Here is a 114,233-nt window from a genome sequence, read left to right on the forward strand (position 1 = left end):
GGCCCGGAACGCGTGATCGAGAAGATCCGCGATGCCGTGCAGGCGAAGAAGCTCCAGGGCATCAGCGATGTCAACGACCTCACCGACCGCAACCACGGCATGCGGATCCAGATCGGCATCAAGACCGGTTTCGACCCGAACGCCGTGCTCGAGCAGCTGTACCGCCTCACGCCGATCGAGGACTCGTTCAGCATCAACAACGTCGCCCTCGTGGATGGGCAGCCGCGCACGCTCGGGCTCAAGGAGCTGCTCAGCGTCTATGTGCGGCATCGCCTCGAGGTCGTCACGCGACGCAGCCGGTTCCGCCTGGCCCGCCGCGAGGAGCGCCTGCACCTGGTCGAGGGGCTCCTCATCGCGATCCTCGACATCGACGAGGTCATCCAGGTCATCCGCTCCTCGGACGACTCGGAGCAGGCCCGCACCCGTCTGCAGAGCGTCTTCGACCTCAGCGAGCGGCAGGCCGAGTACATCCTCGAGCTGCGTCTGCGGCGCCTGACCAAGTTCTCCCGCATCGAGCTGGAGGCCGAGCGCGATGCGCTCCTCGCGGAGATCGCCGCGCTGCAGGAGCTGCTCGGCAGCGAGGTCCTGCTGCGCGGCCAGGTCGCGACCGAGCTCGACGCGGCGGCCGAGGCGTACGGAACCCCTCGCCGCACCCTGCTGCTGAACGCCGCTCCTCCCAAGGCACGCGCGACCAAGGGCCCCGTCGACACGCAGATCGCCGACGCGCCCACCACGGTGGTGCTGTCCACGACCGGTCGAGCCGTGCGGGTGGATCTCGAGCCCGGTCAGGAGCTCTCCCCCGCCACGCGCCGCAGCAAGCACGACGCGATCCTCGCGACGCTCGCCACCACGACCCGCACCGAGATCGGCGCGATCACGACGGCCGGGCGCGTGCTGCGCTTCACCGCGATGGACCTTCCGTCCGTGCCGCCCGCGTCGGTGCATCTCGCCGCCGGCGTGCCGTTGCGCGACTACATCGGGCTGCTCGACAAGAGCGAGCGGATCCTCGCGCTCGTGCGGTTCGACGACGACACGCCGATCGCGCTGGGCACCCGCACGGGTGTCGTGAAACGCGTGGTGCCGTCATCCCTCGCGGTCAAGCCCGAGCTCGAGATCATCGGCATGAAGCCGGGCGATGCGGTCGTCGGCGCCGGCGCCGCGAGCGACGACGCCGAGCTGGTGTTCGTCACGAGCGATGCGCAGCTGCTGCACTTCCCGGCGGCCGGTGTGCGCCCGCAGGGCGCTCCGGCCGGCGGCATGGCCGGCATCAAACTCGGCGCGAAGGCCGAGGTGATCGCCTTCTCCGTGCTTGCACAGGATGAGGACGCCCTCGTCGTGACCGTGTCCGGCGCCGCGGGCATGATCCCCGGCACGGACCCCGGGCGCGCCAAGTCGTCGCGGTTCGCGGAGTTCCCCGGCAAGGGCCGCGCGACCGGCGGTGTCAGGGCGCACGCCTTCCTGAAGGGCGAGGACCGCCTGACCCTGGCCTGGGTCGGCGTCGAACCCGCGCTCGCGGTCGGTCCTGACGGATCCGCACGCGATCTCCCGGAGGCCGGCGCCAAGCGCGACGGTTCGGGGCAGCCCATCGACGGCGTCATCGGCTCGATCGGCGCCGCACTGGGCGCATGAGCGGTTCGATCCTGATCGTCTCGGGGCTTCCCGGCGTCGGCAAGACGACGATCGCCCGTGAACTCGCGACGCGTGCGGCCCGCGGAGCGCATCTCGACACCGACCAGATCGGAGAGGCGTTCCTCCTCTCCGGCCTCGTGGCACCGGGCCAGGAGCCCGCGGAGGAGGCCGAGCGGCAGCTGGCGCTCCGCCGGCGGAACATCGCCGACCTCGCCCGCAATTTCGCCGACGCCGGATTCGATGTCGCGATCTCCGACGTCGTGCTCTGGCCGGAGCTCCTGGAGCAGTATCGCGCGACGATCGCTCTGCCGCTGAGGTTCGTGCTCCTCACCGCGACGGCGGAGACGATCGCCGGCCGCGATGCGGCGCGGGACAAGCACGTCGCCGAGCAGTGGGCGCACCTCAGAGAGGCGCAGGACGCGTTCCGCGCGCCGGGCCTGCGGTTGGACACGACCGGACTCTCCCTCGACGACACGCTCGACGCGATCCGCGCACGCTGGGACGACACACTGTTCTGATCGCGGGCCGACGCCAGGCGGATCCCCTCTGGCCGCCCCGTCGCGATTTGCCCCTCCTCGCCGTGACCGGCACCATGTGAGGATGACGCCCCGATCCCGACGACCCGTCGCCGGCCACGGCCAGCTGCAACGCCCAGGCGCCTGGAGCCAGCTCCTGACAATGCTCGGCGTCGCCGCGGCGGTGCTGCTCGTCTCCGGCGTCGCCGTCGCGTCCTACGTCGCGTACGACCTCGGGCAGACCTTCAGTGACAAGGCGGTCGCCCTGGACGGCGATGAGTCGGTCCCACCGGACATCGGCGCGATCGAGGGCGGCGTGAACATGCTGCTCGTCGGCAGCGATGTGTGCGAAGACGATTTCAAGGCCGACTTCGGGGACCGCTGCTCCGACCCGGAGAACGGAGGCGAGCGCAACGACACGAACCTCGTCCTGCACATCTCCGACAGCCCGCGCCGGGTCACGGTCGTCACCTTCCCGCGCGATCTCATGATCGCGATCCCGTCCTGCACGGACTCCGACGGCAACGCCAGCGACGAGCGCTCGAAGGAAGCACTCAACATGGCCATCGGCATCGGCGGTCCGAAGAACGGGCTGGCGTGCGTCGCCCGCGCGATCAGCAAGGTCTCCGGCCTCGACATCCAGTTCGCCGCAAAGGTCACCTGGGGCGGCGTGATGAAGATCACGGATGCGATCGGCGGCGTCGACGTCTGCGTCGCGAACGGCATCAGCGACCCGGACAACACCCAGCTCGAACTGGGGCCCGGCACGCACACCCTGCAGGGCTACTGGGCGCTGCAGTTCCTGCGCGTCCGTCACGGCGTGGGCGACAACGGGGATCTCAGTCGCGGCAGCAACCAGCAGGTGTACATGTCCTCGCTCGCGCGCAAGATGATGTCGAGAGAGGTGCTCGGCAACCCCGGCACCCTGCTCAGGCTCGCGAACACCGTGATGTCGAACGTGACCCCGAGCGCCAAGCTGACCAGCCCGACGCTGCTCGTGCAGATCGCGCTGGCGATGAAGGACGTGCCGCTGGACCAGGTCAACTTCGTGAACTACCCGGTGCAGGACGACCCGGACAACCCCGGCGTCAAAGTCGTGCCGGACTATGAGAGCGCCGATCAGCTGTGGGCAGCGCTCGCGGCGAATCAGCCGATCCAGGTCACCGGTCAGCGCGATGCCGTCGTCTCCGCGACCGAGACGCCGACCGACGCGCGCCCCGATGCCTCCGCCGGCACGACGCCGACCCCTGGTGCGAGCGCCGGACCCGTCGCGCTGCCCCAGAACATCTCCGGGCAGTCGGCCGCGCAGCAGACGTGCTCGAACGGCAACGGCACCGCGGGCTGAGGCTTCCTCGAAGCGGACGGACGACGGCAAGCGCCGGCCCCCGACGGCAGGCGGCTACTCCTGCCCGAGCGCGGCCCCGAGGTCTGCGAACCCTTCCGCCACCACCCTGGCCACCGTGCGGGCATGCGCGCCGTCCGGATCCAGATCCGGATCGAACACCGTCACCGCGGCGCCCCAGGCGTGCGGTGCGAGCGCGGCGAGCAGCCCGATCAGCTCCTCCGGCGCGAGGCCGCCAGGGTCCGGACTGTCGACGGCCGGCACGTGACGCGGGTCGAGCACATCGACGTCGACCTGGATCCAGTAGCCGCGCTCCAGACCCTCGAGCGCGCGCACCCGCGACGCGGCCCTGGCGCCGCCGTGCAGGATGACGTCGTCGGCAGGAACCACGAGGCCGATGATACCCCGCAGCTCCTCGGCATGCGGATCCTCGTACCGGCAGCCGATGTGCGCGGTGCTCCTGGCCGGGAAGTACGGACCGAGCCCGTCGATGTCGGTGAGGTCCGGCAGATGCATCCCGATCGCGGCGGCGAGGTCCTCCCCGGCGAGGCTCGCGACGCCGTCGCTGTTGCCCGGATGGCGGAAATCGGTGTGCCCGTCGATGTGCACGAGCCCTCCGCCCCCGCCGACCCGGGTCGCGAGACCTGCGGCGATCGCCAGGCTGCAGTCCCCGCCGAGCACGAGCGGCGCCTCGCCGGCCTCGCGGATCTCGAACAGCCGGTGCGCCAGACGGCGGGCGTGCTCGACGATCGCGGCCTGGTTGCGGATCGTGCCCGCGGGCCGGCGCCCGTCGTCGTCGACGTAGCGGCCCGGCAGCACGACGCCGCCGTCGATCGCACCCTGCGCGTGCAGGAGACGGTGCAGCCCGGCCTCGCGGAGCGCTTCCGGGGCCTTGGCGGTGCCCGGCACACCGCCGCGCACGGGAGGGCGGAGCCCCAGGTTCGTGGGAGCGGAGACGACGGCGACCATCGTCTCAGTCTGTCAAGGCGTCGCCGTCACGGCGACAGACCCGCCCGGAGCCCGGCGCATCCAGACGTCGATCCCGTCGTCGTGCTCGGCGACGAAGCCGTGCCGCTCGTACAGCCGTCGCGCGGCCGATCCGACGAGCACCTGCAGGCGCAGTGGGCGCTCGGCGGGAACCTCCACGAGCACCGCGCGCAGCACGGCGGATCCGATCCCGCGCCCCTGATGCTGCTCGTCCAGGTAGAACATCTCCAGCCAGGACTCGTCGCCGTCGGGCCGCAGCGTGATCGTGCCCGCCACCTCCCCGTCGAGCAGGATCATGCGGGTGTGCTCCGGAGAGAAGTGCTCGACGACCCTGGCGCGCGACCTGTCAGGATCCCACCCGACGAGAGGCTCCAGATCCCGGCGCAGGACGCGCTCCTTCAGGGCCGCCACGACCTCCACGTCATCCGGATAGGCCGCGCGCAGCACGACATCCGGCAGCAGCGCGCCCATCAGGCGTCGATGGCGTCGCGCGCCAGGCGGTCCGAGGAATCGATGATGAACTCGCGCCGCGGGGCGACCTCGTTGCCCATGAGGAGTTCGAACACGCGGCCCGCCGCCTCGGCATCCTCCATGCGCACGCGCCGCAGCAGACGGCCGGAGCGATCCATCGTGGTGGAGGCGAGCTGCTCGGCATCCATCTCGCCGAGGCCCTTGTACCGCTGGATCGGCTCGTGCCAGCGCTTGTTCTGCTTGCGCAGCTTCGCGAGCAGCGTGTGCAGCTCGCCCTCGCTATACGTGTAGATCGTCTCGTTCGGCTTGGATCCGGGGTTCATCACGATGACGCGGTGCAGCGGGGGCACGGCGGCGAAGACCCGACCGTCCTCGATGAGCGGGCGCATGTACCGGTAGAACAGCGTCAGCAGCAGGGTGCGGATATGCGCGCCGTCGACGTCCGCGTCGCTCATCAGGATGATCTTCCCGTAACGCGCGGTGGAGAGGTCGAAGGAGCGACCGGAGCCGGCGCCGATCACCTGGATGATGGACGCGCACTCCAGATTCGACAGCATGTCGCTGACGGATGCCTTCTGCACGTTCAGGATCTTGCCGCGGATGGGCAGGAGCGCCTGGTACTCGCTCGTGCGGGCGTGCTTGGCCGTGCCGAGGGCGGAGTCGCCCTCGACGATGAACAGCTCGGTCTGCGTGATGTCGGTGGACCGGCAGTCGACGAGCTTGGCGGGCAGGGAGGAGGACTCCAGCGCGTTCTTGCGGCGCTGGGTCTCCTTGTGGGCGCGCGCGGAGACCCGCGCCTTCATCTCGGCGACGATCTTGTCCAGCAGCATCGACGCCTGGTTCTTGTCGTCGCGCTTGGTCGAGGCGAAGCGCTCGCCGAGCGCCTTGCGCACCACCTGCGCAACGATCGTGCGCACGGCCGGCGTGCCGAGGACCTCCTTGGTCTGCCCCTCGAACTGCGGCTCGGGGACGTTGACCGTCAGCACGGCGGTGAGCCCCGCGAGAACGTCGTCCTTCTCGATCTTGTCGTTGCCGGCCTTCAGACGGCGCGCATTCTGCTCGACCTGGGCGCGCAGCACCTTGAGGAGCTCCTGCTCGAAGCCCTGCTGATGCGTCCCGCCCTTGGGCGTGGCGATGATGTTGACGAACGAACGCATGCTCGTGTCGTAGCCGGTCCCCCAGCGCAGGGCGATGTCGACCGCGCAGACGCGCTCCACCTCGGTCGCGACCATGTGGCCGTCAGGCTGCAGCACCGGCACGGTCTCCTTGAAGGTGCCTTCGCCCTGCACGCGCCAGGTGTCCGTCACCGGCGCGTCGATGGCGAGGTACTCGACGAACTCCGCGATGCCGCCCTCGTAGTGGTACGAGGTCTCGTTCACCGCTTCCACGGCACCGGTGGCGGTCTCGCCTCCGACGCCGTCCTGCGACGCCGCGGCCGTCGAGGCGCGCTCGTCCCGGACGACGAGTTCGAGACCCGGCACGAGGAACGCGGTCTGCCGCGCGCGGGTCTCGAGGTCGGCGAGCTGGAAAGCCGCGTCCTTCGTGAAGATCTGCCGGTCGGCCCAGTAACGGATCCGGGTGCCGGTCACGCCCCGCGCCGCCTTGCCGATCACGCGCAGCTCGCTGTTGTCCTGGAACGGCGTGAAGGGGGCGTCCGGTCGCTTCTCCCCCGCATCCGTGAAGATCCCCGGCTCGCCACGGCGGAACGACATCGCGTAGACCTTGCCGCCGCGGTCGACCTCGACGTCGAGCCGCTCGGACAGGGCGTTCACGACGGACGCGCCCACGCCGTGCAGGCCGCCGGAGGCGGCGTAGGAGCCACCGCCGAACTTGCCGCCCGCGTGCAGCTTGGTGAAGACGACCTCGACGCCGGTGAGGCCGGTGCGCGGCTCGACGTCGACGGGGATGCCGCGGCCGCGGTCGTGCACCTCGACGCTGCCGTCGGGATGCAGGATGATGTCGATCTTCGAGCCGTTGCCCGCGACCGCCTCGTCGACGGAGTTGTCGATGATCTCCCAGAGGCAGTGCATGAGGCCGGGCGAACCGTTCGAGCCGATGTACATTCCGGGCCGCTTGCGGACGGCCTCGAGCCCCTCGAGGACCTGGAGGTGATGGGCGGAATACTCGGCTGTCACAATCCCCCATCGTATCGAGGAGCAGGGACGCCGCCCCGACGACACTCCTTGCCGTCACCCGCTCGTCACCGGGCGCGTACGCGGTGAGCGAAACACGCCGTCTCGCGGGCATGACTCTCAGCTCTGCGTGGTTGTATTGAGGACACTCCACACAGCGGACCCGAACAACGAGGAGGCATCGAGATGAACGCGACGACCGAACGGGATAGCACAGTCATCCCCCGCCTCACGGCGATGGACCGATGCGACTCCTGCGGAGCCCAGGCCTACATCGCCGCCGAGGTCAACGGCAGCGAGCTGCTGTTCTGCGCCCACCACGGACGCAAGTACGAAGAGAAGCTCCGTGCGGTGGCCACGAGCTGGCACGACGAGACGTCGCGACTGCTCGAGTCCTGATCCGCTCCCCCAGACAGAAACGCCCGGTGTCCTGCGACATCGGGCGTTTTCATGTGTGCGACCGGATCCACGGGCCGACCTGCCCGCCGATCCGACACCGCACTCAGCGGTACTCGCGCCGCACGTGCGGCGTGAGCCGGCAGAGGATCTCCTCGCCCACCGTGCCGATCGCCTCCGCGAGGGTCGTCGGCGAGGACTCCCCGTGCAGGCCGCGGCCGAAGAGGACGATTTCGTCGCCGACGGCGGCGCCGTCCCACCCCGCGATGCGCGCGGTGTCCGGCCCCACGGCCAGGAGCGCTCGCGCACCCGCGGGAGTGCCGACCTGCACGCGGCTGGCGAGGACGCTCGGCAGCCCGTCGAAGGATCCGGCGCCGACGACCACGTCGCCGCCGTCGACCTCCCGCACCGATGCCACGAGCTCGGCGACGGGCGCGATCCCCGGCAGGTCGGGTCCGTCGGCGGAGCGCACGCCGAAGCAGAAGGCGCCGACGCGCACGAGCGAGCCGCGCAGTTCGGGGCGGGCCCAGGTCGCGGCCGAAGCGGTGAGGTGCCGATAGGGCAGCTCGGCGCCGAGATCGCCGGCGCGGCGCACGGCGTCGAGGAAGCGGGCTTGCGCGGCATCGTCCTCCTCGTCGCTCGCCTCGGCGAGATGGCTCCAGGCGCCCACGAGCAGGACGTGCCCCGCTTCCTGCGCGCGCAGGGCCGACGCGACGCCCTCGTCCCATTCCTCGGCCGAGAGTCCGTTGCGGTGCAACCCCGTGTCGATCTTGAGATGGAGGCGCGCCACGGCGCCGAGGGCGGTGGCGCGGGCGATCACGCGGCGCAGGTAGTCCAGGGTCCCGACGCCGAGATCCACCTCCGCGCGGAGGGCAGCGTCGATCTCCTCGTCGAGCGAGGTGGCCCAGGCGAACAGCCGCGGAGCGGCGCCGATCTCGTCGCGCAGCCGGAGCGCGGTGGGGATGTCGTAGGCGCCGAACCAGCCGACGCCCGCGTCTGCGGCGACGCGCGCCGCCCAGGTCGCGCCGAGCCCGTAGCCGTCGTCCTTGACCACCATCATCAGCGTGGACGGGGCGACGCGCGCGGTCACCGCCGCGATGTTGGCGCGCAGCACCGCTTCGTCGGCCCGCAGCACGGGTCCGGTCATGCCTCCCATGAACGCTCCGTCCGCTGCCCCACGACGGCCACGAGTTCGTCGACGCCCATTCCGGTGATCCGCGCCCACTCCGCGACTCCGGTCCGCATCGGCCCGCGTCCGCCGAAGTAGGTCGCCTCGGCACCCGCGCCGACGTCGGCCGTGCCGATGTCGACGACGCACACGTCCATGGCGATCCGGCCGACGATCGGGTGCACGAGTCCGTCGATCTCGACCGAAGCCCGACTGCCGAGCGCTCGCACGACGCCCTGTGCATAGCCGCCCGTGACGAGGGCGAGGCGCGAGTCCGCCGGAGCGCGATGGATGTAGCCGTAGGAGACGCCGCCGCCGGCCGCGATGTCCTTGGTCGAGAGCACCCGCCCCGCCACGCGCATCACGGGGTGGCCGGCCAGGGCTCCGTCCGCGTCGGGCAGACCGTACAGCAGGTGCGGATCCAGGTCCGGAGCCTCGGTGCAGGTCGCCGCGAGGCCGTGCGCCCGCAGCAGGGCGACCTCGGCCTCGCCGTCCACGCGCACGCTGCGCGCCCCAGCCGAGACCACGACGCGTGCGACGTCGACGAGTCCATGCCCCCAGGCGTCGCCGCGGAGATCGGCGATGCCCGCTCCCCCGACGGCGAGGGCGGCCGAGGCCCCGGCCTCGAGCGCCGATCGGGAGATCACTGAACGCAGCATCGCGCTCCGCGGCGGAGTGGCGGGGAGCGGCTCGTTCACCGTTCCACCCTACCCGCGCCCTTCCGTCCGGACCCGCCCGCCCGGTCCGCACCCGGGGGTCTCGGAGGCGGGCCGCCTAGAATGGACCGGTTCCCGATCCCTCGACCCGGAGTACGCATGCCCTCGAACGGCCTCGGCCTCAAGTCCCGTCTCGGCTATCTCGCCGAGCGCGCCCGTCGCATCAACGTCGGCTCGGTGATCGAGCGCGCCAAGGAGGCGTCCGCGCAGCACGGCAAGGCCGTCCCCGCCGTCGTGGTGGACATGCTGTGGTCGGCCGGCCGCCACAACGTCGGGTTCCAGGATTACATCGACTACGACTTCGCGATCCTGAACCGCGCCGAGCGGGCGACCTACATGACGCACCCGGTGTCGAACCAGATCTCGGAGCGCTACGCACACCCCGACTACCGGCACCTGTTCCACGACAAGATCGAGTTCGACGAGAAGTTCTCGGAGTTCCTCCGTCGCGAGTGGATGGTCGTGAAGTCCGGGAACGCCGAGGAACTGCGCGCGTTCGTGGAGCGCCAGGGCACCGTCATCGTGAAGACGCCGATGGGACAGGCAGGATCCGGCGTGTTCCGCTACCACGCCGCCGACATCTCCGACTGGGATGCGTTCCACGCCGACCTGCTCGGACAGGGCCGTCTGCTCGTCGAGGAGGTCATCCGGCAGCACCCCGACCTCGCCGCGGTCTGCCCCGGCACGGTCAACACGACCCGCGTGACGGCGTTCTTCGACGGCGAGAAGACCCACATCCTCGCGATGGCCCAGAAGTTCGGCCGCGGCGAGGTCAGCGATCAGATGTCCTTCGGCGGCTTCTACACGATGCTCGACGAGGACGGCCACGCCGTGAGCGCCGGCTACGACTCGCACGGGCACGTGCACGAGCGGCACCCCGACTCCGGCTTCCGCATCGCCGACTTCCAGCTGCCGATGATCGACGAGGTCAAGGCGTTCGTGGATCAGGTCGCCCGCGTCGTGCCGCAGGTGCAGTACGTCGGATGGGACATCGTGGTCGGCCCGGACGGCCCCGTGCTCGTGGAGGGCAACTGGGGCGCCGGCGTCTACGAGAACAAGCCGAGCGTCTCGGGCATCCGCACGGGTCACAAGCCGCGGTACCAGGCCGCCATCAAGTTCTGAGCACAAGCGCCCTTCGTCTCGCTGCGCTCGCTCAGGGACCGGAGCATCGGTCTCTGAGCGAGCAGCGTAGCGACGGCGCGCTCGCTCAGGGACCGGAGCATCGGTCCCTGAGCGAGGAGCGTAGCGACGAGACGAAGGGTCAGGCCGGGCGGATGATGCCCATCGGCGTCGACTCCGTGCCCTGGCCGAGCGGGTTGTCCTTGAGGATCGCGACGAGGCGCTTCTCGGCGGCCTTCTCGAGCGTCGAGCCGAGGATGTTGCCGCCGAGGTCGTTGATGTCGACCACGGCGACGTCGCACACGCCGCCGATCAGCTGCTGCATCTCGTGCGCCACCTCGCGCGGGCGCGCCGGCCCCAGCACCACCGAGCGGTCGTACGGGGGCATCGTGCCCTCGGTCGGCCCGTCGATCGCGCGCGCCTTCTCACCGGCGATCCGGTAGAAGTCGCCGCGGCGACCGAACGCCTTGGTCACGGCGGACACCGCCGCCGCGAACAGGATCCGGGGCGTCCCGCACTCCCGCAGCGCCATCTCCATCGTCTCGGGCATGCCGAGGCCGATGCCGTAGGGCGTGCGCGTCACGTACTTCGACAGGAAGAACGCGAGCCTGCGCGGCTGGATCTCCTCGAGCAGGAACGACCGGCCCTGGGTGATGCCGATGATCTTCTCGGTGATGAAGAGGAGGTCGCCCTTCTGCACCTCACCCGCGGCGTACTCGGTGACGACGTCCGCGAGCACGTCGCCCGGCATGACCACCTTGGTGCGGATCGGAATCCGCAGCCAGCGCGCGCCCTCGACCGAGATCTCGAGGTTCTTGCCGTCGTTGGGCTTCGCCGCCGCGCTCACTCGAGGTAGTCCCGCAGCGACTGCGAACGGCTCGGGTGCCGCAGCTTCGCCATCGTCTTCGACTCGATCTGACGGATCCGCTCGCGGGTCACGCCGAAGGTGTCGCCGATCTGGTCGAGCGTCTTGGGCTGACCGTCGCCCAGGCCGAAGCGCATGCGGATCACGCCCGCCTCGCGCTCCGACAGCGAGTCCAGAAGCTGCTCGAGCTGACGCTGCAGCATCGTGAAGCCCACCGCGTCGGCCGGGACGACCGCCTCGGTGTCCTCGATGAGGTCGCCGAACTCGCTGTCGCCGTCCTCGCCGAGCGGGGTGTGCAGCGAGATCGGCTCGCGGCCGTACTTCTGCACCTCGATGACCTTCTCCGGGGTCATGTCGAGCTCGCGGCTCAGCTCCTCCGGAGTGGGTTCGCGTCCGAGATCCTGCAGCATCTGCCGCTGCACGCGGGCGAGCTTGTTGATGACCTCGACCATGTGCACGGGGATGCGGATGGTGCGGGCCTGGTCGGCCATGGCACGGGTGATGGCCTGGCGGATCCACCACGTCGCATAGGTCGAGAACTTGAAGCCCTTGGTGTAGTCGAACTTCTCGACCGCGCGAATGAGGCCGAGGTTGCCCTCCTGGATGAGATCCAGGAACTGCATTCCGCGACCCGTGTAGCGCTTCGCGAGAGAGACGACGAGGCGCAGGTTGGCGCCGAGCAGGTGGCTCTTGGCACGCTGGCCGTCGCGGGCGACCCACTGCAGGTCGAGTCCGAGCTGACCGGTCTTCTCGGCCGCCGACATCGCCGAGAGCTTCTCCTCGGCGAACAGACCGGCTTCGATCCGCATCGCGAGCTCGACCTCTTCGGCCGCGTTCAGCAGAGCGACCTTTCCGATCTGCTTCAGGTAGTCCTTGACCGGGTCGGCGGTGGCGCCGGTGATCTGCGTCGAGTAGACGGGGACATCGTCCTCATCGGTCGAGCTGATCCGGATGGCACCGGTCGGCAGCGGCTCGGTGAAGGCGGGCTTCGCGCCCTCCTCCTCGTCGCCGTCGTCGGCGGCGTCGGCGGAGGCCTCCTCGGGGGCCGTGTCGCCCTCGGCCTCGTCTTTGCTCTTCGCTCTGGATGCCCTCTTGGCCGCAGGCTTCTTCGCCGCCGCCTTCTTCGGAGCCGCCGGCTCCGCGGCGTCGACGGCCTGGGCCTCGACCTCCTCGGGCTCGGCCTGGTCGTTCTTCGTCCGGGTGTTCTTCTTCGTGGCAGTCGTCACGTCTCGCCTTTCAACGGAGCGCTTGCGCGGGCGCCCTGTGGTTTATCGGCCTGCGGGCCTCACGACCCGTGCCCTTGCGGGCACTAGTAAGACCCTTGTCAAGTCCCCAGACCTTGCGGAATGGGTATTGACAACGGGTCGTCGGATAAGTATCGCACACTCTGCGCGCGCAGGTGCCTGATCCCGCGTTCCACGTGGATCCTCTCGGGACACTCCCGGAATCGGCTCAGATCCGGCCGTTCTTGTCCTCGTCGCCGCTCTGGCGCGTCGCCAGGAAGCGCTCCAGCTCCGCGGCCAGCTCATCGGCGCTGGGGAGGGAGCGCTCGTCGAACCCGGCAGGCGCCTCGTCCTCGAGGTCCAGGCCGGACATGTAGGCGTCGTAGCGGTGCTCGAGTGTCCGCACCATCTGCGCGAGCTCCTCGTTGTCGCGCACCTGCTCATCCACCCGCTCGAGATACTCCGTGCGCTTGTCCCGCAGCGCGTCCGTGAGCAGCACCAGCCCCGTGGCCGCCATCACCTTCTCCGCGGCGGTGAGCACCGCGTCCGGGTATTCAGTGTCGGCGAGGTAGTGCGGCACGAGCAGCACGAAGCTCGCGACGCTGCGCTCCGCCTGCACGAAGCGGTACTCCAACAGGTGCCCGGCCGTGCCCGGCACCTGGGTGCGCGGGCGCCACACGGAATGCGCGGCCGTGAGCTCCGCCCTGTTGCCGCTCGCCGTGACGCCGATCGGCCGCGTGTGCGGCACCGGCATCGCGATCGAGTGCACCCAGGTGACGGTGGAGACGTCGTATTCGGCGGCGAAGTCGAGGACGACGTCGGCGAAGGCGTTCCATGCGAAGTCGGGCTCGTAGCCGGCCAGCAGAAGGAAGGGCCGCCCGAGCGCGTCGTGCGCGAGCGACAGCTCCAGCCGGGCGGGCTTGAGCTCGGCGATGTGATCCTGATCGAAGGTCAGGACAGGGCGGCGCGCGCGGTAGTCCAGCAGCAGGTCGTTGTCGAAGACCAGTACGGGCTGCGGATCCGTCGTCTCCGCGAGGTGATCGATGAGCCCGGACACCGCGGATCCCGCGTCCGTGAAGCCGGTCAGCAGGATGACGAGCGGCAGGCCGGACGGCACGCCGCCGGGGTAGGCGACGCGTTCGTGGATCTCTCCGGAGATGGGCATGCCTCCATGCTACGAGTCGCCCCACCGGCCGGATCCGCTGAGCGCTGAGAGCGAACACGCGGAGAGCCCATCCTCTCCTCGCGCATCGTGCCGAACCTAGGATGGAAACCATGACGTCTCCTGCGCTCGAGCTGCACACAGGCGCTCCGGCGGACGCGAACGCAGATGCGGTCGTGCTCGTCGTCGCCGGTCTCACGGACACCCCGGAAGACCTGTCCCCCTTCTCCTCCACCCACGCCGCGCTGACCGCGGTCGGCTTCACCGGGAAGGCGGGCGCCTACACGCGGATCCCCGCCCCTGAGGTCGCAGACGTTCCGGTCGCCGTCGTGAGCGCCGGATCCGCCCCCGATGCGAACGCCGTGCGCGAGGCCGTCGGAGCTGCCCTGCGCACGCTCGCCGGCTTCGACCGCGTGTCCGTGCTGCTCGGCGACGCCGTCGCGGAGCACGCGCCGGCCGCCGCCGAGGGCGCGCTCCTGGGCGGATACCGCTTCGACGACTACCGCTCCGGCGACCAGCCGAAGCGTGCGGGGACGGTCGTGCTGCACGCCGCGCTCGCGGCGGACGATGTCGCGCATGCCACGGCGCTCGCCGAAGCGGTCGCGCTGACCCGGGATCTCGTCACCACGCCCGCAGAGTGGCTGGGCCCTGAGGATCTGGCGCACCGCGCCGTCGAGGAGCTCTCCGCGCTCGATGTGACCGTCGAGGTGCTCGACGAGACCGCCCTCGCCGCCGGCGGCTACGGCGGCATCCTCGGCGTCGGACAGGGATCCGACCGCCCGCCGCGCCTCGTGCGCCTCGACTACTCCCCCGCAGGGGCCGCCGGGCACATCGCCCTGGTCGGCAAGGGCATCACGTTCGACACCGGCGGCCTCTCCCTCAAGCCCCCGGCGAGCATGGTCGGCATGAAGACCGACATGGCGGGAGCGGCCAGCATCCTCGCCGCGACCAAGGCCGTCGCGGCCCTCGGTCTGCCGATCCGTGTGACCGCGTGGCTGTGCATCGCGGACAACATGCCCTCCGGCTCGGCGATCCGCCCCGGCGATGTGCTGCGCTTCGCCGACGGCCAGACCGTCGAGGTGCTCAACACGGACGCAGAGGGACGCCTCGTCCTCGCCGACGGTCTGGTGGCCGCGAGCCGGGAGAACCCGGACGTGATCCTCGACGTCGCCACCCTGACCGGCGCGATCATCGTCGCGCTCGGCATGCGTCACACCGGCGTCTTCGGAGACGACGACACCGTGCAGGAAGTGCTGGCCGCGGCATCCACGACCGGCGAGCTCGCGTGGCCGATGCCGCTTCCCGAACATATGGAGGACGAGCTGAAGTCGCCGATCGCCGACATGGTCAACGCCAAGATCGGCGACCCCGCAGGCGGTGCGCTCTTCGCCGGCCTGTTCCTGCGCCGCATGGTCGGGCGCACCTCCGACGAGGCCGACGCGCCCCGGATCCCCTGGGCCCACCTCGACATCGCCGGTTCGTCCGAGCACAAGGGCGCCCCCTACGGCTTCACCGACAAGGGCGCCACGGGCGCGATCGTGCGCACGCTGGTCGCCTTCGCCGAGGCGCGCGCGAACGGAGCACGCGCATGACCGCTCACGCCTTCGACATCGTGATCCTCGGCGGCGGCAGCGGCGGTTACGCCGCAGCCCTGCGCGCCGCCGAGCTCGGCAAGTCCGTCGCCCTGATCGAGAAGGACAAGGTCGGGGGCACCTGCCTGCACCGCGGCTGCATCCCGACCAAGGCGCTGCTGCACTCCGCGGAGATCGCCGACAACGTGCGCGACGCGGCCAAGTACGGCGTCGGCGCCTCCTTCGAGGGGATCGACCCGGCCGGCGTCCGCGCCTATCGCGAGGGCATCGTCGCGAAGAAGTACAAGGGCCTCGAGGGGCTCGTCAAGGCCCGTGGCATCACGGTCGTCGGCGGGGAGGGCACTCTGCGCGCCGATCGTTCCATCGCGGTCGGCGACGACGTGTACACCGGCGCCGACGTGATCCTCGCGACGGGCTCGTACAGCCGGTCGCTGCCTGGTCTGGAGATCGGCGGGCGGATCCTCACCAGCGAGCAGGCGCTCGCGCTCGAGGAGGTCCCGCAGCGCGTCGTCATCCTCGGCGGCGGCGTGATCGGCGTCGAGTTCGCCAGTGTCTGGCGCTCGTTCGGCGCGGAGGTCACGATCGTCGAGGCGCTCGATCACCTCGCCCCGAATGAGGATCTCGCGCTCAGCAAGGGCCTGGAGCGCGCGTTCCGCCGCCGCGGCATCACATACTCGCTGGGCGTGCGGTTCGCGAGCGCGACCCAGACCGAGGACGCCGTCACGGTCACCCTGGAGAACGGGACGACCTACGAGGCCGACTACCTGCTCGTCGCCGTCGGCCGCGGCCCGGCCACGGCGGGGCTCGGATTCGAGGAGGCCGGCGTCGTCATGGAGCGCGGCTTCGTGCTCGCCGACCCCGAGCTGCGCACGAACGTGGACCGCGTGTGGGCCGTCGGCGACATCGTGCCGGGGCTGCAGCTCGCCCACCGCGGTTTCCTGCAGGGCATCGCCGTCGCCGAGCGCATCGCCGGACTGACCCCCGCGGTCATTCCGGATGCGCAGATCCCGCGGGTCACCTACTGCAGCCCCGAGGTCGCCTCGGTCGGCGTCACCGAAGCCGCCGCGATCGAGGCTTTCGGCGCCGACGCGGTCGTCTCCTACGAGTACAACCTCGCCGGCAACGGCAAGAGCGAGATCATCGGCACGGGCGGACTCGTCAAGGTCGTGCGCCAGAAGGACGGTCCTGTTCTGGGCGTCCATCTGCTCGGCGACCGCGTCGGAGAGCTCATCACCGAGGGGCAGCTCGCGGTGAGCTGGGAGGCGCACCCCGAGGACATCGCGCCGCTGATCCATGCCCACCCGACCCAGAGCGAGGCGCTCGGTGAGGCGTTCCTCGCTCTCGCCGGCAAACCGCTTCACGCAATGTGAAATCTTTCTTACGCATCGTGGAATTCACAACTGGGCTGAACGCCGGGTTGCCCACTAAGCTGAACACCGTAACGATTTTTCCTAAGGAGACTCCGTCATGAGCACACCCGTGGTCCTTCCCGCCCTCGGCGAAAGCGTCACCGAGGGCACTGTGACCCGTTGGCTCAAGCAGGTGGGCGACACCGTCCGGGCCGACGAGGGCCTGCTCGAGATCTCGACCGACAAGGTCGACACCGAGATCCCCTCGCCGGTCAGCGGCGTGATCGAGGAGATCCTCGTCCACGAGGACGACACCGTCGAGATCGGCGCGATCCTCGCCCGCATCGCTGACGGCTCCAGCACCCCGGCCGCCGCCGAAGCCGCCCCCGCCGCCGCTCCGGCTCCAGCTGAGGCTGAGGCTGAGGCTGAGGCGCCCACGCCAGCCGCGGAGCCCGCACCTGTCGCGGCAGCACCCGCCGCGTCCTCGAACGCAACGGACGTCCGTCTCCCGGAGCTCGGCGAGAGCGTCACCGAGGGCACCGTGACCCGCTGGCTGAAGCAGGTCGGCGATGACGTGGCCATCGACGAGCCGCTTCTGGAGATCTCGACCGACAAGGTCGACACCGAGATCCCCTCGCCGGTCGCCGGCACGCTGCAGGAGATCCTCGCCGCCGAGGACGAGACCATCGCCGTCGGCGCTGTCCTCGCCCGTATCGGCAGCGGCGCTCCCGCCGCGGCAGCCCCCGCCGCTCCGGCACCGGCTGCCGAGCCCGCCCCGGCGCCCGCCGCCGCAGCTCCTGCACCCGCGCCTGCCGCAGCTCCCGCACCGGCGCCTGCTGCCGCACCGGCGCCTGCTGCCGCTCCTGCTCTCGCCGCGGCCCCGGCTCCCGCACCGGCTGCTCCGGCTGCCGACTCCGGATCCGACTCGCTGTACGTGACGCCGCTCGTGCGCCGCCTCGCCGCCGAGAAGGGCGTCGACCTGGCGTCCATCACCGGCACCGGCGTAGGCGGACGCATTCGCAAGGAGGACGTGCTGAACGCCTCTGCGGCTCCGGCCGCCGCGCCCGCCGCGGCCGCCGCGCCCAAGAAGGCTCGCGAGATCTCTCCGCTGCGCGGCACCACGCAGCCGATGTCGCGTCTGCGCAAGGTCCTCGCCGAGCGCGCGGTCGCGTCGATGCAGCAGACGGCTCAGCTGACCACGGTGGTCGAGGTCGATGTCACGAAGCTCGCCGCGTACCGCGACCAGGTGAAGGGGTCGTTCCAGCAGAAGACCGGCGACAAGCTGTCCTTCCTGCCGTTCTTCGCCCTCGCCGCCGCCGAGGCGCTGCAGGAGTTCCCGATCGTGAACGCCACGGTCGACGGCACCGATATCGTGTACCCGGCCTCGGAGAACATCTCCATCGCCGTGGACACCGAGCGCGGCCTGCTCACGCCGGTGCTGCGCGATGCCGCGTCGAAGAACGTCGCTCAGATCGCCCACGAGATCGCCGATCTCGCGGCCCGTACCCGCGACAACAAGCTGAAGCCCGACGAGCTGGCCGGCGGCACGTTCACGCTGACCAACACCGGTTCGCGCGGTGCGCTGTTCGACACCCCCGTGGTGTTCCTGCCGCAATCCGCGATCCTGGGCACCGGCATCGTCGTGAAGCGCCCCGGTGTGGTCACGGTCGACGGTCAGCAGGCCATCGCCGTGCGGTCCTACGTCTACCTCGCACTGTCGTACGACCACCGCACGATCGACGGAGCGGATGCCGCACGCTTCCTCTCGTCGGTGAAGACGCGCCTGGAGGATGCGGACTTCACGGCCCAGCTCGGCGCCTGAGGCCCTGTCACGGAGCCCCGGCTCCTTCGGATGGCGGATCCGCGATGTCGTACACATCGCGGATCCGCCATTCGGCGTTTCTGCGGATGATCACGACCATCTGAGCTTCTTCGCCGGATCCGTTCCGGATCGCGGCGATGTCGCCGTAGTCCTCGATCAGCTCCGCAGGCTCCTGCGCCCCACGCAGAGAGTGGGACGCCGCCGTGCCGCCATCCCACACCTCGGCGCAGGCCGGCTGCGGCGACGCCTCGCAGGTCCGCGCGGCGGCGATCAGCTCCGCGCCTGCTGCCGCAGGCTCCGACAGCGACGATGCCCCCGGCGCCCGGGGGCGCTCGTCGGATCCGGCCGGCGCTGCTCCCCGTTCGGCCGCCGCGCTCCTCGGCGCGGCGGCCGAAGGCGAACCGCTCGCCGACGGCACGACCTCCGCCGTCCGGGTCCTGCGCCCGGCCGCGTCGGCGCCGCCGGTGTCGGAGGGCCACAGCGCCCCGACCAGGGTGATGGCCACCGCCGCCGAGGCCGCGACGACCGCCGGCCCCCTCCACCGCCTGCGTCGCAGCGGCTGCTCCGACTGCAACCAGGACGATCGGTCGCGCACGCCTCGGCGGAGCGCGTTCAGATCCCTGCCGCGCGCTCGCGCATGCCCCGTGACATCTCGCAGAACGCGCATCGGTCCCTCCAGCGCAGAGCGGCCACGGCCTCCACGGAGCGCGCCTGCACGGGGAGCGGCACGTGCGCGCGGGAGCCTCGGCATCGCATGGTCGCTTCGCGGCCCGGTCCGCCGGGAGGCGACGGCACCCGCCCGTCCGGCAGTACGCAGCTCTGCGCGCCGTGGAGGACGTTCCCGCCGCAATGACACCGGCCGCGCGGGATCCTCCTCTCGGTCGTCCGCTGCGAACTCGTCCGCGATCATCCGCAGCGGCCGCGGCGCCGCGATCTCGAGCAGCTCCCGCTCCCAGCGGGCGGCCTCGGCGCGGAGGCGGCGCGGATCGTGCAGCGCCTCCGCGAGACGGGCCAGGATTCGCCGAAGCGCCCGATCCTCGATCCGTCCCTCCACATCGCGCAGCAGTCGCTCCCCGGTGTCGCGCACAGGCCCGTCTGCGTGCCGTCCCTCGCGCGCTTCGATCACGAAGACGGGCCGGGCCTCATCCGTGAGCCACCAGCTGCCGTGCGGTTCGCCCTCCCCGTCCATGCGCGCGTCGCGGAGCTCGCCGTCGCCGCGCCGACTGCGCCCGGCTTCGGGCAGCCCGTCTTCGAGCTCGAGGACCCCGCGCAGGACGCTGGCGGCGAGCGTGACCGCCTCGCCGTGCGAGATCCCGTCCGCCTCCCCCGCCTGCGCGAGAGAGGTGCGCACGGTCCGCACGCACCAGGGCAGCAGCACGTCCTGCCCGTCCGCCCGGAGCGCGACGTCGAGCGGTGCCGCCACGTGCTCGGCTCCCGCGAACGTCCACCCCACCCAGCCGCGCAGCCGCTCCGCATCCACCCGCACGGCCATGCCGCCGGTGCGCGTGACGAGATCGCCCTCGAACGGCCCCTCGTCCTCCGCGAGCGTCCGGATGGTGCGATGCGCGCCCGTCACGGTGATGCCCCTGCTGCGTTCCGTCATGCGCCCATCTCAGCGGGCCGGACACCTCCGTGACGCCGTGTCGCGCAATCCGTGTGCAGTCCGGAGCGCACGGATCCTGTGCAGGACCAAACTGTTCGCCCAGCGCGTGCCCGTCCGCGCCGTCACATGCGCGCGGAATCGGTAGGCTGGAGGGCATGGCAAAAAGTCCCTCCGCGACGGAGAAGCAGCCGGGCTTCTTCTCGCAGCTGCGCTCGCTCTTCCGCTTCACCCGGGAGATCTACCCGTGGCTGCCCTGGGCGCAGATCGCGCTCCTGGTCGTCGGCGTTCTCGTCGGCCTGATCGTCGGTTACCTGATCCCCCCGTTCCAGATCTGGAGCCTCGTGCTGTGGGGCATCACCGGTCTGCTGCTCGGTGTACTGGGCGCCATGTTCCTGATGACGCGCCTGTCCACGACCGCGATGTACCGCAAGATCGACGGCATGCCCGGCGCCGCCGGCCACGTGATCAGCACCTCGCTGGGGCGCAGCTGGCAGGGCTCCGAGGTGCCCGTGGGAGTGAACCCGAAGACGCAGGATGCGGTGTACCGCGCGATCGGCCGCGGCGGCATCGTGGTGATCGCCGAGGGTGCGCGCGGCCGCCTCACCCGCCTCGTCAAGGACGAGAAGACCAAGGCCATGCGCGTCGCGCAGGGCGTGCCCGTGAACGTCTTCTACGTCGGCCACGGCGAGGACGAGGTCTCGATCGACAAGCTCTCCAAGACCATCAAGAAGCTGCCCAAGGCCATCGACAACGCGACCATGGCCGCCGTGATCAAGCGCATGGAGTCCGTCTCCCAGTCCGTCGCCTCGCTCCCGATCCCCAAGGGGATCGACCCGCTCAAGACGCGCGCACCGCGTCCGCGCTGAGCCCTGACGCCACGAGCGCCCGGTCCCCCGTGGGGCCGGGCGCTCGTTCGTTCCGCGGTGGTCCGCTCAGGACGACGAGTCGGGCATGTGCTCCTTGGAGAGCTTGCGCACCTTGGCACGGCGACGACGCCGCTCCGGGATCATCGAGCGCATCTCGTCGAGCTTGCCGAAGCACAGCAACCGGTCCTCGTCCTCGAGCACCACGTGCTTGCGCGGGTTCGGGATGACGGTGACGCCGCGGTGCAGCGTGAGCACCGTGATGTCACGGTCCCACAGGCCGAGGTCGCCGAGCTGCTTGCCGACCTGCTCGGCTCCGGCGTGGATCACGAGCTCCGCCACCCCGTAGCCGGTGGAGACGCTCAGGCGCTGGCGCACGTCGATCTCAGGGAAGTTCACCTGGTTCGCGATGAAGTCGATGATGGCACCCGCCACGTCCAGCCCTGTGGCCGCCTCGATGCCCTGCAGGCCCGGCGAGGAGTTCACCTCCATGACGAGAGGTCCGTCCTCTCCCTCGAGCATGTCGACACCCGCCACGCGCAGGCCCATGATCTGCGCGGCGCGGACCGCGGTCTGCTCGTAGACCGGGTCGAGCTGGACGGCCTCGACCGTGCCGCCCCGATGCACGTTGGAGCGGAACTCGTCGCCGTTCGCGACCCGGCGCATCGCCGCGACCACGCGATCGCCGACCACGAGGGCACGGATGTCCCTGCCCCGGCTCTCCGAGATGAACTTCTGGATCAGGACGTTCTGCTTCGTGGAGTGCAGCGTCTCGATGATCGCCTCGGCGACCTTGACCTGAGGGGCGAGGATGACGCCGATCCCCTGTGTGCCCTCGAGAAGCTTGATCACGACGGGCGCCCCGCCGACCCGCTCGATCGCGGGACGCACGTCGGCACGGTTGCGCACGAAGGCGGTAGGGGGCATCGCGATGTTGTGCCGCGAGAGGATCTGGTTCGCGCGGAGCTTGTCCCTGGCGCTCGAGATGCCGTTCGCGGTGTTCGGCGTGTAGACGTCCATCTGCTCGAACTGCCGGACGACGGCCGTGCCGAAGTACGTGATCGAGTTTCCGATGCGCGGCAGGATCGCGTCGTAGTCGCTCAGCCGGCGGCCACGGAAATGCAGATCCGGTTCATCCGCGGTGAGGTCGATCGCGAAGCGCAGGGTGTTCAGCACCTTGATCTGATGCCCGCGCTGAATCGCGGCGGCACGGAGGCGCTGGGTCGAGTAGGAGTGCGGGGCGCGCGAGAGCACGGCGAGCTTCACGGTGATTTCCTGCCAGGATGTGTGTTGTGGACCGACCTACTCATTCAAGCACCCTAATCGGGTGGCGGGAGTGGGTGTCCCTGCCCGACGTCGGAATCCCCTGGATCAAGGCGAAGGTCGACACCGGGGCCCGGAGCTCGTCGCTGCACGCGCAGCACATCCGCGAATTCGAGCGCGACGGCGTCCCCTGGGTGCGGTTCGACGTCCGCCCCTGGCAGGGCGCGCACGAACTCGTCCCCGTGGAACTGCCGGTTTTCGACCGCCGGGACGTGCGCTCGTCGTCGGGGCACGCGCAGAGCCGTCTGGTCGTCCTGCTGGACCTCGTGCTGGTCGGCCACAGGGTCACCGCGGAGGTCACCCTCAGCAACCGGAGCGAGATGGGCTTCCGGATGCTGATCGGCCGCGAGGCGCTGCGTCAGGGCTTCACGATCGATCCTGCGCGCTCGTTCCTGGGCGGTAAGGCCCCGAAGACGTTCCGCCGCCTCAACCGGGGCCACACCGCCGCCTGAGCCCCGCTACAGGGACTTGCGCATCTGCTGCGTGACCACCTCGTAGCCGGCGGATCCGTAGAGCGCGATCGCGGTGCGATTGCCGCCAAAGACGTTCAACTCGAGCGCATCCGCCCCGTGCCGGCGCGTCTCCGCCTCGACCGCCTGCAGGAGCGCACGACCGAGGCCTTCTCCACGCCGCCCGGCGATCACCTCGATGTCGTAGAGGAACGCCACTCCCGGTGCGCCGCGCGGATGATCCAGAGCGACCCAGGCACGACCGATCGGCGCACCGGACTCGTCGATGCCGCGCAGCACCAGCATGCGATCCGTGGCGGGGCCGTCGGGCAGCAGCTCGGCGTTCTCCTCCTTGGCACGCTCGACCGCGCCCTCCGATGCCCACCGACCGGCGAGGACCTGCTCTTCGGCATACTCCCGAGCGAGCTCGTCGAGCCAGGCATCGCACTCGACGTCGGTCATGATTCGGACGGTCAGGACAGGCATGAAGGCATCCTCTCAGATCGCGGCATCACACGGATCCGCACCCGGACCTGTGGGCGAGAATGCTCTCAAGCGCGGATGAGGACGGTTCCGACCGCCTTGTCGTGCAGACCGCGCTGATCGGCATCGAAGATGACCGCGGGGATGACGAAGACGAGCAGCACCGTGCGCACGATCGGACGCCACAGGCCGACCCAGGCGCCGTTCAGCATGACCAGGCGAAGGCCCACGATGCGGTGCCCAGGGCTGCCGCCGATCGTCGGGATGAACAGGATCTGCAGCACCGCGAACACGATCATCGGCGCGAACTGGGTGATGCCCGCTTCCTTCGGGAACGCGAACTGCTGGAACCCGAGGAAGGCGGTGGCGATGAGGGACGCCGCCGCGTAGTCGATCGCGAGAGCCGCGATGCGGCGCCCGATCCGGCCGACGCTGCCGGTACCGGTCTTGGGGAGGCCGAGACGTTCCCCGGGGTAGGTCTGCGCGGTGTCGGACATCCCTCCAGCCTAGGCGACGCGCCCCGCTCGTCTCGTCTGCGCTCTGGCCCGTGCGAGGCACGCCCGTCCTGTCCGCGAGGCCGGACGGGCGGGGCGAGGAAGCCCCTCAGCGGCTCAGAATCCGCTGCGCCAGCCGGTTGCCGAAGAACTGTCCCGCCTGCACGATCACGACGATGATCGCGACCGTGACCCAGGTCGCCTGCGCGTCGAACTGCTGGTAGCCGTACAGGATCGCGAAGTTGCCGAGCCCGCCTCCGCCGATGTAGCCGGCCATCGCCGACATGTCGACCACGGCGATGAACATGAAGGTGTAACCGAGGATCAGCGGGGCGAGCGCTTCCGGGATGACGACCGTGAACAGGATCGAGATCCGGCGGGCTCCGATCGCGCTCGCCGCCTCCACGATGCCAGGATCCACCGCGACCAGATTCTGCTCCACCACGCGCCCGATCACCACCGCGGCCATGATCGTCATCGGGACGATCGCTGCGGCGGTGCCGAGCGTCGATCCCACCACCGCCTTCGTCACGGGGGCGACCGCGGTCAGGAAGATGATGAACGGGATCGGCCGGATCAGGTTCACGACGAGGTTCAGCGCGTGGAACAGCACCGCGTTCTGGAACAGGTTCCCCGGGCGGGTCGCGTAGAGGAGCGCACCGAGGAGGAGACCGGCGAGACCTCCGATCACGAGCGTGACGACGACCATGACGACCGTCTCCTGCACCGACTGGAGCAGAACCGGTGCGAGGGATCCCCAGTCCGACGAGGGGACCAGGAGCGCGGAATGCGCTGCGAAGGCGACGCTCATCGAGGATCATCCCCCGGCGTCGGCACGGCGTCCTCGAGCAGCCGTGTGTCCTCGAGCAGCACGGCCCGCGTTCGCGCGGAGAGCTCCGCCGCGATCCGCGCGACGACCGTACGGTCGGCGTCGATCCGGTAGGTGAGCGTGCCGAGCTGCTGGCCGCGGATGTCCGTCACGCCGCCGTAGACGACCGTGCCGCGCACGCCGTGCCGGTCCAGCACGCCCGTGATGTCGTCGCTCGTGACTTCGTTCACGTCAACGCTGAGCAGCTCACCCCCACGAGCCCTGAGCGCCTCCAGCGTCTCCCCCTGGGGCACCCCCTGGGTGACCGCGTCGACGAAGCGCGCGGTCAGTGCGGCACGGGGGTGCGCAAACACCCGATACGTGTCACCGTGATCCACGATCCTCCCCTGGTCCATCACGATGACCCGATCGCACAGCTCGTGCACGATCGAGATCTGATGCGTGATCACCACCATCGTGATTCCCAGGCGGCGATTGATCTCGCGGAGCAGATCCAGCACCTCCGCGGTGGTCTGCGGATCCAATGCGCTGGTCGCCTCGTCCGCGAGCAGCAGTTCAGGGCTCGTCGCGATGGCGCGCGCGATGCCGACCCGCTGCTTCTGGCCTCCGGAGAGCCGACGGGGCCGCTGGCCCGCCTTGTCCGCGAGGCCGACGAAGTCCAGGAGCTCGGTGACCCGTGCGTCGATATCGGCCCTGCTCCAGCCGGCGACCCGCAGCGGATACGCGACGTTGCCGCGCACCGTGCGCGCGTTGAAGAGGTTGAACTGCTGGAAGATCATGCCGATGCGCCCGCGCAGACCTCGCAGCTCTGCCGTGGAGGCGCGACCGACATCCACGCCGAGAACGCGCACGGCCCCCGAGGACGGTCGCTCCAGCCCGTTGATGAGACGCACCAGTGTCGACTTGCCGGCGCCGGAGTAGCCGATGACGCCGACGATCGAGCCGGGCTCGACCGTGAAGCTCGCATCCTCCACGGCGACGAACCCGCCGGAGGCCCGGGATCGCCCCGAACCTCCGGCAGGATACGCCTTGGAGACGGCATCGAACGAGATGACCGATGCCATCCTGCTCAGCCCTTGGCCTTGAGCGCGGCCTGCAGCGAGGTGAGCTCCTCCCCCAGCTTCGCCGTCGTCCAACTCGTCTGGAACTTCAGGTTCTTCTGGTTGAGCGCCGTGACAGCCGCCTCGACTTCGGGCGAGTGATACGCCGCCACGAGCTTCGCCCAGCGCGGATCGTCCTTCTCGTCGGCGCGGGTGACGAACACGTTGATGTACGGGGCGAGCTTCGGATCGTCGAGGTTCTCCTTGAAGACGATCAGGTCGTCGCCGAGGCCGCCCTTCTGCGCCTGGGTGTTGTTCACCACGGCCGCCTGGGCGCTACCGTCCTTGAGCGCGGTGACCGTCTGATTGGCGTCGACCGGCTTGAGCGTGATCGACGAGCTCACCACTTCGTCCGGCGTGGCCAGCGCGCTGCCGCCGTCCTTCAGTGTGAGCAGACCGGCCTTCTGCAGGTTGAGCAGCGCGCGGGCCAGGTTCGTCGGATTGTTCGGAACCGCGACCGTGGCCCCCTCCGGCAGGTCCTTCACGTCGTGGTACTTCTCGGAATAGAGCGCGAGCGGATAGACCGCGGTCGCGCCGACGGGGACCAGCGTGCCGCCGTTCTTGACGTTGAACTGCGACAGGAAGATCAGATGCTGGAACAGGTTCACGTCCAGCGCGCCGTCCTGGACGCCCTGGTTCAGCTGCACGCCGTCGGCGAGGGTGCGCACCTCGAGGTCGATGCCCTCGGACTTGAGCTTGCCCTTCAGGATCGTCCAGTACTGCTCGTTCCCGTCATCGGTGCCGATCACGATGTGCTTCGCATCGGACGCGGACGATGACGACGACGCGGCGGATCCTGGCGCACAGCCGGCGAGCGCCATCATCCCGACGGCCGTGACGGCGAGGGCGGACAGAAGGCGGTTCGCTCGGTGCGTTGTCATGCCCAGGATCGAACCATCGTCGGAGCCTCCGCCGCTCGCCGGCGCGACACGCTCCGTCATCCATGGCCACACGACGAAACACGGGAAGGATCCTCCGACGCGGTCGCAGCGGACCCCTGAGGCGTAACACGCCCGAAACATTCCAGACACGATCGCGTCATCCCCCCCTCGTAACCTGCTTGCAGGTCGCTCGACCGCACCCGTTCCTCCAGGAGTTGATGCATGTTCACCACCCCCGCCGACGTGCTCGCGTACATCCGCGACAACGACGTCAAGTTCCTCGACATCCGCTTCACCGACCTGCCCGGCGTGCAGCAGCACTTCAACATCCCTGCAGCGACGGTCGACGAGGACTTCTTCGTCAACGGTCAGCTCTTCGACGGCTCCTCGATCCGCGGCTTCGCGTCGATCCACGAGTCGGACATGCAGCTCATCCCCGACGTCACCACGGCGTACGTCGACCCGTTCCGCGAGGCGAGCACGCTCGTCATGCTGTTCGACATCTACAACCCGCGCACGGGCGAGATCTACAGCAAGGACCCGCGCCAGGTCGCCAAGAAGGCCGAGAAGTACCTCGCCTCGACCGGGATCGCCGACACCGCCTACTTCGCCCCCGAGGCCGAGTTCTACATCTTCGACGACGTGCGCTACTCCGTCACCGCGGGCGAGAGCTTCTACAAGGTCGACTCCGAGGAGGCCGCGTGGAACAGCGGCCGCGAGGAGGAGGGCGGCAACCTCGGCAACAAGACGCCGTTCAAGGGCGGCTACTTCCCCGTCGCGCCGGTGGACAAGACCGCCGATCTGCGCGACAACATGACGCTCAACCTCATCGACGCGGGCTTCCACCTCGAGCGCTCCCACCACGAGGTCGGCACCGCCGGTCAGCAGGAGATCAACTACCGCTTCGACACCATGGTGCATGCGGCCGACGACATCCTGAAGTTCAAGTACATCATCAAGAACACCGCCGAGGAGTGGGGCAAGACGGTCACGTTCATGCCGAAGCCGCTGTTCGGCGACAACGGATCCGGCATGCACACGCACCAGTCCCTGTGGCTGGACGGCAAGCCGCTGTTCTTCGACGAGAACGGCTACGGCCAGCTCAGCGACACCGCCCGCTGGTACATCGGAGGCCTCCTCAAGCACGCGCACGCCGTGCTGGCCTTCACCAACCCGACGCTGAACAGCTACCACCGCCTGGTGAAGCACTTCGAGGCGCCGGTCAACCTGGCCTACTCCGCCGGAAACCGCTCGGCCGCGATCCGCATCCCGCTCACGGGCTCCAACCCGAAGGCCAAGCGCATCGAGTTCCGCGTGCCGGACGCCTCGGGCAACCCGTACCTCGCCTTCGCCGCGCAGCTCATGGCCGGCCTCGACGGCATCCGCAACCGCATCGAGCCGCTCGAGCCGATCGACAAGGACCTCTACGAGCTTCCCCCCGAGGAGGCCAAGAACATCCCGCAGGTGCCGAACTCGCTGCTGGACTCGCTCGAGGCGCTCCGCGCCGACCACGACTTCCTCCTCGAGGGCGGCGTGTTCACGAAGGAGCTCATCGAGACCTGGATCTCGTACAAGTACAACAACGAGATCCTCCCGATGGCGCAGCGCCCGCACCCGTACGAGTTCGAGCTCTACTTCGGCGTGTAGCGAGATTCCGCGGTAGAACTGGGGCTAGTCCGCAGACAGTCCGCAAAATCTCAAGAACCCGTCTCAGCGTCCCCCGGCTGAGGCGGGTTCTTTCGTGCTTCCAGCACGGCTGCGACGCGGTCTGCAAGGACTCGTCGCGGACCGGTCACAGGTGACCGAGCGTGGTCTTTGCCGAAGCCTGCCGAAGTCGCGCCTCGGCCATCTTCAGCGAGCCACAGGCCCTCAAAGCCGATCAACGCAGCGGGTCTAGGCGAATCCAAGTAGCGATCAGTGCGCGACGAATATGGAACAGATCACGCCCCCTTGCAACCTGGCGGATCGGGGACGTCCGACGATGCCCTCAACAGCGGAACCGCAGTCGACATGCCGGCTTCGCCCGACGCGATTTCAGGGGGTAATGGATGTCTCAGAACGATTCTAAGCTCGTCAAGCGGCGTACGGTGTTGAAGGGTGCCGCGTGGTCGGCGCCTGTGGTGGCCGCCGCTGCTGCGATGCCCGTGTCCGCCGCGAGCGTCACGAATCCCGGATGCGGGTGTCTGCAAGTCGGGTCGCTGGGCGCGTTCACGGCTCAGGCAGTCACGGTCCTGAACCTCGGAACCGTCACCGGAACCATGGCATACAACCTGGACAGCACAGGCTGTGACACCGGCTTCTTCAAGCCCGCGTACACGATCGTCGGCGTCGGTGGGACGATCTCGTTCAGCGATGGGACGAGCAACCAGTTCACCGTCGGAGCGACGACCGGTGCAGGAACGATCGGGCAGATCAGTGCCTTCGACTCGACGTTCTCCGTGATCGGGCAGATCAATATGCCCGACGACGCCATCCCGCCATACTCCCCGAAGGTGCCGACACGCGTCTGCTTCACGTTCACGGCGATCTTCATCCCGATCCTCCCGCTCCCGCAGATCGAATGCACCTACCAGCTCTGCTATGACATCACCAGCCCGTCCAGCCTCGGCACCATCATCCTCGGTACGGGAACGGTCAACTGGAGCGACCTCACTCCCAGCAACCCCGTGCTGACCCCCCAGTAGTCGCAGGCGCTCGTACCGCCGCGCTCTGCGACGCCCCGTGGCCCTCTGCTGCCGTCTTCTCTTCGAGGAAGCGCGGCAGCAGAGGGCCGCGTCTTTCTCAGGAGTTCGAGCTCTCCTACGGCGTCTGAGTCCGCAGACTCTCGAGAATAGGCCCGCCGCGCGAGCGCCTCGACGCGCGCACCGGCATGCGCGCCTGAGCACGCTCCGAGGCTTAACGTTGCCCAGGGGGCGGAGGAGGACTGCGATGGGCCACGGACACGCGCACTCGTCGTCGACACCCCGGTACGTCGCGGTCGCACGGACTCCCAAACGAATACTGCTGACGATCCTGGTCGTCATCGGAGTGACCACGATCGTGGGGCTGCTCCTCCTCTGGCCTGCCGGCGGAGCACCCGCCGGTCCGGTGCCCGGCGCGACCTCGGCTCAGGGGGCGACCTACCCGACGGGCGAGATCCTCCAGATCACACCACGGTGCGGCGTCGCCCCGTCCGCAGGCGGATCGGGCCTGGCGGGCGGCACCGGATCCCCCGACGGATCCGGCAGCCCATCAGGCGCCTCCGGCTCCGCCGGCGGCGGATCGGGGACGGGCGCAGCAGCAGGACCCGCTCCGGCCTGCGCCATCGCGAAAGTCAAGGTCGAATCGGGCCAGCGTGCGGGCGACACGGTCACCATCATGCTGAACGGCCCGTTCGCCCGTGCCGGGCTCCGCCCCGGGGATCGGCTCGAGCTCATGGACGTCCGGCTCCCCGCCAACCCCGGCGTCGTGCAGCCGGGAGGGGTCGATCCCGGGATCTCGGCGTTCGGCGTCGTGCGGACCATCCCGCTGGCGGTGTGGGTGGGGCTGTTCGTCGTGATCGTCGTGGCCGTCGGGCTTCTCCGCGGCCTGCTCTCGCTCATCGGGCTGGTGTTCAGCGGAGCGATGATCGTGATGTTCATGCTTCCTGCGCTGCTGCATGCGGGACCTGCGATCCCCATCGCGCTCGTCGCCTCCTCAGCGATCCTCTACGTCGTGCTGTACCTCGCCCACGGCGTCTCCATGCGCACGAGCGCTGCGCTGGCGGGGACGCTGGCCGGAGTGGCCGTCACCGCACTCCTCGCGCAACTCGCCGTGAGCACCACCCGGCTCAGCGGCATCGATGAGAGCGCCGGCTTCCTGGCCCCGATGGTGCCGCAGGTCGACTTCCAGGGGCTGCTCACCTGCGCGATCATCATCGCCGGGCTCGGCGTGCTCAACGACGTGACCATCACGCAGAGCTCCTCGGTGTGGGAGCTGCGCGCGGTCGCCCCCGAACTCTCCCGCCGGCAGCTCTTCGGACGGGCCATGCGCATCGGGCGCGATCACATCGCATCCACGATCTACACGATCGTGTTCGCGTACGTCGGGGCATCGCTGAGCGTCGTGCTCCTGCTCTATGTCTACAACCAGCCGATGCTGAACCTGCTGAGCCTCGAGGACATCGCCACCGAGATCGTCCGCACCCTGTGCAGCGGCATCGGACTCGTGCTCGCGGTTCCGTTCACCACAGCCATCGCCGTGGCTCTGGTCCCCCCGAACTCAGCTGCGGGCGACGGAGGCCTCTCGGTCCAGGAACTGCACGAGGACGATGTCGCGAAGGTCGAGTGGCTGCGCACGCTCCGCACCGTGGAGAGCCCGCTCTTCCCCTCCGCGGACGCAAGAACCGTCGACGAGCGGGCCTAGCCCGCCGACTCCCCCGCCGAAGTCCCCGACAGCACTCGCGCAGCGCTCCGAGCGATGCACGCCGGGAACGGCTCACTCCACTCGTGCGTGCCCGTGCCCACCTCGGCCGTGAAGCCCGATGGCAGCGACACCTCGGCAGTCACGCCCTCAGGGAGCGTCGCCACCACCCGCAGCACGCCGTCATCCACGCTCCACCCGGTCGCGATCCTGCCGTGGCGCGACTCCAGCGCAGTCTCGGCCGACGTCAACCCCGCTGAGGGCGGCCGCGGCGCGATGCGGACGCGGGCATACCCCGGTGCGGCGGGCGCGAGACCCGCGACGACACGGTGCAGCCACGTCGCGACGGCACCGAACGCGTAGTGGTTGAAGCTCGTCATCTCGCCGGGGTTGATCGTGCCATCCGGCAGCATCGAGTCCCAGCGCTCCCACATCGTCGTCGCGCCCATCGTGACCGGGTACAGCCAGGAGGGGCAATCCTCCTGCAGCAGCAGTCGGTAGGCGGTCTCCAGGTCGCCCGTCTCCGACAGCGCCGTGAGGATGAACGGCGTTCCGGCGAAGCCCGTTGTGATGACGTGCCCGGCCTCCGCGACGAGTTCCGCCAGCCGATCTCCCGCGGCCGCCCGGTCGGTCCCGTCCAGCAGCCCGAAGACGATCGCGAGCGCGTACACGGTCGGTGCATCGCTGTGGATCCGGCCGTCGCTCACCCAGTGCTCGACGAAGGCGTCCCCGATCCGCGCCGCCAAGGCGTCGAACTCCGCCGCGTCGTCGTCCCTGCCGAGCACGCACGCGGCATCGCGCGCGATCATGACGGAGCGGTGCACGCACGCGGTGGCGACGACCGCGGGATCCGCTTTCGCCATGTGCGGCGCGTCCGGCGGCGCCGTCGGATCCAGCCAGTCGCCGAGCTGGAAGCCGCCCTCCAGCAGACCCCGCGGAGACAGGGCCGCGCCCACACGGCGGACGTGCCCGGTCATCGAGGCGTACTGATCCGCGAGAACGCTCGCGTCCCCGTAGGCCTCGTACATCGCCCAGGGCACCCAGCACGCCGCATCGTTCCAGAGTGCGATGACGAGGCTCGACCCCATCGCCGCGGCCATCGCGCCGATCTCCTCGTACTTCAGGTTGTCCGGCACCACGATCGGGATGCGGCCGTCGGCGTGCTCCTGCTCGACGGCGAGATCGCGCAGCCAGTCGGCGAGGAACGCCTCCGCGTCGTAGAGATAGACCGCGGTCTCCGCGAAGGCGGCGAGGTCCCCCGTCCACCCCAGTCGCTCATCCCGCTGCGGGCAGTCGGTGGGGACATCCACGAAGTTGCCACGCATGCCCCAGACGATGTTCTCGTGCAGGCGGTTCAGGAGCGGATGCGAACTGCGGAAGGTTCCGGTGCGGATCAGATCGGATCCGATCACGACCGCCCGCAGCGCCGCGCCGAGGTCGTCATCGGCGCCGGACCATCCGGAGACCTCCACGTAGCGGAACCCGTGGAACGTGAGCGTGGGCTCGAACACGTCGTCGGCGCCGGACAGCACGAAGACGTCGGTCGCCCGCGCCCGACGCAACGGCCGCGTGCCCAGCTCCTCCTCATCGAGCACTTCGGCGTGGCGCACGGTGATCTCCTGGCCCGCGATTCCGCGCACCGTCAGCCGGGTCCATCCGACGAGATTCTGCCCGAAGTCCGCGAGCAGAGCGCCCGCCGGCGACCGCCAGACCCGGATCGGCGCGATCTCCTCCTGCCGGCGGACCGGCGGAGAGGTGTAAGCAGTGAGGCGCGCGGCATCGAAGGGCACGACCTTCACTCCCCCCTCTCCCGGCCGCGAAGCAGCGGCGAAACGATCAGCTGCCCCGACGAGGCGCCGGTCGATCCGCTGCCCGTCGTAGAGGTCATCGGCGGTCGTCTCGGTGGGCAGCGAGGTCCAGGTCTCGTCAGTCCCGACCGTCTGGACGTGGCCGTCCGCGAACAGGATCCGCAGTTCGATGAGCACAGCGCGCTCCGCGCCGTACACCTCGCTGTTGCCGTCCCATCCGAGATGCCCGGAGTACCAGCCCGATCCGATGACCGCCTCGATCACCGCCCGGTCGTCCGGCAGCCCGACGAGCAGAGGCGTCGCATCCCACTGCGCATATCGCAGCCGCCACTCGTAGCTGGTCCAGCCGGGTGTCAGCACGTCCGGCGAGACGGGCACGCCGTTCACCCGCACCTCGCACACGCCGAGTGCGGTCGCCAGCACCTCCGCGCGCACCACCGCTCCGTGATCCTGGTCGAGCACGAACACACGGCGGACGGCGGGGGCGCCGTCGATCGGCCGGTCGGGGGTGATCATGAGGGCGGTGGGTGGCGTTGTCACGTGCTGTCCTTCTCGGTGGGTCGTCCGAGGCATCGGACGGAGGGTCGGTGCAGGGCGGGAGGTCAGTGGTCGTCGATCCATTGGACGATCCGACGGAGGCCGTCCTGCGCGGCGGGCGTGCCCGGCTGAGCCAGATAGCCGTGAAAGGCGCCCGGCACGGTCTCGTAGCCGGTCTCGACGCCGGCCGCTCGCAGCGCGGCCGCGAACGCCGCCGACGATGCCCGTAGTTCATCGGACTCCGCGTCCATCACGAACGTGGGCGGCATGCAGTCCAGCGGACCGAGCGCCGGGAAGGCGACCGGATCCTCGTGGTACCGGACGCCCGCCCAGTTGAGGTTCAGAAGACTGACCATGCGCGGGGTGAAACGGAACGGCGGAGGCGTGCTCTCGAGGGCCGCAACGAGATCCTCCGGGAGCGGGGGCAGGACGAAGTGCAGGAGCGGATACGCGGCGACCAGGGTGGCCGGCGCCTGCTCCCCCGCCGCAATGAGCCGTCGCACCACGCCCGCGGCGAGATTGGCGCCCGCGCTCGCACCTCCCAGGTGCAGCTTCTCCGGCGTCGTTCCCAGTCGATCGACATAGGCGTGCACCCACTGCCAGGCAGCGAGCACGTCGTCGGAGAGGACGGGGAAGCACGTGCGTCCGCGTGCCTTGCGGTAGTCCACCGATGCGACCGCGATCCCGCGCGCCGCGATCGACATCGCCACCGCGTGCGCCTCCGGGGAGTCGAGCATGCCGAACATCCAGGCGCCGCCGTGCACCCAGACGAAGCCCGCGCGCGGCTCCGCGTCGTCCCGGCGGTAGAGGCGCACCGGGATCGGCCCGCGCGGGCCCGGCACCGCGACGTCCTCTGTGACCACGGCCCCGAGCTCCGGGTCCAGGGCGATGAGTTCGGCACTCGTCATGCTCTCCTCCGGCATGAACCGGGCTGCGGTGCGCAGCAGCATGCGCGCGAGCAGCTGGTTCGCGACGGTGGGGCGCAGAGGAGGCGGGAGCACGCTCATCGCACGCGCCGGATCGGGAAGACGAGCAGCGCAGCGACCACGACGATCACGATCGCGACGATCCACAGCGCCGTGTAGCCGCCGGTCACCGCGACGACCACACCCGCGAGCAGCGGGCCGAGTGCCTGCCCGAGGTTGCCACCCAGCGTGCTCACCCCGAGATCGCGGGCAGCCGCGTCCCTGTCCGGCAACAGGTCGATGAACATGGCCTGGTCGACCGTGAGGAACGTGCCGACCCCCACCCCGGCGATGACCCCCTGGATGAACAGGGCGGGCAAGGTCGGGCTGAGCAGCGGGATGAACATCGACCCGGCGATCAGGAAGGTCGCGCCGATGACGAACGGCTTGCGCCGCCCGACCCGATCCGACCACCATCCGGCGACGAGCAGTGCCACCACGGTCCCGGGGATCCCGGCCATCGCGAGCAGTGGCGAGATCTGCGCGGCCTCGGCCGCGGAGAGTCCCGGCCGGATGTAGCTCTGCAGCATGTAGATGCCGAACGCGCCGGATACTCCGCCGCCGAACAGCAACGCGACCTTCGCGATCCACAGCCAGCGGAAGTCTCGGTCCCTGAGCGCGACCGTGAACGAGGCCAGCACCTGTCTGAGAGTCATCGGGGGTACGACGAGGTCCCGGGAGGATCGATCCCGAGCGAGCAGGACGAAGAGCACGGTGAACACGATCACGGCGACGACGAACGGGAAGTACGCATCGAGACCGATGATCGCGAACAGGGCTCCTGCCACGATCGAGCCGATCGCACCGCCGATGAGCGAGGAGAACCCGGACAGCGCTGACATCGACCCGCGCTGTCCAGGCGGCACCCTGTCTGCCACTGTCGCATTCAGCGGCCCGGATGCGAGGTTCAATCCCAGCTGGGCGACGGAATAGGTCACCAGCAGCAGCCCGATCGTCGGTGAGAACCGCATCGCCACGAGCAGCGCGGCTCCGATCACCGCGCCCGCGATGATCCAGGGAGCGCGCCGTCCCCAGCGCGAGCGCGTGCGATCCGAGAGGATGCCCGCGATGGGCTGGATGAGCATGGTCAGGATCGAGGAGACGACGGCGATCGACGACAGGCCGAGCGCCCGTGCCGCCTCGAACTCTGCGAGCAGCCTGAGCAGTCTGCTCTGGTCGGCGGTCGGAACCGTGCTCCCCGCATCGACCGCGTACTTGAGCGCGGTGAGGGACTGCAGATCCACGCCCGCGTCCGCACCGCCGAAGAACTGTCCGAACTCGATCTGCTGCACGTGCAGCGGAAGCAGGATGCCGCCCACCGCACCCCAGATCGCCGCGATCGACAGTCCGGCCATCAGATAGCTCACGCGATATCGCCGGAAGTGCGCCCCGCGCCGGTACAGCGCCGAGGTCCCCGGCGCGGGAGCAGGATCCGGCGTGTCGGGGGTGCCGGGGACGAGCATCGGGTCGGCGTTGACCATGGTGGCTCCAGGGGATCGTGCGAGCTCGATCGGCTCGACTGGCGACGACACTAACAGAAAACCATCCAGTTGGGTGGTTTTTCTTCCATGACCCGGATCCGCTGAGGTAGCCTCGAATCCGTGAGCACCGATCCCTCCCCCGCCCCACGGCGCTATCCGAAGGGCGAGGCGCGTCGTACGGCCATCCTGGAGGCCGCCCTCGAGGTGTTCGCGACCGCCGGCTACCGCACCGGCGGCCTGCGCGAGGTCGCCGCGAAGGCGGGGCTCACCCACGCCGGCGTGCGCCACTACTTCCCGACCAAGCTCGACCTGCTGCACGCGGTGCTGGGCTGGCGGGACGAACAGGCGATCCGGCGGATGTCCTCCTCGGAGGATCCCCTCGACGTGCTGAAGCAGTGGATCGAGGCGGCCCGCTACAACCAGGGCGCACAGCGGATGGTGGAGCTCCAGGTGACGCTCGCGGCCGAGGCCACTTCTTCCGACCATCCGCTGCACGAGTACCTGCGGGAGCGCTACGAGTTCGCCGTCGCCTTCCTCCGCGACACCTTCACCGCCTTGCAGGCACGTGGCGACGTGGTCGCGGATGTGGCTCCGGAATCCGCCGCGCGCACGCTCATCGCCCTGACGGACGGCATCCAGACGCAGTGGCTGCTGAACCGGGACGGGGTCGACATGGTCGCGCTCGTGCGCGAGGAGATCCAGCGCATCCTGACGGTCGAGATCTGACGCGCGGCCACTCGCGCCTGACCCGATCCGCCCGCGGTCCGCAGGCGAAGGGTGGGCTCAGGCGCGGACCAGCAGGGCGCCGGGACGGACGCCGGCTCGGAAAGAGCGCACCTCACCCCGCTCTTCTCCATCGATCTGGAACGGCTGCGGCCGGTCCAGATCGACGTCGATGCTGCGCGCCGACGCGTGGCGCACCACGTCCGTGCTCGTCGTCTCTCCGCCGAGAAGCCGCCGCAGGCCGTTGTCCCAGACCACGGTGCGAACCGTCTCGAACCAGTCCGCGACGCCGTCCGCGCTGATGAGCAGGAGATCCAGCTGCCCGTCGTCCGGCACGGCGTCCGGCAGCAGTGTGATCCCGCCCTGGATCGTCCCGCAGTTCCCGATCATGAGCGTGTGGACGCGCGCACGATCACGGGGCTCGTCGTCGAGGCTCAGCTCCACCGGCACGAGTTCAGTGCCGGCCGCGGCGGCTCCGAGCGCCTTCACATACGCGAGCCAGCCGGCCTTCGCCTTGAGCTCGTCATCGGTCTCCTCGAGCATGCGCGCATCGAGGCCCAGACCGGCCATCACGACGAACAGATGCTCGCCCGCGGCATCGCCGTCGAGCACCTCGATCGTGCCCACGTCGATGCGCCGGGGCTCCGCGGAGAGCGCATGGGCGACCGCGTCGGACGTTCCCGTCAGGGGCACCCCGAGGTTCCGCGCGAGCAGATTGCCGGTGCCGTGCGGCAGGATCCCCAGCGCGACGTCGGTGCCCGCCAGCACCCCGGCCACCGCACGGACCGTGCCATCCCCTCCGGCCGCGAAGACGAGCGCGCATCCGGCGTCGACCGCCTCCTCTGCCATCCCCCGGCCCGGGTCGTCCTCCGTCGTGTCGAACACCCGGATGTCGGCATCGGGGAGGCGCTCCAGGATCGCCGCGCGCACCTCCTCCTCCGACTCGAGCTTCATTGGATTGCGGACCACACCGACGATCGTCATGAGTCCATCCTCCCTGGGCCGCGACAGGAACGGCACGAGAAGCGCCCGTCAGCCGTAGAACAGTGTCTCGAAGACCTTCCTGGCCCGGCGGGTGACCCGCAGGTACTCCTCCTCGACGGTCGCCGCGGAGCGATCGGGATAGCCGAGGATCCTGCCGACGCCGTCGAGTTCGCGCGGGTCGGCAGGAAGCACGTCCTTCGTCTGCCCAGTGAGCAGCGTCATCGCCGAGCGCAGCCGGCTGGACAGCCGCCACGCCTCGCGCAGAAGCTCGCCGCCCTCCTCGGGCACGAACCCGGATGCGACCGCCACATCCAGCGCCGCGAGCGTGGAGGTCGTGCGCAACGCGGGCACCGCGTGCGCGTGCTGCAGCTGCACGATCTGGATCAGCCACTCCACGTCGCTGAGCGTGCCGGGACCGAGCTTGAGGTGGCGGCGCGGATCCACCCCCTGCGGCAGCCGCTCTCCTTCGACTCTGGCCTTGATGCGCTTGATCTCCCGCACCGAGGCCAGATCCAGCGATTCGGGGTAGCGCACGCCGTCGGCGAGCCCGATGAAACGCTCGATCAGCTTGTGGCTGCCCGCGACGCCCCTGGCCCGCAGCAGCGCCTGCGCCTCCCAGGACAGGGACCAGCGGCGGTAGTACGCGGCATAGGCATCGAGCGTGCGCACGAGCGGGCCGTTGCGCCCCTCCGGGCGCAGGTCCGCGTCGAGGTCGAGCGGCAGCCGATGGTCCGTGAGGTGCTCCCGGAGCCCCGCCACGATGCGCGTGGCGAGCTGCTGCGCGCGCTGCGGCTCGACGCCGTTCGCGTCGTACACGAACAACACGTCCGCGTCGGATCCGAATCCGAGCTCCGCGCCGCCGAAGCGCCCCATCCCGATGACGGAGAAGTCCAGGGCGTCGTCCTCCTCCGGCACGACGTCGCGACGTACGGCCCGCAGCGCGGCTTGGATCGTGGCGTCCGTGATCCCGGTCAATGCACTGGCGACCTCGTCGATCGTGAGCACATCCAGCACGGCGCCCATCGCGGTGCGCAGCAGCTCGCGCCGCCGCAGCGCCCGCACCGAGCGCATGGCGTCGAGGATCGTGTCGTGCCGGGTCTGGATGGCCCTGGCCTCCTCGTCGAGGGCGAAACGGGGGCGCGGCCGCAGCTGCTCCGTGCTCTCCAGCCACGCGACGGACTCGGGGATCCACTCCATCAGCTCGCCGACGTAGCGCGACGAGGACAGCACCCGCGTGAGTCGCTCCGCCGCCCCCGAGGAGTCGCGCAGCATCCGCAGGAACCACGGGGTGTCGCCGAGGCGCTCGCTGATGCGTCGGAACGCGACCAGGCCGTAATCGGGGTCGGTGCCATCCGCGAACCAGCGCACCATGATCGGCATGAGGTGCTTCTGGATGGTCGCCTTGCGGCTGAGCCCGGTGGTGAGCGCACCGATGTGGCGGAGCGCTCCCGCAGGGTCGCGGAAGCCGATCGCCGCGAGACGATCGTGCGCCTGGTCGGTGGAGAGCGTGCGCTCCGCCTCCGGCAGCGACGCGACGGCGCTGAGCAGCGGACGGTAGAACAGTCGGGTGTGCAGATCGCGCACTTCGCGGCGCACGTCCTCCCAGACGCCCCGGATGCCGGCCGCCGACTCGGCCAGCCCGGTCGCGCGGCCGAGTACCCGCAGCGCTTCCGAGTCGCGCGGAACGAGGTGCGTGCGCTGCATCTCGCGCAGCTGCAGTCGATGCTCGATCAGCCGCAGGACCCGGTAGTCGTGCGCGAACAGCCCGGCCTCGGCGCGGCCGATATAGCCGCCGGCGACCAGCGCCTCGAGCGACTCCAGGGTGCCTCTGGTGCGGATCTGCGGATCCGTGAGCCCGTGCACGAGCTGCAGCAGCTGCACGGTGAACTCGATGTCCCGCAGCCCACCGGGGCCCAGCTTCAGCTGATACGGGACGTCCTCCGGAGCGATGTGCTCCGTGACGCGCTCGCGCATCCGCTGCACGCTCCCGACGAAGTCCTCCCTCGCCGCGCTCGACCACACCTTGGGCTGCACCGCGTTCACGTACGCGTCGCCCAGCTCGGGATCGCCGGCGATCGCCCGCGCTTTGAGGAGTGCCTGGAACTCCCAGCTCTTGGCCCAGCGGTCGTAGTACGCGACGTGCGAGCCGAGCGAGCGCACCAGTGCGCCTTGCTTGCCCTCGGGCCGGAGCGCGGCGTCGACCTCCCAGAGCGGCGGCTCGGCCTCGATCCCCGCCAGGGCCTGCATGGTCTCGCGGGCGAGGCGGGTCGCGATGTCGATCGCGCGGGATTCGGGCAGCCGCTCCTCGTCCGCGGTGCCGGCGACGTAGATGACGTCGACATCGCTCACGTAGTTCAGCTCGCGCGCCCCGGTCTTGCCCATCCCGATGATCGCGAGCCGGGTGAGTGCGATGTCCCTGCGCCCGTCGGCCGAGTCGCCGGCGACCGTCGTGCGCGCGATCGCGAGTCCCGCTTCCAAGGCCGCGGACGCCGCGTCGGCGAGTGCCGCCGAGACCGCGGCCACCGCCTCGACCGGGTCCGACGCGGCGAGATCCCACGCGGCGATCCCGGCGACCGCACGCCGGTACGCCACGCGCAGCCCCACGCGGGCTGCCGCGTCGCCCGCCGTCGCGAAGCCGTCCACGGCGCCGACCGCCGACAGCAGCGTCGCGCGGAGCTGATCCGCGGTCGGCAGCGCCGCACGCTCCTCGCACAGCAGCGCGAGCTCCTCTGGACGGCGCTCGAAGAACCGGCCGAGTCCCGGCGAGGCGCCGAAGACCGCCCAGGCGCGAGCGCGCGCCGCCTCGTCGGACAGCACCGCCGTGACGGCGGACGGGTCCCGGCGCGCGACCCGCATGAGGCCTGCCAGCGCCTCGTCGGGATCCGCGCTGCGCAACGGCGCGATCAGCGCCGAGGGCGCGAGGCCTGTGGTCTCGCCGAGCTCACGTAGCCCCGCGGACGCGGCGGACAGCCCCACGAAGCCGAGCCGCGCGAGCGCGGACAGCGAGAGCGAGTCGTCGAACCGGGGCACCGCCGTCCCCGATCAGAGCAGTTCGAGGTTGCTCTTGAGCTCGAACGGCGTGACCTGACCGCGGTACGCCTCCCACTCCTTGCGCTTGTTCAGCAGCACGTACGTGAACACCTGCTCGCCGAGGGTCTCCGCCACGAGCTCCGATTCCTCCATGAGCTCGAGCGCGTGATCGAGGCTGGCGGGCAGCGGCGCGTAGCCCAGGGCGCGGCGCTCGGCGTCGCTCAGCGACCACACGTTGTCCTCGGCCTCCGGCGGCAGCTCGTAGCCCTCCTCGATGCCCTTGAGTCCCGCGGCGAGCATCAGCGCGTACGCGAGGTAGGGGTTCGCGGCGGAATCCAGCGCGCGGTACTCGATCCGCGTGGACTGGCCCTTGTTCGGCTTGTACATCGGCACACGGATGAGCGCGGAGCGGTTGGCGTGGCCCCAGGTCACGAAGCTCGGCGCCTCGTCGCCGCCCCAGAGACGCTTGTACGAGTTCACGAACTGGTTCGTCACCGCCGCGATCTCGTTGGCATGGCGCAGGAGCCCCGCGATGAATTGGCGTCCCGTGCGGGAGAGCTGGTACCGCGCGCCCTCCTCGTAGAACGCGTTCAGGTCGCCCTCGAACAGGGACAGGTGCGTGTGCATGCCACTGCCGGGGTGGTTGTTGAGCGGCTTCGGCATGAAGGTCGCGTAGACGCCCTGCTCGATCGCCACCTCCTTGACCACGGTGCGGAAGGTCATGATGTTGTCGGCGGTGGTGAGCGCATCCGCATAACGCAGGTCGATCTCGTTCTGGCCGGGGCCGCCCTCATGGTGACTGAACTCCACCGAGATGCCGAGGTCCTCCAGCATCCGCACCGCGCTGCGCCGGAAGTCGTGCGCGGTGCCGCCGGGCACGTTGTCGAAGTAGCCCGCGGAGTCCGCCGGGACGGGACCCTCCGGGCCGAACTGCGACGACTTCAGCAGGTAGAACTCGATCTCGGGGTGCGTGTAGAACGTGAAGCCCGCATCGGCCGCCTTGGCCAGGGTGCGCTTGAGCACGTGACGCGGGTCTGCGACGGCAGGGCGCCCGTCCGGGGTGGTCAGGTCGCAGAACATCCGCGCGGTCGGGTCGATCTCGCCGCGCCACGGGAGGATCTGGAAGGTCGTCGGATCCGGCTGCGCCAGCAGGTCCGACTCGAAGGTGCGCGTGAGCCCCTCGATCGCGGAGCCGTCGAACCCGATGCCCTCGGCGAACGCCCCCTCGACCTCGGCCGGCGCGATCGCGACCGACTTCAGGGTGCCGATCACATCGGTGAACCAGAGCCGGATGAACTTGACGCCGCGCTCCTCGATAGTGCGCAGCACGAAGTCCCGCTGCTTGTCCATCCCGCTCATCGAGCGCCGTCCGGGCCCCAGTTGTCCTCGGCCGCGTCGTCGTCGGCCCAGGCCTTGGAGCGCTCCTGGAGCACCTCGGGGGCGCGAGCGGCTTCCTCGGCGGTGTCGAACGGACCGATCCGGTCGATCGACGGCGATTCCAGACCGTACTCGACCTCGCCGGTGCTGCTGTTGAACCAGTACTTGTTCTCGCCGGACATCGCTCCTCCTCCTAGGCCTTTGTCACGATCCTACTGGCGCGCCCGCGTCTCGCTAGGCTGTTGCGCATGGCAAAAGCGATCGGCGTGGACATCGGCGGAACCGGCATCAAGGCCGGCATCGTCGACCTCGAGCACGGAACCCTCGAATCGGACCGCATCCGGGTCCCCACACCGAAGGGCGCGGCCCCCGCCGATGTGCTCGCGGCCGTCAAGGAGGTGCTCACGACGCTGGGCGTCGAGGACTCGACTCTGCCCCTGGGCGTGGCCTTCCCCGCGATCGTCAAGTACGGCAAGACGCTGTCGGCCGCGAACATCTCGAAGGAATGGATCGGCTTCGAGGCCGAGCAGTTCTTCGAGGAGGGCCTGGGCCGCCAGATCCACTTCGTGAACGACGCGGATGCGGCCGGAGTCGCGGAGAGCCGCCACGGCGCGGCGCGCGACGCCCGCGGCCTCACGATCCTCGCAACGCTGGGCACCGGGATCGGCTCCGCCTTCATCTATGACGGCGTGCTCGTGCCGAACACCGAGCTCGGCCACCTGAACTTCCGCGGCGAGTCGATCGAGAAGTGGGCCGCCTACTCCGCCATGGAGCGCGACGAACTGAGCTGGGAGGCCTGGTCCGCACGACTGCAGGACTTCTTCTCGCACGTGGAGTTCCTGTTCAGCCCGGATCTGTTCGTGGTCGGCGGAGGCGTCTCCAAGCACCCGGAGAAGTTCATTCCCCTGCTCGACCTGAAGACCCCGATCGTCGCGGCGATCCACCGCAACTCGTCCGGCATCATCGGCGCCGCCTCGCTCGCGGGCGACTGACGTCTGCGCCCTCGACGGGCGCCCACATCGAGAAAGGCCCGGATCCACGCAACCGCGGATCCGGGCCTTCTTCGTGAGGGGAACGGGCCGGCCTGTACGCCGGGATCGAGAGGACAACGGACTCAGGTCGTTCGGCAGGACGTGCTGCAAGCCGGTGCCAGCAGATGCTCGCGAACAATCCGGTGTATTGAGTACAAGGCGCGCGCTCTCCGGTTGGACCCGCCCGCCTGGCGGCCTCAGTAGGTGTCCGGTACAAGACACCGCCCCACGCCCGCCGCCACGGCAGGGGCTTATCGGAGGTAAAGCGTCTTGCCACCGAGCTTGTCCTCAACAGGGCTGCCAAAAGACCACACGGCCCAGCGCTCCCCACCCCATATCGAGGCGGATAGGAGCCGTTGAGCGAGTCGGAACGACGCCTCGCCTTCGCCGAGCGCTCTACTCACGGACGCTCGCAGGGTCAGATCGCGCTCATGTGCGTATGCCTGGCCCGACAAAGACGTTTGCGCTATCGAGATAGCGAGCGAGATGAGGGCAATAATCACCGAAACGATGGCTATGCCAGTCGCCCAGTTCGCCCTAGTAGTTTCCGATCCTTCACTTTTCACAAGTCCCCCATCGAACCAATCGCGGGCCGAATACCGCTCGTGGGATTCAACCACGAGCCACCCCCGCCCCCGAAGAGACGGGGGCGGCTTGCGTCGCGGTTCTCGGTCGGGCGGTGGCGCCTGGTGGTCACGCCCTCGTGCGGGCCCGCGCCAAGGCTGTCGATCACTCCGAAAGGACCGGCGGCGTCGGCCTGTCGATCCAGTGCCCGATGACTCTCGTCTGGGACCTTCACGGACTTGCCACCGGCCTCGTCTTCTTCGGCGCCGGCACCGTCAACTTCACGGGCACCGCAACCGTCTGAGAAGACGCATAGTCAACGACGAAACCGCCCCGCTTCTCTCCGGAGAGAAGCGGGGCGGTCGTTATGGTCGTGCCGCGGTACGGCGCGGGGCGCTACTCCTCCCGGATCGATGGCATCCGCGCGAAGTAGGGCTTCACCGACGCGCTCCCCCACAGCAAGATCAACGCCGTGACGCTGCAGATGACGGTGAGGACCGGGGGCACGACATAAAAGACACCTTCCACGACGGACAAGGTCTCCACGTAGGTGACGTTTACGGACACCCCCCACACCGCGAGGAGCAGAAGGACCGCCAGCAGGATCGTCGCCCAGATTCGACCGCCGGCGCTTCCCCGCCCTGTCAGGATCACGACGACGCCGAGCGCGATGCTATAGGCGGCGCAGATCACCGCGCCCAGAATCTGTATGGACGCGCTCAAACTCGCCATTGTGGCATTGGAGTTCAGGCTATTGATGCCTCCCACAACATACGCAATGCCCGTGGCGACCGGGCCGAACACGGTAGCGAGGACAGCGAAGACAACCGCAGTCGTCACCCGCGGCGGTCGGTTTGGCCGAGTGCGGTCAGGAGGTGTCATAGCGGTCATCTTATGAGGAACCTGAAGGGGCGTGAGCGAATCTAGGGGCAATCCCTAAGCACGCCGAAAGGCACAGCCACCGGCGACTCAGACCGAGTGGAGGTTCCTCACCTGCTCGTCTCTCCGAAAGGAACGACCGCCTCAGCGTGACCCGCTGCGCAGGAGCGTCTCGGGCATGCCAGCGCATCCGAAACGCTCGACACGTACAGTCACCTGTGGGCGGACTCGGACGACCGCACTCGAGAAGCGGTGGACTCGGTTCTGCTGAATCGTGCGGAATCTGCGGACTCTCTGCGGACCAACACGGCCGGCTGACCAGGAAATACCTGATCAGCCGGAAGTTTGTGAACGGGCCGGCCTGTACGCCGGGTTCTGTGCCGGGGCCCCTCTCGGGGTGTCCCTTCGACGGTCATCTCTCTCGGCGACGCGTTGCCGCGCCGCTCCAGCGGCCTACCCGGGGACTCGGCGAGCCGCGTCAACATCCCCTGTCTGGCCTTGCTCCGGGCGAGGTTTACCTGGCGGGCCGTGTCGCCACGGCCCCCGGTGGTCTCTTACACCACCCTTTCACCCTTACCCCTTGCGGGGCGGTCTTCTCTCTGTGGCACTGTCTCGCGGATTGCTCCGGGTGGGTGTTACCCACCGCCCTGCCCTGTGGAGCCCGGACGTTCCTCGGTGCGGTCTCCCGCCACGCGACCGTCCAGCCGACCCGTTCGCCTCCAGTCTACGAGGCCTTGCCCGCATCCTCGGCGATCCGCAGGTCGAGGGGGATGTCGATGTCGAACCCGGGGAACAGCCGACGCGTCGCCGCGTCGGCCGCGTCCTGCACCACGCGCGCCGCCTCGTCGGCCTGCTCGACGGGCGCGTGCACGATCACCTCGTCGTGCAGGAAGAACGCCAGGTGCGCGCGCCGCGCGAACACCGGCCCGGAGCGCGGCGCCGGGTCGCGCGCGTCGACGAGGGCCGACAGACGATGCCGGATCTCGGCCAGCCACAGCAGCGACCACTCGGCCGCCGTGCCCTGCACCACGAAGTTGCGCGTGAACCGGCCGCGGTCCCTGGCCCTGCTCCGCGCCACGCGCTCGTCGGCGCCGTCCGCGTCCGGATCGCTCGCGCGCGCCTGCGCAGCCGCCCACATCGCGTCCGGTCGGGGCGAGCTCCGGCCGAGGAGCGTCGAGACCACACCGCCGTCCTCCCCTGTCTTGGCCGCAGCGTCCACGAGCGCCATCGCCCGCGGGAAGACGCTCCGCAGCCGCGGGCCGAGCTGACCGCTGGGACCGGTCGTGGCGCCGTACATCGCGCCCAGGACCGCATATTTCGCTTCCTGCCGGGTCTGCACCGCGCCTGAGCGCACGACGCCCTCGTAGAGGTCGGCACCTCGCGCGGCCGCAGCCATCGCCCGATCCTTCGACATCGCCGCGAGCACGCGAGGCTCCAGCTGCGCGACATCCGCGCAGACGAGCGTCCACCCCTCATCGGCTCGCACCGCAGGGCGCAGGCTCCGCGGGATCTGCAGCGCTCCCCCGCCGTTCGACGCCCAGCGGCCGGTGACCACACCACCGGTGAGGTAGATCGGCCGGAAGCGCTCCTCGCGCACCCACTCGGCAAGCCAGGACCAGCCGTTGGCGGTGTACAACCGGGCCAGCTTCTTGTACGCGAGAAGCGGCTCGACGACGGGATGCTCGATCTCGCCGAGCTCCCAGCGCGATGTGGAGTCGACCAGGATCCCGGCCCGGCGCAGCGACTTCAGCAGTCGCGGTGGGCTGTCCGGGTTGACCGTGGCGTCCTCGAGGGACGCGCCGATCGCGACGGCGAGCTCGGCCATCCGGATCGGCCGCGCGCCGGACGCAGGCCGCGGACCGAGCGCTTCGACGAGCAGCCGCTCGTGCACCGCGGTGCTCCACGGCAGGCCCGCGGCCGTCATCTCCTCCGCGATGAGCGCCCCGGTCGACTCCGCCGCGCACAGCAGCGCGAGGCGGCCGTCCGGTGCCCGCTTCAAGGCTCCGCGCTGACGGGCGTATTCGGCGAGGAGCTCGTCGATCTCCGCATACGGGTCGCCGGAGCCCTGCAGCGAGACCTCGTGCAGGTCGAACAATGCCGGCGTCTCGATGGTCGTCGCCAGCGGATCCGCTCTGATCCACCGAGAGGAGGGCGGAATCGGGTCCGCGAGGCTCGTGGTGTCGCGAAGGATCGCGTGGCAGAGCAGCAGGTCGTGGGCGCGGCGGAGTCTGATCCCCGCGGCGAGCAGTGGCGGATACACCTCGCGGAGATGGCGGACCACCCAGCGCGGGCTGGCAGCCCCCTCGAGGCGGGCGACCTCGACGGCCAGCTCCGACGCGGCGACCTCGCGCCGGGCCTGTTCCGCCCCCCGGTCGTCGAACAGCACCAGGAACCACGCGTCCGGCCGGCCCGACCGCCCCAGCACGATCTCGTGCGGAGCGGCCGATTCGATCATGTCTTCGAATCTACGCCCTCATCGCGTCCCGGCACGGCATCCGCGTCGGGTCGAAGCGGATCCGCGGGTGTGTCGGCGTGTATCGCCCGTCGCGCACTCCGCGCCCGGGACGGTTAGCGTGGAGTCACCGGAGAGGAGTTTCCCATGTCCGATGCGTCCCCCTTCATCGCCCACAACGGCTTCGCCCTGCCCGCGCAGGGGCTCGGCACTTACGGCTTCCGCGGCGAGGCCGGCGCGGACGCGGTCCGCAGCGGCATCGAGAGCGGATACCGGCTCATCGATTCCGCCTTCAACTACGAGAACGAGGGCGCCGTCGGCTGGGGAATCTCCGGGGCTGCTGTCGACCGTGCCGAGCTCATCGTCACCTCGAAGCTGGCCGGGCGCCATCACGCGCGGGAGAAGGCGCTCGTCGCCATCGAGGAGAGCCGGTTCCGTCTCGGCATCGACGCGGTCGATCTGTTCCTCATCCACTGGCCGCTGCCGCGCGTGGATTCCTACGTCGAGGCCTGGCAGGCGCTCATCGAGGCGCGCGAGCGCGGGCTCGTGCGCGAGATCGGCGTGTCGAACTTCCTGCCAGAGCACCTGGAGCGCATCGAGGACGCGACGGGCGTGCGGCCCGTCGTCAACCAGATCGAGCTGCACCCGCGCTTCCCTCAGGAGGAGGCTCTGGCCTACCACCGCGCCCAGGGCATCGTCACCGAGGCGTGGAGCCCTCTCGGCAAGGCCGGCGACGTGCTCGACGATCCCACGATCACCCGTGTCGCCGCGGCGCACGGCATCACGCCGGCTCAGGCCGTGCTGGCCTGGCACGCGGGCCGCGGCGTGGTGGCGATCCCGAAGGCCGCGTCCGCCGAGCACCAGGCCCTGAACCTCGCGGCCGCCCAGGTGCGGCTCAGCGCGGATGAGATCACCGCGATCACGGCGCTCAGCGCGCCGGACGGGCGCCTCTGGGGCGGGGATCCCGCCACCCACGAGGAGTTCTGAGAGCGCGGCGCTTCCGGCTCAGTCCGCCGGCGCGGAGCTCTTCAGCCCCGACTCCTCGGTGCGGATCAGGATGCAGCCGCACTCCGGGCAGGACACCACGTCGTCGTCCGCAGCCTGGCGGATGACGTTCAGATCGATCCCGGAGAGCACCATGCGGCACCCTTCGCAGGTGGCGCGGCGCAGCAGTGCCGCGCCCGCGGTGCGGCCTACGCGGCGCTGATACTCGGCCATGAGCGACGGGGAGACGGAGTCGACGAGCGCGACCCGGTCGCGGGCGAGCTGCTCGCCCTCGGTCGTCGCCGCGGCGATGAGAGCCTTGGCCTCCGCGGTCAGCCTCGTGCCCTCGGCCACGGTCTCGTCGATGAGCGCCTGCTGTGCGGAGACGGCGGCTTCGGCGTCTTCGAGGCGGCCCATGAGCTCGAGCTCGGCGTCCTCGAGATCGCTGATCCGTCGTCCGAGGCTCGCGATCTCCTGCTCGAGCGCGACGGCGTCCTTGGGGTTCTGCGTGGCGGCGAGTCGCGCGGCATCCCTGTCGCGGCGCTGCGCGGCGAGGGCGACGTCGGATTCCAGGCGCTTGAGCTCCGCCTGCACGTCGTCGCGCCGGCCGGACAATCCGGTCAGCTCGCGCAACTGGCCCTGCCGCTGAGCGGCGAGCTCGTTGATCCGCTCCCCCTGGACAGGATGCGTGCGCGCGTAGTCGGCCTGCACGATGCGGCGGTCGATGTCGGCGATGTCGAGGAGCACGATCTGGTGCGCGGGGTTGGCTTTCACGCCCCTAAACCTACGCCAGACGAGCGTGCCGCCGTGCGCGCGAGCCGTGTCAGAACAGGTCGCCGTCCACGTAGTACCAGTGCCCGTGCTCGCGCACGAAACGGCTGCGCTCGTGCAGCACTCCGCGTCCGCTCGGATCGCGGTGGATCGCCTCGAACTCCACGACGCCGTCCGCATCGAACGGCCCTCCTCCGGCCTTCGCGAGGATGTCGAGGCGCAGCCAGCGCACCTCGGGGTCGATGTCGAGGCGCGCCGGGCGCGTGGACGGATGCCACGAGCGGAGCAGGTACGCCGCGTCACCGACCGCGAACGCGGTGTACCGGGAGCGCATGAGACGCTCTGCGGTGGGCGCCGGCCGGCCGTCGAGGACCGGCCCGCAGCAGATGTCGAAGACGTCGCCGCTGCCGCACGGGCACCGCTGCGCGCCGCGCTCGGACGTCGGTGCCTCATTCATCATCTCCAGCCTATTCGGTGGTGCAGCCTCCTCTTCCGGAATACCCCTAGGGGGTATAAGATTGAGGACATCATGGACGAACGAACGCAGCACGGCGGCCACCCCGCGGACGGCATCGCGATGCCCGATCACGGACCGGCACACGAGATGCACGCCGCGACAGATCACGCGCAGATGCACGACGCGCACGCGGATCACGTCGACCACTCCGGTCGCGCGGGATCGCCCGATCACGAGGGCCATTCCGGCCATTCCGACCACGCGGGCCATGCCGGCCACGGCGACCACGTCGCCCGCTTCCGTCGCCTGTTCTGGATCATGCTCGTACTGGCGGTGCCCGTCGTCGTCTTCTCCCCCATGTTCGCGATGCTCGTCGGGTACCACGTGCCCGACGTGTTCGCGCTGCAGGCGGTCCCGCCGGTGATCGGCACGGTGCTGTACGTCTGGGGCGGCCAGCCGTTCCTCACCGGTGCGATCTCCGAGATCCGCGGGCGTCGCCCCGGGATGATGCTGCTCATCGCTCTCGCGATCACCGTGGCCTTCCTCGCCTCATGGGGCGCGACGCTGGGGATCCTCGACCACGAACTCGACTTCTGGTGGGAGCTCGCCCTCCTCATCGTGATCATGCTGCTCGGGCACTGGATCGAGATGCGCTCGCTCGCGCAGACGACCTCCGCCCTCGATTCGCTCGCCGCGCTGCTGCCCGATCAGGCCGAGCGCGTGGACGGCGACGACGTCGAACTCGTCGCGCCGGCAGAGCTCCGCGTCGGCGACGTGGTGCTGATCCGCCCCGGAGGCCGGGTGCCCGCCGACGCGATGGTCGTGGACGGATCCGCGAACGTGGACGAGTCGATGATCACCGGCGAGTCCCGCGCGGTGCCTCGCACGACCGGCGACCCGGTCGTCGCGGGCACGATCGCGACGGACTCGGCACTGCGAGCCAGGGTGACCGCGGTCGGAGACGACACGGCCCTCGCAGGGATCGGGCGGCTGGTCGCCGAGGCGCAGTCCTCGTCCTCCCGCGCGCAGCGCCTCGCGGACCGCGCGGCGGGCTGGCTGTTCTGGTTCGCCCTCGTCGCCGGCATCCTGACCGCGGTGGTGTGGACTGCCATCGGGCTGCCCGATGCGGCGGTCGTGCGGGTCATCACCGTCCTCGTGATCGCCTGCCCGCACGCCCTGGGCCTCGCGATCCCGCTCGTGGTGTCGATCGCGACCGAGCGCGCGGCGCGCGGCGGGATCCTCGTGAAGGACCGGATGGCCCTGGAGCGGATGCGCCAGGTCGACGCCGTGCTGTTCGACAAGACCGGAACCCTGACCGAGGGTGCACCCGCGGTGACCGGCATCGCCGTGGCCGAGGGATTCACCGAGGATGAGACGCTCGGCCTGGCCGCCTCGGCGGAGTCCGACTCCGAGCACCCGCTCGCGGCCGCGATCCGCACCGCCGCCGAGCGTCGCGGCATCGCCCGTGGCGCGGTGTCGGAGTTCCGCTCCGAGCCCGCGCTCGGGGTGCGCGCGATCGTCGACGGTCGGACCGTCGAGGTCGGCGGCCCTGCACTGCTCCGGCAGGCGGGCGTCGCGGAGTTGCCCGAGGCCGCCGGATGGCGCGCCGAGGGCGCCATCATCCTGCACGTGATCGTGGACGGGCGCGTGGCAGGCGCGCTCCGGCTCGCCGACGCGATCAGGGAGGAGTCCCGCGCCGCGGTGCGCGCGCTGCAGCAGCGCGGCGTCGACGTGGTCATGATCACCGGGGACGCCGAGGCGGTGGCCGCCTCCGTGGCCGCGGAGCTCGGCATCGAGCGATTCTTCGCGGGCGTCCGCCCCGAGGACAAGTCGGCGCGCGTCGCCGAGCTGCAGTCGGAGGGGCGGACGGTCGCCATGGTGGGGGACGGCGTGAACGATGCGCCGGCGCTCGCACGGGCCGACGTGGGCATCGCGATCGGGGCAGGAACCGACGTCGCGATCGGATCCGCCGGGGTGGTGTTGGCCAGCTCGGATCCGCGCTCCGTCGTCGCCACGATCGAGCTGTCACGGGCCGCGTACCGCAAGATGCGGCAGAACCTGTGGTGGGCCGCCGGCTACAACCTGGCCGCGGTGCCGCTCGCCGCGGGTGTGCTCGCCCCGATCGGCTTCCTGCTGCCGATGTCGGTCGGCGCGATCCTGATGTCGGTGTCCACGGTGGTCGTCGCGCTCAACGCGCAGCTGCTGCGCCGGCTCGACCTGCGGCCCGAGAGCGTCGCGGCAGCGCCGGAGCGGCGCTCGCGCTGAGCGCCGCGTGACCGGACCGGGTCGGACTCAGAGTCCGATCCGGTCCAGGGCAGCCGACAGTCGGTCGACCGTGCCGTCCACGTCGGCGAGCTTGTCCAGGCCGAACAGTCCGATCCGGAAGGTCGAGAACGACTCGGGCTCGCCGCAGTGCAGCGGCACGCCGGCGGCGATCTGGAGTCCCTGCTCGCGGAACAGCGCGCCCGTCCGGAGCCCCGGATCCGTGGTGTGCACGACCGCGACGCTCGGCGAGGCGAAGCCCTCCGCGGCGACCGAGGGCAGGCCGCGCTCTGCCAGCAGGGCGCGCGCACGCGTGCCGAGATCCCACTGGGCGCTGCGCAGCGCGTCGAAACCGCGCTCGCGCGTCTCCGTCATGGCCACGGCGTTGCGCGCGAGCGTATCGGTCGGCATCGTGGCGTGGTACGGCGCGCGCCCGGCGACGTACTCCTCCGAGATCCACAGCCACCGGGCGAGATCGATCGCGAAGCTCGACGAGGTCCGCGAGGTCACCGCCTCGCGACCCGCGTCGCGCAGCATGACGTAGCCGGCCCCCGGGGATCCGCTCCAGCCCTTCTGCGGCGCGCTCAGCAGCACGTCCACGCCGAGCGCCTCCATGTCGACCCAGAGCGCGCCGGACGCGATCGAGTCCAGCACGAGCAGTCCGCCGACCTCGTGCACCGCGTCGGCGAGCGCGCGCACATAGTCGTCCGGAAGCAGGATGCCCGCCGCGGTCTCCACGTGCGGCGCGAAGACGACCTCGCTGCGCTGCGCGCGGATCGCGGCGACGACCTCGTCGATCGGCGCCGGCGCCCAGGCGGACTGCGCCTCGTCCGACGCGGCGCGGGCCGTGCACACCACCGTGTTCTGGGCGATGCCGCCGGCGTCGAGGATCTGCGACCAGCGGTAGGAGAACAGTCCGTTGCGGACGATGAGGCATCGTCGCCCGGTGGCGAGCTGGCGGGCCACGGCCTCCATCGCGTAGGTGCCGCCACCTGGCACGATCGCGGTCGTCGTCGCACCGTAGGCGGCGCGCAGATCGGACTGGATGCTCTGCATGACCGCGATGAACCGTGCGGACATGTGGTTCAGGGAGCGGTCCGTGAAGACCACCGAGTACTCCAGCAGGCCGTCGGGATCGACATCGTCGTGCGGAAGGTTCATGGCCCCACCCTGGCACACCGACCCCGCTAGGCTGGAGGGCACGCGCCTATAGCTCAGTTGGTAGAGCACGTCGTTTACACCGATGTGGTCGGGAGTTCGAGTCTCTCTGGGCGCACCCCTCATCCCGCCCGACGTTGTGCACCCCGAGCATGCGAACCGGGCTAGGCTGACTCTCGCGCGCCTTTGTGCGGAGTCGACAAGCCTCCCCGGCGCAGCATCCCGATTTCGTTGGCACGACCTGCCAGACAGACGAAAGGCCTCCTGTGACTGTTCACGACCAGGATCCGTACTCCCAGGGCCCGCTCGACAGCGATCCCGAAGAGACCAGCGAATGGCAGCAATCGCTCGACGAGCTCGTCGACGCGAAGGGCCACGGTCGCGGCCGCGAGATCATGCTGAGCCTGCTCAAGCGCTCGAAGGATCTGCACCTGGGCGTTCCGATGGTTCCGACTACGGACTACATCAACACCATCGCCCCCGAGAACGAACCCGCCTTCCCGGGCGACGAGGAGCTCGAGCGCCGCTACCGGCACTGGATCCGCTGGAACGCCGCCATCACGGTGCATCGCGCCCAGCGTCCTGGCATCGGCGTCGGCGGGCACATCTCGACCTACGCCTCGGCGGCATCGCTGTACGAGGTCGGCTTCAACCACTTCTTCCGCGGTCAGGACCACCCGTCCGGCGGGGATCAGATCTTCTACCAGGGCCATGCCTCCCCCGGCGCGTACGCCCGAGGCTTCCTCGAGGGCCGCATCACCGAGCAGCAGCTCGACGCGTTCCGCCAGGAGAAGTCCGGCGCGCCGAACGGCCTGCCCTCCTACCCGCATCCGCGGATGATGCCGGAGTTCTGGCAGTTCCCGACCGTGTCGATGGGTCTGGGACCGATCAACGCGATCTACCAGGCGATGACGAACAAGTACCTCGCCAACCGCGGCATCAAGCAGAACGACTCGCATGTGTGGGCGTTCCTCGGTGACGGCGAGATGGACGAGGTCGAGTCGCGCGGTCAGCTCCAGGTCGCGGCGAACGAAGGTCTGGACAACCTCACCTTCGTGATCAACTGCAACCTGCAGCGTCTCGACGGCCCCGTGCGCGGCAACGGCAAGATCGTCCAGGAGCTGGAGAGCTTCTTCCGCGGCGCGGGCTGGAACGTCATCAAGGTCGTCTGGGGCCGGGAGTGGGACGACCTGCTCGCCCGCGACACCGACGGCGCCCTGCTGAACCTCATGAACGTCACGCCGGACGGCGACTTCCAGACCTTCAAGGCGGAGAGCGGCGCCTACGTGCGCGAGAACTTCTTCGGCCGCGACGAGCGCGCGCTCGCCCTGGTCAAGGACTACTCCGACGAGGACATCTGGCACCTGCGCCGCGGCGGCCACGACTACCGCAAGGTGTATGCGGCCTACAAGGCGGCCATGGAGCACAAGGGCCAGCCGACCGTCATCCTCGCCAAGACCGTCAAGGGCTACGGCCTGGGTCCGCATTTCGAGGGCCGCAACGCGACCCACCAGATGAAGAAGATGACGCTGGACGACCTCAAGCTGTTCCGCGACACGATGCACATCCCGATCACGGACGCGCAGCTCGAGGCCGACCCGTACCGTCCCCCGTACTACCACCCGGGACAGAATGACGAGACGATCCAGTACATGCTGGACCGCCGTCACGACCTGGGCGGGTTCCTGCCCGAGCGCCGCACCACCCACGTGGGGCTCGAACTCCCCCAGGAGAAGGACTACGCGCTGCCGAAGAAGGGCTCCGGCAACCAGGAGGTCGCCACGACCATGGCCTTCGTCCGCATGGTCAAGGACCTCATGCGGGTCAAGGGCTTCGGCGAGCGGATCGTCCCGATCATCCCGGACGAGGCGCGCACGTTCGGCATGGACGCGTACTTCCCGACCGCGAAGATCTACAACCCCAACGGCCAGAACTACACCTCGGTCGACCGGGAGCTGCTGCTCGCGTACAAGGAGAGCCCGCAGGGCCAGATCATGCACGTCGGCATCAACGAGGCGGGTGCGGTCGCCGCATTCACCGCGACGTCGACCGCGTACTCCACGCACGGCGAGCCGCTCATCCCGATCTACATCTTCTACTCGATGTTCGGCTACCAGCGCACCGGCGACGCGTTCTGGGCCGCCGGCGATCAGATGGGCCGCGGCTTCATCATCGGCGCGACCGCGGGACGCACCACGCTGACCGGCGAGGGCACCCAGCACGCGGACGGGCACTCGCCGCTGCTCGCCTCGACCAACCCGGCCACGCTCGTCTACGACGCGGCGTACGGCTACGAGGTCTCGCACATCGTGCAGGCCGGCATCGAGCAGATGTACGGCGGCACCCACCCGAACCCGGACGTCATGTACTACCTCACGGTGTACAACGAGCCGATGCGGATGCCGGCCGAGCCCGCCGACGTGGACGCCGAGGGGATCCGCAAGGGTCTGCACCGCATCTCGGTCGGATCCGGCGAGGGTCAGCGCGTGCAGCTGCTCGCGTCCGGCGTGGGCGTGCCGTGGGCGATCGAGGCTCAGGAGCTGCTGCTCGCCGACTGGGGCGTGTCCGCCGACGTCTGGTCGGTCACCTCGTGGACCGAGCTGCGCCGCGACGGCCTCGCCGCCGACGAGCACAACTTCCTGCACCCGGATGAGGCGCCGCAGACGGCCTACCTCACCGAGAAGCTGAAGGACGCCCAGGGCCCGTTCATCGCGACGAGCGACTACATGCACGCGGTCCAGGACCAGATCCGCCAGTGGGTCCCCGGTGCGTACTACACGCTCGGCGCCGACGGCTTCGGGTTCGCCGACACGCGCGCCGCGGCCCGCCGCTTCTTCAAGATCGACGGACCGTCCATGGTGGTCCGCGCCCTCCAGGCGCTGGCCGACCAGGGCCGCATCGACCGCTCCGTCGTGGGCCAGGCGATCGCGAAGTACGACCTGTACAACGTGAACGCCGGCACCAGCGGCAACGCCGGCGGCGAGAGCTGACCCGCGCGGCACGATGAGCAGACCTCCCGAGATGACCAAGGAGGAGACACTGGCGTGGCTGCGCCGCATCTCCGGGGACCTCGCCACGGCGACCCTGCAGCGTCTCGAGGATTCGCTGCCGTGGTACGCCGAGATGCCACCGGCCCGACGCTCCGCCGTCGGGCTGGTGGCCCAGGCCGGCATCACCTCGTTCATCCAGTGGTACGACGATCCGACCTCGACGCCCTGGATCGCGGCGGACATCTTCGCCGCGGCTCCCCGTGAGCTGCTGCGGAGCGTCAGCCTGCAGCAGACGCTGCAGCTCATCCGGGTCACGGTCGAGGTGACGGAGGAGCGCGTCGCCGGCAACGGCCAGCACCTCCGCGACGCGATCCTGCTGTACTCGCGGGACGTGGCCTTCGCGGCCGCCGACGTGTACGCGCGCGCCGCCGAGGCCAGGGGCCTGTGGGACGCACGCCTGGAAGCGCTCGTGGTCGACTCGATCCTCACGGGCGAGGCCGACGAGGAACTGCCCAGCCGCATCGCCGCCCTCGGCTGGCACGGACACGGCGAGGTCTGCGTGATCGTGGGCACCACGCCGCCCCAGTTCGACGTGGACCAGGTGCGTCGCACCGCCCGCAAGCTCGCGGTCGACGTGCTGATCGGCGTGCAGGGATCCCGGCTCGTGCTCGTGGTCGGTCGCGCCAAGCCCGCCGCGGGCGAGGACGCCGCCGAGAGCGCAGAACCCGAGGAGTTCTCCTTCGCGGAGATCGCCCGCACCTTCGAGCCGTCGTTCGGCCCGGGGCACGTCGTGGTCGGTCCCGCGGTCGCCGCGCTCGTGGACGCCGGGCAGAGCGCCCGTGCCGCGCTGGCAGGATTCGCCGTGGCACGCGCCTGGCGCGGCGCACCGCGACCGGTGGACGCCGACGAACTGCTGCCGGAGCGCGCCATCGCGGGAGATCCCTTGGCCAAGCAGACGCTCATCGAACGGGTGTTCCGCCCGCTGCACGACCACTCCACCGACCTCGTCACGACCCTGTGGAGCTATCTCGACAACGGCCGCTCGCTCGAGGCGACCGCGCGCGAACTGTTCGTGCACCCCAACACCGTGCGCTACCGTCTGAAGCGGATCAGTGAGGTCATCGGCTGGGACGCGACCGGCCCGCGCGAGGCGTTCATCCTGCAGACCGCACTCGTACTGGGCACGATCGGCACGGCGGATCCGGTCCGGCGCGGACTTCGTCCCCGCAGGCCCCGCTGACCTCCCCGCGTCCGTCCCGGAGCCCGGCGTTGTACGTCTCGGATAACCGATCTGCGGATTCTTGTGAGGGTTGAGCCACCGATTCCGGCCAATCGTTGGCAGACTGGGAACGTGATCGTCTTCGCATGCCCTGGACAGGGCTCCCAGACCCCTGGTTTCCTCTCTCCCTGGCTGGAGCTCGACGGCGTCGCCGAAGACCTCGCCCGCTACTCGGAGGCCGCTGAGGTCGACCTGGTCCAGCACGGCACGGTCTCCGACGCCGACACGATCCGCGACACCCGCATCGCGCAGCCGCTCATCGTCGCCGCCTCGCTCGTCGCGGCGAAGGTCCTGCGGGAGCGGGCCGGCCGCGGACCCGACGGCATCGCCGGCCACTCGGTCGGCGAGTTCGCCGCCGTGGCGGACGCCGGTGTGATCCCCGCCGAGACCGCGATGCGCCTGGTCGGCATCCGCGGACGCGCGATGGCGGATGCCGCCGGCAGGACCCCGACCGGCATGAGCGCAGTCCTGGGCGGCGACGAGGAGGCCGTCCTCGCCCTGCTGTCCGACCTCGACCTCACCCCCGCCAACTACAACGGCGGCGGCCAGATCGTCGCCGCGGGCGCCCTGCCCGCCCTCGCGGCGCTGGCCGAGGCCCCCGTGCGCGGATCCCGCGTGATCGCGCTCCAGGTCGCCGGAGCATTCCACACGCAGTACATGGCCTCCGCCGTCGACACCCTGCGCGAGGCCGTCTCCGGCGTCGACGCCGCGGATCCGACAGTCACGCTCTGGACCAACAAGGACGGATCCGTCCTCACGGAGGGCGCGACCGCGCTGGAGAACCTGGTGACCCAGGTCTCCTCCCCCGTGCGCTGGGACCTGTGCATGGCCTCGTTCGCCGACAACGGCATCACGGGCCTCATCGAACTCACCCCCGCCGGCGCTCTCACCGGCCTCGCGAAGCGCGGCCTGCGCGGCGTTCCCGCCGTCGCCGTGAAGACCCCGGACGACCTCGACGCGGCGGCGGCGCTGCTGAACGGAGAAGCAGCATGACCACGCTCAAGCAGGCCACCGGCCCCGCGTACACCCGCATCTACTCCGTGGGCGCGGCCCGCGGCGAGAACGCGGTGCCGAACGACGACCTCATCGGCCCGATCGACTCGAGCGACGAGTGGATCCGCCAGCGCACCGGCATCATCACCCGCACCCGTGCGATCCCGGAGACCGACGCGATCGACCTCTCCACCGCGGCCGCGGTCGAGGCGATCGAGAAGTCGGGCGTGGCCCCCTCCGACATCGACGTCGTCATCGTCGCGACGATCAGCAACCCGAAGCAGACGCCCTCCGTCTCGGCGATCGTCGCCGACCGGGTCGGCGCGAACCCCGCGGCCGCCTACGACATCAACGCCGCCTGCGCCGGCTACGCCTACGCGGTCGCGCAGGCCGACGCCCTGATCCGCGCCGGAGCCGCGACGCACGCGCTCGTCATCGGCGCCGAGAAGCTCTCCGACGTCGTCGACCCCACCGACCGGAGCATCTCGTTCCTGCTCGGCGACGGCGCCGGCGCAGTCGTGATCGGCCCGAGCGACACCCCGGGGATCTCCGCCACCGTGTGGGGCTCGGACGGTTCGAAGGCCGACGCGGTCGGCATGAACCACACCCTCACCGAGTTCCGCGACGGGCAGGCCCCCTGGCCGACGCTCCGCCAGGAGGGCCCGACGGTGTTCCGCTGGGCGGTCTGGGAGATGGCCAAGGTCGCCAAGCAGGCGCTCGAGCAGGCGGGCATCGAGGCCTCGGATCTGGCCGCCTTCATTCCGCACCAGGCCAACATGCGCATCATCGACGAGTTCGCCAAGCAGCTGAAGCTGCCCGAGACGACCGTGATCGCCCGCGACATCGAGACCACAGGGAACACGTCCGCGGCGTCGATCCCGCTCGCCACGCACCGCCTGCTGCAGGAGCACCCCGAGCTCAGCGGCGGACTCGCCCTGCAGATCGGCTTCGGCGCGGGTCTGGTGTTCGGCGCGCAGGTCGTCGTCCTGCCCTGAGCGGGCCGACGCGACCTCCTAGACTGTTCACCGGTTCGAAACCACCCATAGAAAGAGGAAATCATGGCCTTCAGCAACGACGAGGTCCTCGCTGGCCTTGCAGAGCTCATCACCGACGAGACCGGCATCGACGCCTCGGAGGTCGCTCTGGAGAAGTCCTTCACCGATGACCTGGACATCGACTCGATCTCCATGATGACGATCGTCGTCAACGCGGAGGAGAAGTTCGGCGTCACCATCCCCGACGACGAGGTCAAGAACCTCAAGACCGTCGGTGACGCCGTGAACTTCATCGTCGCCGGCCAGGAGTGACGACTGCGGATGCCACCCCCGCGCTTCTGCGGGGTGTGGCATCCTCCTCTTCCACACGCATCCGCTCCCGGATCCCCCACCCGCTCCCTGAGAAGGATCACGCATGACCAAGCGCATCGTCGTCACCGGCATCGGTGCCACGTCCGCCCTGGGCGGCACCGCCCCGGAGAACTGGGCGAATCTGCTCGCCGGCGTCTCCGGCACGCACACTCTGACGCACGACTGGGTCGCAGAGCACCAGCTCCCTGTGACGTTCGCCGCAGAGGCCTCCGTCCGCCCCGAGGAGGTCCTGCCCCGGCACGAGGCCAAGCGTCTCGACCCGTCCGTGCAGTTCGCCATGATCGCGGCCCGCGAGGCATGGGAGGACGCGGGTGCTCCCGACGTCGCCCCCGAGCGGCTGGGCGTCGACTGGGCCACAGGCATCGGCGGGCTCTGGACGCTCCTGGACGCCTGGGACACGCTGCGCGAGAAGGGACCGCGCCGGGTCATGCCGCTCACGGTCCCGATGCTCATGCCGAACGCCGGCGCCGGCAACCTGTCGCTGCACTTCGGCGCGAAGGCCTTCGCGCGCACCGTCGTGAGCGCGTGCGCCTCCAGCACCGAGTCGATCGCGAACGCGTACGAGCACCTGCAGGATGACCTTGCGGACGTCGTGATCGCCGGTGGCGCGGAGTCCGCGATCCACCCGATCACCATGGCGTCGTTCGCGTCGGCGCAGGCGCTGTCGCGCCGCAACGACGACCCGGAGCACGCCTCGCGCCCCGGCGCGATCGACCGTGACGGCTTCGTCATGGGCGAGGGCGGCGCGGCCCTGGTTATGGAGACCGAAGAGCACGCCAAGGCCCGCGGCGCCAAGATCTATGCCTACGTCGTGGGCGGAGGCGTCTCGGCCGACTCCTACCACATCACGGGCAACGACCCCGAGGGCCACGGTGCGGCGCGTGCCGTGGAGCAGGCACTGGCACAGGCCGGCGCGAGCCCCGACGAGGTCACGCACATCAACGCGCACGCCACGTCGACCCCGGTCGGCGACCCGAACGAGTACGGCGCTCTGAAGCGCGTCTTCGGCGACCGGATCGATGAGATCCCGGTGTCGGCGACCAAGGCGTCCACCGGACACCTGCTCGGCGGCACCGGCGCGCTCGAGGCGGTCTTCACGATCCTCGCGCTGCGCGACCGCGTCGCCCCGCCGACGATCAACATGACCGAGCCGGATCCGGCCGTGCCGTTCAAGCTCTCGGGCGAGGCGCAGCCGCTCGGCGACGGCCCGCAGCTCGCGATCAGCAACTCGTTCGGCTTCGGCGGTCACAACGCGGTCGTCGCGTTCCGCTCTTACGACGGCTGATCCCGCATCCACGAGAATCGCCCCGGTCGCTTCCTCCTCGAAGCGGTCGGGGCGATTCTCGTTCTTTTCGGTTGTGCTGTTCTGTTATCTCTCCGGTTGCGGACCGGGGATACGTTTTCTCGGGTTCCGGGTCCTTGCTCTCCGACCCCCGATAGTCACGCCTCCTCCGATCCTCGTCCCTTCGTGTGATCCGGGCCCTTCGACCGGCTGCGGAGCCTGCCGAAGCACGCGGACCGGATCACACGAGTCCTATCCGCCCGCCTATCCCACTTTGTGAAGCCATACGACGCGGGCGTCGTCGCTCGCGTGCCGGAACGGCTCCAGTTCCTCGTCCCATGCCGAGCCGAGAGCCACATCGAGTTCGCGCTGCAGCTCGATCGGACTGCCCGCGGCGATCTCGATCGCGTAGCGGATCCGGTCCTCGCCCACGACGATGTTGCCGGCGGCGTCCGTCTGCGCGTAGTGCACGCCCAGGTCGGGCGTGTGCAGCCAGCGGCCGCCGTCGCTCCGGGGCGTGGGGTCCTCCGTCACCTCGAAGCGCAGGTGCTCCCAGCCGCGGATCGCGGTCGCGAGAGCAGCGCCGGTGCCGACAGGGCCGTCCCAGTAGAACTCCGCACGGCGGGTGCCGTCGAGGACGGGCTGCTCCGACCACTCGAAGTTGACGGCGCGCCCGATAGCGCGTCCGACCGCCCATTCCAGGTGCGGGCAGAGCGCGCGCGGTGCGGAGTGGATGTACACCACTCCGCGTGCTTGTGCTGTCGCCATGGTTTCTCCGTTTCATCAGGTGCGTCTTCCCCTACGACCTGATCCGCGAAGCACGGCGGGTATGCGGTTATGCGCCCATTCTCACCGATCCCCGGCGAAATCACAACTGTGTAACTCATTGCGAAAAGGCAACGGTCCCCGGCGCCGCAGCGCCGGGGACCGTCTATGGGCCCTTCGACAAGCTCAGGGACCGAGCGGGCTCAGAGACCGAGGAGGCTCAGGCCTCGCTCATCGCGATCTTCTCCTGCTGGCCCTTGGCGGCGTAGTACGCGGCACGCGCGGCGTCACGACGCGCCTGCTCCTCGTAGCCCGCGTCCAGGATCTCCTGCGCGACCTCGTAGTTCGCCACGTCCTGGGTGCCGTGGTACTTCTCGATGTAGGCGTCCAGCTCGGGACCCGAGGTCCACGAGGTGATGAGGCAGTAGCGCGGCTCGGTGCCGTTGTGGGTGGCGGCGTGCCACAGGCGCTGCGTGTCGACGATCAGCTGCGCGCCGGCCGGCAGGGCGATGCGGTACTCGACGCTCGGGTCGGTGCGGTTCTCGCGCAGGACGAAGTAGCTGTCCTTGTCGTCGGTGAGGTTGAAGAAGCCGCGCACGACCCAGCCGGTGCCGTCCGGGTTCAAGCGGTTGTTGTCGTCCTGGTGGAGGTTGTAGAGGCACTCGCCGTAGGGCGTGGGCTGCAGCTCGATGACACGGCAGCGACCGACATTCGCGCCCGGCTCCTGCGCGCGGCGCGTGAGGTTCGGCGCCTTGGCGGTCTGCTCGTCGATCCAGACGCCGTCCTTGTCCGTGCGCGGCGGCACGTGGTTCCAGAAGCCGTTGCACTCGATCTCGCCCTTGGCGGACGCGAGCGGCGCGAAGCGGGTGTCGCCGGAGGACTTCCAGTCGTTGTACTCGATGTCGAGCCACTCCTTGGGGTCGAGCTCCTGGTTGTAGCTGTCGAGGACGACGAAGCCCTTGTCTTCGAGGGCGGCGGACTTGATGTATGCCATGAGCGAGTCATGTCCTTTCATAAGGGGCCAGCACGTTTTAACAGGCCCTTCTTAGGACAGCCTAACAGCGGCCCTTCCGCCCCCTCGGAGGATGGACCGTGAGTATCCGGACCCCGTCGGGGCCTGAATAGACTGGTCGGGGCAGCACGCGATCCGAGGAGAAGCACAGCAGCATGAGCACGGCCACCAACGTCGAAGCAACCGCAGTCTCAACGATCGAGTGGCTCTCCTCCCCCGCGACCACGATCGTCGTGCCGGTCTACCAGCGCCAGTACCGGTGGGACATCGGCGGCTGCGAGAAGCTGCTGTCGGACATCCGCGCGGTAGCGGACGAGGACGACGCGCACCGGCACTTCATCGGCTCGATCCTCTCCGCCGAGGACCACGCCTACCCCGACGCCGACCTGATCCTCATCGACGGCCAGCAGCGCATCACGACGCTCATGCTGCTCATAGCCGCTCTGCACCACGCCGTGCGCGAGGCCGATCCGGCGTTCGCCGCCGAGCTCGCGCGAGTGCTGGTGCGCCCCGACGACGCGAGCCGCACCAAGCTCCGCCCGCATGAGGCCTGGGCAGGCCTGTTCGAGTCCGTGGTGCTGGACCGGCGCAGCACCGATCTGCCGGAGTCGCGCTTCGACGACAACTACGCCTTCTTCCGCTCGCAGGTGGACGCCGACGAGGCGCCGCGGATCTGGCGAGGCCTGCAGAAGCTCGAGCACGTCTCGATCACGCTCGGCGAGGCCGCGAACGCGCAGCAGATCTTCGAGAGCCTCAACTCCACGGGCGAGCCGCTGCGCGATCACGAGCTGATCCACAACTACATCCTCATGGGGCTCTCGCACGCGGAGCAGCGGCAGGTCGAGAAGGAGTTCTGGCTGCCGATCGAGCGCAACACGGGCGAGGCGATCGGCGCGTTCTGGCGTCACTTCCTCATTCAGACGTCTGGCCGGGAAGTCTCGGTCGCCGGTGAGCACGGCGTCTACAGCGCCTTCCGCCACGAGTTCCCGCACATGGGCCTCGACGACCTGCCCGCGCAGGCTCGGGTGTGGCGGGAGTTCTCGGACATCTACCGGATCCTCCTGGATCCGTCCCTGGAGCAGGATCCGGAGATCCGCCGGCAGCTGGCCTACGTGAACACGTTCGGGCGCTCGACCTACCCCCTGGTGCTCAGCGCGTACCGGGACCACCGGCTCGGGGCGATCTCGAAGGACGAGCTCGTGCAGACCCTGGAACGCATCCAGTCACTGCTGCTGCGCCGTGCCGTCGTCGGCATCCCGAACGACCGTCTCATCGCCCGGCTGTGCCGCGCCCGGTCGCAGGGGCCGGAGGAGCTGCTGCGGGCGTTCGCCCGGATCACCCCCTCGGACGAGCGCATCCGCGTGGCGCTCAAGTTCACCGACCTGCCGCACGCGCTGTACGTGCTGGGCCGGATCGAGGGCATCGCGGATCCGCACGGCTTCGATGTCGAGCACATCGTGCCGACCGCTCCGCACGACGCGTGGTCTGGTGACGGTGTGCGCCCCTGGAGCGAGTACTCCGAGGACGAGCAGAACAGCCACCGCGCCCTCGCCGGGACGCTGGGCAACCTGACCCTGCTCGAGGAGCAGCTCGCCGAACGCGTCTACGGCGCGTCGTTCCCGGACAAGCGCGACGCCTACCGCCGCAGCCGCGTCGACGAGAACTCCGCCCTGGCCGGGCTCGACTCCTGGGGCACGGCGGCGATCGCCGAGCGCACGGCGGCGCTCACCGACGCGTTCGTACAGGTCTGGCGCCGGCCCGCGGTCGTCGAGATCGACGACGACGGGCTCACCCCGATCCTCGACGCGGTGCGGCGACGGGGCTGGCCGACCGGGTGGGAGCGCGAGTTCGACTACGTCGAGTACCGCGGTGAGCGCTGGGAGGTCCCCGACGTGAAGTACCTCTTCAGCCGAGTCTTCCGGCGCGGGTGGACCGACACCCGCGAGGCCCTCGATGCGTTCAACGCCCGCAACGGCGGTCCGATCTACGACGAGAAGGCGTGGAACGGCACCTGGGACGAGCTCGACGCCGACCACTTCCTGTACATGGGGTGGGACGCGAAGTACATGATGAGCGCGGTGCAGGGCCTCCTGGAGGAGTCCGGCCTGGCCGCGGAAGTGTTCGTGAAGTACTCCTACATCGGGAATGTGATGTGATGACGATCTCTGCCGCCCCTGTGATCCGCCGCCGGATGAGGGACCTCACCCTCGAGGAGCACACGCTCACCGTGCCCCTGGTGTGGTCGGATCCGTCCGACACCCGCACGATCGACGTGTTCGCCTCGGTCGTGTCGCGTGAGGGCGGCGATGACCTCCCCTACCTGGTGTTCCTGCAGGGCGGCCCGGGATCCGAGGCTCCGCGCGCGCTGCATGCGCCGGCGGCGCCGTCGTGGCTGGATCAGGCGCTCGCGCATCACAGGGTCGTCATGATCGACCAGCGCGGGACCGGGCGGTCGGCCCCCGTCGGCGACGGCATGCTGTCCCGGGGTACGGAGGCGGTCGCGGAGCACCTCACGCACCTGCGCGCGGATGCGATCGTGCGGGACTGCGAGGCCGTGCGGGAGCATCTGGGCGCGGAACGCTGGAACGTGCTCGGGCAGTCGTTCGGCGGATTCACGACCCTCGCCTATCTCTCCACGGATGCCTCATCGATCGACCGCGCGTACCTCACGGGCGGCCTCAGCACCGTGACCCGCGGCCCCGACGAGGTGTACGCGCTCTGCTACGACAAGATGCGCGACGCCTCGGAGCGCTACTACCGGCGGTTCCCCGAGCATCGCGAGCGCATGCGCCGCCTGGTGGACCTCGCCGCGTCCGGCGAGATCGTGCTGCCGTCCGGCGAGGTCGTCTCGCCGTCCCGGCTGCGTTCGGTGGGATCGGCGCTCGGCACGAACGACGGCTGGCAGACGCTCTGGCAGCTGCTGGAGCTGGATCCCACGACCAACGCGTTCCGCTACGACCTCGCGGCGGCGATGCCGTTCGGTGGCCGCAACCCGCTGTACTTCGTGTTCCACGAGTCCAGCTATGCCAACGGCCACGTCACCGGCTGGTCCGCCGAGCGCGTGGAGCCCGCCGACTTCGTCGAGGACGTCACGCTGTTCACCGGCGAGCACATCCGACGCGACTGGACCGAGACGGTCCCGGCCTTCCAACCCTGGCGCGACGTCGCCCTCACGCTCGCCGAGCACGAGTGGCCCGCAATCTACGATCCGGCCGCGCTCCGGGCATCCGGCGCACGAGGTGCGGCCTCGGTCTACGTGAACGACCCCTACGTGCCGCTCGAGTACTCGCTGGAGACCGCGGCTCTGCTTCCCGACCTCCGTCTGTGGGTCACGAGCGAGCATGAGCACAACGGGCTGCGCGCCGGGCGCGTGCTCGAGCACCTCGTCGATCTCGCCCACGACCGCCGGGCGCGCTGAGCATCCTCCGCCCTGCAGGGCGACGTCGTCCGCGACGACGCGCGCTGCAGGCGGCACTGTGCCGGCGCAGGCTAGGCGGTGCCGACGAAGCGCGTGCGGAGAGCGGCGATCTGCCGGTCGGTGAGGCCGAGTCCGTTCCGCGCGTAGTCCTCGATGGTGCCGTATCGGCGGCGCAACTCGTCCAGGGCGGCGTCGAGATAGCTGTCGCGCACTCCGAGGATCGGCTGCAGGAGCTCTCTGTCCACTCCCTTCGCTTCGAGCATGTCGAGCATCGGGCGCAGAGCAGGGGCCAGATCCGTGTTCGTCTCGAGATAATCGGTCCGGACATCGTCTTCAGAGGCGCCGAGGAGGAGCAGGAAGGAGGCTGCGGCCCAACCCGTCCGATCCTTGCCTGTCGTGCAGTGGAAGAGGGCGGCACCGGTGCGCCGCTCGTCGATGAGGTCCAGATAGAAGAGCCGGTAGGCGGCGAGCGCGGATCGTGAGCTCACGAACATGCGGTTCGCGTCGGCCAGATATCCGACCGCTCGACCGCCGCCGAGCAGATCCTCCAGGGAGGCCGGGTCGGCGAGCAGCGCGGGGATGCTCGCCGCGACGTTGTCGGGGGCATCGGCGACCACATCGAACCACACGCTGCGCGTGCCTTCGGGCAGACGATCGGGTTCGCCGTCGCGTTCCGCCGCGGTGCGGAGGTCGTACACGGTCGTGATGCCGAGCTCCGCGAACGCCGTCTCATCGCGGGCATCGAGCTTCGCCAGCGATGCCGAGCGGTAGAGGAGGCCGGGTTTCACGACGCCGCCCGGGACAGGGATGCCGCCGAGATCGCGCATGTTCGGCGCGCTCGCGAGCGGGACGCGTCGATCGGGTAGCCGGTCAGTCACAGGGGTCTCCATTCGTGCGGTTCGCGACGCGCCGATCAGCTCGCGTACGTCACGGTGACGGTGTCGATCGTGCCGGTGAAGGGGAACGGTGCGCGGTCGACGTAGTCGAGCGAGACCGATCCGCCGAGGCATACTCCGATGTCGAGGCAGTCGTTGGCGGTGAACAGGCCGGGCGCACTGATCGGCACGACCCCTGTCGCGACCTCCTCGCCATCGACGGAGAGGACGATGCGCAGCGGGCCACCGGGCCTGGGGTCGACGTACCCGGTCTCGATGACGATCTCCGCCCGGCCTGCCGTCAGCCGTTGACGGGAACGGAGCTTGGTACGTCGAATGAGGAACAGGTTGTGCTCGTAGCAGAGGTACCCGTCGTCCAGGTAGCAGGTGAGACCGCCGCCCGCTCCGCCGAGGGCATAGAGCACGCCGCTCCCGTTCTCGGGCAGCACGGCGTCGATCGTCACCGTATTCGCCCTGCTCCCGAGCTGCGGCGCGATGACCTCAGGCATCCGGCGCAGATCGCCGGTGAAGTTCCAGCTCCGATACGGCGTCGACAGACGGAGTTCCGGATGGTAGATCGGTACCCAGAGGGCGCCGCCGACCGGGTACACGCTGTTCTTGGCGGCCTCGATCGCGAACAGCTCCTTCATCTGCGCGAGCTTCTCGGGATGCGAGTCGGCGAGGTCATCGGCCTGCGTCCAATCCTCTGCGAGGTGGTACAGCTCCCAGGTGTCCTGATCGGGGGTCCATTCGGCGATCCCCTCCGGTACACCGGGGACCCAGGGAGCGCGCGGGCCGAAGGCCGACGCCATCCAGCCATCGTGATAGATCGCCCGGCTGCCCATGATCTCGAAGTACTGCGTGAGGTGCGTCTCCGCGGCCTCGGCATCGGTGAGCGCCTCCGCGAAGCTGGACCCGTCGATGGGGTCCTGCGGGACGCCGTTGACGACGCGTGGCGGAGTGATGCCGAGGAGGTCGTAAATCGTCGGCACGATGTCCGTGCAGTGCACGAACTGGGGGCGGGGCGCGGAATCCGGGACGATCCTGGCAGGCCAGCGGACCGCCATGGGGTTGCGCGTGCCGCCGAGGTGCGAGGCGAGCAGCTTCATGCCTTTGTACGGAGTGCTTCCCGCCCAGGCCCATCCCGCGTGGTACATGTTGTCGACCTTCGCGGTGCCGAGGACGTCGAGTCCTCCCATCTCGTTCATCGCCTGGATGTGCATCGGGACGGTGGACGGGATGCCGTTCTGGGCGAGCAGCTCGCTGATCGTGCCGTTCTGTCCTTCGCCCGACGAGCCGTTGTCGCCCCAGATGTACAGGACGAGCGTGTTGTCGCCGTAGCCGAGGTCCTCGATCTCATCGATCACGCGACCGGCCTGCACGTCGGCGTGCTCGGCGAAACCGGCCGCGACCTCCATCAGCCGGGTCTGGAACTCGCGCTCGTCCGCAGGGATGTCTTCCCAGGCGGGCATGCGCGGATCGCGTTCGGTGAGCTGGGCGTCGCCGGGAATCCAGCCCTTCTCCTTCGCCCGCTGGAAGACGATCTCCCGGTACTCGTCCCAGCCTCCGTCGAACCGACCCGAGTACCTGTCCGCCCATTCCTTCATGATGTGGTGCGGACCGTGCATGCTCCCGGTCGCCCAGTACATGAAGAACGGCTTCTCCGGGGCCAGAGCCTTGTGATTGCGCAGCCAGCCGATCGCATCATCGGCGAGGTCTTCGCTCAGGTGGTATCCCTCCGCGGGCGTCTTCGGGGGCAGCACGCTCGTGGTGTTGCGCACCAGGTTGGGCTCGTACTGCGACGCCTCGCCGGCGAGGAAACCGTAGAAGTACTCGAACCCGATGCTGGTCGGCCAGTTGTGGAACGGGCCCGTCGCACCGGTCTCGATCGTGGGAGTGTTGTGCCACTTGCCGAACGCCGATGTCGCGTAACCGTAGTCCTTCAGCACCTCCGGGGCCAGAGCACTCGATTTAGGGATCTCGCCCGCGTATCCGTCCCAGTCGTTCGCCAGCTCGGCGATCTGTCCGTTCCCGATGCGGTGATGATTGCGGCCGGTGAGCAGAGACGCCCTGGTCGGGGAGCACATCGCCGTCGTGTGGAACCGGTTGAACCCGATCCCCTCGCCGATGACCCGCGACAGGGTGTCGGTCGCCACCTCGCCGCCGAACGTGTCCGGCAGGCCGGGGCCCGCGTCGTCGATCAGGATGATGAGGATGTTCGGGGCATCCGCCGGAAGTCTCGACGGCGTGACCCGCTGACGGTACACCGATTCCTGCATGGTGCGACCGGCGACGCTCGCGGACGGGGTCGGCGGGAAGGGAAGAACGTCTTGCGGGTTCACGATACGCAGCCACCTTCGGTCAGAGGCGCGACGGCAGGAGACCTTCACCGTCGCCGGACAGCATCACGTTATGAGCATCCCGCCGGACACAGCAGCGGTCTCATCCGCTGCGGCTGAGACCGCTGCTGAGGACCGGTGGGAACTCGTGCAGGACCTCTCAGTCCCAGCCGGCGGAAGCTCGTCGGAGCTGATCCGCGGTGGCGAGCACCGCGCTCGCGGTCGTGAGCTCCCGGGACGTCGTGCCCAGTGCCTCGGCCAGGCGCGCGACGTCGTCCAGGGTGAAACCGCCGCGGATGCAGGTGCTGAAGTCTGTCGCGTTCATTCCCACGTCGAGCAGGACCCTCGCCACGGACTTCCCGCTGCGCCCGCGGAAACGCTCCAGGGCGCGAGGGTGAAGCGCGACGCGGACCTCTCTGTTCATGCCCTCTCCCCTTGCGACCGGCGACGCTTCATGGCCGGGTGAGGACGATGACGCCGGCGACAGCGACAGCGATCACGACGACCACGAGCCCGACCCACCCGAGCACGATTCCGCGATCCGCCCGCTCACGCCCACGTTCCCGGTGCGCGTCGATCTGCTTCCGGGCCGTGTACCCGGCGATGAGCGCGACGACCGATCCGAGAACCGGGGCCAGGCATACGACGCCGAGGAGCCCGCTGATCACCGAGACGGTGGCCAGGGGATTCATGCGGGCAGGTGCGAAAGGCTGATCCGCGAGGGGCACCGATCTCGCCGCCCGCGGACGGATCTCCATCGTCACACCGCCGTCGCGCGCGCAGTCAGGGGGATGGCCGGGGGAAGGATGTTCATGGGGCTCGCATCGCTCGGAGGCTGTTCGTCGCAGCGGAGGACGTGCCTTCGCCGCCCACGCCGATACGAGCCGGGACGCCGTGCCGCGTATCGAGGTGTCGTTCAAAGAGACGCCGCGGGCCGGGCTTCATTACGCGAACGGCGCGTCGGGGCATCCACGGGGACGCCACCCGCCTGACGAACAGCGTCCAGAGCCGGCGGCGTCGCGGCACGCCGCACGTGGGCTCCCCCGCGATCGGGCATGCCCGCGCTCGGAGTGTGTTCCGAAGTGGGGCGGGCGGGACTTGAACCCGCGATCGTTGGGTTATGAGCCCACTGCCTTGACCAGCTTGGCCACCGCCCCGGACCTCTGAGGATACCGGTCCTCGGCACAGAGCACCGACGGCATCGCCGTGTTTCGCAGGCGCCTCCAGCGCTGCAGGCGCATCGTCGCGCTCGCCGCCGCTCCGCTACCGCTCACCCGCGAGTTCCACGACCGGCGTCTCTCCGAACCGTGCGTAGCGGTATCCGGCCTGGAGCATGCCTGCGACGACGGCGAGTTCGTCGGAGGTGCGCGGCCCGTAGAGCATGACCCAGGTGGGATACCCGAAGCCGCGCTTGACCACAGGGTGAGTCTCGCCCCACCCTTGAGCGGTTGCGGCATCGGCCAGCTCTGGCGGCAGCGTGGCGTGCACGCTCCCGCTGCCGTCGCCGTGCAGATGCACGAACTCCGTGCCCACGAAGAACGCCTGGACCGGACCGTGCGCCTCGCCCGGGTTCATGTGGATCGCTCGCGAGGTCGGCGCGGAGACATTGCTGCGCCCGATGACGGTCGCCTCCCACGAGCTCATCGCCTCCCACAAGCGCTCTTGGATCTCGATCGGAGAGAACTGGTCGAGTTGGATGTGAGGGGTCTGCGGCGTGGTCGATGCGCGCGGGCCCCGACGTGATGGCAGCGACAGTGTTGAAGTAGCGTCCATGAGGCTTCCTTTCCTTGGGAAGCCCACGTTAGTATCATCAAGATACTAGTAACCAAGGGGTAACCATGACCGGTTCCGCAACGTTGTCCGAGTGCCCGATCGATCCGGCGGTCGGCCTGATCTTCGGACGGTGGACCACCCATGTTCTGTGGGTCCTCGTCCACGACGGCCCCATGCGGTTCACCGAGCTGCGGGAACGGATTCCCGCAGTGACGGCGAAGTCTCTCACCGAGCGCCTGCGCCGTCTCGAAGCCGACGGTCTGATCGAGCGCGAACGTTATGCGGAACTCCCCCCTCGTGTCGTGTACACCGCGACGCCCCTCGCGATGACTCTCCAGCCGGTGTTCCAGACCCTGGCAGAGTGGACCGAACAACACATGCACGAGGTCACCCATGCGCGGACGCACGCCCGCAGGAGCACGCGATGAGCGGGCACATGACGGGGCCGCGGGACGGCGGTGCTCTCGAGCCCCGCGCTTCCGGATGACTGCGGACCGGCGGGGATCATCCCCTCGCGCGGCCGCTCAGGCCGGGGCTGCCTCGCGATGCGTCGCCATGTGGCCGCGGTAGACCCGCGCGTTCTCCCGCAGCCCTGCGCGCTCGGCGGCAGTGAGCGCGCGGCGCACCTGGGCGGGCACCCCGGCGACGAGCGAGCCGTCGGCTACCTCCATCCCTGAGAGCACCAGCGCCCCGCCGGCGATGAGGCACTCGGAGCCGATCACGGCTCCGGAGAGCACGACGGCTCCCATGCCGATCAGCGAACCGTCGCCGATCGTGCAGCCGTGCACCACCGCGTTGTGACCGATCGAGACGTCGTCGCCGATCACGACCGGGTGCCCCTGGTCGACGTGCACCGACACGTTGTCCTGCGCGTTGCTGCCCGTCCCGATGGTGATCGTGTCGGAGTCGGCGCGCAGCACCGCGTTGTACCAGACGCTGGACGCCTCGCCGATCGTGACGGATCCGATCACCCGCGCTCCGGCGGCCAGGAACGCCGTGGGATCGATCGCGGGGCTGCGGCCGGGCAGGGACAGGATCGTGGCGTCGTCGCTCATACTGCGACCCTATCCGCCCTGCCCCCGCGCTCGGATCCGTTCAGCCGCCGATCCCCATCGCGCTCTTCAGCGCCGCCGTGTACTGCGGCGCGAGGGAGTTCGCGAACGTGACCGTGATGTGGTCCTGGTCGCGGTAGATGTTCGCGCCGCCGACGACCGCGCGGCAGTTCGCGTCATCGCAGAAGACCTTCGTGAAGTCGAGCAGCGTGACGTCCTTCTGCCCGTCCGCGGCCGCGCGCAGCGGATCCTTCTCGGTGAGCAGGTCCGAGCGCGCGCCGTCGCAGGCGCTCTGCGCGCGCGTGCGCAGGCACTTGTTCGGGTCGGTCTCCCACACCGGGTTGTCGACCACGGTGATGACCGGCGTCCCCTTCGACGTCTGCGTGGCCCAGGCCTCGCGGTATCCCGCGACCGCCGCGTCATAGGAGGATCCGTGCTCCCCCGCCGCGTAGGGCGTGGTGGAGAGCGCGGCGGTGAAGATCGCGTCGAAGTGCTTCTGATCGAGCTGCTTCGCCACCGCGGCGCGGTACTGCGTGCACGCGTCGCCGAACGCGCCGCCGGTGGACAGCGGTGTGGTGTTCCACGGGCAGGCGCCCTTGAAGTAGGTGGTGAGGTGCCACCCCTCCTTCTCGGCGATGCCCTGGAACGTCGTGAGCAGCTGATAGGCGTGGCTGTCGCCGATCAGGGCGATCTGCTTGGCGTTCGGATCCTTCGATCCGAACTCGCACGAGACCGCACGCGCGTCGTTGAGCTGCACGAAGCACTGCGACTGCTCCGGGCGGTCCACGCCCGCGAAACCGGGCGCGGGGAGGATCTCGTCGGTCGTCTTGCCCGCGCAGGACTCGTCGAGGACGGCCGCCGCGCCGAAGCAGGCCGGCGGGTCGGCGCGGAGCTGGGCGATGGCTTGGACGCCCTGCTGGTAGGTTCCCGCGTTCGCCGCCCAACCGGCGCCGGCCGTTCCTGCGACGATCACCATGGCCGCCAGTGCCGCCCAGAGCGAGAGCCGGGGCTTGCGCGACGTCAGCGGCTTCCAGGTGCGCGTGGGGTCTTCGACGAACTTCTTCGTCAGCCAGGCGAGCAGGAAGCAGATGCCGACCAGGGCGACCCGGTGATAGATCGACAGGCCCCAGAACGGCAGGGACGGCGCGATGATGATGAGCGGCCAGTGCCACAGATACAGGCTGTACGAGATGTCGCCCGTGAAGCGCATCGGACGGATCGCGAGGATTCGGGTCGGATACCACCAGCGTTCCGTGTTCGAGGCGGCGATGATCGCCGCCGCCGCGAGCGTGGGGATCGCGGCCATGTACCCCGGGAAGGGCGTCTGCCCGTCGAAGCGGTAGATCACGACGAGCAGCACGATGATGCCGCCCCAGCCCAGGACGAAGCTGCCGATCGCGTTGCTCACGCGCAGGCGCGGAACGAGCGCGAGTACGGCGCCCACGCCGAACTGCCACATGCGGCCGAACGTCACGAAGTACGCCGGAGCGGGGTTCGTCGCGGTGAACCACACGCAGAACGCGAAGGAGGCCACCGAGACCACGCCGATCGCGATCGCTGCCGCGCGCAGGCGGGAGCCGCGGAAGTACTTCACCGCGATCCATGCCGCGAACAGCATGATCAGCGGCCAGAGCACGTAGAACTGCTCCTCGAGCGAGAGGGACCAGTAGTGCTGCACCATCGTCGGATCCCCCGCGTGCGCGAGGTAGTCCGCCGAGTTCAGCGCGAGGAACCAGTTCTCGACGTAGAACGTGGAGGCGACGATCTCCTGCAGCTCCGCGGGGAGCTGCGACAGCGGCGACAGCACGGGGATCGCCGCGACGATCGCGCAGAACAGCAGCACGAGAAGCGAGGCAGGTAGCAGACGGCGGGCCCGACGTGCCCAGAACTGGCCGAGGTTCACCCGCCCGGTGGCGTTCAGCTCTCTCGCGAGGTGTGCCGTGATCAGGAAGCCGGAGATCACGAAGAAGATGTCGACACCGACGTAGCCGCCGCTCAGCCGTCCCGGCCAGAAGTGGTAGAGCACGACGGCGAGAACCGCGATCGCGCGCAGGCCCTGCACATGGGGGATGAAGTTCGATCCGACCTTCTGCACTGCGGACGTGCCCTGTGCATCGGAGCCGCGGAGTCGGCGCAGGGCCGCACGGGAGGAGGTACCAGCTGTTGCCACCTGACGAAGGTATCCCGGATCGCTGTGTCCGCCCGTCGTCCACGCGGCGCACGCGGAGATCCACAGAGAAGGCAAGCCTTGCCGAAATATGGTTTGACCTGCGAGTTAGCGTTGCCTCAGCTTGCTTGCGGAACATTCTGAGCTGAGTAGCGTTGAGGTCAAGACATCAGCACGCACGGATCCGAATGATCACCGAGGAGACACCATGAGCAACGCCGAGACCATCACCGCAACCGCCGTCGACCCGACCGTCGCGGCCGGCGCCGCCCAGTTCCTGACCCCGGTCGTGCTGGGCCTTCAGGCCCTCACCGTCAACGGCAAGCAGGCGCACTGGCACGTGCGCGGCGCGAACTTCGTCGGCGTGCACGAGCTGCTCGACGTGATCGTCGATCACGCCGGAGACTTCGCCGACACCGCTGCGGAGCGCATCGTCGCCCTCGGTCTGCCGATCGACGCCCGCGCCACGGTCGTGGCCGAGAAGGCCGGCGCCACCCAGGTGCCCGCCGGATTCACCCGCTCGGACGACCTCGTCCGCGCGGTGATCGCCGACATCGACGCGATCCTCGTGAACGTGAAGGCCGCCGTCGAGGGTCTCGACGAGATCGACCTCACCAGCCAGGACGTGGCGATCGAGATCCAGCGCGGCCTCGAGAAGGACCGCTGGTTCCTCGTGTCGCACATCGCCGCCTGACACCTCGTCTCTGCAGAAGGACCCTCGCCCCGATCAGGGACGGGGGTCCTTCTGCAGATACGCGAGCACGGCCAGCACGCGGCGGTGGTCGGTGCCGGAGTCCTCCAGCCCGAGCTTCGCGAAGATCGCGGAGACGTTCTTCTCGACCGCACCCACGCCGACGTTCATGCCCGCGGCGATCGATACGTTGCTGCGGCCCTCCGCCATGGCCTCGAGCACCTCGCGCTCCCGCGGGGTGAGACGGCCGACGGGATCCGGTCCCGCCCTCATGAGCTGCTGCACGACGCGCGGATCCAGCACGGTTCCGCCCCGGCTCACCTGCCGGACCGCCGCGGAGAGCTCCTCGAGCGAGGTGACCCTGTCCTTGAGGAGATAGCCGACTCCCCCGTCGCCTGCGCCGAGCAGCTCGCGGGCGTAGACCCCCTCGACGTACTGGCTGAGGACGAGGATCCCCACCCCCGGCAGCGCCTCCCGCAGTGCCAGCGCCGCGCGGATGCCCTCGTCCCGGAACGTGGGAGGCATGCGCACGTCGAGCACGGCGACCTCTGCTGCGGCCGCCCTGGTGCGGTCGACCACGTCGTCGGCGTCGGCATGCGCGCCGACGGTCTCGAAGCCGGCCTCGGCGAACAGACGCACGAGCCCTTCACGCAGCAGGATCGAGTCCTCGAAGAGGATCACCCGCAGGGGAGTCTGCTGATCGGTCACGCCCTTCAGACTATGGGGCGGGCGATCGCTCCTCCTGCTCCCCTCTGATCAGGCGGAGACGGGCAGGGCCACCGTCACGATGGTCGGGCCGCCCTCCGGGCTGTCGATGTGCATCGTGCCGCGGAGCCCCTGTACGCGCTGGGCGAGGCCCTCGAGCCCGCCCCCTGACCGGGGCGCCGCGCCGCCGCGGCCGTCGTCCAGCACCGTCACGCGCACCACCGACCCCTCCCGGACCGCTGTCACAGAGGCGCCGTCGGCGCCCGCGTGTTTGGCAGCGTTGGTCAGAAGCTCGGCGACCACGAAGTACAGGTTCCGTGCGGCCTCCGGACTCAGCGCCGCGGTGAGCTCCGGCGCGACGTCGGCACGCACCGGCAGTGCGCTGGCGGCCGCGAGCCCTGTGATCGCCTCGGCGATCCCGCGGTCCTGCAGCAGCGGCGGCGCCACGCCGCCGGCGAGCGCCCTGAGCTCGTCGAGCGCGGCCTGCGCGTGGACACGAGACTCCTGCGCGAGTGCCGCGACCGCCGCGGCATCACCGTCGGCCGCGCGCCGCTCCAGCGCCGCGAGATCCATCTGCAGGCGCACCAGGCGCTGCTGCGGACCGTCGTGCAGATCCCGCTCCAGCCGCCGCAGGCCCGCGTCCTCGGCTTGCACGGCCGCGCCGAGGGAAGCGTCGAGACCCTCGATCTGAGCGACGAGGTCGTCGGACTCCCACCGCCCGGTCAGGGCGGCCGCCACCGTGCCGTGCAGCCGCACGAGACCGCGGAGGACGAGCGGCAGCGTGAGGAGGAACACGGTTCCGACGCCGAGGTAGAGCATCGATGCCCACCGGTGCGGATCCGGTGACGGGTCGATCCCGCCGAAGAGGTGCTGCACCGCCCACGGCACCCAGATGCTCTCAGCGGATCCGTTCGCGGTGAACTGCGACCAGAACCAGTACGTGGGGCCGCCGAGGGACATCACGATCCAGATCGTGGCGAGGGCGAACGCCACGATCGCGACGATCGGGCGCACGAGGAGCGCCGACAGCAGCGCCATCCAGTAGTGCGCGTTCCGCATCGGCTGGGTGAGACGCGCCCAGAAGCCGGTGCCCCTCGTGCCGCGACGCCAGTCGGGCGCCGGGATCGCGGGATGGCTGGTGATCCGTAGCAGAACCCGCTCTCCCTCGGCGAAACCGCGCGCGACGTACAGCGATCCGACCAGGACCGGCACTCCGATCACGAGCAGCAGCGAACCGACGCCGACGCCGAAGACCACCCAGGTGACCCCCATCGCCACGATCGCAAGCGGCACCGCCAGCAGCACGAGGAAGAGGGCGTTCCCGGGGGCTGCGGCCCATGCGTGCCCGTATCCGCGTCGGGGTGCGGCCGGCGGCGCCGAGAAGCGCGAGTCGAGGGGTCGCGTGGCGATGGTCATCGAGATCTCCTGTGTCGTGCCGGTGAAGGCGCGGATCGGCGCCTGATACAACGATGCCGCTCCGGGGTCGCGCCCGACAGGGTGCGGGCTGCCGGATCCGCCCGGGGGTTAACCCCCGTACGTCACCCGCCCGCCGACGATCGTCGCCGCCACCGGCATCGCCCGCAGTGCTCTCGCATCGGCGGTCGCGGGATCGGCGCCCAGCAGAGCGAGGTCGGCCACCGCGCCGGGGCGGATGCCCGCCTCGCCGCCGGTTCCGCCGCGCGCGCTCGCGGCGAGGGCGGTCTCCAGGTCCAGACGCTCTTCGGGGCGCCAGGGAGCCCGGTCGTCATCCGTCCGGAAGAACGCCGCGGAGATCGTGTGCCAGGGATCGAGAGCCGCCACCGGCGCATCGGATCCGAAGCGCAGCGTCGCCCCCGCACGGTGCAGCGACGCGAGCGGGTAGGCGATCGCCGTCTGCCCGGCCCAGAGCACCTCCGCAGCGTCCCGGTCGTCGAGCGCATGCTGCGGCTGCACACTCGCGGCCACGCCGAGCCGTCCGAACCGGGCGAGGTCTGCGTGGCTCACGAGCTGGGCGTGCTCGATCGTCCCCTGCGCGCCGGTCGCGGCATACGCGTCCAGCGCCGCCGTGACTGCGAGGTCGCCGATCGCGTGCAGCGCGATCTCGAGTCCTGCTCCGGTGGCGCGCAGCAGCAGCTCCTGCAGCTCGGCGGGAGGCACGGTGAGCACGCCGTGGTTGTGCGGATCGTCGGCGTAGCCGTGACTGCACGCGGCCGTGCGCGTGCCGAGCGAACCGTCGGAGATGATCTTGAGCGGCCCCGCATGCACCAGGCCGTGCGGATCGGTGGCCATGATCTGTCCCGTGCGCAGCCCCTCGGAGATCGCACGGTCGAGGTCGTGCGGGTAGACCGCGTACTCGACGCGATGGGTGTCGAAGCCGTGCGCGACGCGGCGCGCCCAGGCTTCGGTGTTCCATGCCATGTCGAAATCGACGAGTCCCACGACGCCGCGGCTCGCCGCCTGCCGCGAGGCCTCGAACACCGCCTCGTCGGCGACCGCCGGATCCGCGGCGTTCAGCCGACGGGAGATCTCGAACGCGTCCTCCTCGCGGAGAACTCCGTCCGCAGCGACCGGGAAGCCCTCGCGGCGGAAGGCCGCCGAGTTCAGCCACACGCTGTGCACGTCGGCGTTGATGAGGTAGGTCGGGACCTCGCCGGTGTGCTCGTCGAGCAGGGTCAGGTCGGGCCGGTCCGGCCAGCGCACATCGCGGAAGCCGGTGCCGACCCTGCGCCCGTCGCCCAGCACGGCCGCACGCGCCATGCGCGCGGCGGCCTCGACGGCGCCCGTCGCGCCGGAGAGGTCTTCGCGCTGCGCGGCAAGGGCCCATTGCACGGTGTGCACGTGGTGGTCCCACAGGCCGGGGACGATCCATGCGCCGTCGCCGTCCCGCACCCGTCCCCGCAGCGGGAGCGCTCCGGTCGGCGCGATGTCGGCGATCCGGCCGTCCTCGAGGAGCAGGTCCACCGGACCGTCCACGGCCAGCAGGCGGCGATCCGCGGTCGCGATGCGCACCGCGCGGATCGCATCGAGGTGCGCGCCGGCCTCCGCCGCCGTCACCGGGCGTCCGCCCGGGCGGCGAGACGCGCGTCGTGGGCGCGCTGCATCTCGGCGGCCAGCGACGGGTTCGCGTACACGCCATCGCTCCGCAGCTCGAGGATCACGTTCTCGATCACCTCGTCGGGCTTGTTCTGGCTGAGCTTCCGCTTGGCGGTCACCCGGGTCGGAGTGAGCCGGAACCCCACGGTGCCCGCCTCGAGACGGCGCACGAAAGCCTCGTCGTTCGGCGGGCTCCACATGCCGCGCGGGTCTGCGAGCCTGCCCTCGAAATGATCGACGAGGTGGTTCAGCACGCGCAGGTTCTCCTCGCCGTCGAGCAGCTCCGGCACGCCGGACAGGTGCACCGCGACGTAGTTCCAGGTGGGGACCGCGGCGACGTCGCCGTACCAGCCGGGCGAGATGTAGCCGTGCGGTCCTTGGAAGACCACCATCAGCTCCTGCGTCCCCAGGCCGAGGACGAGGTCGTCGGGGCGGCCGACGTGGGCGACGATCGTGAGGTCTTCGCGCTCCGGATCGAGCAGCACCGCATAGTGCGACGCGGTCATCCCGTTCGCGTCGCGGCCCACGAGAGTCGCCCACGGGTTGGCGGCGATGATCCGCCGCAGCTCGGTGGCGTCCGTCATGGCGAAGCTCGGATTCTGGCGCATGGAACCATGCTATTCACGGCGGGGCGGGTGGAGCGCTCCCGGAAGGACCCGCGCGGCGGAGTTGGCCGCTCCCGGAACGCTGCGCGCCGCGGGCGCGGCGGGCGCCCGCCACGCGCGCGCGATCCATCGGTGGCTGCGCGGTCATTCGGCGGCTGCGCGGTCATTCGGGGGCTGCGCGGTCATTCGGGGGCTGCGCGGTCATTCGGGGGCTGCGCGGTCATTCGGGGTCGGAATCGTCCTCCACATTCCCGTCTTCGGCCGACTTATCCCCTGTTTGGAAATCTGGGTTGATCTGGGGTTCGAATGTCGGTGGTGGCGGGGAGGGTGGGGGTATGAAGACGTTGGACGCGATCGCGGCGCTGATCCCGACCCTGGCCGGGCGGATCAGCGCGGATGCGACCGCGTCGGACGTGCACGCAGCCATCGAGAACCTGGACGATGCCGGGGCTGTTGCGGTGCTTCGGGAGGCCGGTGAGGTCGGCCGGCTGGTGGAGCAGGTGCAGGTGATCTGCGCCGGGGTGATCGCACGACGCTCCACCCGGGACGCGGGGCATACAGGATTGGCGCAGGCGCGCGGACACCGGTCGGCGGCGTCTCTGGTTCAGGAACTCGGCGGGATGACGAAGGGCGAAGCCGCCCGGCAGGTGCGAGTCGGGGAAGCACTGCTCGACGATGCGGCTGGTTCGGACGCCGCGGCTGACCTGTCCGGCGTCGATGCGCCCGACGCGACCACCGCGATTGATTGGCGACAGATACTGCGGGACGGGCTGCGGTCAGGGGTGGTGACTTCGGCGCAGTTCGATGCGATCCGTCGAGGGCTCGGCGATCCACCTGAGGGCGCCGGCGATGCGTGGGCGGAGGCCGCCATGCAGCTGATCGACGAAGCAGGGCGGCGGACCGTGGAGGAACTGGCCGCATCGGCACGGACGATCCGGGACCTGCTCGACCCGGACGGGGCCGAGGCCAGGTTCCTGGCCCGGTATGAGAAGCGGGCGTTCCGGACCTGGTTCGACCCGGACGGTGTCCGGCGGGCGTCGATCGCGTTCGACGACGAAGGCGGCGCCTACCTCGACACGATCTTCAACGCCGCGTTGCGGCCCCGCCGCGGCGGACCCCGATTCGTCGACCCCACCGAGAAAGCCTCCGCCGCAGACCTCGCCGCGGATCCACGCACCAACGACCAGCTCTCCTACGACCTGCTCCTCGACCTCATCCGCGCCGGAGCGCTCGCCGACCCTGCCGCCATGTTCGGCACCCGGCAAGCCGGACTCCGGCTCGTCCAGCAGATCACAGGCGACGGCGCACCCGCCCGGGTGGCGGTCACCGAAGACGGGCTCACCGCCCTCCCCGCCACGGTCGCCGAAAGACACCTCTGCGACACCGGAACCCTCCCCATCACCGTCGACACGAGTGGGAACCCGCTCGACGTGGGACGCGAATCACGACTGTTCACCCCGACACAACGCATCGCACTCGCCACCCGCGACGGCGGATGCCGGTGGACCGGCTGCGACCGGCCCGCGTCCTACTGCGAAGCCCACCACATCGACGAATGGGCCCGAGACGACGGCCACACGAACATCGACCGCGGCATCCTGCTCTGCCGGTTCCACCACATGCAACTCCACCACAGACAATGGCACATCACCCGCCACCGGAAGGACGACTTCGTCCTGCACCACCCGGGCGGGGAACAGAACGTGCTGCACCCGAGACTCCCCCTCCGCTACGCCTGGGGAGACATCGACCCACCACCCCGACGGTTCCACCCCGCCGCCTGAACCCACCCCCAAGAAGGGCAAGGTCAGACCAGGCCCGCGTGCCCGCAGCGCGGCGCCGTCATTCCGGAGCCACCGTCGCCGCCGCCGCTGAAGCCCCGCGAACTCAGACCCCGGAAACAGCGTCGGGCGTATCGACCGCCCCGCCGAAACGGCGGTCACGGGAGAGATAGACCCCGATCGCCCGCCACAGCTCCTCGCGGGAGAAATCCGGCCACAGCGTGTCCAAGAACACCATCTCCGCATACGCCGACTGCCAGAGCAGGAAGTTCGACGTGCGCTGCTCCCCCGAACTGCGCAGGAACAGATCCACATCGGGCATGTCCGGAATGTACAGATGCCGACGGATCGCCTTCTCCGTGATCGCACTCAGGCGCATCCGCCCGGCCTTCACGTCCTCGGCGATCGCACGCATCGCATCGACGAGCTCGACGCGCCCGCCATAGTTGATGCACATCGTGAGCGTGAGCGTGTCGTTGCCTCGCGTCAGCTCCGACGCGTACTCCAGTTCCTTGATGACGGAACCCCACAGGCGCGGCCTGCGCCCCGCCCACCTGATGCGCACGCCCCACTCGTTGAGCTGGTCGCGACGACGGTGCAGCACGTCGCGGTTGTACCCCATGAGGAAGCGCACCTCCTCGGGAGAGCGCGCCCAGTTCTCCGTCGAGAACGCATACACGCTGAGGTGCTTGACGCCGGCCTGAATCGCACCGGCCACGACGTCGAGCAGCACCTCCTCCCCCGCCTTGTGCCCCTCGATGCGGTTGAGTCCGCGGCGATTCGCCCAGCGGCCGTTGCCGTCCATGACGATCGCGACATGGTTCGGTACGGCGGGGAACGCAGGCGGCTGCACGCCGGTCCAGTCCAGCGGACGGTACGGGACGGCGTCCTTGTGCGTGTACGGCTTGGGGCTCAACGGGTTCCCTCCACGAGCGAGAGCGAGCGGATCCCCCGCTCGAGATGCCACTGGGCATAGGCGGCGATGACACCGGACGCGGCCGCGGTGTCGCGATCGGATGCGGAGTCCACGCGCTCCCAGTCTCCCGCGATCAGGGCGCGGAGCACCTCGATCGCCGTCGCAGGAATGCGCGGACTGCCCACCGGCGCGCACTCGTCGCAGACGATGCCGCCCATCTGGGCGACGAACACCGAGTGCGGACCGCGCTTCGCGCAGCGCGCGCAGTCGTCGAACGACGGCGCCCAGCCCGAAAGCGCCATGACGCGCAGCAGATAGGAGTCCAGGATGCTGCGAGAGGCGTGCTCGCCGCGCGCGAGGGCGCGCAGCCCGCCCACGAGCAGCAGATACTGGTCGGGCGTCGCCTCGGAGTCGTTCAGCCGATCGGCCGTCTCCACCATCGCGTTGGCGGCCGTGTAGCGGTCGTAGTGCAGGGCGATATCGGCACCGTAGGAACCGAGGGACTCGGCCTGCTGCACGATATCGAGCGAACGGCCCTGGTACAGCTGCACGTCCGCCACCATGAACGGCTCGAGCCGCGAGCCGAACTTCGACGAGGTGCGGCGCACCCCCTTCGCCACAGCCCTGACCTTGCCGTGCGCACGAGAGAGCATCGTGACGATCCGGTCAGCCTCGCCGAGCTTGTGGGTGCGCAGGATCACCGCTTCATCTCGGTAGGTGGGCATTCCTCGATCATCCCACTCCCGGGGACAATAGAGCTGTGACCGAACCGACCTTCACCATCCCGCTGTGGGCCGATCTGCTGGGCGTGGGCCTGGGCGGTGTGCAAGGCGCCTTGTTCGCGAGCGGCTTCCGAGGCGAACGCCGCCTCGACCTGCTCGGCGTCGCCATCATCGGCATCATGATCGGCATGGGCGGCGGTCTTATCCGCGACATCCTCCTCGGCCAGCCGCCCGCCTCGCTGCACAGCAACTGGTACCTGCTCACCGCCGGAGGCGCAGCGCTCGTGGGCATGCTGCTCGCCGGCCTCTTCCAGCGCCTGAACGCCGTGGTCGTCGGCCTCGACGCCGTGGTGATCGGCATGTTCGGCGCCTTCGGCACCAGCAAGGCGATCGCGTTCGGCCTGCCCGAAGTGCCCGCCGTGTTCATCGGCGTCTGCGCCGCCGCCGGCGGAGGCGTCCTCCGCGACATGCTCATGGGCCTGCCGGTGTCGATCATGCACGTCGGCTCCCTCTACGCGGTCGCCGCCGGCGCAGGCTGCGCCTTCATCGTGGTCGCGCACGGACTCGGCATGGGCATCGTGCCGGCCGCGATCATCGGCATCGTCCTGACCGCGATCATCCGCGTGCTCGCCGTGGCTTTCGACCTGTCACTGCCCGAGCAGCGCGCCCTCTACCGCCGCCGCGTCGCCGCCGAGACCGGGATGATCCCGATCATCCGCCCCTGATACACGCCTGCGCCCCTGATCCGGCAGGTTCTGCCGGATCAGGGGCGCAGGCGCAGTCACGCGGACGGTTGCGCCGCGGACGGATCCTCCGCACACGGGGTGACGATGCGGAGAAGCTCTGGTGCGACCGCTCAGGCCGTGACGAAGTCCGCGTCGGCGGCGGCCCTGGCGCGGATGGAGCGGTTCACGCAGGACACGATCGCCTTGAGCGACGCCGTCGAGATGTCGCCGTCGATCCCGACGCCCCACAGCCGCTGGTCGCCGACCTGCAGCTCGACGTACGCCGCCGCCTGGGCGTCTCCGCCGGTCGAGAGCGTGTGCTCGACGTAGTCGTACAGCGAGATCTCGAAGCCGCGCTCGCGCAGCACCTCGATGAACGCCGCGACGGGACCGTTTCCGCGCCCCTCCGCCTCGACGCGCTCCTCGTCATCGCGCAGCACGACGTCGAGCGTGACGTCTCCGGACATGTCGCTGTTCGTGCGCGTGCCGAGCAGCTCGAACCGCCCCCACTTGGCGTCGTCGGCCGAGGCGGGCAGGTACTCGTCGTTGAAGATCGCCCAGATCTGCTCGCTGGTGACCTCGCCGCCCTCGGCGTCGGTCTTGCCCTGCACGACCCCGGAGAACTCGATCTGGAGCTTCCGCGGCAGGTCGAGGGCATGATCCGTCTTCAGCAGGTACGCGACCCCGCCCTTGCCGGACTGCGAGTTGACCCGGATGACGGCCTCGTAGGAGCGACCCAGATCCTTCGGGTCGACCGGCAGGTAGGGCACGCCCCACTCGATGTCATCGACCGTGACGCCCTGCTCCTCGGCCCGCGCGGCCATCGCCTCGAAGCCCTTCTTGATCGCGTCCTGGTGCGATCCGCTGAACGCCGTGAAGACCAGATCGCCGGCCCACGGGCTGCGCTCCGGCACCGGCAGCTGGTTGCAGTACTCGGCCGTGCGCTTGACCTGGTCGATGTCGCCGAAGTCGATCTCGGGGTCGATCCCCTGGGTGAACATGTTGATGCCCAGCGCGACGAGGTCGACGTTGCCGGTGCGCTCGCCGTTGCCGAACAGGCATCCCTCGATGCGGTCGGCGCCGGCCATGTAGCCCAGCTCCGCCGCCGCGATCGCGGTGCCCCGGTCGTTGTGCGGGTGCAGCGAGAGGATCACGTTCTCGCGGTGGTTCAGGTGGCGGCTCATCCACTCGATCGAGTCGGCGTAGACGTTGGGAGTGGCCATCTCGACGGTCGCCGGCAGGTTGATGATCACCTTGCGGCCGGGGCTCGGCTGCAGGATCTCCAGGACCTCGTTGCAGACCTCGACGGCATACTCGAGCTCGGTGCCGGTGTAGCTCTCGGGCGAGTACTCGTAGTAGACCTCGGTGTCCGGGATGCGCTTCTCGAACTCGCGGCACAGCCGCGCCCCTTCGAGCGCGATCTGCTTGACGCCCTCACGGTCGGAGCGGAAAACGACCTCGCGCTGCAGCACGCTGGTGGAGTTGTAGAAGTGCACGATGGCCTGCTTGGCACCGGCGATGGCCTCGTACGTGCGCTCGATGAGGTGCTCGCGGCACTGCGTCAGGACCTGGATCGTCACGTCGTCCGGGATCAGGTCCTCTTCGATGAGCTGACGCACGAAGTCGAAGTCGGTCTGGCTCGCGGACGGGAAGCCGACCTCGATCTCCTTGTAGCCCATGCCGACGAGCAACTCGAACATCACGCGCTTGCGCTCGGGCGACATCGGGTCGATGAGCGCCTGGTTGCCGTCGCGCAGGTCGACCGCGCACCAGCGCGGCGCCTTCGTGATGCGGGCGGAGGGCCAGGTGCGATCGGGCAGGTCGACACGGATCTGCTCGTGGAACGGACGGTACTTGTGGACCGGCATCGCGGAGGGGCGCTGGTTGTTCATCATGAGGGGTTGCTCTTCTCGTCGCTTCAAGTGTGGGGCGGGCCAACACGAACACCGCGACGAGTGGGGCCCTCAGATACGGGACTCGTCGCGGCAGCTAAGAAGAAGCAGACCGCCTGCGCGCATGCGGCCATGCTAGCACGGCGTCATCCGGACCGCGGGGCTGTGACGGACCTGCGAGAATCGATGCACGCGGACCCGCACGCCTACGAGCGGATCCAAGACGCCTGACTTTCGAGGAGCATCTCGTGCAGTACATCTCCACCCGCGGTGGCGGGGAGCCGAAGACCTACAGCGAGGCGCTCCTGGAGGGGCTGGCCGTCGACGGCGGCCTGCTCGTCCCGGAGCAGCTGCCGAAGGTCGACGCCGCGACCCTGGAGTCCTGGCGCTCACTCGGCTACGCACAGCTGGCGACCGAGGTGCTCGGCCTGTTCGCGACGGACATCCCGCGCGAGGACCTCGCGGCGCTCTGCACCGCCGCCTACTCCCCCTCCGTCTTCGCGGCTCCCGTGCCGCTCACGCCGATCGGCGGCGGGATCACGCTCGTCGGGCTCTCCGAGGGCCCGACGCTGGCGTTCAAGGACATGGCGATGCAGTTCCTCGGCCAGGCGCTCGAGTACGCCCTCGAGCGCACCGGCGGCGTGCTGAACATCGTCGGCGCCACCTCGGGCGACACCGGGTCGGCCGCCGAGCACGCCCTGCGCGGCAAGGACCGCATCAGCGTCTTCATGCTCTCGCCGCAGGGCCGGATGAGCCCGTTCCAGCGCGCGCAGATGTACTCGCTGCAGGACGCGAACGTGCACAACATCGCCGTCGACGGCGTCTTCGACGACTGCCAGAACCTGGTCAAGGACCTCGCCGGCGACCTCGACTTCAAGAACGCGCAGCACCTCGGCGCGGTCAACTCGATCAACCTCGCGCGCATCACGGCGCAGGTCGTGTACTACTTCTGGGCGTGGCTGCGGGCGACCGACGATCTCGACGCCACGGAGCGAGAGGGCTTCGAGGTGTCGTTCGCGGTGCCGTCCGGGAACTTCGGCAACATCCTCTCCGGCTTCTTCGCCCGGGGCATGGGCCTGCCGATCCGCCAGCTGGTGCTCGCTGCGAACGAGAACAACGTGCTGGACGAGTTCTTCCGCACCGGCGTCTACCGCCCTCGCAGCGCCGCGCAGACGCTCGCAACGTCGAGCCCGTCGATGGACATCTCCAAGGCCTCGAACCTGGAGCGCTTCATCTACGACCTCGTCGGCCGCGACCCGCAGGGTGTCGTCGGCGCGTGGGACGACCTGTCCCGCACCGGTGCGTTCGACTTCACGGCGGATCTGCCGCGCTTCGCCGACGAGTTCGGGATCGTCAGCGGCACCAGCACGCACGCCGACCGGCTCGCCACGATCCGCGCCGTGCACGAGACGAGCGGCGCCATCATCGACCCGCACACGGCCGACGGCGTGAAGGTCGCGCGCGCGTTCGTGGAGGACGGCGTGCCGATGCTCGTGCTCGAGACCGCCAAGCCGGAGAAGTTCGGTGAGACGATCACCGAGGCGCTCGGCATCGAACTCCCGCTGTCGGACGAGCTGCAGACCCTGCTCGCCGCCCCGCAGCGCGTCACCGAGATCCCGAACGACGAGGCCACCCTGCGCACGATCATCGAGACGAGCGCGCTGCACTGACGCGTTCGCACCCGACCGCCTTCGCCGTCAGGGCCGCGCTCTGACGCAGACCGGGCCCGGTCGAGATCGACCAGGCCCGGCAGCGGAGAACTCGGAGGAGCGGCTGCTCAGCTTCCGTAGAGCGAAACGACACCCGTCACGTCGGTGCTGGTCATCGACAGGTCGTCGGACGTCCCATTGCACTGCGGGTAGTGCATGATCGAGGACGAGTCGTACGGCGTCAGCGGACGCCAGTTGTTGTCCTCGAAGCACGTGCCCGACTCCGGACGGGTGTGCTCATGACGGAAGCCCAGCACGTGGCCGAGCTCGTGGCCGAGGATGTTGGTCGGCGTCCAGGCTCCCGAGCTCCAGATCGAGTCATCGATGAGCACGTTCTGCTGACGGTCCGCCGTGCTCGGGAAGAACGCCCGGGCGATGTACTGCGAGGTCTGCACGGGCTCGACCGAGAACAGCACGGACTTGTTCCGCGTCGTGCAATTGCCGTCGGCGCTGCTGACGTACACGAAGTCGATCTTCGACGAGGCGGCCTCCCAGAGTGCGGCACCGCTCGCCATCGCGTTCACGACATCGTCGTGACGCGCGCCGAACGCCGTGCTCACGCAATAGGTGAGGTCGCCCACCTGCGCGTCCGACCATCGATCATCGGCCCCGTTGACCGTGTTGACGATGAGGCCGTCCAACGGCGTCTCCGGGCCGACCATCTTCTCGTAGAAGGTGCGCAACTGGCTCTGATTCGACAGAACCTCGTCGCCGTTGACGATGTAGCTGCCGTCGACGTCCCGATACGTCGATGCGGCGAACTCCTGGTAGGACGGAACGTCGGTGTTGTCATCGGGGGTTGCTGCGCCGGCTGCCGGGATGACCGTGCCGACTGTGAACGCGACGGCCGCGGTGGCGGCGAGCGCGAACTTTCTGGTGAGTCGCATGCAGTTGCTCTTTCTGAACTGAGTGGACCCCTCGCCAGGCCGGCGAGCGGACTCCGGCCCATCCGACGAGCGCCTTTGCGTCACCTGTGAAGCCGAAGTCCGACCCACGTTGCCGACGACGTCCACCGATGTCAACCGCGCGACCGGCGCGTCGCGCAATTTCTTCTACCAAGGCCAGAAATCGCCGGGCCATCCGGCGCGCTCCGGTGCGGATGCGCCGAGCGGAGGTGGCACGAGGGGACGCGGCCGATGTCGGCGGCGCAGACCCACGGCGGGAATGGCTAGTCTGGCTGGCATGACGGCTCGACTGCGCGCCCGGCTGCTCGCCCTGCTCGGCGCCCTCGCCATCGTGGTGGCCCCGCTGCTGGCGGCACCCGCCGCGCACGCCGACACGAACGACTTCTCCTACGCCTCCTGGGATGCGCAGTACCAGCTCAGCCGCGACGCGGACGGCCGCGCGATGCTGACGGTGACCGAGACGCTCGTCGCGGACTTCCCCGAGTTCGACCAGAACCACGGCATCCTCCGCGGCCTGCCGACCTGGTACGAGGGCGCGCCGCTCGGACTGCACGTCGTCTCGATCACGGATGGTGCGGGCACGGCGGTGCCGTACGACGACAGCGAGACCGATGACGGCGAGCGTCAGCTGAAGATCGGCGATCCTGACTCCTACGCGCACGGCCGCACCACCTACGTGATCCGGTACACGATGCGCGACGTCGTGCACCGCCCCACCGACCGGGCGATCGACGAGTGGTACTGGAACCTGCTGCCGCTGAACTCCGCGCAGCCGATCGCCCATTTCTCGGCCGAGCTGTCGTTCGCCCCCGAGGTCGATGCCGCCATGGTCGGCGCTCCCTCCTGCTACGCGGGTCCCGCCGGCGCCACGGTTCCATGCACGCTCTCCCCCGTCACGGAGACCGGCGGGTTCGCCGTGACGCAGGATGAGATCCCCGCCGGATCCGGCGTCACGGTCGCGTTCCCGATGCAGGAGGGAACCTTCGCGCAGGCGCCGGCCCGACAGCCGGATCCGATGACGGATGTGGCGCCGTACCCCGTCGCTGGCCTCGCCGCGGTGCTCGCGATCGGCGGCCCGATCCTCGGCATCGGGCTGCTGCGCCGGAACGGGCGCCGCAGCGGTCGCGGCATCGTGGTCGCCCAGTACGACGTGCCCGACGCGCTTCCGCCCGTTCTCGCCGCCGAGATCGAAGGACGCAAGCCCGTCGCGGACTCCGCAGAGATGGTGCATCTCGCCGTCCATAAGGCGATCCGCATCTCCGATGGCGAGAGCAAGCCGGTGCTCGAACTGCTCGACCCGTCCATCGCCCCCGATGCACTCGACGCAGAGGCGCTGCACGCACTGTTCCCCGGGAATCCCGTCGGCACCACGCTGCATCTCGAGGTGCCGAACGATGCACTGGTCACCCGGCTCAAGGCGCTCTCCGGATCCGCCCACGTCGCCGCGTTCGAGCGCGGTCTGCTCACGCGGCGGCGCTCGGTGCTCGCGGTGGTCCTGAGCGTCCTCGCACTGGCGGCGGGCCTCGGCGCGGTCGCGCTCGCCGTACCAGGCATGGCGGTGGGCCGCCCGGCCGCCATCGCGACCTTCGTGGTCGGGATCGTCGCATCGGCGATCGCGCTCGTCGCGCTCCTCTTCTCACTGCCGCGCCGCGCGGTGCTCACGCCGCAGGGTGCCGAGACGCGCGAATACCTGCTCGGGGTGCGCGAGTACATCCGGCTGGCCGAGGCGGACCGGATCCGCATGCTGCAGTCCTACCGGGGCGCGGAACGCCGCGCGGACGGCACGGTGGACGTCATCGTGCTGTACGAGCGGCTCCTGCCCTTCGCGATGCTGTTCGGCATGGAGCGGGAGTGGGGCCAGGTGCTCGCCGTGCAGTACGAGCACGACGGCATCACGCCCGGCTGGTACTACGGCTACACGGGCGCGAGCTTCGCAGGGTCGCTCAGCGGCATGAACAGCTCGCTCAGCCCGACCCCCACACCGAGCACCTCATCCAGTTCCAGCGGTTCCTTCGGCGGCGGGTTCTCCGGCGGAGGAGGCGGTGGCGGATCCTCCGGCGGATGGTGAGACCGGCGGCGTCGCGCTCCCTGGCCGCCCGTCAGGGGATCAGCGCGAGCTTGCCGCCGGGGTGCCCCTCGGCGAGGAAGCGAGTGGCCTCGACGGCCTCGGAGAGCGGATAGGTGCGGGCGAGGGGCACCACGAGACGTCCCTCGTCGGCGAGGCGGACGAGCTCGCCGCGGATGCCGTCGCGGAATGCGGTACTGGCGGGTTGCGTCCCGGCGATGGCCCCGAAGCCGTGCTCCGCGGCACGACCGGGTGCCGCGATCGTCACGATCCGCGTGCGATCCTCGACCAGCGCGAGGGACACGTCGATCGCCTCGTCCGTGCCGATCGTATCGAGCGCCGCGTCCGCCGGAAGGCCCACGGCGCGCACCCGGTCCAAGAGACCGTCGCCGTACGCGACCGGGATCCCACCGAACCCGCGCACGCGCTCCGCACCGGCCGCGCTCGCGGTCCCGATCACGCGGACGCCGCGCAGGGCGGCGAGCTGCAGCACCATGACGCCGACCGCGCCCGAGGCGCCGTGCAGCAGGATCGTCTCCCCCGCGCCGGCGTGCACGCGGTCGAGCATCTCCGCCGCCGTGGTCCCGGCGAGCAGCAGGTTCGCCGCCTCGCCGTGCGACAGCGGCCCTGGCTTGAGGAAGGCCTTCTCCGCGGGGATCGTGAGCGCCGTCGCGTAGCCGCCCTGCACGCGGAAGGCGACGACCTCATCGCCGACCCGCGCCTCACCCGATCCGATCCGGGTGCCGGGTCCGATCGCGAGGATCTCGCCGGAAATCTCGTAGCCGATCGGGACCGGCAACGCGACGCCGGGCCTCGGCGCGGCGACGTGCTTGCGGTCGGCCGGGTTCATCCCGGCGGCGCGCACGCGGATCGTGACCTCACCCTGTTCCGGATCCGGTGCCGTCGTATCGGCCAGTCGCCAGCGCTCCGGACCGCCCCAGTCCTGGGCGATCCACTGCTGCGCGGCGACGCTCACGTCAGAACCCCAGCCGGCCGAGCTGCTTCGGGTCGCGCTGCCATTCCTTGGCGACCTTCACGTGCAGACCGAGGAACACCCGGGTGCCGAGCAGCTCCTCGATCCCCGCACGGGCGGTCGCGCCGACATCGCGGAGCCTGGCGCCCTTGCGTCCGATGATGATCGCCTTCTGGCTGTCCCGCTCCACCACGATCGAGGCGTGCACGTCGGTCAGATCGGAGTCCTCGCGGCGCGCGATGTCGTCGACGACGACCGCGATCGAGTGCGGCAGCTCGTCGCGGACGCCTTCGAGGGCCGCCTCGCGGATCATCTCGGCGATACGGTCCTCGGTGGACTCGTCCGTGACGATGTCGTCCTCGTACAGCGACGGCCCCTCCGGCATGAGCGAGAGCACCTCGTCCGCGAGCACGTCCAGCTGGACCCGCGTGAGCGCGGAGAGCGGGATCACGGCCGCCCAGTCCTCGCGCAGGGAGTCGACCTCCATGAGCCGCTCGGTGATCTCGTCCCGCTCGGCGATGTCGACCTTGGTCACGATCGCGATCTTCTTCGCCCGCGGGTAGCCGTCCAGCGATGCGGCGATGCGCTTGTCACCGGGGCCGACCTTCTCGGTCGCCGGCACGCAGAAGCCGATCACGTCGACGTCGCCGAGCACCTGCCCGACGAGGTCGTTCAGACGTTCGCCCAGCAGAGTGCGAGGGCGGTGGATCCCCGGGGTGTCCACGATCACGAGCTGCCCGTCCGGACGGTTCACGATGCCGCGGATCGCGCGCCGCGTGGTCTGCGGCTTCTCACTGGTGATCGCGATCTTCTCGCCGACCAGCGCGTTCGTGAGCGTGGACTTGCCGACGTTCGGCCGGCCCACGAAGGTCACGAAACCGCTGCGATGCGGGGTCGGGTTCTCGGTGTCGCGCTCATCGCTCATCGTGGTTCTCCTTGTTCTGATCCCCCGCGAGCGGCTCCTCGGCCCGCTCGACGAAGACGTATTCGATGCCGCGCCCGCGGCCCCGCGAGGCGCCGCCGGTGAGGAGCAGCCCGCGCACGACGGCCGTCGCGCCGGGAGTGGGGATGCGGCCGAGCTCCTTGCCCAGGAGCCCGCCGATGGAGTCGACGTCGTCGTCCTCGAGCTCGACGCCGAACAGCTCGCCCACGTCCTCGAGGCTCATCCGCCCGCTCACCCGGTAGTGCCCCGGCTCGAGCTCGACGATCTCGGCGCCGGGCCGGTCGTACTCGTCGGAGATCTCCCCGACGAGCTCCTCGATGAGATCCTCCATCGTGACGAGGCCGGCGATTCCGCCGTGCTCATCGATCACGATGCACACGTGCACGGCCTCGCGCTTCATCTGCTGCAAGAGGGTCTCGGCGCGCATCGATTCCGGCACGAACACCGCGGGCCGGGCGAGCCGGCGCACCGAGGCCGCCCGCCAGCTGCGGTCATCACGGTAGGCGAACTGCACGAGGTCCTTGAGGTAGAGCACCCCGACGACGTCGTCGGCCTCGTCGTCGACGACCGGGATGCGCGAGACGCCCCTGTCGAGGAAGAGATCCATCGCCTCGGAAGTGGTGGCGGTGGCGTCCACCGTGACCATGTCGGTGCGCGGCACCATGACGGCGCGGACGAACTGATCCGTGAAGTCGAAGACGGAGTGGATCAGCTCGCGGTCGTCCGCCTCGATGAGGTCATGCGACGCCGCCTCGTCGACCATGCTGAGCAGCTGCGTCTCGGTCGCGAACGTGCTCCGCCCCGCCCCCGGCGTGACCCGGCTGCCGAAGACGGCCAGTCCCTGCGCGATCGGGCCCAGGATGACGCGGACCGCACGGATCGTGGGAGCGCATGCGCGCAGCATCGCGTCGGCGTGCTGACGCCCGAAGGAACGGGGACTCGCCCCGACGAGGACGAAGGTGATGCCCGTCATGATCACCGCGGCGGCGAGCATCGCCCACCAGATCTGATCGTCGAACAGCAGCACGAAGGCGACCGTGACGAGCACCGCCGCCGCTGTCTCCACGAAGACGCGCATGAAGGCGACCGCGTTCGCGTGCGGTTCCGGATCCGCGGCGATCCTGGCGAGGGCGGGCGCATTGCGCCCCTCGGATCCCATCTCCTCCAGATCCGCCCGGGAGGTCACCGAGAGGGCCGCGTCGATCGCGGCCATGAGCCCGCCGAAGGCGACGAGCAGGATCGCGCCGGCGAGCAGCAGGAATGGCGTCATCGACCCTGGGCGCGCTCGTCCGCGGCGAAGCCGGCGATGAGCTCGCGCTGCAGGCCGAACATCTCCTTCTCGTCCTCGGGCTCGGCGTGGTCGAATCCGAGCAGGTGCAGGAGTCCGTGCGTCGTGAGCAGGATCAGCTCGTCCATGAGCGCGTGCTTGGCCGCGGCGGCCTGGGTCTCCGCGACCTGGGGGCACAGCACGATGTCGCCGAGCAGCCCGGGCGGGGTGGGACGGTCGATCGTGCCGGGACGGAGCTCGTCCATCGGGAAGCTCAGCACGTCGGTGGGCCCCGGCTCGTCCATCCACTGCACGTGCAGCGCCTCCATGGCGCCCTCGTCGACGAGGACGATCGCGACGTCCGCATCCGCGCTGACGTTCAGCTGGCCGAGGTTGCGCTCGGTGAGGCGCAGAAGCACCGTCTCGTCGATCGCGATGGCCGACTCGTTGTTGATCTCGATCATTTCAGGCCTCGTTTCGGCATGCGGTCTCGGGGTCCGGGGCGCTGCTGCCCCGCGCGGCGCTCGGCGCGATTGGCGAACTCCGCCGCCTGCTCGCGCTCCGTGCGGGCCGCGGTGCGCTGCTCGTCGTACTCGGTGTACGCGTCCACGATGCGGCCGACCAGCGAGTGGCGCACGACGTCGTCGCTCGTGAGGCGCGAGAAGTGGATGTCGTCGATGTCCTTCAGCACCCGGGTCACGACCCGCAATCCGGACGCGCCCTGAGGGAGGTCCACCTGCGTGATATCGCCCGTGACGACCATGCGGGTGCCGAACCCGAGCCGGGTGAGGAACATCTTCATCTGCTCCGGCGTGGTGTTCTGCGCTTCGTCGAGCACGACGAACGAGTCGTTCAGCGTCCGGCCGCGCATGTACGCGAGAGGGGCGACCTCGATCGTGCCGCTCGCCATCAGGCGGGGCACGATCTCCGGATCCATCATCTCGTTCAGCGCGTCGTAGAGCGGGCGCAGATACGGGTCGATCTTGTCGGTGAGGGTTCCGGGCAGGAATCCCAGCCGCTCCCCCGCTTCGACGGCCGGGCGCGTGAGGATGATCCGCTCGACCTCCTTGCGCTGCAGGGCCTGCACGGCTTTCGCCATCGCGAGGTACGTCTTGCCGGTGCCGGCGGGGCCGATGCCGAACACGATCGTGTTCTCGTCGATCGCGTCGACGTACTCCTTCTGGCCGAGCGTCTTCGGCCGGATCACCCGTCCGCGCGTGGACAGGATCGCCTCGCCGAGGACCTCGCTCGGGCGCACTCCCTCGCGCTCCAGCATGCGCGCGGACTGCGCGACGTCGCTGGGGGCGAGCGCATGCCCGGAACGCGTCAGCTCGATGAGCTCGTCCACGAGCTTCTGCGCCGAGCGCACCGCGGCCGGCTCACCGGTCAGGGTGACCTCGTTGCCGCGCACCATCACGTCGACCGCGGGATGCTCCTTCTCGAGCATGCGCAGCAGCCGGTCCTGGGGACCGAGCAGCTGCACCATCGCGACCCCGTCCACCTCGATGCGGGCCGAGGTCATCGACTCCGCCATGTCCTCAGAAGCCAACGAGCTTGTTCTCCTCGAGATTGCCGAGCACGTGGGCGTGCACGTGGAAGACGGACTGAGCGACGCTTGCGCCGTTGTTGAAGATCAGGCGGTACTCGCCGTTCGCGTGCTCGTCGGCGATCTCCTTGGCCGCGGCGACCATCTTCGCCATGAGTCCAGGGTCGCCCGCGGCGAGTTCGGTGACGTCGCGGAACTGCTCGGACTTGGGGATCACGAGCACGTGCAGCGGTGCCTGCGGATTGATGTCGCGGATCGCGAAGACGTCGTCGGTCTCCAGCAGGATCTCGCCGGGGATGTCCCCGTTCAGGATGCGCGTGAAGATCGAGGGTTCGCTCATGCGTCCAGTCTATCGGCGCGGTGCCGCGCGACGGCGGACTACCAGCGACCGCGCGCCACGTTCAGGACCGCGATCGCGGCGGGTCCCGCGGTCGAGGTGCGCAGTACGGTGTCGCCCAGCAGCACGCGCTCCGCACCGGCGGCGACCAGCCGCTCGATCTCCTCGGGAGCGATCCCGCCCTCCGGTCCCACGACCAGCACGATGTCGCGCTCGTCCGGAACCAGGGCGGAGAGCGAAGCGGGGGCCGTGGGATCCAGGATCAGCACGCGCTGCGTCACCGCGCGGCGCGCCAGATCTCCGGTCGTCTCGACGGCCGCGACCTCCGGGATCCAGGACCGGTGCGCCTGCTTGGCGGCCTCGCGCACGATCGTCGACCAGCGCTCCCGGCCCTTCGCCGCCTTGGCGCCCTCCCACCGGGAGACGCTGCGCGCGGCCTGCCAGGGCACGATCTCGTCGACGCCGAGCTCGCACGCCGCCTGCACCGCGAGCTCGTCGCGGTCGCCCTTCGCGAGCGCCTGCACGAGCAGGATCCGAGGGTCGGGCCGGGGGTCCTGCCGGCGCGAGAGGATCCGCACCTCGACGAGACCGGGCGCCGCCGACGCGACCTCGCCCTCGAGCCAGGCGCCGGCCCCGTCGCCGAGCGTGATCGGCTCGCCGATCCGCACCCGGCGCACGACGGCCGCGTGCTTGGCCTCGGCGCCGGTGAGGGCGACGACCGATCCGGCCGTCGCCGCCGTCGCATCGGGCGTCACGAAGTGCAGGGCCATCGCGATCAGCCCCGGAAGCGGTCGCGCAGCTTGGAGAACAGCCCCTGGTGGAACTCCGCGAGCTTCGGCCCCGGCGCCTTGGTGCGCTTGGCGAAGTCCTCGATGAGCTGGCGCTCCTTGTGATCGAGCTTCGTCGGCGTGAGCACCTGCACGCCCACGCGCAGGTCGCCGCGCTGGCTTCCGCGCAGCGGCGTGACACCGCGGCCCTTGATCGTCAGCACGTCGCCCGACTGCAATCCCTGGCGTATTTCCAGATCGACGGGTCCGTCCAGAGATTCGATCGTCGTCGTGGCGCCGAGGATCGCATCGCTCATCGCCACCTCGAGGGTCGCGAGCAGGTCGTCGCCATCGCGGCTGAACCGGGCGTGCGGGGCGACGGTGACCTCGACGTACAGGTCGCCGTTCGGGCCGCCGGCGCGGCCGACCTCACCGGATCCGGGCAGCTGCAGGCGGAGGCCCGTCTCGACGCCCGCCGGGATGTCCAGCCCGACCGTACGACGCGAGCGCACCCGGCCCTGGCCGTTGCAGGTCTGGCACGGGAACGGGATCGTCGTACCGAAGCCCTCGCAGGAGCCGCACGGCGCCGTCGTGATGACGTTGCCGAGCAGGCTGCGCACCTGCTGCTGGACGTGGCCCGACCCTCCGCAGATGTCGCACGTGACGGGCGAGGTGCCCTCCTGGCAGCAGGATCCCTGGCATGTTTCGCAGAGCACGGCCGTGTCCACCTCGATGTCGCGGTGGACGCCGAACACGACGTCGCCGAGCTCGAGCGTGACGCGCACGAGGGCGTCCTGACCGCGCTCCCGGCGCGACCGGGGTCGTGCTGCACGCGCCCCTCCGCCGCCGAAGAAGGTCTCGAAGATGTCGCCGAAGCCGCCGAACCCTCCGAACCCGCCGTTGCCGTTCTGGTCGCCGCCCATGTCGTAGCGACGCCGGGAGTCGGCGTCGCTCAGCACGTCGTAGGCGTGCGTGACGAGCTTGAACCGCTCCGCCGCGTCCTCGCTGGGATTCACGTCGGGGTGCAGCTGACGCGCGAGCCGCCGATACGCCTTCTTGATCTCATCCTCGCTCGCATCGCGCGAGACGCCGAGGACCTCGTAGTGATCCGTCACCATCGCCTTTCCGGGCCGCCGAGCGGCGGCACGTGTGTTCTGCGGCCGCTCAGCGGCCGGACTCGTCGTCTTCGAGCAGCCTCGACAGGTAGCGGGCCACGGCCCGCGCCGCCGCGAGATTGCTCGGGTAATCCATCCGGGTCGGCCCCATCACGCCCACGCGTGCGGTGCCGCCGTGCGTCACGTAGTCACTCGCCACGATCGATGCCTCGCCGAGGCCGAACGCCGCGTTCTCCGTACCGATGCTCGCCGCGAGGCCGTGCTCGTCGACGCGCATCTCGCTCATCAGCCGCAGCAGCGTCACCTGCTCCTCGATCGCTTCGAGGAGAGGGTGGATGCTGCCCCGGAAGTCGTGCTCGCGCCGAGCGAGGGTCGCCGCCCCCGCCATCACCAGGCGCTCCTGGCGGAACTCCGCGAGTTCCTCCGCCACAGCGCGCAGCACGGCGGCGCGGGCCGCGTCGACACGAGGGCCGTACGACGTCTCCGCCGCCGCCTCCACGCGCTCGGCGCCGCGACGCACCGAGCGGCCGGTCAGCAGCTCGGTGATCACCGCGCGGAGCAGCCCCAGCTCGGCGTCGTCCAACTCGACCGGCAGCGGGACCATCCGCTGCGAGACGCCGCCCGCGTCGGTGACGAGCACGATCAGCAGCCGGTTCGGAGCGAGGGCGACGAGCTCGACGTGCGTGATGTGGGCGCGGGCGAACGACGGGTACTGGGCGAGAGCGACCTGGCCCGTGAGGCGGGTGAGCACGCGCACGGTGCGCACCATGAGGTCGTCGAGGTCGGCAGGATCCGCGAGGAAGGCCGTGATCGCGCTGCGCTGGGCCGCCGAGAGCGGACGCACCTGTGCGAGGTGATCGACGAACACGCGGTAGCCCTTGTCCGTCGGCACCCGTCCCGAGGAGGTGTGCGGGGCGGCGATGAGATCCTCGTCCTCGAGCTGGGCCATGTCGTTGCGGATCGTCGCGGCGGACACGCCGAACGCGTGGCGCTCCACGATCGACTTGCTGCCGACCGGCTCATTCGTCTCGACGTAGTCCTCGACGATGGCGCGGAGCACCTGGAGTCCGCGTTCTGAGACCATCGCTCCTCCTCACCGTTGGCACTCGTGCATCCTGAGTGCCAATCCTAACCTGCCGGGCCCTGCGACAGGCTCAGGGACCGGGGATGTCGAGGATGCGGCAGGGCCCGGATCCGGGCGGCGGAGGACGCGGCACTCCCTAGGATGTGGCCATGGACCACGACGTCGTGCGCACAAGGATCTCCTCCGGCGAACTGATCGGCCGGCGCGGCGACGGCATCGATCGGTATCTCGGAGTGCCGTACGCCGCGCCGCCCTTCGGCGCAGGGCGCTTCCGGTCGCCCCGGCCCGTCGATCCCTGGTCCGCGCCGCGCGACGCCGCGGCGTTCGGCCCGACGGCTCCGCAGCTGCCGTACGCGGGAGCGACCGCGGAGATCCTCAGCAGCCTCCGCATCGACGGCGACGACATCCTCACGGCCAACGTCTGGACGCCGGCCGGCACGGACGCCGCCCCGGTGGTGCTGTGGATCCACGGCGGCGCTCTCGAACGCGGCACAGCCGCACTGTCGACGTACGACGGCACCGCGTTCGCGCGGGACGGCGTCGTGTTCGTCAGCGTCAACTACCGACTGGGATCCGAGGGCTTCTCCGTGCTCGCGGACGCGCCGCGCAACCTGGGTCTCCAGGACGTCGCGGCGGCCCTGCGCTGGGTGCGCGATGAGATCGCGGCGTTCGGCGGCGACCCCGGCCGGATCACGCTCATGGGCGAATCGGCCGGAGGAGCGCTCGTCGCCGCGCTGCTCTCCCGGCCCGACACCCGGGCGCTCGTTCGGGGCGGGATCGTGCAGTCCGGCCCGCTCGAGGCGCAGACCCCGGAGCGCGGCGGCCGCGTGACCCGCCAGCTCGCGAAGCGGCTCGGCGTCGTGGCCACGCGCGAGGCTTTCGCCTCGCTCGCCCCGGACGCCCTGCTCGAGGCGCGACGCGCCCAGGCCGCCGGATCGTCCCCGCTCGGCGGCGCCCCCGGCTTCCAGCTGGTGCGGGATGCCGAGTCGCTGCCTCTGTCCCCGCACGAGGCGCTCGCCGACGCCGACGTGCCGCTGCTGATCGGCACGAACACGGACGAGTACCGGCTCTGGTTCCCGCCCGAGGCCGTGACGGGGATCCGGCCGTCGAAGCTCCTGCTCGCGCGCCTCGCCCTGCGGATCCCCGCCGCGGCAGCCCGCGCCGTGCGCGCCGATCATCCCGGCGCGAGCACCGGCGAGGTGTTCGGCCAGCTGGCCACGGACCTGCTGCTGCGCGCACCGGCCACCCGGACCGCGCGGACGCGCACCGCCCCCACCTTCCTGTACGAGTTCTCCTGGCCCAGCCCCGTGCGCGATCTGCGCGCGGCGCACGCGCTCGAGCTCCCGTTCGTGTTCGACCGCCTCCACGATCCGGAGAGCGCCAAGATCGCCGGCTCCACGCCGCCCCAGCGGCTCGCCACCGCGATGCACGATGCCTGGGTGCGCTTCATCCGCGACGGGGATCCCGGCTGGCCGGCGTTCGACGCGCAGCGCACGGCGGCGCTGTTCGACGGCGCGGGCGAGGATCCCGTGGTCGGACCGCAACGGCGGACGGCCGTGGTGGACCTGCTCCCGACCGAGAAGGGCTGACTGCGGCGGCGCGCTCAGGCGGTCAGGGCGCGCACCACGGCGTCGGCGAGCAGTCGTCCGCGCAGCGTGAGCACGAGGGTGCCACGCAGCGCGGCACCGGCGTCGACCAGGCCGTCCGCGATGAGCCCCGCGACCCTGGTGCGCGCATCGGGAGCGATCGCGTCGAGCGGCATCCCCTCCGACATCCGGGAGCGCAGCAGGATCCGCTCCAGCTGAGTGGCCTCCGCATCGGGGCGCTCTGTGGCCGCGGCCGGTGACTCCCCCGCCGCGAGCCGCTGCGCGTACGCGGCCGGATGCTTCACATTCCACCACCGCAGGCCAGCGACGTGGCTGTGCGCTCCGGGCCCGAAACCCCACCAGTCCGTGCCGCGCCAGTACGCCATGTTGTGCCGGGAGCGCTGATCCGCTCCGCCCCGTTCCCCGGGCCGGCGGGCCCAGTTGCTCACCTCGTACCAGTCGAAGCCGGCCTCGCCCAGCAGACGATCGGCGAACTCGTACATGTCCGCCTGCAGGTCGTCATCGGGAGCGGGCACCTCGCCGCGGCGGATCTGGCGGGCGAGCTTGGTGCCGTCCTCGATGATCAGCGCGTACGCCGAGATGTGATCCGGGTCCAGGTGAATCGCGGTCGTCAGCGAGGAGCGCCAGTCCTCCAGCGACTCCCCCGGCGCGCCGTAGATGAGGTCGACGCTGACCGCCAGCCCGGCGGCACGGGCCGCCTCGACGGCGGTGCGCACGTTCTCCGGCCGGTGCGTGCGGTCGAGCGCCGCGAGCACGTGCGGCACGGCGGACTGCATGCCGATCGACATGCGGGTCACCCCGGCCGCCGCGAGTTCCTCGGCGACCTCGGGCGTCACCGTGTCGGGATTGGCCTCGACGGTGACCTCGGCGCCGTCGGCGATGCCGAACGCGCCGATCACGGCGCCGAGCATGCGGCCGAGGTCGCCCGCCGGCAGCAGCGTCGGCGTGCCGCCACCGAAGAACACCGTGCTCAGCGGGCGCAGCGGACCGCGCTCGGCGAGCACGTCGCGCGCCAGGGCGATCTCCTGGATCAGCGTGTCGGCGTACGTGTCCTGACGCGCCCCGCGCAGTTCGGACGCGGTGTACGTGTTGAAGTCGCAGTAGCCGCAGCGCACACGGCAGAACGGCACGTGCAGGTACGCGGAGAACGCGGCATCCGAGTCGATCCGCAGATCGGCGGGCAGTCGGCCGTCCGCAGGAGCCGGATCCCCGAGCGGCAGGGGGCCGGCCATCAGGAGGAGACCATCAGACGGGCGTCGCGTACAGCGGGGAGATCGCGCGCAGATACCGGGCGAACAGCTCGCGCCGACGGCGCTTCACCAGGTACGGGAAGCTGCGGTACAGGAAGCTGTTCGGGCGGTCGAAGGCGCGCACGGTGAACCACACCTCGTCGGCGTCGTTCCACTCGATGTCGAACGACTCCTCACCGCTCACCACGGATCCGGCGACGGTGCCCAGCACGAAGCCGATCCGGTGCGCCTGCTCGGTCACCGAGATCACCCGCAGCTCGGCGTCCGCACGCATGCCGGAGACCCGTCCGTGCAGCTTGAGGGTCATCCCGGGGCCTGCCCAGGGCGTGCCGTCCTCGTCGTAGCGCGGCTCGACCTCGGTGGGGCTCGGGGCGATCGGGGCACCCTCGGCGTCGAAGCTGACCCCGGCGTACCCGGGGCTCGAGGCAGGGCGCACATCGGTGAGCTGGAGCCCCGCCGCACGCTGCGCCGTCCAGGAGAGCAGGGCGTCGCCGGCGGTGCGGAACCGCTCCTCGCCGCTGCCGAGCCGCCACGACTCCTCTGCGGGGACGCTGCGCTCCGGCGGATACTGCATCAGGTCGGGCGCGTGGGTCGCCCCCACGGCGGCATAGTCCACCGTTCCTTCTCGGAATGTCCCGCGACGCATGACAACCAGACTACTGGCCGAGCCCGACGGACTCATCCAGGTTCTCCTAAGGCTGGGATGCTGCTCGCGCGGGCGCGCGCGAGTCCGACACCGGATCCTGGGCGGTCCGATCCGCCGCGGGAGGGCGGTCGTCGCCGAGTCGCAGCACCGAGGCGGCCGCCCCGAGCGCGAGCCCGACCACTCCTGCCACGGAGAGCGGCTCGCCCAGCACGATCAGCGCCGCGACCGCCGTGGCCGCAGGGATCACGCTGAACAGGATCGACGCGGCGTCCGCCCCGACGGCGCGCACGAGCGCCGAGTACAGCACGGTGCCGCCCAGGCCGATCGCGACGATCGCGCCGAGGAGCGCCCAGGAGGCGGGATCGGCGGGCGGACGCGGGGGCTCCGTGAGCGCGAGCACACCCACGACCGGAACGGAGACGACGACGCCGATCAGCGTGAACATCGCGGGGTGGACCTCGCGCAGCGACCGCCCTTGCCAGAGCGCCCCGAGCGAGACCGCCAGGAGCGATCCTCCTACGGCGAGGATCACCGGCCCGATCCGCGGATCCGCGAGCACGATCGGCAGGCAGGCGACGATGACCGCCGTCGCTCCCAGCGCGGTCGACAGCAGCGCCCGGCGCGAGGCGCGCCGGCGCAGGATCAGGCGGGAGAGCAGCGCGGTGACGACGGGGTTCATCGCGATGACGAGAGCCGTGAACCCCGCGCCGACGCCGTGCCCGAGCGCCCAGTACGTGCCGACGAACTGCCCTGCCTGCGAGAGCAGCCCGGCCCCCGCCGCCACCGCCAGAAGGCGACCGCGCGGGAGGGGCGTGCGCAGCAGCGCGCATACCGCGAGCAGCACGAGCACGGAGAGCCCGAAGCGGAGCAGGAGCAGCAGGAAGGGGCTCATGGTGCGCAGGGCGAGCGAGGTCAGCGCGTAGTTCACCGCGTAGAGCGTCACCATGGTGCACGCGGAGACGGCGACGGTCGTTCTGGTCATGCCGCCAGGTTCGCCGCTCGCCGCGTCAACACCCGCATCTCATCACGAATCCTGATGGATAACCTCTCCCGTCGTCGTGGTGGCGCAGGATGGATCCATGAGCAGCATGGAGATCGCGGAGCTGCGCAGCCTCGTCGCCGTCGCGGCGTTCGCGGGCGTCGGCAGGGCGGCTGCCGCGCTGCATCTCTCCCAGCCCACGGTCTCGGCGCACTTGCGGCGCCTCGAGGGCGCGCTCGGTCTGCCCCTCGTCGAGCGACGCGGACGCAGCATCGCGTTCACCGTCACGGGCGAGTCTCTCGTGCGCGACGCGCATCGCATCGTCGCGCTGCACGATGAAGCCCTCGACCGGATCGTCGGGACGCCGGGGGACGACATCGTCGTCGCGTCGACCGACATGGCCAACGCGTCCGTCCTGCAGACGGTGACCAGGGTGCTCTCCGATCGGCACCCCGAGCGGCGAGTCCGGTTCCGGTTCCACCGCACCGACAGCCTGCGCCGCTTCGTCCGCACGCACACCGCCGACGTGGTCCTCGGCTACGGCGACCTCGGCCCTGGGCGCATCGACATCGGGCCCGTCCCGCTCGCCTGGTTCGGCGCCGCAGAGGTCGCCGCCGACGCCGGGCTCGTCGTCTTCTCACCGCCGTGCACCCTGCGCGACGCGATCCTCACCGCCCCTGCGGGCGAGCGGCGCACGGTCGTGCGCGAGTGCCTCGATCTGTCCAGCGTGCTCGCAACCGTGCGCTCGGGCGCGGGGATCACGGCGCTGCCGGCCTTCCACCGGACCGAATCGCAGCTCCGCGAGCTCGACCTGCCCGCGCCCCCGCCGCTCCCGCTGACGATGGTCGCCTCAGAGCGCATCCCCACGGACACGCGGAACGCCCTCGTCGAGGAACTGCGCCGAGCCGTCGCGAGCGTCTGAGGCTGACGCCTACTTCTTGTCCTTGCCCTCGACGTCTCCCGAGAGCGCGGCGATGAACGCCTCCTGGGGGACCTCGACGCGGCCGACCATCTTCATGCGCTTCTTGCCCTCCTTCTGCTTCTCGAGGAGCTTGCGCTTACGGGTGATGTCGCCGCCGTAGCACTTGGCGAGCACGTCCTTGCGGATGGCGCGGATCGTCTCGCGGGCGATGATGCGGGCCCCGATCGCGGCCTGGATCGGCACCTCGAACTGCTGTCGAGGGATGAGCTTGCGCAGACGCTCGGCCATCATCGTGCCGTAGGCGTACGCCTTGTCGCGGTGCACGATCGAGCTGAACGCGTCGACCTTGTCGCCCTGCAGCAGGATGTCGACCTTGACCAGATCCGCCTCCTGCGAGCCCGCGGGCTCGTAGTCCAGCGAGGCGTAGCCCTGCGTCTTGGACTTCAGCTGATCGAAGAAGTCGAACACGATCTCGCCGAGCGGGATCATGTAGCGCAGTTCGACGCGCTCCTCGGAGAAGTACTCCATGCCCAGCAGCGATCCACGACGCGACTGGCACAGCTCCATCACGGTGCCGACGTAGTCCTTGGGCAGCAGGATGGCCGCCTTCACCATCGGCTCGGAGACGGATCCGATCCGTCCGTCCGGGTACTCGCTGGGGTTCGTGACGGTGACCGTCTCCCCCGTGTCGGAGGTGAGGACCTCGTAGATCACGCTCGGCGCGGTCGTGATGAGGTCGAGCCCGAACTCGCGCGACAGCCGCTCGGTGATGATCTCCAGGTGCAGCAGCCCCAGGAATCCGCAGCGGAACCCGAAGCCGAGCGCGACCGAGGTCTCCGGCTCGTACTGCAGCGATGCGTCCGAGAGCTTGAGCTTGTCGAGCGCCTCACGCAGCTCCGCGTAGTCGCTGCCGTCGATCGGGTAGATGCCGCTGAACACCATCGGCTTCGGGTCGGTGTACCCGGCAAGGGCATCGATCGCCGGCTTGCGCGCGTTCGTGATCGTGTCGCCGACCTTGGACTGGCGCACGTCCTTCACGCCGGTGATGAGATAGCCCACCTCGCCGACGCCGAGGCCCTTGCCCGGCACGGGCTCCGGGCTGGAGACGCCGATCTCGAGCAGCTCGTGGTTGGCGCCCGTGGACATCATCTGGATCCGCTCGCGCGGCGAGAGCTTGCCGTCCACCATGCGCACGTAGGTGACGACGCCGCGATAGGCGTCGTACACGGAGTCGAAGATCATGGCGCGGGCGGGGGCGTCCGCGTCGCCGACCGGGGCCGGGATCTCCTGCACGAGGCGGTCGAGCAGCTCCTCGACGCCGACGCCGGTCTTGCCGGAGACGCGCAGCACGTCGTCGGGGCTTCCGCCGATGAGGTCGGCCAGCTCCTTCGCGTACTTCTCCGGCTCGGCCGCGGGAAGGTCGATCTTGTTGAGCACCGGGATGATCGTGAGATCGTTCTCGAGCGCCAGGTACAGGTTCGCGAGCGTCTGCGCCTCGATGCCCTGCGCGGCGTCGACGAGGAGGATGGCGCCCTCGCACGCCGCGAGCGAGCGGGACACCTCGTACGTAAAGTCGACGTGGCCCGGCGTGTCGATCATGTTCAGCGCGAACGTCTCGCCGTCGATCTGCCACGGCATGCGCACGGCCTGGCTCTTGATCGTGATGCCGCGCTCGCGCTCGATGTCCATGCGGTCGAGGTACTGGGCGCGCATATCGCGGTCCGACACCACGCCCGTGATCTGGAGCATGCGGTCGGCCAGGGTCGACTTGCCGTGATCGATGTGGGCGATGATGCAGAAGTTGCGGATCTGCTGCGGGGGCGTGGCGGCCGGCTGCAGCGGAGTGAGGGCGCGAGGTGACATGGGGTCCTGAACGATGCGGGGTCCGGCGAACGGATCGGGCTGGCCCGGAGTGAACCGGGTATCCCGACGATTCTACGGGAGCGCCCGGCACGGCCACCCCGCGCGCGCTTCGCCGTCTTCGGCACGCACGGACTGAGGCGTGCCTCATCCCCCATCGCGCCCTGCCGGTGATAGTCTCGCGAAGTTGCCGCCGCCCGGAACCGGGTCTCAGCGGTGACAGCACTCCGTCCCGCGCTGCGTGGGAGGGAGCACCGTGTCACCGGTTTCGGGTCGTGTTGATATGGCAACGGCCCAGCGCTGCGTCGGAGATCCCGCGCGGTGTCTGTGACGAGAGAGAGAACACCGTCTTGATCAAGTATCTGCTGCGCCGAGCTCTCGGCTGGCTCCTCATGATCGTGGTGGCGACCAATGTCACGTACTTCCTCGCGTGGGCCTTCCTCGATCCCCGCAGCAACTACGTCGGACGTCGCCCTCCGCTCAGCGAGGACCAGATCAATCGCCTCCTCGAACCCCGCAACCTCAGCGACACCACGCCGCTGCTGCAACGCTGGTGGGGCTGGTTCACGGACATCGTCCTGCACTGGAACTGGGGAGTGAGCCCGACCGGCCAGTCGGTGAACAGCCAGATCGCCTACCGCATGTGGGTCTCCGGCGAGCTCGTGCTCGGCGCGACGATCATCGCGGCGGTGCTCGGCATCGCGGTCGGCGTCTACACCGCATCGCGGCAGTACAAGGTTGCGGACCGTGTCTGGCAGGGCATCTCGATCGTGACGATGAACATCCCGATCATCGTCGCGGCCCTCGGCATCGTCCTCGGTGCGATCGCGATCAACGACGCGCTCGGCTTCCGCCTCTTCTACGTCACCGGGGCCTCGAGCGATGGCGTGACGGGCTTCTTCCCCGTGCTGATCGATTCGCTGCAGCACCTCGTGCTGCCGACGATCGCGCTGGTGTTCATCGGCTACTCGAGCTACCACTTCCTGCAGCGCTCGCTGCTGCTGGACAACATCAAGGCCGACTACGTGCGCACCGCACGGGCGAAGGGCCTCACCAAGCAGCAGGCGATCCGCAAGCACGCGCTGCGCACTTCCCTGATCCCGGTCGCGACGCAGCTGGCGTTCAGCATCCCGACCGTCTTCACGGGCGCCGTGCTGACCGAGACGATCTTCGCGTGGAACGGCATGGGTCGGTACTTCGTGCAGACCATCGGCACGAACGACGTGCACGGAGTGGTGGCCATCGCCGCCTTCACCGCCGTGCTCACCGCGATCGGCGCGATCCTCGCCGACGTCGCCGTGGTGGTCCTCGATCCGCGAGTGAGGGTGAGCTGACATGACTTCCGCAACCATCCAGCCCCCTGTCGGGCCCGACACCACCGCCGCGCGCATCCCGCGCAAGCGCATCGGCACGTTCCGGCTCTACTACCGCCGCTTCGTGCGCAACCGTCCCGCCGTCGCGGGCGTGTTCGTCTTCGCCTTCCTGGTGCTGTTCGCCGTCGTGGGGCCGCTCATCGCGCAGTTCAGCTTCAGCGAGCTCGACTTCCTGGCACTCGGCACCCCGCCCGACGGCACCCACTGGTTCGGCACCGCTGCCGACGGCGGCGATCTGTTCGCACAGACCGCAGTCGGCCTGCAGCGCTCGCTGATGATCGCGCTCACGGTCTCGATCGGCACCACGGTGATCTCGGCCATCGTCGGCACCGCGGCCGCCTACTTCGGCGGCACGACCGAGCGCATCATCCTCCTGATCATCCACTTCCTCATGGTCGTGCCGACCTTCCTGATCCTCGCCCTGGTGTCCTCCAACGCGGGCGGCGACTGGCGCGTGATCTCCGCAGCGATGATCTTCATCAGCTGGTTCTTCCCCGCGCGGGTCATCTGGACCATGGCGCTCTCGCTGCGCGAGCGCGAGTACGTGCATGCCGCGCGCTACATGGGCGTGCCGGGCATGAAGATCGTGCTCCGCCACCTGCTGCCGAACATCGGCTCACTGCTGGTGATCAACTTCACCCTCGGCGTCGTCGGCGCCGTCATCACCGAGACGGGCCTGTCCTTCATCGGCTTCGGCGTGAAGATCCCTGACGTCTCGCTCGGATCCCTCATCGGCATCGGCGCGAACTCGCTCTCCAGCGCGCCGTGGACCTTCTACTTCCCCGCGCTCGCGCTCACCCTGCTCACCGTCTCGATGGCCCTCATCGCCGACGGTCTGCGCGACGCGCTCGATCCCACCTCGGCGGCGGGAGGCCGCGCATGACCGCTCCTCTTCTCTCCGTCCGCGACCTGCACGTCAGCTTCGCCTCCGAGGCCGGCCGTGTCGATGCCGTCCGCGGCGTCTCCTTCGACCTCGAACCCGGTCGCACGCTCAGCATCGTGGGCGAGTCCGGATCCGGCAAGTCCGTCACCTCCCTCGCGATCATGGGGCTGCTCGACGAGAACGCCAAGGTCTCCGGCTCGATCATGTTCGACGGCACCGAGCTCGTCGGCAAGGGCGACAAGGAGCTGTCCACGTTGCGCGGCAACGGGATCGCGATGATCTTCCAGGATCCGCTGACCTCGCTCACCCCCGTCTACACGATCGGCGATCAGCTCATCGAGGCGCTCACGGTGCACCGCAGCATGTCGCATGCGGATGCGACCGCGCGCGCCATCGAGCTGCTCCGGATGGTCGGCATCCCGACGCCGGAGCGGCGGCTGAAGTCGTTCCCGCACGAGTTCTCGGGCGGCATGCGCCAGCGCGTGGTCATCGCGATCGCGATGGCGAACAACCCGAAGCTGATCATCGCGGACGAGCCCACCACCGCGCTCGATGTGACGATCCAGGCGCAGATCCTCGATCTCATCGCCACCGCGCAGCGCGAGACCGGCGCCGCGGTCATCATGATCACGCACGACATGGGCGTGGTCGCGAAGACGGCCGACGACGTGCTGGTGATGTACGCCGGCAAGCCCGTCGAGCAGGCGCCCGTGCGCGAGCTGTTCCACGAGACCCGGATGCCGTACTCGATCGGCCTCCTGGGGGCGATCCCCCGCGTGGACAAGGCGGAGAAGACGCCGCTGGTGCCGATCAAGGGCAACCCGCCGCTTCTGGTGAACCTGCCGGACGAATGTCCGTTCGTGGCGAGATGCCCGATCGCGACCGAGGCGTGCCGCACCCGCGAGCCCGAGCTGCGCCCGATCGCGACGGCCGAGGGCGGCGCGCACCTGGTCGCCTGCGTCCGCGCGGACGAGATCGAGGATGGGATGATCGGCGGAGCGCCGGTGTATCCCGTGCCAGAGCTGCCGACCAGCGCGCTGGACCGTGTGCCTCGCGAGGACCGGCCCGTCACGCTCGACGTCCGGAACATGCAGAAGACGTTCCCGCTGACCAAGGGCGCCTTCCTCAAGCGCAAGGTCGGCGAGGTGCACGCAGTCAAGGGCCTCACCTTCGACATCCGCGAGGGCGAGACGATGGCCATCGTCGGCGAGTCCGGCTGCGGCAAGACCACGACGCTGCTGCAGATCATGGATCTCGTCACGCAGACCGACGGCGAGATCACGATCGCCGGCACGCCCGTCTCGACGCTGCACGGCGGCAAGGCGGAGCGCGCGGTCCGTCGTGATCTGCAGATCGTGTTCCAGGACCCGATGGGAGCCCTCGACCCGCGTCTCACCGTCGCGGACGTCATCGCCGAGCCGCTGCGCGCGATCGGCGTGCCACGGGCGGAAGCCGACGCGCGAGTGGACGAGCTCATGGACCTCGTGGGCCTCGACCCGGCCCACGCGAGCCGGTTCCCCGGCGCGTTCTCCGGCGGTCAGCGCCAGCGCATCGGCATCGCCCGCGCGCTCGCGACGAACCCGAAGATCGTGGTGCTGGACGAACCGGTGTCGGCGCTCGACGTGTCGATCCAGGCCGGAGTGATCAACCTCCTCGACGAGCTCAAAGTCAAGCTCGGTCTGTCCTACCTCTTCGTCGCGCACGATCTCTCCGTGGTGCGGCACATCGCCGACCGCGTCGGCGTCATGTACCTCGGCGAGTTCGTGGAGCACGGCGACGTCGACGCGATCTTCGACAACCCCCAGCACCCGTATACGCAGGCGCTGCTTTCGGCCATCCCCGTGCCGGATCCCGACATCGAGCGCACGCGCGAACGGATCGTGCTGCAGGGAGACCTGCCGAGCCCCACGGACCGCCGCGACGGCTGCGCGTTCACCTCGCGCTGCCCGCTGTACAAGATGCTTCCGCCGGAGCAGCAGGCGCGCTGCGAGACCGAGGCTCCGACACTGACCGGATCCGCTGCGCACGCGAACGCGTGCCACTTCCGTTGACATCGAATCAATAACGGTATCGAGCCGCCTCCGGTGAATCTGGTTCATGCCGGTTAACTGTGTCTGTCCCCAAAAGAGCCGAAAGGCAATAGAAGGAGAACCATGAAGAAGCAGCACAAGCTGTGGGGCGTCGTCGCCCTCGGCGGCGCGCTGGCGATCGCCATCAGCGGTTGCTCGGCGAGCAGCAACACGGGCAGCGGTAACGCCGACAAGCCCTCCACCACCAAGACCGCGGACTACAACCCGCAGCCGCGTGAGAACCTCAAGCAGGGTGGCGAGGCGCACTTCTGGGTGGCTGAGGTGCCGCCGCAGATGAACTTCATGAGTGGTGACGCCTCCGCCGATACGGCGCGCCTGGCGGCCTGGTACACGCCGCAGGTGTTCCTCATGGACCCGGACGGCACCGTCAAGGCCAACCCCGCCTACCTCGACAAGTGGGACACCTCGGTCAAGGACGGCAAGACCGTCGTCACCATGAAGGTGAACGACAAGGCGGTCTGGAACGACGGCACCCCGATCGACTGGACCGCGTTCGAGACCACCTGGAAGGACAACAACGGGTCGAACCCGGACTTCAAGGCCAACGCGACCGACGGCTACAGGGACATCGAGTCCGTCGCCAAGGGTGCGACCGACAAGGACGTCATCGTGACGTTCAACCGCGAGTTCGCCTGGCCCGCCATGCCGTTCCTCACGGGCATCCTGCACCCCAAGGTGAACACGCCCGAGCTCTTCAACGATGCGTTCAACGGCAACGCGCACCCCGAGTGGGGCGCCGGCCCGTACAAGCTCACCAACTACGACGTGAACGGCCAGAAGGTCACCTTCGAGCCGAACGAGAAGTGGTGGGGCGACAAGCCCATGCTCGACAAGGTCACCTTCTCCGGAATGGATCGCGCGGCCTCGCTGAACGCCTACAAGAACGGCGAGCTCGACCAGGTCGAGACCGGCTCGGCCGACGCGGTCAAGCAGGTCCAGGGCGTCAAGGACACCGTGATCCGTCGCGCGCAGCAGACCGCGAAGACGGTGCTCCAGCTCGACAGCACCAAGCCGCAGCTGAAGGACCCGGAGGTGCGTCAGGCCTTCTTCTCGGCGATCGACATCGCCCAGCAGGAGAAGATCGCTTGGAACGGCCTCAACTACACCGAACCGGCGGCGGGATCCCTGGTGCTGTACAACTTCCAGAAGGGCTACAAGGACTCCTTCAAGGAGGCCGGGCTCACGCACGACGTCGAGGCAGCCAAGAAGCTGCTCGATGACGCCGGCTGGAAGGCGGGCTCCGACGGCATCCGCGAGAAGGACGGCGTCAAGCTGAGCGTCGTCTACCCCGTCTTCAGCGACAGCCCGGTTCAGGCCGCGCTCGCGAAGGCGCTGCAGCAGCAGGAGAAGGCGGTCGGAATCGACCTGAAGATCGAGACGCGCCCGTCGTCGAACTTCTCCACCGACCTGACCACGAAGAACTGGGACGCCGTGAGCCTGCGCTTCACGGACTCCGACCCGTTCGGTCCGGCCTGGTTCTGCCAGATGTACTGCTCGGACAGCCAGCTGAACCTGTCGGGCACCGGCACCAAGGCGATCGACGACAAGATCAAGAGCGACATCGAGACCCAGACCACGCCGGAGGCGTGGACCGAGGCCGCGATGAAGCTCGAGCCGGAGATCATGAAGGAGACCTGGGGCGTCATCGCGCTCTACAACGGTCCCGAGATCATGGCCGTCAAGAAGGGCCTCGCCAACCTGACCCCGGAGACCTACGTCGGTCTCGACCTCTACGGCGTGCTGCCGGTGGAGAACGTGGGCTGGGAGAAGTAAGCACCCGCTGTTCCGGAGCGGGGTCGGTGGTTCGCCACCGGCCCCGCTTCGTCGTCTGCGCAACCGTCGACGTCCGAGGAGACCATCCGCGCCTAGAATGACGCGCATGCGCCGCTCCCCCGATTCGGTTCCGCCGGTCTCGGTCGTACTCGTGCACGGGATCCGCACCTCCGCGACGATGTGGCGCGCGCAGCAGGATTTCCTCGCCGAGCGCGGCAACCCCGCGATCGCCGTCGATCTGCCCGGCCACGGCACGCGCAGGGATGAACCTTTCTCGCTCGACGAGGCGATGCGCACGATCGACGCCGCGGTCCGGGACGCCGAGGGGCCCGTGCTGCTGGTCGGACATTCGATGGGCGGCCTCCTGTCGACCGCGTACGCCGGTGCGGATCCCGCGCCGCCGATCGCCGGCTTCATCGGCGCATCCTGCACCGCGCTCCCCCGCGGCGCAGGACTCGCCGCCTATCGGATGCTGGCCGGAGCACTGAACGCGATGCCGGATCGTGGCATGTGGCTGAGCCGGCAGGTGCTGGATGCGACCCTCCCGACATCCACGCGCGAGGACTTCGGCGCGGGCGGCTACGCCATGGCGGTGCAGGACGAGGCGCTGCGCTCGCTCGCCGAGCTGGATCTGGTCTCCGCGGTCCCCCGGATCCGCGTGCCGACGTGGTTCGTGAACGGGCAGTTCGACCAGCTCCGCACGCACGAGACGCTGTACCGCCGACTCGCGCCGGAGGCGGAATTCATCATCGTCCCCCGCACGACGCACCTCGTGACCGCGATGCGGCCCCGCGTGTTCAACGCGGTGCTGCAGCTGGCTCTGGCGACGCTGGAGACGACGCCCTGACCGCATAGGTCATCGCCGCCCCCACCAGCGAGAGCACGGCCGCAGCGGCGAACAGCAGCCAGAACCCGCCGACCAGGGCGACGAGGCCCGCACCGAGCAGCGGGCCCAGCAGCTGCCCGAGCTGCGCGGAGACGTTGACGAGTCCGAGGTCGCGGGCGTGGTCGTCCGGATCCTTCAGCAGGTCCGTCGCGAACGCCAGGCTCACCGCCATGTATGCGCCGTACCCCGCCCCCATGATGGCGGCGGCGACCGCGGTCATCTCGAACGAGGGACTGATCAGGATCACGACGCCCGAGATCGCCTGCACGACCGCGGAGACCGCGGTGATGGTGCGGCGACGGCGCAGCGGGCTCGTCGAGGGGCGGTCGGAGAGGATGCCGGCGACGATCGAGGCGATCACGACGAACACCGTGTAGATCACGATCAGGATGAGCAGGTCGTCCTGGGCCACGGCCGACGGCACCCGGACGCCGTAGAGGAGGAAGAACAGCAGCAGCGAGGTGCCGAACGCGTTGCCGATGTTCACCACGAAGCGGCTGACGAGCAGCCACAGGAAATCGCGGTCGCGCCACGACGCCGTGCGGGAGGCGGTGCGCGGAGCAGGAAGGGCCAGCTCGTGCGCGGGGGCGTCCGGCAGGAGCAGCGCGGTCCCGGACCCGATCACCGCGATGATCGCGGCGAGCAGGAGATAGGACTGCTCCACGTCGAGCCCGATCAGCACGACGGCTCCCACGCCGACCACGATGCCGACCGCCTGCGCCGAACTCGCCGCGGCGGACGCGGCGCCGCGCTGGGTGGTGAGCTGATCCGCGATCATCGCCGTGAGCGCCGCGGAGGCGACCGAGACCCCGACCGAGACCACGAGCCAGGCGCCGCCGACGGCGACGGGGCCCGCCACCAGGCCCGTGAGCACGAGCCCGACAGCCGAGAGCAGGGATCCGCCGATCGCCCACGGCCTCCGACGACCCCATCTCGAGCGGGTGCGGTCGGACCAGCGGCCCGAGACGGGCGCGGCGACGATGCCGACGAGGCCGCCCACGGACAGCACGACACCCGCCCAGACGACACCGGCGATCCAGTTCTCGCCCGGGGCGCCGGTGTCGAGCTGCAGCGGCAGCAGGAGCTGGATCGGCGTGAGCTGGACGGTCCAGATCGCCAGCCACGCGAGGGTGAACAGCGTCATCCAGAGCGGGCCGACCCTCTTCCCCGCGCTCGGGGTGCGGCTGCCGGAGTGCTCGGTCACGAGCGGGCCTCCTCGATCAGCGCGCGATACCAGGCGTACGAAGCCTTCGGTGTGCGCCGCCCCGTGTCCATGTCGACGTGTACGAGCCCGAACCTCTGCGTATACCCGTCGGCCCACTCGAAGTTGTCCAGCAGCGACCACACCGTGTACGCGTCGACCTGCACCCCGGCGCGCATCGCTGCGAGCACCGCGGCGATGTGGCCGCGCAGATAGGAGATGCGGGCGGCATCGTCGATCGGAGCGTCCGCATGGTCGGGCTCCGGGAACGACGCGCCGTTCTCTGCGATCACGACCGGGGGAAGCGCCGCACCGTAGCGCTCCTTCGCCTCGACGAGGAATGCCGTCAGCGCCTCCGGCACGATCGGCCACAGCGGGCCGAAACCGGTGACGGGTGCGCCGGGCGTCGGGACGACCTCGAAGGGCACCGGTCCCGCACTCGCCGCCACCGTGGTCGGGTTGTAGTAGTTCACTCCGTACAGCTCGCAGGGCGCGCTGATCAGCGCGAGGTCGCCGTCCTGCACCGGCAGCGCGACACCGAGCGGCTCCAGGTCGGGATAGCGACCGAGCAGGACCGGATCCGCGTACATCCGGTTGTGGATGAGGTCGTACAGGTATGCGGCCTGTTGGTCGGCTTCGGCGTCGGACGCGGGCAGCACCTGCGTGTGGTTGTTCACGATCCCGACGCCGGTGGCGCCGCGCGCGTGCAGGATCCGCGCCGCGTATCCGTGCGCGAGCAGCTGGTGATGCACGGTCGGCAGCGCGTCGAAGAGCAGCGCGCGGCCCGGCGCGAGCTCGCCGATCGCGTAGCCCTGCAGCGTCGTGGAGACGGGTTCGTTGATCGTGTACCACTGTCGCACCCGGTCACCGAGGGCGTCGGCGACCACCTCCGTGTACTGCGCGAACCGCTCCGCGGTCGAGCGGTTCAACCAGCCGCCGGCCTCCTCCAGCGCTGAGGGCAGATCCCAGTGGTACAGCGTCGGCGTCGGCGTGATCCCGGCATCGAGCAGGCGATCGACGAGCCGGTCGTAGTAGGCGAGTCCCTGGGGGCTCGGGCGCCCGTCGGGGAGCACGCGCACCCAGGACAGCGAGAAACGGTACTCGTCGACGCCGAGCCGCGCCAGCAGCGCGACGTCCTCGTCGGAGCGATGGTAGCTGTCAGGGCCGGGATCCGCGGTGCTGCCGTCGCGCACGCGGCCGGGGATCTCGACGAAGTCGTCCCAGATGGATCTGCCGCGTCCGTCCTCGTCCCTCGCCCCCTCGATCTGGAAGGCC

Annotated in this window: 97 protein-coding genes, 2 tRNA genes and 1 other RNA gene (2 of these 100 running past the window's edge); 39 read left to right on the plus strand and 61 right to left on the minus strand. The window is 69.8% G+C overall.

The window, feature by feature from the left end:
- The 3 genes from ACFC1J_RS03290 to ACFC1J_RS03300 form a co-directional block, all read left to right on the plus strand.
- A protein-coding gene (locus ACFC1J_RS03290; RefSeq protein ID WP_375902409.1) for a DNA topoisomerase (ATP-hydrolyzing) subunit A crosses the window boundary here: on the plus strand, window positions 1-1,629 show its 3' portion. The gene continues 819 nt to the left of window position 1, outside the view; the window shows 1,629 of its 2,448 coding nt (coding positions 820-2,448); its start codon lies beyond the left edge, outside the window; its stop codon occupies window positions 1,627-1,629.
- Window positions 1,626-2,147, plus strand: a complete 522-nt coding sequence (locus ACFC1J_RS03295) for an AAA family ATPase (RefSeq protein WP_375902411.1) — start codon at window positions 1,626-1,628, stop codon at window positions 2,145-2,147. Before ACFC1J_RS03290 ends, ACFC1J_RS03295 begins: the two co-directional genes overlap by 4 nt.
- A gap of 82 nt (window positions 2,148-2,229) precedes the next feature.
- Window positions 2,230-3,489 (plus strand): LCP family protein, encoded by a 1,260-nt coding sequence (locus tag ACFC1J_RS03300; protein WP_375902413.1) that lies wholly within the window; start codon window positions 2,230-2,232, stop codon window positions 3,487-3,489.
- Between the two features lie 54 nt (window positions 3,490-3,543).
- On the opposite strand, the gene ACFC1J_RS03305 is transcribed toward ACFC1J_RS03300, so the two are convergent.
- The 3 genes from ACFC1J_RS03305 to ACFC1J_RS03315 are packed head-to-tail and all read right to left on the minus strand — an operon-like array spanning window position 3,544 to window position 7,079.
- Window positions 3,544-4,455: an arginase family protein gene (locus tag ACFC1J_RS03305; RefSeq protein ID WP_375902415.1), complete on the minus strand. Its 912-nt coding sequence runs from the start codon at window positions 4,453-4,455 to the stop codon at window positions 3,544-3,546.
- 12 nt (window positions 4,456-4,467) lie between these two features.
- On the minus strand, window positions 4,468-4,944 hold the full coding sequence (locus ACFC1J_RS03310; RefSeq protein ID WP_375902417.1) for a GNAT family N-acetyltransferase: 477 nt from the start codon (window positions 4,942-4,944) through the stop codon (window positions 4,468-4,470).
- Window positions 4,944-7,079, minus strand: a complete 2,136-nt coding sequence (locus ACFC1J_RS03315; protein WP_375902419.1) for a type IIA DNA topoisomerase subunit B — start codon at window positions 7,077-7,079, stop codon at window positions 4,944-4,946. Before ACFC1J_RS03315 ends, ACFC1J_RS03310 begins: the two co-directional genes overlap by 1 nt.
- Window positions 7,080-7,262: 183 nt before the next feature.
- Between ACFC1J_RS03315 and ACFC1J_RS03320 the strand changes: the two genes are divergently transcribed.
- Complete coding sequence (locus tag ACFC1J_RS03320) at window positions 7,263-7,475, plus strand: hypothetical protein (RefSeq protein ID WP_045272992.1); 213 nt, start codon at window positions 7,263-7,265, stop codon at window positions 7,473-7,475.
- A gap of 103 nt (window positions 7,476-7,578) precedes the next feature.
- Here ACFC1J_RS03320 and ACFC1J_RS03325 read toward each other — a convergent pair whose 3' ends face one another.
- Both ACFC1J_RS03325 and ACFC1J_RS03330 read right to left on the minus strand, forming a co-directional pair.
- The gene (locus tag ACFC1J_RS03325; RefSeq protein WP_375902421.1) at window positions 7,579-8,619 is read right to left on the minus strand and encodes an alanine racemase; all 1,041 of its coding nucleotides are present in this window, start codon (window positions 8,617-8,619) and stop codon (window positions 7,579-7,581) included.
- Window positions 8,616-9,338, minus strand: a complete 723-nt coding sequence (locus ACFC1J_RS03330) for an alanine racemase (RefSeq protein WP_375902422.1) — start codon at window positions 9,336-9,338, stop codon at window positions 8,616-8,618. The genes ACFC1J_RS03325 and ACFC1J_RS03330 overlap by 4 nt, the downstream gene beginning before the upstream one ends.
- Window positions 9,339-9,455: 117 nt before the next feature.
- On the opposite strand from ACFC1J_RS03330, the gene ACFC1J_RS03335 reads away from it, so the two are divergent.
- Complete coding sequence (locus ACFC1J_RS03335; protein WP_375902424.1) at window positions 9,456-10,478, plus strand: sugar-transfer associated ATP-grasp domain-containing protein; 1,023 nt, start codon at window positions 9,456-9,458, stop codon at window positions 10,476-10,478.
- A 139-nt stretch (window positions 10,479-10,617) separates the two neighbouring features.
- On the opposite strand, the gene ACFC1J_RS03340 is transcribed toward ACFC1J_RS03335, so the two are convergent.
- The 3 genes from ACFC1J_RS03340 to ACFC1J_RS03350 form a co-directional block, all read right to left on the minus strand.
- Window positions 10,618-11,322: a coenzyme F420-0:L-glutamate ligase gene (locus ACFC1J_RS03340; RefSeq protein WP_375902426.1), complete on the minus strand. Its 705-nt coding sequence runs from the start codon at window positions 11,320-11,322 to the stop codon at window positions 10,618-10,620.
- Window positions 11,319-12,566 (minus strand): RNA polymerase sigma factor, encoded by a 1,248-nt coding sequence (locus tag ACFC1J_RS03345; protein ID WP_375902428.1) that lies wholly within the window; start codon window positions 12,564-12,566, stop codon window positions 11,319-11,321. The genes ACFC1J_RS03340 and ACFC1J_RS03345 overlap by 4 nt, the downstream gene beginning before the upstream one ends.
- A 226-nt stretch (window positions 12,567-12,792) precedes the next feature.
- A complete protein-coding gene (locus ACFC1J_RS03350; protein ID WP_375902429.1) occupies window positions 12,793-13,728 on the minus strand; it encodes a proteasome assembly chaperone family protein in 936 nt (311 codons plus the stop codon).
- Window positions 13,729-13,838: 110 nt separating this feature from the next.
- Between ACFC1J_RS03350 and ACFC1J_RS03355 the strand changes: the two genes are divergently transcribed.
- The 3 genes from ACFC1J_RS03355 to sucB all read left to right on the plus strand — a co-directional run bounded on the left by ACFC1J_RS03355 (window position 13,839) and on the right by sucB (window position 18,488).
- A complete protein-coding gene (locus ACFC1J_RS03355) occupies window positions 13,839-15,317 on the plus strand; it encodes a leucyl aminopeptidase (protein ID WP_375902431.1) in 1,479 nt (492 codons plus the stop codon).
- On the plus strand, window positions 15,314-16,687 hold the full coding sequence (lpdA, locus tag ACFC1J_RS03360; protein WP_375902433.1) for a dihydrolipoyl dehydrogenase: 1,374 nt from the start codon (window positions 15,314-15,316) through the stop codon (window positions 16,685-16,687). The genes ACFC1J_RS03355 and lpdA overlap by 4 nt, the downstream gene beginning before the upstream one ends.
- 97 nt (window positions 16,688-16,784) lie before the next feature.
- Window positions 16,785-18,488, plus strand: a complete 1,704-nt coding sequence (gene sucB / locus ACFC1J_RS03365; protein WP_375902435.1) for a 2-oxoglutarate dehydrogenase, E2 component, dihydrolipoamide succinyltransferase — start codon at window positions 16,785-16,787, stop codon at window positions 18,486-18,488.
- Between the two features lie 7 nt (window positions 18,489-18,495).
- Here sucB and ACFC1J_RS03370 read toward each other — a convergent pair whose 3' ends face one another.
- Window positions 18,496-20,091: a hypothetical protein gene (locus ACFC1J_RS03370; RefSeq protein ID WP_375902437.1), complete on the minus strand. Its 1,596-nt coding sequence runs from the start codon at window positions 20,089-20,091 to the stop codon at window positions 18,496-18,498.
- Between the two features lie 155 nt (window positions 20,092-20,246).
- Here ACFC1J_RS03370 and ACFC1J_RS03375 point away from each other — a divergent pair, with 155 nt between their 5' ends.
- Window positions 20,247-20,957, plus strand: coding sequence for a DUF4191 family protein (locus tag ACFC1J_RS03375; RefSeq protein ID WP_375902439.1), 711 nt, complete (start codon window positions 20,247-20,249; stop codon window positions 20,955-20,957).
- A gap of 66 nt (window positions 20,958-21,023) precedes the next feature.
- Here the strand turns inward: ACFC1J_RS03375 and ACFC1J_RS03380 are convergent, their stop codons facing one another.
- Entirely contained in the window at window positions 21,024-22,220 is a 1,197-nt protein-coding gene (locus tag ACFC1J_RS03380) for a RimK family alpha-L-glutamate ligase (protein WP_375902441.1), read from the minus strand.
- Window positions 22,221-22,237: 17 nt separating this feature from the next.
- Between ACFC1J_RS03380 and ACFC1J_RS03385 the strand changes: the two genes are divergently transcribed.
- Window positions 22,238-22,729, plus strand: a complete 492-nt coding sequence (locus tag ACFC1J_RS03385) for an ATP-dependent zinc protease (RefSeq protein ID WP_375902443.1) — start codon at window positions 22,238-22,240, stop codon at window positions 22,727-22,729.
- 6 nt (window positions 22,730-22,735) lie between these two features.
- On the opposite strand, the gene ACFC1J_RS03390 is transcribed toward ACFC1J_RS03385, so the two are convergent.
- The 5 genes from ACFC1J_RS03390 to ACFC1J_RS03410 form a co-directional block, all read right to left on the minus strand.
- On the minus strand, window positions 22,736-23,212 hold the full coding sequence (locus ACFC1J_RS03390; protein WP_375902445.1) for a GNAT family N-acetyltransferase: 477 nt from the start codon (window positions 23,210-23,212) through the stop codon (window positions 22,736-22,738).
- A 65-nt stretch (window positions 23,213-23,277) separates the two neighbouring features.
- Entirely contained in the window at window positions 23,278-23,706 is a 429-nt protein-coding gene (locus ACFC1J_RS03395) for an RDD family protein (protein WP_375902446.1), read from the minus strand.
- A gap of 106 nt (window positions 23,707-23,812) precedes the next feature.
- Window positions 23,813-24,514, minus strand: coding sequence for a methionine ABC transporter permease (locus ACFC1J_RS03400; RefSeq protein ID WP_375902448.1), 702 nt, complete (start codon window positions 24,512-24,514; stop codon window positions 23,813-23,815).
- Window positions 24,511-25,596 carry a methionine ABC transporter ATP-binding protein gene (locus tag ACFC1J_RS03405; protein ID WP_375902450.1) on the minus strand — a complete coding sequence of 362 codons (1,086 nt, stop codon included), beginning with the start codon at window positions 25,594-25,596 and terminating at the stop codon, window positions 24,511-24,513. The genes ACFC1J_RS03400 and ACFC1J_RS03405 overlap by 4 nt, the downstream gene beginning before the upstream one ends.
- A 5-nt stretch (window positions 25,597-25,601) precedes the next feature.
- The gene (locus tag ACFC1J_RS03410) at window positions 25,602-26,513 is read right to left on the minus strand and encodes a MetQ/NlpA family ABC transporter substrate-binding protein (RefSeq protein ID WP_375902452.1); all 912 of its coding nucleotides are present in this window, start codon (window positions 26,511-26,513) and stop codon (window positions 25,602-25,604) included.
- A gap of 222 nt (window positions 26,514-26,735) precedes the next feature.
- Between ACFC1J_RS03410 and glnA the strand changes: the two genes are divergently transcribed.
- The 3 genes from glnA to ACFC1J_RS03425 all read left to right on the plus strand — a co-directional run bounded on the left by glnA (window position 26,736) and on the right by ACFC1J_RS03425 (window position 30,896).
- Window positions 26,736-28,160, plus strand: coding sequence for a type I glutamate--ammonia ligase (gene glnA / locus ACFC1J_RS03415; protein ID WP_375902454.1), 1,425 nt, complete (start codon window positions 26,736-26,738; stop codon window positions 28,158-28,160).
- Window positions 28,161-28,561: 401 nt separating this feature from the next.
- Window positions 28,562-29,197: a hypothetical protein gene (locus ACFC1J_RS03420; protein ID WP_375902456.1), complete on the plus strand. Its 636-nt coding sequence runs from the start codon at window positions 28,562-28,564 to the stop codon at window positions 29,195-29,197.
- Between the two features lie 244 nt (window positions 29,198-29,441).
- Window positions 29,442-30,896 carry a YibE/F family protein gene (locus tag ACFC1J_RS03425; protein ID WP_375902458.1) on the plus strand — a complete coding sequence of 485 codons (1,455 nt, stop codon included), beginning with the start codon at window positions 29,442-29,444 and terminating at the stop codon, window positions 30,894-30,896.
- Here ACFC1J_RS03425 and ACFC1J_RS03430 read toward each other — a convergent pair.
- From ACFC1J_RS03430 to ACFC1J_RS03440, 3 genes are all read right to left on the minus strand, one after another.
- Window positions 30,893-33,241, minus strand: coding sequence for a family 78 glycoside hydrolase catalytic domain (locus ACFC1J_RS03430; RefSeq protein WP_375902460.1), 2,349 nt, complete (start codon window positions 33,239-33,241; stop codon window positions 30,893-30,895). The two genes, ACFC1J_RS03425 and ACFC1J_RS03430, sit on opposite strands and share 4 nt — an antisense overlap.
- Before the next feature lie 62 nt (window positions 33,242-33,303).
- On the minus strand, window positions 33,304-34,245 hold the full coding sequence (locus ACFC1J_RS03435; protein WP_375902462.1) for an alpha/beta hydrolase: 942 nt from the start codon (window positions 34,243-34,245) through the stop codon (window positions 33,304-33,306).
- On the minus strand, window positions 34,242-35,684 hold the full coding sequence (locus ACFC1J_RS03440) for an MFS transporter (protein WP_375902464.1): 1,443 nt from the start codon (window positions 35,682-35,684) through the stop codon (window positions 34,242-34,244). The genes ACFC1J_RS03435 and ACFC1J_RS03440 overlap by 4 nt, the downstream gene beginning before the upstream one ends.
- A gap of 120 nt (window positions 35,685-35,804) precedes the next feature.
- On the opposite strand from ACFC1J_RS03440, the gene ACFC1J_RS03445 reads away from it, so the two are divergent.
- A complete protein-coding gene (locus ACFC1J_RS03445) occupies window positions 35,805-36,410 on the plus strand; it encodes a TetR/AcrR family transcriptional regulator (protein WP_375902466.1) in 606 nt (201 codons plus the stop codon).
- Window positions 36,411-36,467: 57 nt separating this feature from the next.
- On the opposite strand, the gene ACFC1J_RS03450 is transcribed toward ACFC1J_RS03445, so the two are convergent.
- From ACFC1J_RS03450 to ACFC1J_RS03465, 4 genes are read right to left on the minus strand one after another with little or no spacing between them, the layout of a single operon-like run.
- Window positions 36,468-37,391, minus strand: coding sequence for a diacylglycerol/lipid kinase family protein (locus ACFC1J_RS03450; protein ID WP_375902468.1), 924 nt, complete (start codon window positions 37,389-37,391; stop codon window positions 36,468-36,470).
- A gap of 48 nt (window positions 37,392-37,439) precedes the next feature.
- Window positions 37,440-40,421, minus strand: a complete 2,982-nt coding sequence (locus ACFC1J_RS03455; protein WP_375902470.1) for a bifunctional [glutamine synthetase] adenylyltransferase/[glutamine synthetase]-adenylyl-L-tyrosine phosphorylase — start codon at window positions 40,419-40,421, stop codon at window positions 37,440-37,442.
- A 12-nt stretch (window positions 40,422-40,433) separates the two neighbouring features.
- Window positions 40,434-41,771: a glutamine synthetase family protein gene (locus ACFC1J_RS03460; RefSeq protein WP_375902472.1), complete on the minus strand. Its 1,338-nt coding sequence runs from the start codon at window positions 41,769-41,771 to the stop codon at window positions 40,434-40,436.
- Window positions 41,772-41,776: 5 nt separating this feature from the next.
- Window positions 41,777-41,980 carry an SPOR domain-containing protein gene (locus ACFC1J_RS03465; RefSeq protein WP_375902474.1) on the minus strand — a complete coding sequence of 68 codons (204 nt, stop codon included), beginning with the start codon at window positions 41,978-41,980 and terminating at the stop codon, window positions 41,777-41,779.
- 66 nt (window positions 41,981-42,046) lie between these two features.
- Between ACFC1J_RS03465 and ppgK the strand changes: the two genes are divergently transcribed.
- Window positions 42,047-42,790 (plus strand): polyphosphate--glucose phosphotransferase, encoded by a 744-nt coding sequence (gene ppgK, locus ACFC1J_RS03470; RefSeq protein ID WP_375902476.1) that lies wholly within the window; start codon window positions 42,047-42,049, stop codon window positions 42,788-42,790.
- Between the two features lie 999 nt (window positions 42,791-43,789).
- On the opposite strand, the gene ACFC1J_RS03475 is transcribed toward ppgK, so the two are convergent.
- The 3 genes from ACFC1J_RS03475 to ACFC1J_RS03485 all read right to left on the minus strand — a co-directional run bounded on the left by ACFC1J_RS03475 (window position 43,790) and on the right by ACFC1J_RS03485 (window position 46,727).
- Window positions 43,790-44,275, minus strand: coding sequence for a hypothetical protein (locus tag ACFC1J_RS03475; RefSeq protein ID WP_375902478.1), 486 nt, complete (start codon window positions 44,273-44,275; stop codon window positions 43,790-43,792).
- Between the two features lie 345 nt (window positions 44,276-44,620).
- Window positions 44,621-44,984: RNase P RNA component class A (gene rnpB / locus ACFC1J_RS03480), an RNA gene on the minus strand.
- Between the two features lie 12 nt (window positions 44,985-44,996).
- Window positions 44,997-46,727: a bifunctional 3'-5' exonuclease/DNA polymerase gene (locus ACFC1J_RS03485; RefSeq protein WP_375902480.1), complete on the minus strand. Its 1,731-nt coding sequence runs from the start codon at window positions 46,725-46,727 to the stop codon at window positions 44,997-44,999.
- 144 nt (window positions 46,728-46,871) lie between these two features.
- Between ACFC1J_RS03485 and ACFC1J_RS03490 the strand changes: the two genes are divergently transcribed.
- On the plus strand, window positions 46,872-47,711 hold the full coding sequence (locus ACFC1J_RS03490; protein ID WP_375902482.1) for an aldo/keto reductase: 840 nt from the start codon (window positions 46,872-46,874) through the stop codon (window positions 47,709-47,711).
- 18 nt (window positions 47,712-47,729) lie between these two features.
- On the opposite strand, the gene ACFC1J_RS03495 is transcribed toward ACFC1J_RS03490, so the two are convergent.
- Window positions 47,730-48,482 (minus strand): zinc ribbon domain-containing protein, encoded by a 753-nt coding sequence (locus ACFC1J_RS03495; RefSeq protein WP_375902484.1) that lies wholly within the window; start codon window positions 48,480-48,482, stop codon window positions 47,730-47,732.
- Between the two features lie 49 nt (window positions 48,483-48,531).
- Window positions 48,532-48,936 carry a YchJ family protein gene (locus tag ACFC1J_RS03500; RefSeq protein WP_375902485.1) on the minus strand — a complete coding sequence of 135 codons (405 nt, stop codon included), beginning with the start codon at window positions 48,934-48,936 and terminating at the stop codon, window positions 48,532-48,534.
- A 72-nt stretch (window positions 48,937-49,008) separates the two neighbouring features.
- Between ACFC1J_RS03500 and ACFC1J_RS03505 the strand changes: the two genes are divergently transcribed.
- Window positions 49,009-51,201, plus strand: coding sequence for a heavy metal translocating P-type ATPase (locus tag ACFC1J_RS03505; protein WP_375902487.1), 2,193 nt, complete (start codon window positions 49,009-49,011; stop codon window positions 51,199-51,201).
- A gap of 27 nt (window positions 51,202-51,228) precedes the next feature.
- Here the strand turns inward: ACFC1J_RS03505 and ACFC1J_RS03510 are convergent, their stop codons facing one another.
- Window positions 51,229-52,359 carry an aminotransferase class V-fold PLP-dependent enzyme gene (locus tag ACFC1J_RS03510; RefSeq protein ID WP_375902489.1) on the minus strand — a complete coding sequence of 377 codons (1,131 nt, stop codon included), beginning with the start codon at window positions 52,357-52,359 and terminating at the stop codon, window positions 51,229-51,231.
- Window positions 52,360-52,401: 42 nt separating this feature from the next.
- Between ACFC1J_RS03510 and ACFC1J_RS03515 the strand changes: the two genes are divergently transcribed.
- From ACFC1J_RS03515 to ACFC1J_RS03545, 7 genes are all read left to right on the plus strand, one after another.
- A tRNA-Val gene (locus ACFC1J_RS03515) sits at window positions 52,402-52,474 on the plus strand.
- 148 nt (window positions 52,475-52,622) lie between these two features.
- Window positions 52,623-55,346: a pyruvate dehydrogenase (acetyl-transferring), homodimeric type gene (aceE, locus tag ACFC1J_RS03520; RefSeq protein ID WP_375902491.1), complete on the plus strand. Its 2,724-nt coding sequence runs from the start codon at window positions 52,623-52,625 to the stop codon at window positions 55,344-55,346.
- A 31-nt stretch (window positions 55,347-55,377) separates the two neighbouring features.
- Window positions 55,378-56,586 (plus strand): PucR family transcriptional regulator, encoded by a 1,209-nt coding sequence (locus ACFC1J_RS03525; RefSeq protein WP_375902492.1) that lies wholly within the window; start codon window positions 55,378-55,380, stop codon window positions 56,584-56,586.
- 111 nt (window positions 56,587-56,697) lie between these two features.
- Entirely contained in the window at window positions 56,698-57,618 is a 921-nt protein-coding gene (locus ACFC1J_RS03530) for an ACP S-malonyltransferase (RefSeq protein ID WP_375902493.1), read from the plus strand.
- On the plus strand, window positions 57,615-58,613 hold the full coding sequence (locus ACFC1J_RS03535) for a beta-ketoacyl-ACP synthase III (protein WP_375902495.1): 999 nt from the start codon (window positions 57,615-57,617) through the stop codon (window positions 58,611-58,613). The genes ACFC1J_RS03530 and ACFC1J_RS03535 overlap by 4 nt, the downstream gene beginning before the upstream one ends.
- A 63-nt stretch (window positions 58,614-58,676) precedes the next feature.
- Window positions 58,677-58,925 (plus strand): acyl carrier protein, encoded by a 249-nt coding sequence (locus ACFC1J_RS03540; RefSeq protein WP_045250084.1) that lies wholly within the window; start codon window positions 58,677-58,679, stop codon window positions 58,923-58,925.
- Window positions 58,926-59,028: 103 nt separating this feature from the next.
- Window positions 59,029-60,270 carry a beta-ketoacyl-[acyl-carrier-protein] synthase family protein gene (locus ACFC1J_RS03545; RefSeq protein ID WP_375902496.1) on the plus strand — a complete coding sequence of 414 codons (1,242 nt, stop codon included), beginning with the start codon at window positions 59,029-59,031 and terminating at the stop codon, window positions 60,268-60,270.
- 261 nt (window positions 60,271-60,531) lie between these two features.
- Here the strand turns inward: ACFC1J_RS03545 and ACFC1J_RS03550 are convergent, their stop codons facing one another.
- Window positions 60,532-61,035: a DUF3145 domain-containing protein gene (locus ACFC1J_RS03550; protein WP_375902498.1), complete on the minus strand. Its 504-nt coding sequence runs from the start codon at window positions 61,033-61,035 to the stop codon at window positions 60,532-60,534.
- Between the two features lie 217 nt (window positions 61,036-61,252).
- Complete coding sequence (locus ACFC1J_RS03555) at window positions 61,253-62,026, minus strand: hypothetical protein (protein WP_309340292.1); 774 nt, start codon at window positions 62,024-62,026, stop codon at window positions 61,253-61,255.
- A 173-nt stretch (window positions 62,027-62,199) separates the two neighbouring features.
- On the opposite strand from ACFC1J_RS03555, the gene ACFC1J_RS03560 reads away from it, so the two are divergent.
- Entirely contained in the window at window positions 62,200-64,200 is a 2,001-nt protein-coding gene (locus ACFC1J_RS03560) for a DUF262 domain-containing protein (RefSeq protein ID WP_375902500.1), read from the plus strand.
- Complete coding sequence (locus ACFC1J_RS03565; RefSeq protein ID WP_375902501.1) at window positions 64,200-65,462, plus strand: alpha/beta fold hydrolase; 1,263 nt, start codon at window positions 64,200-64,202, stop codon at window positions 65,460-65,462. The genes ACFC1J_RS03560 and ACFC1J_RS03565 overlap by 1 nt, the downstream gene beginning before the upstream one ends.
- Before the next feature lie 71 nt (window positions 65,463-65,533).
- Here ACFC1J_RS03565 and ACFC1J_RS03570 read toward each other — a convergent pair whose 3' ends face one another.
- The 6 genes from ACFC1J_RS03570 to ACFC1J_RS03595 all read right to left on the minus strand — a co-directional run bounded on the left by ACFC1J_RS03570 (window position 65,534) and on the right by ACFC1J_RS03595 (window position 70,320).
- Entirely contained in the window at window positions 65,534-66,340 is an 807-nt protein-coding gene (locus ACFC1J_RS03570; protein ID WP_375902503.1) for a tyrosine-protein phosphatase, read from the minus strand.
- A gap of 35 nt (window positions 66,341-66,375) precedes the next feature.
- Window positions 66,376-68,679: an arylsulfatase gene (locus ACFC1J_RS03575; RefSeq protein ID WP_375902505.1), complete on the minus strand. Its 2,304-nt coding sequence runs from the start codon at window positions 68,677-68,679 to the stop codon at window positions 66,376-66,378.
- Between the two features lie 157 nt (window positions 68,680-68,836).
- Entirely contained in the window at window positions 68,837-69,100 is a 264-nt protein-coding gene (locus tag ACFC1J_RS03580) for a hypothetical protein (RefSeq protein WP_375902506.1), read from the minus strand.
- 28 nt (window positions 69,101-69,128) lie between these two features.
- The gene (locus tag ACFC1J_RS03585) at window positions 69,129-69,368 is read right to left on the minus strand and encodes a DUF4190 domain-containing protein (RefSeq protein WP_375902508.1); all 240 of its coding nucleotides are present in this window, start codon (window positions 69,366-69,368) and stop codon (window positions 69,129-69,131) included.
- 391 nt (window positions 69,369-69,759) lie between these two features.
- Window positions 69,760-69,833, minus strand: a tRNA-Ile gene (locus ACFC1J_RS03590).
- Window positions 69,834-69,939: 106 nt separating this feature from the next.
- On the minus strand, window positions 69,940-70,320 hold the full coding sequence (locus ACFC1J_RS03595; protein WP_375902510.1) for a luciferase family protein: 381 nt from the start codon (window positions 70,318-70,320) through the stop codon (window positions 69,940-69,942).
- 194 nt (window positions 70,321-70,514) lie between these two features.
- Here ACFC1J_RS03595 and ACFC1J_RS03600 point away from each other — a divergent pair, with 194 nt between their 5' ends.
- The gene (locus ACFC1J_RS03600) at window positions 70,515-70,877 is read left to right on the plus strand and encodes a winged helix-turn-helix transcriptional regulator (protein ID WP_375902512.1); all 363 of its coding nucleotides are present in this window, start codon (window positions 70,515-70,517) and stop codon (window positions 70,875-70,877) included.
- A 96-nt stretch (window positions 70,878-70,973) separates the two neighbouring features.
- On the opposite strand, the gene ACFC1J_RS03605 is transcribed toward ACFC1J_RS03600, so the two are convergent.
- Together ACFC1J_RS03605 and ACFC1J_RS03610 are read right to left on the minus strand one after the other, a co-directional pair.
- Entirely contained in the window at window positions 70,974-71,504 is a 531-nt protein-coding gene (locus ACFC1J_RS03605; RefSeq protein WP_375902514.1) for a gamma carbonic anhydrase family protein, read from the minus strand.
- Window positions 71,505-71,544: 40 nt separating this feature from the next.
- Window positions 71,545-73,671: an acyltransferase family protein gene (locus ACFC1J_RS03610; RefSeq protein WP_375902516.1), complete on the minus strand. Its 2,127-nt coding sequence runs from the start codon at window positions 73,669-73,671 to the stop codon at window positions 71,545-71,547.
- A 205-nt stretch (window positions 73,672-73,876) separates the two neighbouring features.
- Between ACFC1J_RS03610 and ACFC1J_RS03615 the strand changes: the two genes are divergently transcribed.
- Entirely contained in the window at window positions 73,877-74,362 is a 486-nt protein-coding gene (locus ACFC1J_RS03615) for a Dps family protein (RefSeq protein ID WP_375902517.1), read from the plus strand.
- Window positions 74,363-74,395: 33 nt separating this feature from the next.
- Here ACFC1J_RS03615 and ACFC1J_RS03620 read toward each other — a convergent pair whose 3' ends face one another.
- From ACFC1J_RS03620 to ACFC1J_RS03635, 4 genes are all read right to left on the minus strand, one after another.
- Window positions 74,396-75,067 (minus strand): response regulator, encoded by a 672-nt coding sequence (locus ACFC1J_RS03620; protein ID WP_375902519.1) that lies wholly within the window; start codon window positions 75,065-75,067, stop codon window positions 74,396-74,398.
- Window positions 75,068-75,115: 48 nt separating this feature from the next.
- Complete coding sequence (locus tag ACFC1J_RS03625; protein WP_375902521.1) at window positions 75,116-76,480, minus strand: sensor histidine kinase; 1,365 nt, start codon at window positions 76,478-76,480, stop codon at window positions 75,116-75,118.
- Window positions 76,481-76,588: 108 nt separating this feature from the next.
- Window positions 76,589-78,097, minus strand: a complete 1,509-nt coding sequence (locus ACFC1J_RS03630) for an amidohydrolase (protein WP_375902522.1) — start codon at window positions 78,095-78,097, stop codon at window positions 76,589-76,591.
- Window positions 78,094-78,744, minus strand: a complete 651-nt coding sequence (locus tag ACFC1J_RS03635; protein WP_375902524.1) for an FMN-binding negative transcriptional regulator — start codon at window positions 78,742-78,744, stop codon at window positions 78,094-78,096. Before ACFC1J_RS03635 ends, ACFC1J_RS03630 begins: the two co-directional genes overlap by 4 nt.
- Window positions 78,745-79,076: 332 nt before the next feature.
- Here ACFC1J_RS03635 and ACFC1J_RS03640 point away from each other — a divergent pair, with 332 nt between their 5' ends.
- Window positions 79,077-80,525 carry a DUF222 domain-containing protein gene (locus ACFC1J_RS03640; protein ID WP_375902525.1) on the plus strand — a complete coding sequence of 483 codons (1,449 nt, stop codon included), beginning with the start codon at window positions 79,077-79,079 and terminating at the stop codon, window positions 80,523-80,525.
- Between the two features lie 103 nt (window positions 80,526-80,628).
- Here ACFC1J_RS03640 and ACFC1J_RS03645 read toward each other — a convergent pair whose 3' ends face one another.
- Window positions 80,629-81,438, minus strand: a complete 810-nt coding sequence (locus ACFC1J_RS03645; protein ID WP_375902527.1) for an isoprenyl transferase — start codon at window positions 81,436-81,438, stop codon at window positions 80,629-80,631.
- Window positions 81,435-82,163: a DNA repair protein RecO gene (recO, locus tag ACFC1J_RS03650; protein ID WP_375902528.1), complete on the minus strand. Its 729-nt coding sequence runs from the start codon at window positions 82,161-82,163 to the stop codon at window positions 81,435-81,437. Before recO ends, ACFC1J_RS03645 begins: the two co-directional genes overlap by 4 nt.
- Window positions 82,164-82,198: 35 nt before the next feature.
- Here recO and ACFC1J_RS03655 point away from each other — a divergent pair, with 35 nt between their 5' ends.
- The gene (locus tag ACFC1J_RS03655) at window positions 82,199-82,885 is read left to right on the plus strand and encodes a trimeric intracellular cation channel family protein (protein WP_375902530.1); all 687 of its coding nucleotides are present in this window, start codon (window positions 82,199-82,201) and stop codon (window positions 82,883-82,885) included.
- A gap of 131 nt (window positions 82,886-83,016) precedes the next feature.
- On the opposite strand, the gene leuA is transcribed toward ACFC1J_RS03655, so the two are convergent.
- Complete coding sequence (gene leuA, locus ACFC1J_RS03660) at window positions 83,017-84,780, minus strand: 2-isopropylmalate synthase (RefSeq protein ID WP_375902532.1); 1,764 nt, start codon at window positions 84,778-84,780, stop codon at window positions 83,017-83,019.
- Window positions 84,781-85,025: 245 nt separating this feature from the next.
- On the opposite strand from leuA, the gene thrC reads away from it, so the two are divergent.
- Entirely contained in the window at window positions 85,026-86,447 is a 1,422-nt protein-coding gene (thrC, locus tag ACFC1J_RS03665) for a threonine synthase (RefSeq protein WP_375902534.1), read from the plus strand.
- Window positions 86,448-86,554: 107 nt separating this feature from the next.
- On the opposite strand, the gene ACFC1J_RS03670 is transcribed toward thrC, so the two are convergent.
- Entirely contained in the window at window positions 86,555-87,373 is an 819-nt protein-coding gene (locus ACFC1J_RS03670; RefSeq protein ID WP_375902536.1) for a M57 family metalloprotease, read from the minus strand.
- Window positions 87,374-87,668: 295 nt separating this feature from the next.
- Between ACFC1J_RS03670 and ACFC1J_RS03675 the strand changes: the two genes are divergently transcribed.
- Complete coding sequence (locus ACFC1J_RS03675) at window positions 87,669-89,459, plus strand: DUF2207 family protein (RefSeq protein WP_375902538.1); 1,791 nt, start codon at window positions 87,669-87,671, stop codon at window positions 89,457-89,459.
- 31 nt (window positions 89,460-89,490) lie between these two features.
- Here the strand turns inward: ACFC1J_RS03675 and ACFC1J_RS03680 are convergent, their stop codons facing one another.
- Genes ACFC1J_RS03680 through hrcA form a run of 9 tightly spaced genes read right to left on the minus strand, consistent with a single transcriptional unit; the run spans window position 89,491 to window position 97,488 of the window.
- Complete coding sequence (locus ACFC1J_RS03680) at window positions 89,491-90,432, minus strand: NADP-dependent oxidoreductase (protein ID WP_375902540.1); 942 nt, start codon at window positions 90,430-90,432, stop codon at window positions 89,491-89,493.
- 1 nt (window position 90,433) lies between these two features.
- Window positions 90,434-91,354 (minus strand): GTPase Era, encoded by a 921-nt coding sequence (gene era / locus ACFC1J_RS03685; protein WP_375902542.1) that lies wholly within the window; start codon window positions 91,352-91,354, stop codon window positions 90,434-90,436.
- Entirely contained in the window at window positions 91,344-92,642 is a 1,299-nt protein-coding gene (locus ACFC1J_RS03690) for a hemolysin family protein (protein WP_375902543.1), read from the minus strand. The genes era and ACFC1J_RS03690 overlap by 11 nt, the downstream gene beginning before the upstream one ends.
- Entirely contained in the window at window positions 92,639-93,103 is a 465-nt protein-coding gene (ybeY, locus tag ACFC1J_RS03695; RefSeq protein WP_375902545.1) for an rRNA maturation RNase YbeY, read from the minus strand. The genes ACFC1J_RS03690 and ybeY overlap by 4 nt, the downstream gene beginning before the upstream one ends.
- Window positions 93,100-94,173, minus strand: coding sequence for a PhoH family protein (locus ACFC1J_RS03700; protein ID WP_292717837.1), 1,074 nt, complete (start codon window positions 94,171-94,173; stop codon window positions 93,100-93,102). The genes ybeY and ACFC1J_RS03700 overlap by 4 nt, the downstream gene beginning before the upstream one ends.
- A gap of 4 nt (window positions 94,174-94,177) precedes the next feature.
- Window positions 94,178-94,525, minus strand: coding sequence for an HIT domain-containing protein (locus tag ACFC1J_RS03705; RefSeq protein ID WP_045270491.1), 348 nt, complete (start codon window positions 94,523-94,525; stop codon window positions 94,178-94,180).
- 38 nt (window positions 94,526-94,563) lie between these two features.
- The gene (locus ACFC1J_RS03710; RefSeq protein ID WP_375902547.1) at window positions 94,564-95,292 is read right to left on the minus strand and encodes a 16S rRNA (uracil(1498)-N(3))-methyltransferase; all 729 of its coding nucleotides are present in this window, start codon (window positions 95,290-95,292) and stop codon (window positions 94,564-94,566) included.
- 5 nt (window positions 95,293-95,297) lie between these two features.
- Window positions 95,298-96,404, minus strand: a complete 1,107-nt coding sequence (gene dnaJ / locus ACFC1J_RS03715) for a molecular chaperone DnaJ (protein WP_375902548.1) — start codon at window positions 96,402-96,404, stop codon at window positions 95,298-95,300.
- A gap of 49 nt (window positions 96,405-96,453) precedes the next feature.
- Window positions 96,454-97,488 carry a heat-inducible transcriptional repressor HrcA gene (gene hrcA, locus ACFC1J_RS03720; RefSeq protein ID WP_375902549.1) on the minus strand — a complete coding sequence of 345 codons (1,035 nt, stop codon included), beginning with the start codon at window positions 97,486-97,488 and terminating at the stop codon, window positions 96,454-96,456.
- Window positions 97,489-97,637: 149 nt separating this feature from the next.
- On the opposite strand from hrcA, the gene ACFC1J_RS03725 reads away from it, so the two are divergent.
- Window positions 97,638-99,077: a carboxylesterase/lipase family protein gene (locus ACFC1J_RS03725; protein WP_375902551.1), complete on the plus strand. Its 1,440-nt coding sequence runs from the start codon at window positions 97,638-97,640 to the stop codon at window positions 99,075-99,077.
- Between the two features lie 14 nt (window positions 99,078-99,091).
- Here ACFC1J_RS03725 and hemW read toward each other — a convergent pair whose 3' ends face one another.
- Genes hemW through ACFC1J_RS03740 form a run of 3 tightly spaced genes read right to left on the minus strand, consistent with a single transcriptional unit; the run spans window position 99,092 to window position 101,973 of the window.
- Entirely contained in the window at window positions 99,092-100,327 is a 1,236-nt protein-coding gene (gene hemW, locus ACFC1J_RS03730; protein ID WP_375902552.1) for a radical SAM family heme chaperone HemW, read from the minus strand.
- A 13-nt stretch (window positions 100,328-100,340) separates the two neighbouring features.
- On the minus strand, window positions 100,341-100,991 hold the full coding sequence (locus tag ACFC1J_RS03735) for a DUF1990 family protein (protein ID WP_375902554.1): 651 nt from the start codon (window positions 100,989-100,991) through the stop codon (window positions 100,341-100,343).
- A 46-nt stretch (window positions 100,992-101,037) separates the two neighbouring features.
- Window positions 101,038-101,973: a DMT family transporter gene (locus tag ACFC1J_RS03740; protein WP_375902556.1), complete on the minus strand. Its 936-nt coding sequence runs from the start codon at window positions 101,971-101,973 to the stop codon at window positions 101,038-101,040.
- A gap of 97 nt (window positions 101,974-102,070) precedes the next feature.
- Between ACFC1J_RS03740 and ACFC1J_RS03745 the strand changes: the two genes are divergently transcribed.
- Window positions 102,071-102,892 carry a LysR family transcriptional regulator gene (locus ACFC1J_RS03745; protein WP_375902558.1) on the plus strand — a complete coding sequence of 274 codons (822 nt, stop codon included), beginning with the start codon at window positions 102,071-102,073 and terminating at the stop codon, window positions 102,890-102,892.
- Window positions 102,893-102,901: 9 nt separating this feature from the next.
- Here ACFC1J_RS03745 and lepA read toward each other — a convergent pair whose 3' ends face one another.
- Entirely contained in the window at window positions 102,902-104,755 is a 1,854-nt protein-coding gene (gene lepA / locus ACFC1J_RS03750) for a translation elongation factor 4 (protein WP_375902560.1), read from the minus strand.
- Window positions 104,756-105,102: 347 nt separating this feature from the next.
- On the opposite strand from lepA, the gene ACFC1J_RS03755 reads away from it, so the two are divergent.
- The 5 genes from ACFC1J_RS03755 (at window position 105,103) to ACFC1J_RS03775 (ending at window position 111,718) form a co-directional block, all read left to right on the plus strand.
- Window positions 105,103-106,086: an ABC transporter permease gene (locus ACFC1J_RS03755; protein ID WP_375902562.1), complete on the plus strand. Its 984-nt coding sequence runs from the start codon at window positions 105,103-105,105 to the stop codon at window positions 106,084-106,086.
- Window position 106,087: 1 nt separating this feature from the next.
- Window positions 106,088-107,008: an ABC transporter permease gene (locus ACFC1J_RS03760; RefSeq protein WP_375902563.1), complete on the plus strand. Its 921-nt coding sequence runs from the start codon at window positions 106,088-106,090 to the stop codon at window positions 107,006-107,008.
- On the plus strand, window positions 107,005-109,059 hold the full coding sequence (locus tag ACFC1J_RS03765; RefSeq protein ID WP_375902565.1) for a dipeptide ABC transporter ATP-binding protein: 2,055 nt from the start codon (window positions 107,005-107,007) through the stop codon (window positions 109,057-109,059). The genes ACFC1J_RS03760 and ACFC1J_RS03765 overlap by 4 nt, the downstream gene beginning before the upstream one ends.
- Window positions 109,060-109,161: 102 nt before the next feature.
- Entirely contained in the window at window positions 109,162-110,871 is a 1,710-nt protein-coding gene (locus tag ACFC1J_RS03770) for an ABC transporter family substrate-binding protein (RefSeq protein WP_375902567.1), read from the plus strand.
- A 106-nt stretch (window positions 110,872-110,977) separates the two neighbouring features.
- The gene (locus ACFC1J_RS03775; RefSeq protein WP_375902569.1) at window positions 110,978-111,718 is read left to right on the plus strand and encodes an alpha/beta fold hydrolase; all 741 of its coding nucleotides are present in this window, start codon (window positions 110,978-110,980) and stop codon (window positions 111,716-111,718) included.
- Here the strand turns inward: ACFC1J_RS03775 and ACFC1J_RS03780 are convergent.
- A complete protein-coding gene (locus ACFC1J_RS03780) occupies window positions 111,669-112,961 on the minus strand; it encodes an MFS transporter (RefSeq protein WP_375902571.1) in 1,293 nt (430 codons plus the stop codon). The two genes, ACFC1J_RS03775 and ACFC1J_RS03780, sit on opposite strands and share 50 nt — an antisense overlap.
- Window positions 112,958-114,233, minus strand: the 3' portion of a protein-coding gene (locus tag ACFC1J_RS03785; protein WP_375902573.1) for a GH1 family beta-glucosidase. 80 nt of this gene lie beyond the right edge of the window; only the last 1,276 of its 1,356 coding nucleotides appear in the window; its start codon lies beyond the right edge, outside the window — the gene reads right to left on this strand; it ends in the stop codon at window positions 112,958-112,960. The genes ACFC1J_RS03780 and ACFC1J_RS03785 overlap by 4 nt, the downstream gene beginning before the upstream one ends.

It is taken from the genome of Microbacterium sp. NPDC056052, assembly GCF_042266785.1.
In the GTDB taxonomy this organism is placed as follows: domain Bacteria; phylum Actinomycetota; class Actinomycetes; order Actinomycetales; family Microbacteriaceae; genus Microbacterium.

Excerpts from the sequence above, each read along its gene's own strand:
- ACFC1J_RS03295 (WP_375902411.1), top strand. The coding sequence starts at position 1,626 with ATGAGCGGTTCGATCCTGATCGTCTCGGGGCTTCCCGGCGTCGGCAAG.
- ACFC1J_RS03300 (WP_375902413.1), top strand. The coding sequence starts at position 2,230 with ATGACGCCCCGATCCCGACGACCCGTCGCCGGCCACGGCCAGCTGCAA.
- ACFC1J_RS03305 (WP_375902415.1), bottom strand. The coding sequence starts at position 4,455 with ATGGTCGCCGTCGTCTCCGCTCCCACGAACCTGGGGCTCCGCCCTCCC.
- ACFC1J_RS03310 (WP_375902417.1), bottom strand. The coding sequence starts at position 4,944 with ATGGGCGCGCTGCTGCCGGATGTCGTGCTGCGCGCGGCCTATCCGGAT.
- ACFC1J_RS03320 (WP_045272992.1), top strand. The coding sequence starts at position 7,263 with ATGAACGCGACGACCGAACGGGATAGCACAGTCATCCCCCGCCTCACG.
- ACFC1J_RS03325 (WP_375902421.1), bottom strand. The coding sequence starts at position 8,619 with ATGACCGGACCCGTGCTGCGGGCCGACGAAGCGGTGCTGCGCGCCAAC.
- ACFC1J_RS03335 (WP_375902424.1), top strand. The coding sequence starts at position 9,456 with ATGCCCTCGAACGGCCTCGGCCTCAAGTCCCGTCTCGGCTATCTCGCC.
- ACFC1J_RS03350 (WP_375902429.1), bottom strand. The coding sequence starts at position 13,728 with ATGCCCATCTCCGGAGAGATCCACGAACGCGTCGCCTACCCCGGCGGC.
- ACFC1J_RS03355 (WP_375902431.1), top strand. The coding sequence starts at position 13,839 with ATGACGTCTCCTGCGCTCGAGCTGCACACAGGCGCTCCGGCGGACGCG.
- lpdA (WP_375902433.1), top strand. The coding sequence starts at position 15,314 with ATGACCGCTCACGCCTTCGACATCGTGATCCTCGGCGGCGGCAGCGGC.
- sucB (WP_375902435.1), top strand. The coding sequence starts at position 16,785 with ATGAGCACACCCGTGGTCCTTCCCGCCCTCGGCGAAAGCGTCACCGAG.
- ACFC1J_RS03370 (WP_375902437.1), bottom strand. The coding sequence starts at position 20,091 with ATGACGGAACGCAGCAGGGGCATCACCGTGACGGGCGCGCATCGCACC.
- ACFC1J_RS03375 (WP_375902439.1), top strand. The coding sequence starts at position 20,247 with ATGGCAAAAAGTCCCTCCGCGACGGAGAAGCAGCCGGGCTTCTTCTCG.
- ACFC1J_RS03385 (WP_375902443.1), top strand. The coding sequence starts at position 22,238 with ATGTGTGTTGTGGACCGACCTACTCATTCAAGCACCCTAATCGGGTGG.
- ACFC1J_RS03390 (WP_375902445.1), bottom strand. The coding sequence starts at position 23,212 with ATGCCTGTCCTGACCGTCCGAATCATGACCGACGTCGAGTGCGATGCC.
- ACFC1J_RS03395 (WP_375902446.1), bottom strand. The coding sequence starts at position 23,706 with ATGTCCGACACCGCGCAGACCTACCCCGGGGAACGTCTCGGCCTCCCC.
- ACFC1J_RS03400 (WP_375902448.1), bottom strand. The coding sequence starts at position 24,514 with ATGAGCGTCGCCTTCGCAGCGCATTCCGCGCTCCTGGTCCCCTCGTCG.
- ACFC1J_RS03405 (WP_375902450.1), bottom strand. The coding sequence starts at position 25,596 with ATGGCATCGGTCATCTCGTTCGATGCCGTCTCCAAGGCGTATCCTGCC.
- ACFC1J_RS03410 (WP_375902452.1), bottom strand. The coding sequence starts at position 26,513 with ATGACAACGCACCGAGCGAACCGCCTTCTGTCCGCCCTCGCCGTCACG.
- glnA (WP_375902454.1), top strand. The coding sequence starts at position 26,736 with ATGTTCACCACCCCCGCCGACGTGCTCGCGTACATCCGCGACAACGAC.
- ACFC1J_RS03420 (WP_375902456.1), top strand. The coding sequence starts at position 28,562 with ATGTCTCAGAACGATTCTAAGCTCGTCAAGCGGCGTACGGTGTTGAAG.
- ACFC1J_RS03425 (WP_375902458.1), top strand. The coding sequence starts at position 29,442 with ATGGGCCACGGACACGCGCACTCGTCGTCGACACCCCGGTACGTCGCG.
- ACFC1J_RS03435 (WP_375902462.1), bottom strand. The coding sequence starts at position 34,245 with ATGAGCGTGCTCCCGCCTCCTCTGCGCCCCACCGTCGCGAACCAGCTG.
- ACFC1J_RS03440 (WP_375902464.1), bottom strand. The coding sequence starts at position 35,684 with ATGGTCAACGCCGACCCGATGCTCGTCCCCGGCACCCCCGACACGCCG.
- ACFC1J_RS03450 (WP_375902468.1), bottom strand. The coding sequence starts at position 37,391 with ATGACGATCGTCGGTGTGGTCCGCAATCCAATGAAGCTCGAGTCGGAG.
- ACFC1J_RS03460 (WP_375902472.1), bottom strand. The coding sequence starts at position 41,771 with ATGGACAAGCAGCGGGACTTCGTGCTGCGCACTATCGAGGAGCGCGGC.
- ACFC1J_RS03465 (WP_375902474.1), bottom strand. The coding sequence starts at position 41,980 with ATGTCCGGCGAGAACAAGTACTGGTTCAACAGCAGCACCGGCGAGGTC.
- ppgK (WP_375902476.1), top strand. The coding sequence starts at position 42,047 with ATGGCAAAAGCGATCGGCGTGGACATCGGCGGAACCGGCATCAAGGCC.
- ACFC1J_RS03475 (WP_375902478.1), bottom strand. The coding sequence starts at position 44,275 with ATGACACCTCCTGACCGCACTCGGCCAAACCGACCGCCGCGGGTGACG.
- ACFC1J_RS03485 (WP_375902480.1), bottom strand. The coding sequence starts at position 46,727 with ATGATCGAATCGGCCGCTCCGCACGAGATCGTGCTGGGGCGGTCGGGC.
- ACFC1J_RS03490 (WP_375902482.1), top strand. The coding sequence starts at position 46,872 with ATGTCCGATGCGTCCCCCTTCATCGCCCACAACGGCTTCGCCCTGCCC.
- ACFC1J_RS03500 (WP_375902485.1), bottom strand. The coding sequence starts at position 48,936 with ATGAATGAGGCACCGACGTCCGAGCGCGGCGCGCAGCGGTGCCCGTGC.
- ACFC1J_RS03505 (WP_375902487.1), top strand. The coding sequence starts at position 49,009 with ATGGACGAACGAACGCAGCACGGCGGCCACCCCGCGGACGGCATCGCG.
- ACFC1J_RS03510 (WP_375902489.1), bottom strand. The coding sequence starts at position 52,359 with ATGAACCTTCCGCACGACGATGTCGATCCCGACGGCCTGCTGGAGTAC.
- ACFC1J_RS03525 (WP_375902492.1), top strand. The coding sequence starts at position 55,378 with ATGACCAAGGAGGAGACACTGGCGTGGCTGCGCCGCATCTCCGGGGAC.
- ACFC1J_RS03535 (WP_375902495.1), top strand. The coding sequence starts at position 57,615 with ATGACCACGCTCAAGCAGGCCACCGGCCCCGCGTACACCCGCATCTAC.
- ACFC1J_RS03540 (WP_045250084.1), top strand. The coding sequence starts at position 58,677 with ATGGCCTTCAGCAACGACGAGGTCCTCGCTGGCCTTGCAGAGCTCATC.
- ACFC1J_RS03545 (WP_375902496.1), top strand. The coding sequence starts at position 59,029 with ATGACCAAGCGCATCGTCGTCACCGGCATCGGTGCCACGTCCGCCCTG.
- ACFC1J_RS03550 (WP_375902498.1), bottom strand. The coding sequence starts at position 61,035 with ATGGCGACAGCACAAGCACGCGGAGTGGTGTACATCCACTCCGCACCG.
- ACFC1J_RS03555 (WP_309340292.1), bottom strand. The coding sequence starts at position 62,026 with ATGGCATACATCAAGTCCGCCGCCCTCGAAGACAAGGGCTTCGTCGTC.
- ACFC1J_RS03560 (WP_375902500.1), top strand. The coding sequence starts at position 62,200 with ATGAGCACGGCCACCAACGTCGAAGCAACCGCAGTCTCAACGATCGAG.
- ACFC1J_RS03565 (WP_375902501.1), top strand. The coding sequence starts at position 64,200 with ATGACGATCTCTGCCGCCCCTGTGATCCGCCGCCGGATGAGGGACCTC.
- ACFC1J_RS03580 (WP_375902506.1), bottom strand. The coding sequence starts at position 69,100 with ATGAACAGAGAGGTCCGCGTCGCGCTTCACCCTCGCGCCCTGGAGCGT.
- ACFC1J_RS03585 (WP_375902508.1), bottom strand. The coding sequence starts at position 69,368 with ATGAATCCCCTGGCCACCGTCTCGGTGATCAGCGGGCTCCTCGGCGTC.
- ACFC1J_RS03595 (WP_375902510.1), bottom strand. The coding sequence starts at position 70,320 with ATGAGCTCGTGGGAGGCGACCGTCATCGGGCGCAGCAATGTCTCCGCG.
- ACFC1J_RS03600 (WP_375902512.1), top strand. The coding sequence starts at position 70,515 with ATGACCGGTTCCGCAACGTTGTCCGAGTGCCCGATCGATCCGGCGGTC.
- ACFC1J_RS03605 (WP_375902514.1), bottom strand. The coding sequence starts at position 71,504 with ATGAGCGACGACGCCACGATCCTGTCCCTGCCCGGCCGCAGCCCCGCG.
- ACFC1J_RS03615 (WP_375902517.1), top strand. The coding sequence starts at position 73,877 with ATGAGCAACGCCGAGACCATCACCGCAACCGCCGTCGACCCGACCGTC.
- ACFC1J_RS03625 (WP_375902521.1), bottom strand. The coding sequence starts at position 76,480 with ATGACCATCGCCACGCGACCCCTCGACTCGCGCTTCTCGGCGCCGCCG.
- ACFC1J_RS03635 (WP_375902524.1), bottom strand. The coding sequence starts at position 78,744 with ATGCGCCAGAATCCGAGCTTCGCCATGACGGACGCCACCGAGCTGCGG.
- ACFC1J_RS03640 (WP_375902525.1), top strand. The coding sequence starts at position 79,077 with ATGAAGACGTTGGACGCGATCGCGGCGCTGATCCCGACCCTGGCCGGG.
- recO (WP_375902528.1), bottom strand. The coding sequence starts at position 82,163 with ATGCCCACCTACCGAGATGAAGCGGTGATCCTGCGCACCCACAAGCTC.
- leuA (WP_375902532.1), bottom strand. The coding sequence starts at position 84,780 with ATGATGAACAACCAGCGCCCCTCCGCGATGCCGGTCCACAAGTACCGT.
- ACFC1J_RS03670 (WP_375902536.1), bottom strand. The coding sequence starts at position 87,373 with ATGCGACTCACCAGAAAGTTCGCGCTCGCCGCCACCGCGGCCGTCGCG.
- ACFC1J_RS03675 (WP_375902538.1), top strand. The coding sequence starts at position 87,669 with ATGACGGCTCGACTGCGCGCCCGGCTGCTCGCCCTGCTCGGCGCCCTC.
- era (WP_375902542.1), bottom strand. The coding sequence starts at position 91,354 with ATGAGCGATGAGCGCGACACCGAGAACCCGACCCCGCATCGCAGCGGT.
- ACFC1J_RS03690 (WP_375902543.1), bottom strand. The coding sequence starts at position 92,642 with ATGACGCCATTCCTGCTGCTCGCCGGCGCGATCCTGCTCGTCGCCTTC.
- ybeY (WP_375902545.1), bottom strand. The coding sequence starts at position 93,103 with ATGATCGAGATCAACAACGAGTCGGCCATCGCGATCGACGAGACGGTG.
- ACFC1J_RS03700 (WP_292717837.1), bottom strand. The coding sequence starts at position 94,173 with ATGGCGGAGTCGATGACCTCGGCCCGCATCGAGGTGGACGGGGTCGCG.
- ACFC1J_RS03705 (WP_045270491.1), bottom strand. The coding sequence starts at position 94,525 with ATGAGCGAACCCTCGATCTTCACGCGCATCCTGAACGGGGACATCCCC.
- ACFC1J_RS03710 (WP_375902547.1), bottom strand. The coding sequence starts at position 95,292 with ATGGCCCTGCACTTCGTGACGCCCGATGCGACGGCGGCGACGGCCGGA.
- hrcA (WP_375902549.1), bottom strand. The coding sequence starts at position 97,488 with ATGGTCTCAGAACGCGGACTCCAGGTGCTCCGCGCCATCGTCGAGGAC.
- ACFC1J_RS03725 (WP_375902551.1), top strand. The coding sequence starts at position 97,638 with ATGGACCACGACGTCGTGCGCACAAGGATCTCCTCCGGCGAACTGATC.
- hemW (WP_375902552.1), bottom strand. The coding sequence starts at position 100,327 with ATGGCCGGCCCCCTGCCGCTCGGGGATCCGGCTCCTGCGGACGGCCGA.
- ACFC1J_RS03735 (WP_375902554.1), bottom strand. The coding sequence starts at position 100,991 with ATGCGTCGCGGGACATTCCGAGAAGGAACGGTGGACTATGCCGCCGTG.
- ACFC1J_RS03740 (WP_375902556.1), bottom strand. The coding sequence starts at position 101,973 with ATGACCAGAACGACCGTCGCCGTCTCCGCGTGCACCATGGTGACGCTC.
- ACFC1J_RS03745 (WP_375902558.1), top strand. The coding sequence starts at position 102,071 with ATGAGCAGCATGGAGATCGCGGAGCTGCGCAGCCTCGTCGCCGTCGCG.
- lepA (WP_375902560.1), bottom strand. The coding sequence starts at position 104,755 with ATGTCACCTCGCGCCCTCACTCCGCTGCAGCCGGCCGCCACGCCCCCG.
- ACFC1J_RS03760 (WP_375902563.1), top strand. The coding sequence starts at position 106,088 with ATGACTTCCGCAACCATCCAGCCCCCTGTCGGGCCCGACACCACCGCC.
- ACFC1J_RS03765 (WP_375902565.1), top strand. The coding sequence starts at position 107,005 with ATGACCGCTCCTCTTCTCTCCGTCCGCGACCTGCACGTCAGCTTCGCC.
- ACFC1J_RS03770 (WP_375902567.1), top strand. The coding sequence starts at position 109,162 with ATGAAGAAGCAGCACAAGCTGTGGGGCGTCGTCGCCCTCGGCGGCGCG.
- ACFC1J_RS03775 (WP_375902569.1), top strand. The coding sequence starts at position 110,978 with ATGCGCCGCTCCCCCGATTCGGTTCCGCCGGTCTCGGTCGTACTCGTG.